Annotated in this window: 79 protein-coding genes (1 of these 79 running past the window's edge); 35 read left to right on the plus strand and 44 right to left on the minus strand. The window is 61.8% G+C overall.

Annotation, left to right across the window (positions count from 1 at the left end):
* The 4 genes in view from A477_RS0120080 to A477_RS0120095 are tightly spaced (at most 16 nt apart) and all read left to right on the plus strand, a layout consistent with a single transcriptional unit that may run on beyond the window.
* Nucleotides 1–929, plus strand: partial view of an NAD-dependent malic enzyme gene (locus A477_RS0120080; RefSeq protein ID WP_017200645.1) — the 3' portion only. Its footprint begins 472 nt before the window's first position; only the last 929 of its 1401 coding nucleotides appear in the window; its start codon lies beyond the left edge, outside the window; its stop codon occupies nt 927–929.
* 16 nt (nt 930–945) lie between these two features.
* Nucleotides 946–2544: a malate synthase A gene (aceB, locus tag A477_RS0120085; RefSeq protein WP_017200646.1), complete on the plus strand. Its 1599-nt coding sequence runs from the start codon at nt 946–948 to the stop codon at nt 2542–2544.
* A gap of 1 nt (nt 2545) precedes the next feature.
* The gene (locus tag A477_RS0120090) at nt 2546–3808 is read left to right on the plus strand and encodes a DUF6986 family protein (RefSeq protein WP_020372858.1); all 1263 of its coding nucleotides are present in this window, start codon (nt 2546–2548) and stop codon (nt 3806–3808) included.
* A gap of 14 nt (nt 3809–3822) precedes the next feature.
* A complete protein-coding gene (locus tag A477_RS0120095; protein WP_017200648.1) occupies nt 3823–4635 on the plus strand; it encodes a bifunctional allantoicase/(S)-ureidoglycine aminohydrolase in 813 nt (270 codons plus the stop codon).
* A gap of 120 nt (nt 4636–4755) precedes the next feature.
* Here A477_RS0120095 and A477_RS0120100 read toward each other — a convergent pair whose 3' ends face one another.
* Nucleotides 4756–5055 (minus strand): hypothetical protein, encoded by a 300-nt coding sequence (locus tag A477_RS0120100; protein ID WP_017200649.1) that lies wholly within the window; start codon nt 5053–5055, stop codon nt 4756–4758.
* A gap of 35 nt (nt 5056–5090) precedes the next feature.
* The gene (locus A477_RS0120105; protein WP_026005797.1) at nt 5091–5405 is read right to left on the minus strand and encodes an MmcQ/YjbR family DNA-binding protein; all 315 of its coding nucleotides are present in this window, start codon (nt 5403–5405) and stop codon (nt 5091–5093) included.
* A 136-nt stretch (nt 5406–5541) separates the two neighbouring features.
* Between A477_RS0120105 and A477_RS0120110 the strand changes: the two genes are divergently transcribed.
* The 5 genes from A477_RS0120110 (at nt 5542) to A477_RS0120130 (ending at nt 11613) form a co-directional block, all read left to right on the plus strand.
* Nucleotides 5542–6129: a DinB family protein gene (locus A477_RS0120110; RefSeq protein ID WP_026005798.1), complete on the plus strand. Its 588-nt coding sequence runs from the start codon at nt 5542–5544 to the stop codon at nt 6127–6129.
* A 360-nt stretch (nt 6130–6489) separates the two neighbouring features.
* Complete coding sequence (locus A477_RS0120115) at nt 6490–7929, plus strand: MFS transporter (protein ID WP_017200651.1); 1440 nt, start codon at nt 6490–6492, stop codon at nt 7927–7929.
* Nucleotides 7919–8617, plus strand: coding sequence for an aspartate/glutamate racemase family protein (locus A477_RS0120120; protein ID WP_017200652.1), 699 nt, complete (start codon nt 7919–7921; stop codon nt 8615–8617). The genes A477_RS0120115 and A477_RS0120120 overlap by 11 nt, the downstream gene beginning before the upstream one ends.
* 198 nt (nt 8618–8815) lie before the next feature.
* Entirely contained in the window at nt 8816–9316 is a 501-nt protein-coding gene (locus tag A477_RS0120125) for a sensor histidine kinase (RefSeq protein WP_017200653.1), read from the plus strand.
* A gap of 107 nt (nt 9317–9423) precedes the next feature.
* The gene (locus A477_RS0120130; RefSeq protein WP_017200654.1) at nt 9424–11613 is read left to right on the plus strand and encodes a transglycosylase domain-containing protein; all 2190 of its coding nucleotides are present in this window, start codon (nt 9424–9426) and stop codon (nt 11611–11613) included.
* A gap of 273 nt (nt 11614–11886) precedes the next feature.
* Here A477_RS0120130 and A477_RS0120135 read toward each other — a convergent pair whose 3' ends face one another.
* Nucleotides 11887–12618, minus strand: coding sequence for a glutamine amidotransferase (locus A477_RS0120135; RefSeq protein ID WP_026005800.1), 732 nt, complete (start codon nt 12616–12618; stop codon nt 11887–11889).
* A gap of 149 nt (nt 12619–12767) precedes the next feature.
* Here A477_RS0120135 and A477_RS0120140 point away from each other — a divergent pair, with 149 nt between their 5' ends.
* A complete protein-coding gene (locus A477_RS0120140) occupies nt 12768–14009 on the plus strand; it encodes an MFS transporter (RefSeq protein WP_017200655.1) in 1242 nt (413 codons plus the stop codon).
* Between the two features lie 173 nt (nt 14010–14182).
* The gene (locus A477_RS0120145; RefSeq protein WP_026005801.1) at nt 14183–15508 is read left to right on the plus strand and encodes an ammonium transporter; all 1326 of its coding nucleotides are present in this window, start codon (nt 14183–14185) and stop codon (nt 15506–15508) included.
* 95 nt (nt 15509–15603) lie between these two features.
* Here the strand turns inward: A477_RS0120145 and A477_RS0120150 are convergent, their stop codons facing one another.
* Together A477_RS0120150 and A477_RS0120155 are read right to left on the minus strand one after the other, a co-directional pair.
* The gene (locus A477_RS0120150) at nt 15604–16200 is read right to left on the minus strand and encodes a DnaJ family domain-containing protein (RefSeq protein WP_017200657.1); all 597 of its coding nucleotides are present in this window, start codon (nt 16198–16200) and stop codon (nt 15604–15606) included.
* A 250-nt stretch (nt 16201–16450) separates the two neighbouring features.
* Nucleotides 16451–18724 carry a SulP family inorganic anion transporter gene (locus A477_RS0120155; protein ID WP_017200658.1) on the minus strand — a complete coding sequence of 758 codons (2274 nt, stop codon included), beginning with the start codon at nt 18722–18724 and terminating at the stop codon, nt 16451–16453.
* Nucleotides 18725–18925: 201 nt separating this feature from the next.
* Between A477_RS0120155 and A477_RS0120160 the strand changes: the two genes are divergently transcribed.
* The 3 genes from A477_RS0120160 to A477_RS0120170 are packed head-to-tail and all read left to right on the plus strand — an operon-like array spanning nt 18926 to nt 22118.
* A complete protein-coding gene (locus tag A477_RS0120160) occupies nt 18926–19999 on the plus strand; it encodes an acyl-CoA dehydrogenase family protein (protein ID WP_017200659.1) in 1074 nt (357 codons plus the stop codon).
* A complete protein-coding gene (locus A477_RS0120165) occupies nt 19993–21357 on the plus strand; it encodes a bifunctional PIG-L family deacetylase/class I SAM-dependent methyltransferase (RefSeq protein WP_017200660.1) in 1365 nt (454 codons plus the stop codon). Before A477_RS0120160 ends, A477_RS0120165 begins: the two co-directional genes overlap by 7 nt.
* A 2-nt stretch (nt 21358–21359) precedes the next feature.
* Nucleotides 21360–22118: a glycosyltransferase family 2 protein gene (locus A477_RS0120170; RefSeq protein WP_017200661.1), complete on the plus strand. Its 759-nt coding sequence runs from the start codon at nt 21360–21362 to the stop codon at nt 22116–22118.
* On the opposite strand, the gene A477_RS0120175 is transcribed toward A477_RS0120170, so the two are convergent.
* The 3 genes from A477_RS0120175 to A477_RS0120185 all read right to left on the minus strand — a co-directional run bounded on the left by A477_RS0120175 (nt 22115) and on the right by A477_RS0120185 (nt 23651).
* Nucleotides 22115–22693, minus strand: a complete 579-nt coding sequence (locus A477_RS0120175; RefSeq protein ID WP_017200662.1) for an adenylate kinase — start codon at nt 22691–22693, stop codon at nt 22115–22117. The genes A477_RS0120170 and A477_RS0120175 overlap by 4 nt on opposite strands.
* Before the next feature lie 101 nt (nt 22694–22794).
* Complete coding sequence (locus A477_RS0120180) at nt 22795–23292, minus strand: SRPBCC family protein (RefSeq protein ID WP_017200663.1); 498 nt, start codon at nt 23290–23292, stop codon at nt 22795–22797.
* Complete coding sequence (locus A477_RS0120185) at nt 23289–23651, minus strand: ArsR/SmtB family transcription factor (RefSeq protein ID WP_017200664.1); 363 nt, start codon at nt 23649–23651, stop codon at nt 23289–23291. The genes A477_RS0120180 and A477_RS0120185 overlap by 4 nt, the downstream gene beginning before the upstream one ends.
* Before the next feature lie 220 nt (nt 23652–23871).
* Between A477_RS0120185 and A477_RS0120190 the strand changes: the two genes are divergently transcribed.
* Entirely contained in the window at nt 23872–24612 is a 741-nt protein-coding gene (locus A477_RS0120190) for an SRPBCC family protein (RefSeq protein WP_017200665.1), read from the plus strand.
* 90 nt (nt 24613–24702) lie between these two features.
* Here the strand turns inward: A477_RS0120190 and A477_RS0120195 are convergent, their stop codons facing one another.
* The gene (locus A477_RS0120195) at nt 24703–26667 is read right to left on the minus strand and encodes a rhamnogalacturonan lyase (RefSeq protein WP_237715849.1); all 1965 of its coding nucleotides are present in this window, start codon (nt 26665–26667) and stop codon (nt 24703–24705) included.
* Between the two features lie 490 nt (nt 26668–27157).
* Between A477_RS0120195 and A477_RS22600 the strand changes: the two genes are divergently transcribed.
* The 3 genes from A477_RS22600 to A477_RS23565 all read left to right on the plus strand — a co-directional run bounded on the left by A477_RS22600 (nt 27158) and on the right by A477_RS23565 (nt 28936).
* Nucleotides 27158–27328 carry a hypothetical protein gene (locus tag A477_RS22600; protein WP_178994140.1) on the plus strand — a complete coding sequence of 57 codons (171 nt, stop codon included), beginning with the start codon at nt 27158–27160 and terminating at the stop codon, nt 27326–27328.
* Between the two features lie 259 nt (nt 27329–27587).
* The gene (locus A477_RS0120210) at nt 27588–28754 is read left to right on the plus strand and encodes a glycosyltransferase family 2 protein (RefSeq protein WP_017200666.1); all 1167 of its coding nucleotides are present in this window, start codon (nt 27588–27590) and stop codon (nt 28752–28754) included.
* A gap of 8 nt (nt 28755–28762) precedes the next feature.
* Entirely contained in the window at nt 28763–28936 is a 174-nt protein-coding gene (locus tag A477_RS23565; RefSeq protein WP_017200667.1) for a hypothetical protein, read from the plus strand.
* A gap of 93 nt (nt 28937–29029) precedes the next feature.
* Here the strand turns inward: A477_RS23565 and A477_RS0120220 are convergent, their stop codons facing one another.
* The gene (locus A477_RS0120220; RefSeq protein ID WP_044569330.1) at nt 29030–30325 is read right to left on the minus strand and encodes a hypothetical protein; all 1296 of its coding nucleotides are present in this window, start codon (nt 30323–30325) and stop codon (nt 29030–29032) included.
* 320 nt (nt 30326–30645) lie between these two features.
* On the opposite strand from A477_RS0120220, the gene A477_RS0120225 reads away from it, so the two are divergent.
* On the plus strand, nt 30646–31125 hold the full coding sequence (locus A477_RS0120225; RefSeq protein ID WP_026005804.1) for an NUDIX hydrolase: 480 nt from the start codon (nt 30646–30648) through the stop codon (nt 31123–31125).
* 10 nt (nt 31126–31135) lie between these two features.
* On the opposite strand, the gene A477_RS0120230 is transcribed toward A477_RS0120225, so the two are convergent.
* Together A477_RS0120230 and A477_RS23130 are read right to left on the minus strand one after the other, a co-directional pair.
* The gene (locus A477_RS0120230) at nt 31136–31735 is read right to left on the minus strand and encodes an alpha/beta fold hydrolase (RefSeq protein ID WP_017200670.1); all 600 of its coding nucleotides are present in this window, start codon (nt 31733–31735) and stop codon (nt 31136–31138) included.
* Nucleotides 31722–32111: a helix-turn-helix transcriptional regulator gene (locus A477_RS23130; RefSeq protein ID WP_502685508.1), complete on the minus strand. Its 390-nt coding sequence runs from the start codon at nt 32109–32111 to the stop codon at nt 31722–31724. Before A477_RS23130 ends, A477_RS0120230 begins: the two co-directional genes overlap by 14 nt.
* On the opposite strand from A477_RS23130, the gene A477_RS0120240 reads away from it, so the two are divergent.
* Both A477_RS0120240 and A477_RS0120245 read left to right on the plus strand, forming a co-directional pair.
* On the plus strand, nt 32052–32624 hold the full coding sequence (locus A477_RS0120240; RefSeq protein ID WP_017200671.1) for an MOSC domain-containing protein: 573 nt from the start codon (nt 32052–32054) through the stop codon (nt 32622–32624). The two genes, A477_RS23130 and A477_RS0120240, sit on opposite strands and share 60 nt — an antisense overlap.
* A 70-nt stretch (nt 32625–32694) precedes the next feature.
* Nucleotides 32695–33393, plus strand: coding sequence for a hypothetical protein (locus A477_RS0120245; RefSeq protein WP_017200672.1), 699 nt, complete (start codon nt 32695–32697; stop codon nt 33391–33393).
* Nucleotides 33394–33500: 107 nt separating this feature from the next.
* Here the strand turns inward: A477_RS0120245 and A477_RS0120250 are convergent, their stop codons facing one another.
* The 5 genes from A477_RS0120250 to A477_RS0120270 form a co-directional block, all read right to left on the minus strand.
* Nucleotides 33501–35471 (minus strand): ABC transporter ATP-binding protein, encoded by a 1971-nt coding sequence (locus A477_RS0120250; RefSeq protein WP_017200673.1) that lies wholly within the window; start codon nt 35469–35471, stop codon nt 33501–33503.
* A complete protein-coding gene (locus A477_RS0120255) occupies nt 35468–37201 on the minus strand; it encodes an ABC transporter ATP-binding protein (protein ID WP_017200674.1) in 1734 nt (577 codons plus the stop codon). Before A477_RS0120255 ends, A477_RS0120250 begins: the two co-directional genes overlap by 4 nt.
* A gap of 82 nt (nt 37202–37283) precedes the next feature.
* Nucleotides 37284–38192, minus strand: coding sequence for a helix-turn-helix transcriptional regulator (locus tag A477_RS22610; RefSeq protein WP_044569307.1), 909 nt, complete (start codon nt 38190–38192; stop codon nt 37284–37286).
* A 95-nt stretch (nt 38193–38287) separates the two neighbouring features.
* Nucleotides 38288–38992: an AAA family ATPase gene (locus tag A477_RS0120265; protein ID WP_017200676.1), complete on the minus strand. Its 705-nt coding sequence runs from the start codon at nt 38990–38992 to the stop codon at nt 38288–38290.
* A 10-nt stretch (nt 38993–39002) separates the two neighbouring features.
* On the minus strand, nt 39003–39680 hold the full coding sequence (locus A477_RS0120270; RefSeq protein ID WP_017200677.1) for an FMN-dependent NADH-azoreductase: 678 nt from the start codon (nt 39678–39680) through the stop codon (nt 39003–39005).
* 167 nt (nt 39681–39847) lie between these two features.
* Between A477_RS0120270 and A477_RS0120275 the strand changes: the two genes are divergently transcribed.
* The 3 genes from A477_RS0120275 to A477_RS22810 all read left to right on the plus strand — a co-directional run bounded on the left by A477_RS0120275 (nt 39848) and on the right by A477_RS22810 (nt 41646).
* Nucleotides 39848–40501 (plus strand): HAD family hydrolase, encoded by a 654-nt coding sequence (locus A477_RS0120275; RefSeq protein ID WP_017200678.1) that lies wholly within the window; start codon nt 39848–39850, stop codon nt 40499–40501.
* A gap of 85 nt (nt 40502–40586) precedes the next feature.
* The gene (locus A477_RS0120280) at nt 40587–40994 is read left to right on the plus strand and encodes a winged helix-turn-helix transcriptional regulator (RefSeq protein WP_017200679.1); all 408 of its coding nucleotides are present in this window, start codon (nt 40587–40589) and stop codon (nt 40992–40994) included.
* Entirely contained in the window at nt 40939–41646 is a 708-nt protein-coding gene (locus A477_RS22810) for a thioesterase II family protein (RefSeq protein WP_017200680.1), read from the plus strand. Before A477_RS0120280 ends, A477_RS22810 begins: the two co-directional genes overlap by 56 nt.
* A 111-nt stretch (nt 41647–41757) precedes the next feature.
* Here A477_RS22810 and A477_RS0120290 read toward each other — a convergent pair whose 3' ends face one another.
* The 4 genes from A477_RS0120290 to A477_RS0120305 all read right to left on the minus strand — a co-directional run bounded on the left by A477_RS0120290 (nt 41758) and on the right by A477_RS0120305 (nt 44809).
* Nucleotides 41758–42414 (minus strand): flavodoxin family protein, encoded by a 657-nt coding sequence (locus A477_RS0120290; protein ID WP_017200681.1) that lies wholly within the window; start codon nt 42412–42414, stop codon nt 41758–41760.
* A 65-nt stretch (nt 42415–42479) separates the two neighbouring features.
* Nucleotides 42480–42725 (minus strand): acyl carrier protein, encoded by a 246-nt coding sequence (locus A477_RS22620; protein WP_017200682.1) that lies wholly within the window; start codon nt 42723–42725, stop codon nt 42480–42482.
* A gap of 87 nt (nt 42726–42812) precedes the next feature.
* Nucleotides 42813–43787, minus strand: a complete 975-nt coding sequence (locus A477_RS0120300; RefSeq protein ID WP_017200683.1) for a beta-ketoacyl-ACP synthase III — start codon at nt 43785–43787, stop codon at nt 42813–42815.
* Nucleotides 43784–44809 carry an AvrD family protein gene (locus tag A477_RS0120305; protein WP_017200684.1) on the minus strand — a complete coding sequence of 342 codons (1026 nt, stop codon included), beginning with the start codon at nt 44807–44809 and terminating at the stop codon, nt 43784–43786. The genes A477_RS0120300 and A477_RS0120305 overlap by 4 nt, the downstream gene beginning before the upstream one ends.
* Nucleotides 44810–44989: 180 nt before the next feature.
* On the opposite strand from A477_RS0120305, the gene A477_RS0120310 reads away from it, so the two are divergent.
* Complete coding sequence (locus A477_RS0120310; protein WP_017200685.1) at nt 44990–45826, plus strand: alpha/beta fold hydrolase; 837 nt, start codon at nt 44990–44992, stop codon at nt 45824–45826.
* An 8-nt stretch (nt 45827–45834) separates the two neighbouring features.
* On the opposite strand, the gene A477_RS0120315 is transcribed toward A477_RS0120310, so the two are convergent.
* The 5 genes from A477_RS0120315 to A477_RS23570 all read right to left on the minus strand — a co-directional run bounded on the left by A477_RS0120315 (nt 45835) and on the right by A477_RS23570 (nt 49476).
* A complete protein-coding gene (locus tag A477_RS0120315) occupies nt 45835–47358 on the minus strand; it encodes a CYTH and CHAD domain-containing protein (RefSeq protein ID WP_017200686.1) in 1524 nt (507 codons plus the stop codon).
* Between the two features lie 151 nt (nt 47359–47509).
* Nucleotides 47510–48103 carry an SRPBCC family protein gene (locus tag A477_RS0120320; protein WP_017200687.1) on the minus strand — a complete coding sequence of 198 codons (594 nt, stop codon included), beginning with the start codon at nt 48101–48103 and terminating at the stop codon, nt 47510–47512.
* A gap of 115 nt (nt 48104–48218) precedes the next feature.
* Entirely contained in the window at nt 48219–48650 is a 432-nt protein-coding gene (locus A477_RS0120325; protein WP_044569311.1) for a hypothetical protein, read from the minus strand.
* A gap of 407 nt (nt 48651–49057) precedes the next feature.
* The gene (locus tag A477_RS23390; protein ID WP_157367136.1) at nt 49058–49321 is read right to left on the minus strand and encodes a hypothetical protein; all 264 of its coding nucleotides are present in this window, start codon (nt 49319–49321) and stop codon (nt 49058–49060) included.
* Nucleotides 49318–49476 (minus strand): hypothetical protein, encoded by a 159-nt coding sequence (locus A477_RS23570; RefSeq protein WP_017200690.1) that lies wholly within the window; start codon nt 49474–49476, stop codon nt 49318–49320. The genes A477_RS23390 and A477_RS23570 overlap by 4 nt, the downstream gene beginning before the upstream one ends.
* Nucleotides 49477–49909: 433 nt before the next feature.
* On the opposite strand from A477_RS23570, the gene A477_RS0120340 reads away from it, so the two are divergent.
* On the plus strand, nt 49910–50491 hold the full coding sequence (locus tag A477_RS0120340; RefSeq protein ID WP_017200691.1) for a dTMP kinase: 582 nt from the start codon (nt 49910–49912) through the stop codon (nt 50489–50491).
* A gap of 18 nt (nt 50492–50509) precedes the next feature.
* Here the strand turns inward: A477_RS0120340 and A477_RS0120345 are convergent, their stop codons facing one another.
* Nucleotides 50510–51283, minus strand: coding sequence for an NUDIX domain-containing protein (locus A477_RS0120345; protein WP_017200692.1), 774 nt, complete (start codon nt 51281–51283; stop codon nt 50510–50512).
* A gap of 78 nt (nt 51284–51361) precedes the next feature.
* Here A477_RS0120345 and A477_RS0120350 point away from each other — a divergent pair, with 78 nt between their 5' ends.
* From A477_RS0120350 to ggt, 3 genes are all read left to right on the plus strand, one after another.
* The gene (locus tag A477_RS0120350) at nt 51362–52381 is read left to right on the plus strand and encodes an SPFH domain-containing protein (RefSeq protein WP_017200693.1); all 1020 of its coding nucleotides are present in this window, start codon (nt 51362–51364) and stop codon (nt 52379–52381) included.
* Nucleotides 52382–52389: 8 nt separating this feature from the next.
* Nucleotides 52390–53292: a diacylglycerol kinase catalytic domain-containing protein gene (locus A477_RS0120355; RefSeq protein ID WP_017200694.1), complete on the plus strand. Its 903-nt coding sequence runs from the start codon at nt 52390–52392 to the stop codon at nt 53290–53292.
* A 220-nt stretch (nt 53293–53512) separates the two neighbouring features.
* Nucleotides 53513–55348 carry a gamma-glutamyltransferase gene (gene ggt / locus A477_RS0120360; RefSeq protein WP_017200695.1) on the plus strand — a complete coding sequence of 612 codons (1836 nt, stop codon included), beginning with the start codon at nt 53513–53515 and terminating at the stop codon, nt 55346–55348.
* 263 nt (nt 55349–55611) lie between these two features.
* On the opposite strand, the gene mpaM is transcribed toward ggt, so the two are convergent.
* The 8 genes from mpaM to A477_RS0120400 all read right to left on the minus strand — a co-directional run bounded on the left by mpaM (nt 55612) and on the right by A477_RS0120400 (nt 62689).
* Complete coding sequence (gene mpaM, locus A477_RS0120365; RefSeq protein WP_017200696.1) at nt 55612–56430, minus strand: daptide-type RiPP biosynthesis methyltransferase; 819 nt, start codon at nt 56428–56430, stop codon at nt 55612–55614.
* An 84-nt stretch (nt 56431–56514) separates the two neighbouring features.
* Entirely contained in the window at nt 56515–56640 is a 126-nt protein-coding gene (locus tag A477_RS23930) for a hypothetical protein (RefSeq protein ID WP_017200697.1), read from the minus strand.
* Nucleotides 56637–57848: a daptide-type RiPP biosynthesis dehydogenase gene (mpaC, locus tag A477_RS0120375; RefSeq protein WP_017200698.1), complete on the minus strand. Its 1212-nt coding sequence runs from the start codon at nt 57846–57848 to the stop codon at nt 56637–56639. The genes A477_RS23930 and mpaC overlap by 4 nt, the downstream gene beginning before the upstream one ends.
* The gene (locus A477_RS22625; RefSeq protein WP_017200699.1) at nt 57845–58345 is read right to left on the minus strand and encodes a hypothetical protein; all 501 of its coding nucleotides are present in this window, start codon (nt 58343–58345) and stop codon (nt 57845–57847) included. Before A477_RS22625 ends, mpaC begins: the two co-directional genes overlap by 4 nt.
* Nucleotides 58342–58677, minus strand: a complete 336-nt coding sequence (locus tag A477_RS0120385) for a hypothetical protein (RefSeq protein WP_237715851.1) — start codon at nt 58675–58677, stop codon at nt 58342–58344. Before A477_RS0120385 ends, A477_RS22625 begins: the two co-directional genes overlap by 4 nt.
* Before the next feature lie 318 nt (nt 58678–58995).
* The gene (locus A477_RS0120390) at nt 58996–60318 is read right to left on the minus strand and encodes an MFS transporter (protein WP_017200701.1); all 1323 of its coding nucleotides are present in this window, start codon (nt 60316–60318) and stop codon (nt 58996–58998) included.
* Nucleotides 60315–61907 carry an acetate--CoA ligase gene (locus tag A477_RS0120395; RefSeq protein WP_017200702.1) on the minus strand — a complete coding sequence of 531 codons (1593 nt, stop codon included), beginning with the start codon at nt 61905–61907 and terminating at the stop codon, nt 60315–60317. The genes A477_RS0120390 and A477_RS0120395 overlap by 4 nt, the downstream gene beginning before the upstream one ends.
* Before the next feature lie 17 nt (nt 61908–61924).
* Nucleotides 61925–62689, minus strand: a complete 765-nt coding sequence (locus A477_RS0120400; RefSeq protein WP_017200703.1) for an enoyl-CoA hydratase/isomerase family protein — start codon at nt 62687–62689, stop codon at nt 61925–61927.
* 116 nt (nt 62690–62805) lie between these two features.
* On the opposite strand from A477_RS0120400, the gene A477_RS0120405 reads away from it, so the two are divergent.
* Both A477_RS0120405 and A477_RS0120410 read left to right on the plus strand, forming a co-directional pair.
* Nucleotides 62806–63699 carry a LysR family transcriptional regulator gene (locus A477_RS0120405; protein WP_017200704.1) on the plus strand — a complete coding sequence of 298 codons (894 nt, stop codon included), beginning with the start codon at nt 62806–62808 and terminating at the stop codon, nt 63697–63699.
* A 103-nt stretch (nt 63700–63802) separates the two neighbouring features.
* Nucleotides 63803–64186 (plus strand): DUF1304 family protein, encoded by a 384-nt coding sequence (locus A477_RS0120410; RefSeq protein WP_017200705.1) that lies wholly within the window; start codon nt 63803–63805, stop codon nt 64184–64186.
* Between the two features lie 107 nt (nt 64187–64293).
* On the opposite strand, the gene A477_RS0120415 is transcribed toward A477_RS0120410, so the two are convergent.
* The 9 genes from A477_RS0120415 to A477_RS0120455 all read right to left on the minus strand — a co-directional run bounded on the left by A477_RS0120415 (nt 64294) and on the right by A477_RS0120455 (nt 72740).
* Nucleotides 64294–64848, minus strand: coding sequence for a GNAT family N-acetyltransferase (locus A477_RS0120415; RefSeq protein ID WP_017200706.1), 555 nt, complete (start codon nt 64846–64848; stop codon nt 64294–64296).
* A 160-nt stretch (nt 64849–65008) separates the two neighbouring features.
* Nucleotides 65009–65845 carry a sulfurtransferase gene (locus tag A477_RS22630; RefSeq protein ID WP_017200707.1) on the minus strand — a complete coding sequence of 279 codons (837 nt, stop codon included), beginning with the start codon at nt 65843–65845 and terminating at the stop codon, nt 65009–65011.
* A 121-nt stretch (nt 65846–65966) separates the two neighbouring features.
* Complete coding sequence (locus tag A477_RS0120425; protein WP_017200708.1) at nt 65967–66389, minus strand: hypothetical protein; 423 nt, start codon at nt 66387–66389, stop codon at nt 65967–65969.
* Between the two features lie 103 nt (nt 66390–66492).
* Nucleotides 66493–67242, minus strand: coding sequence for a ThuA domain-containing protein (locus A477_RS0120430; protein WP_017200709.1), 750 nt, complete (start codon nt 67240–67242; stop codon nt 66493–66495).
* A 1-nt stretch (nt 67243) separates the two neighbouring features.
* Nucleotides 67244–68347, minus strand: coding sequence for a Gfo/Idh/MocA family protein (locus tag A477_RS0120435; protein WP_017200710.1), 1104 nt, complete (start codon nt 68345–68347; stop codon nt 67244–67246).
* A 48-nt stretch (nt 68348–68395) separates the two neighbouring features.
* Nucleotides 68396–69295 carry a carbohydrate ABC transporter permease gene (locus tag A477_RS0120440; protein ID WP_017200711.1) on the minus strand — a complete coding sequence of 300 codons (900 nt, stop codon included), beginning with the start codon at nt 69293–69295 and terminating at the stop codon, nt 68396–68398.
* On the minus strand, nt 69292–70233 hold the full coding sequence (locus A477_RS0120445; protein ID WP_017200712.1) for a carbohydrate ABC transporter permease: 942 nt from the start codon (nt 70231–70233) through the stop codon (nt 69292–69294). Before A477_RS0120445 ends, A477_RS0120440 begins: the two co-directional genes overlap by 4 nt.
* Nucleotides 70234–70235: 2 nt before the next feature.
* Complete coding sequence (locus A477_RS0120450) at nt 70236–71546, minus strand: ABC transporter substrate-binding protein (RefSeq protein ID WP_017200713.1); 1311 nt, start codon at nt 71544–71546, stop codon at nt 70236–70238.
* A gap of 198 nt (nt 71547–71744) precedes the next feature.
* Complete coding sequence (locus A477_RS0120455) at nt 71745–72740, minus strand: LacI family DNA-binding transcriptional regulator (protein ID WP_017200714.1); 996 nt, start codon at nt 72738–72740, stop codon at nt 71745–71747.
* Nucleotides 72741–72974: 234 nt separating this feature from the next.
* Here A477_RS0120455 and A477_RS0120460 point away from each other — a divergent pair, with 234 nt between their 5' ends.
* The 4 genes from A477_RS0120460 (at nt 72975) to A477_RS0120475 (ending at nt 81038) form a co-directional block, all read left to right on the plus strand.
* Complete coding sequence (locus tag A477_RS0120460; RefSeq protein ID WP_017200715.1) at nt 72975–75260, plus strand: AAA family ATPase; 2286 nt, start codon at nt 72975–72977, stop codon at nt 75258–75260.
* A 46-nt stretch (nt 75261–75306) separates the two neighbouring features.
* Nucleotides 75307–76110, plus strand: a complete 804-nt coding sequence (locus tag A477_RS0120465; RefSeq protein WP_017200716.1) for a hypothetical protein — start codon at nt 75307–75309, stop codon at nt 76108–76110.
* Nucleotides 76111–76301: 191 nt separating this feature from the next.
* On the plus strand, nt 76302–77411 hold the full coding sequence (locus A477_RS0120470; RefSeq protein ID WP_017200717.1) for a PDDEXK-like family protein: 1110 nt from the start codon (nt 76302–76304) through the stop codon (nt 77409–77411).
* A 270-nt stretch (nt 77412–77681) separates the two neighbouring features.
* Entirely contained in the window at nt 77682–81038 is a 3357-nt protein-coding gene (locus tag A477_RS0120475) for a type ISP restriction/modification enzyme (protein WP_017200718.1), read from the plus strand.
* The last annotated feature ends 560 nt before the right edge of the window (nt 81039–81598 follow it).

An 81598-nucleotide genomic window follows, 5' to 3' on the forward strand; every position in this document is an offset into this window, starting at 1 on the left:
CCGCCGCTGCCCTGCCCGTCATGGAAGGCAAGGCTGCGCTGTTCAAGCAGTTCGCCAACGTTGACGCCTGGCCGGTCTGCCTGGACACCCAGGACACCGAAGAAATCATCATGATCGCCAAAGCCATGGCTCCGGTCTACGGCGGCATCAACCTCGAAGACATCGCTGCACCGCGTTGCTTTGAGATCGAGAACCGCCTCCGCGAAGAACTGGACATCCCGGTGTTCCACGATGACCAGCACGGCACCGCGATCGTCACGCTCGCAGCCTTGGTCAACGCGCTCCGCGTCGTGGACAAGAAGCTCTCCGAGGTCAAGATCGTAGTTTCGGGCGTCGGCGCTGCCGGCTCGGCCATCATCCAGCTCCTCAAGGCCCAGGGCGCACAGCACATCATCGCCGCCGGCCGCTCCGGCGCCATCCACTCCGGCGAGGAATACAACGACGAGCACCGCAGCTGGATCGCCGCGAACACCAACCAAGAAGGCTTCTCCGGAACCCTGCACGACGCCCTCAAGGGAGCGGACGTCTTCATCGGCGTCAGCGCCCCGCACGTGATCGGCGAAGAGCAGGTGGCATCAATGGCCGAGGACTCGATCGTGTTCGCCATGGCCAACCCCACGCCGGAAATCGATCCCGTGGTCGCGTCCAAGCACGCAGCCGTGGTTGCTACCGGCCGCAGCGACTTCCCGAACCAGATCAACAACGTGCTGGCCTTCCCCGGCTTCTTCCGGGGCCTGCTGGACGCCGGAGCATCGGACATTACGCCGAACATGCTGGTGGCCGCCGCCGAGGCAATTGCCAACCGGGTAGCTGACGATGAGCTCAACGCGAGTTACATTATCCCCAGCGTCTTCGATCCCCATGTTGCCGCCGATGTAGCGACCGCCGTAGCCAATGCTGCGCACGCCAACGCCGCCAGCGCACTCTAGAAAAGGACACCGCCACATGGCTATCACAGTCACTGATCCCCGGCCGATCGATCGCGCCGAGGAAATCCTCACCCCCAAGGCACTGGCTTTCATCGAGGAACTGCACAAGCGTTTCGCCGGCACCCGCAACGAGCTCCTGGAGGCGCGGAAGGTCAAGCGCCGGAAGGTTGCTGACACCAGCCGCCTGGACTTCCTGCCGGAGACCCGGGAAATCCGCGACGGCGACTGGAAAGTTGCCGAGGCACCCGCAGCTTTGCAGGACCGCCGCGTTGAGATGACCGGCCCTGCAACTCCCGCCAAAATGGCCATCAACGCCTTGAACTCCGGCGCCAAGGTGTGGCTCGCGGACCTCGAGGACGCCAGCACGCCCACATGGCCCAACGTCATCGACGCGATCCTCAACCTCCGCGATGCCGCCCAGGGCACCCTGAGCTACACCTCGCCCGAGGGCAAGGAATACCGCCTCCGCAGCGACGCTCCCTTGGCCGTTGTTGTTGCCCGTCCCCGCGGCTGGCACATGGAAGAGAACCACCTGCTGATCGACGGCGAACCCGCCGTGGGTGCGCTGGTGGACTTCGGCCTGCACTTCTTCCACATCGCCAAGCAGCTGCTCCTCAACGGTCAGGGCCCGTACTACTACCTGCCCAAGATGGAGAGCCACCTTGAGGCCCGCCTCTGGAACGATGTTTTCGTGTTCGCCCAGGACTTCCTCGGCATCCCGCAGGGCAGCGTCCGGGCCACGGTCCTCATCGAAACCATCCCGGCAGCGTTCGAGATGGACGAGATCCTCTACGAACTCCGCGACCACGCCTCGGGCCTGAACGCCGGCCGCTGGGACTACCTCTTCAGCATCATCAAGTACTTCCGTGATGCCGGCGAAGAGTTCGTCCTCCCGGACCGCGCCACCGTTGCCATGACCGCTCCCTTCATGCGCGCCTACACCGAACTCCTGGTCAAAACCTGCCACAAGCGCGGCGCCTTCGCCATGGGTGGCATGGCCGCCGTCATCCCCAACCGGAAGCAGCCGGACGTCACCGCCGCAGCCTTCGACAAGGTCCGTGCCGACAAGACCCGCGAGGCAAACGATGGCTTCGACGGCTCCTGGGTTGCGCACCCGGACCTGGTATCCACCTGCCGCGAAGTCTTCGACTCCGTCCTCGGCGACCGCCCCAACCAGCTCGACAAGCAGCGTCCCGAGGTGAGCGTCACGGCTGAGCAGCTCATCGACGTCGCGTCCGCCGGCGGCACCGTCACGGAAGCCGGCCTGCGGTTGAACCTGTACGTCGCCGTCGCCTACACCGGAGTCTGGATTTCCGGCAGCGGCGCTGTGGCCATCCACAACCTCATGGAAGACGCCGCGACTGCGGAGATCTCCCGCTCGCAGGTGTGGCAGCAGATCCGGAACAAGTCCGTCCTCGCAGACACTGGCAACACCGTGACCCGCGAACTCGTCACCCGCATCCTCGGCGAAGAAACCGAGCGCCTGCGCATCGAGTTCGGTGACGAGAACTTCAAGGCGTACTACGAGCCCGCGTCCAAGCTGATCGAGGACATCTGTCTGTCCGACGATTACACGGACTTCCTCACCACGCCGGCGTATGAGCTGGTGGGCTGAAATGGGCTCATTCTCTTCCTCTGACCTGGCCCACATCGAGTCGCAGCTCGCCGCGACGGACCAGTTGCTTGACCGCAACTACCCCGGCGACGACGGCTCACGCCAGCCCATCCACACCGTCTACATCCCGGCCGACCGCTTCACGCCTTCCCTTGCTGCAGAGTGGGGCGCCCAGGCACTGGCGACGGCGGAAGCTCACGGCGGCCTCGAAAAACTGGGGCAGCTTCTGGGCCAGGAGCCCCACCTGGCTGCCGCTGTTGCGGAACGTGTGGCTGCGAAGCTTTCTGCTGAGCCGATCGAAGACCTCCGTTTGGACTTCGAAGACGGCTACGGCGACCGCGGCGACGAGGCGGAAGACGCCGACGCCGTTGCTGCCGCCACGGCTGTTGCCGCTGCAGTTTCGGCCGGAACAGCTCCGCCGTTCATCGGCATCCGCTTCAAGTGCTTCGAAGCCCCCACCCGGGCCCGCGGCCTGAAGACACTGGACCTGTTCGTGTCCACGTTGGCTGCTGCCGGTGAACTCCCTGCCGGGCTGATCCTCACCCTGCCCAAGGTCACCACGGTGGCCCAGGTGCAGGCGATGGACTTCGCCGTGTCCCGCCTCGAGGAAGTCCACGGACTTCCCGCTGGCAGGCTTCGGTTTGAGGTCCAGGTGGAAACACCCCAGCTCATCATCGGTGCTGACGGAACTTCGCCTGTGGCACAGCTCCCCCACGTCGTCCCGGGCCGCATCAGTGCCCTGCACTACGGGACCTACGATTACAGCGCCTCATTGGGAATCTCCGCGGAGTACCAGTCCATGGAGCACTTCGTTGCCGACTTCGCCAAGGAAGTCATGCAGCTCGCTGTAGCCGGCACCGGCATCCGCCTCTCCGACGGTTCCACGAACATCATCCCCGTGGGCGATGCCGTGGAAGACGCTTGGAAACTGCACGGCCGGCTGGTCCGTCGTTCCTTGGAGAACGGCTACTACCAGGGGTGGGACCTCCACGCCGCGCAGCTGCCCAGCCGCTTCTCGGCGTCGTACGCCTTCTATCGCGAGGGTTTGCCCGCCGCTGCACTCCGCCTCCGCAACTATGTGGAACGCACCGAAGGCGGCGTCATGGATGAGCCCGCCACGGCCCGAGCCTTGGCTGGCTTCGTCCTCCGTGGCGTCCAATGCGGCGCAGTGGGGACCGACGAGGTCAAGGCGCTTGCCGGCGTCGAACTTTCACAGCTGACCGCACTGGCGCACCCGCGGCTCGCGCAACCGACTTCCCACTGATAGGAGCATTTCGCATGGGCAAGTACTACTACCCGCAGGGCGGCCTGCCGCCGCAGACCCACCTCACCACGGAACGGGCAATCGTCACCGAGGCTTACACGGTGATCCCCAAGGGCGTCATGACGGACATCGTCACCAGCAACCTGCCGGGGTTCTCCAACACTCGTTCGTGGATCATCGCGCGACCGATCTCCGGCTTCGCCACCACGTTCTCCCAGCTGATCGTGGAGATCGCTCCGGGCGGCGGGGCACCCAAGGCCGAGTTTGAGTCCGGTGTTGAAGGCGTCATCTTCGTCACCAAGGGCCAGGTCAACCTGACCTTGGACGGCGAACTGCACCATCTCGAAGAGGGCGGCTACGCCTACCTTGCTGCCGGCGCGGAATGGGGCCTGGAGAACGTCTCGGACGACATCGTCTCCTTCCACTGGATCCGCAAGGCTTACGAACGCCTTGAAGGATTCGAAGCCAAGTCCTTCGTCACCAACGAGAAGGACGTGGAGCCCACCTCCATGCCGGACACCAACGACGTCTGGAAGACCACGCGCTTCACGGATTCCAGCGACCTGGCCCACGATATGCAGGTCAACATCGTCACCTTCCAGCCTGGCGGCGTGATCCCCTTCCCGGAGACCCACGTTATGGAGCACGGCCTGTACGTCCTGGAAGGCAAGGCCATGTACTTGCTCAACAATGACTGGGTTGAGGTGGAAGCCGGCGACTTCATGTGGCTGCGCGCGTTCTGCCCGCAGGCTTGCTACGCCGGTGGTCCGGGCGAGTTCCGTTACCTGCTGTACAAGGACATGAACCGTCAGGTGAAGCTCACCTAGTTCGTTCCTTGCGCCGAGATCGCCGGAATGCTGCCAGTTCACTGGGAGTCTTCCGGCGATTTCGCGTTTCTCCGGCGGTTTCGGCGTGGGTCCGGCGGTTTCGGCGCGGGTCCGGTGGACTCAGCGGCTTCGGCGGCCTATGGCGAGCCCTGCCCAGAACGCGAGGACAAGCAGGCCAATAACTGTCACAACCAGCCCGAGCTGTGTGCCTTGGCTGACCATGGCTCCACCGTTCCCGACGAAGACAGTGTCACTCAACGGTGCGTAGGCGAACCAGCCGAAGCTGGTGCTTTGGTTGGTCCACGCCACGATCAGCCCCACGATCACAGCGATCAGCCCCAGCAAAGGCACGACGACGGCTGCCGGTTTGCGGGCAGGCTGCGGTGTGCTCTGTTCCCCAAGTTTGTTGTTTTCCCCCATGCGGCCGAGTCTAGCCTGCGCGCCCACCCACCCAACTAGACGGGTTTGCCCGGGCCGCCGGCGATTCGGTACGACTCCCGGAGCAGTTCATCGAGCTCGTCCACGTCGATGTTGTCCAGCCGGATGAGCATCAGCTTCGGGGATTGTTCGTGATGCGGTGTCCAGAAGAAGGTGTCGGGTTTCATGGCTGCGAGTGCTTCGCGTTCTTCGGTTTTCACCGTGCCCACGCCTTCTTCCCACATGCGCGCCATGAGGGACTTGGCGAACCACGCGGGCTGCCCCCAACTGGGGCGCTCAGTGACTCCGGGCATGCTCAGGCAGATGCGTCTTACGTCGTCCTCCGTGGCCATGGTTCACTGTCGCATCCGCCCGGGGCAGCGACAAGCGAAATCGCGGGAATGCTGCGACAACGCTGGAGCTCATCGGACTGGTTGGCACGTTTCCCGCGAACCCGGCGCCCCGGACCTCTTCGGTAGAGTCCTGACCATGGATGAAAAAGCGACGCTGCTCACATATTTGCGCCTCCGTAGGACCGATCTGCTCGGGAAACTGGATGGGCTGAGCGAATACGATGCCCGCCGGCCCATGACACCCACGGGAACGAACCTGCTGGGCTTGGTCAAGCATGTGGCCAGTGTGGAATTGGGGTATTTCGGTGAGACTTTCGGCCGGCCCAGCGGCAGGGAGCTCCAGTGGTTAGCCGACGATGCAGCACCGGATTCGGACATGTGGGTTCCGGCAACGGAGAGCCGCGAAGAAATCCTGGAGCTTCACCACTTTTCCGCCAAACACAGCGACGAGACCATCGAGTCCCTCCCTTTGGACGCTCCCGGCGTTGTGCCGTGGTGGTCGGATGAGAAGAAGAACGTCACTCTCCACCAGATCCTGGTCCACATGTGCGTGGAAACGTCCAGGCATGCGGGGCACGCGGACATTATTCGCGAACTCATTGACGGCAACATTGGGCAGAGACCGGGCGATCCGAACATCCCGGGCCGATCCACGGAAGAGTGGGCAGCCCACCGTGCCCGTATTGAGCAGGCGGCGCTGCAGGCAGACGAAAGCAGCGCCTAAACCTTCATAGGTGGCCTGGTGAGGCGCTGGCATACTAACGGGCTCACAGGCCACTATTGCCCGGATTGTCTTGAGCGAGGTTTGGCGGTTGAGGGCGGCCGCCTTCAGACCTCTTTGGCTTCGACGATGCCCGAAAATCAACCTCTTTCGGGTGTATTCGTTCTAAAGAGGCTTCATAAAGCAGCAGACCCCACCCCTCGATGAACTTCCGGTCACATTCTGTTTACACGCCAACCATGGCCTTTTGGTATCCCAAAGTGTAATCTCCATCACATTCCCTCATGTGATATTCGCATTCCGCATGACGGAACATTCACGTGGCAATGAATGAACCCTTCAGAGCTCAGATAGGAGCGCACTGTGGAAAAAGACCTTGCCCAGGAGGCTGCAACACCGCGGACCGGATCCCTGGCCAAACAAATCGAAGGCGCGTATCAACGGATAGGGGTGACAGGCGCACATCGCCAAATTGTCTTCATGATCCTGCTGGGCGTCTTCTTCGACGCCCTCGAACAAAATGCCGTAGGCATCACCGGACCCATCCTCCGCCAGTCGTGGGGATTGGGCGCCACCGAAATCGGCTTGCTGAACACAATGACGTTTACGGCAACCGCACTTGGACGGCTCGCGACGGGCCTCATCGTCGATAAATACGGCCGGCGGCACATGCTGGTCATCAACCTCATCATCTTCGCCGGTGGTTCATTGCTCTGCGCCGTTGCTCCGAACTATCCCATTTTGGCCGCAGGCCGCTTCATTGTCGGTTTCGGGCTCGGTGGTGAAATAGCCGTTGCCGTGATCATGATGGCGGAGTTCTTCGCCGCCAAACACCGCGGCACCGCAGTGGGACTGATCAACGTCACCGCGGCGGGTCTGGGCAACATGCTGGCACCGGCCTTCGGCATCCTCGTCTTCACGCTCTTCGACGGCCCGGACAAGTGGCGCTGGGTTTTCGGCCTGCTGTTCATCCCCGCCCTGCTGGTGATGTTCTTCAGAAGGTACGTCCCGGAAACGCCGCGCTTCCTGGCTTCCCAAGGCAAAATCGATGAGGCAAACCTAGTCATCACCCGCCTTGCCCGCAACAAGCTCTCCGGCCCCATTAAGGATCCGGAAACATACATCACAGCAGTACCCGATCCTGTGGTGGTGAAATCGTCCGGGCACTGGAAGGATGCCCTCCGCGGCAAGCTCCTCAAGCGTACGGTGCTGCTGTGCGTTGCCGTTTGCATGTCCTACGCCGCCCAGATTTCCATGCTGACGCTGATGCCCACCATCCTGGTGTCCCGCGGTTATGCCGTGAACACGAGCCTCTGGTTCACGCTGATCATGCAGTCCGGTTCATTGCTTGGTGCCTGCACAGCCGCCTACCTCGCCAGCCGATTGCCCCGGAAGAAAGTGCTCACAGCGGCCGCAATTCTTGGCTGCTTGTCCGGGCTGTCAATGGCCTTCCTTGCCACCGACATCGTCCTCGTGGTGATCTTCGGAGTCCTCTTCAACTTCTCGGTGATCATCCTGAACACCACCATCTGGCTGTTTGCTCCGGAGCTCTACCCCACGCGCACCCGTGGTTTCGGTACGTCCATCATTCTGGCAGCGGGTTCTTTGTCCGGAGGCCTGTTCCCGCTCATCTCCGGGGCCGTGTTCGACTCCGCCGGGTTGCCGGGTATGTTCACCACGCTGGCAGTGCTGTTCGTCATCCTGGCGATCGTGGTCCAATTCCCGCCCGAGACCTTCAACAAGCCCCTGGAAGAGGACGCTGAACCGGGCGATGACGAGGAAGCTGCGATCTATGGACACTAGCGTTCCCAGCCCCGACACAGTCCTTCTGGTCAATCCGAACACCAACGGCAACACCACAACCATGATGGTGGACCTGGCTGAGGAAAGCCTGGCGCCGCATGGTCTCCGGATTGTGGGCATTACCGCAGCCGCCGGGCCTTCCATGATCGTGGATCCGGTCTCCTTGTCCGAGTCTGAGGCGCACGTCCGCAATGCTGTGCGCAGCTACCTTTCCGGGCCCGACGGCGGACGGGTGGCCGCTGTGATCGTTGCAGCGATTGGTGATCCGGGGCGGGCACAGTTGGACGACGAACTCGACATCCCGGTGATCGGCATAGGACAAGGCTCCGTTTACGCCGCGGCACAGAACTCCCACGGCGGGCTCCGTCACTTCGGCATGGCAACAAGCACGCCATTGTTGGCGGACGCCCTGGGCAAGCTGGTGGCGGACCATGGGTTCCAGGAGCAGTTCACCGGTGTCCGCCTGACGCTGTCAGAACCCTTGGTCTTGGCGGCAGACCCTGAACGTCAGTTCCAGGAGTTGGCGCAGGCCGTCACGACAGCCACGGAGTCTGACAAGGCTGAGGCAGTCATCATCGCCGGCGGCCCACTCAGCGCCACCGCCCGACGGCTGGCGGAGGCAACCGCCGTCGACATCATCCAACCGATCCCCAGCGCCTGCCAGCTGGTGCTCACGGCCCTGTCTTAAACGGCAAAAGCAGCGCCCGACGACGGCACCCACGTGCCGTCGTCGGGCGCTTTAAAGAACCATGCAGGGGGCCCGCAAGCCTCCCCAACAAACTTGATGCGAACTTGAGCCAATCGAAAAGCTTCCTTGATATAGCAGCGCCACGCTGGAAGCAGACGAAGCACCAATACACAGGGGTTTCGGCAACGAATTTCCGGTATGAAACACAACGATGTGGGGGAAGCAATGGAACAGGCATCAGCACTAACCGAGGTGGTCTCCGTCAAGGGCATCATCCAGGACCAGCACCCCGTGGATTTCTATGCGCTGGGCGTCGCAGGATGCATCGACCGGCTGGCAGCACCGCTCCGGCGTGCAGGCGTCACGGTGCACTGGCACACTCCCCATCACGGCATCGAGATCTCCTCCTCAGCCGCCGCCCTCCTGTATCACGTGGCGCAAGAGACCTTCAGTAACACCCTCAACTACGCGAACGCCAGCCAGCTCACCGTCCGGCTCAACGCCGTTTACCACGGCATCCAAATCACCATCACGGACGATGGCACCGGTTTCGAGATTCACGCGGCTCCCAGTGGCCGGCGGCACGGTTTCGGATTGCTGCTGATGTCCATTGCAGTGCACGACGCCGGCGGGACAGTAGACATCGATTCTGCGGTTGGGCGGGGCACCACGGTGAGGGTTACGCTGCCGCTGGATTGAGTCCGATTTGGGACCATAATAGGGCGCCAAACCCATAGCCCCACAGCGTTGGCGGACGTATTCTGAAGCTACTTTTCAGCCTGACATCCCTAGGGAGTGGCACGAAAATGAAGCGGAACGATGGTCCAAGGATAGGACTGGGCAAGGTCCTCTTGAGGGTCTTCGGGTTCTTCTTCGTGAGCATTCTCTGCGGGGTGCTGATCACAGGATTCCTGGCCCCCGTGGTTGCCTTCACCAGCACCACCGTGGGCGGGTCCGTTGGGTTTTATCAAAGCCTGCCAGCCGAACTCGACGTCGATTCTCCCTCGCTTTCCAGCACAGTGGTCTCTGCAGACGGGCAACTCATAGCCACCTTCTTCGCCGAGAACCGGGTGAAGGTCCCCTTGGAGGAGATGTCGCCGTTCATTCGTGAGGCGATCATCGCGATCGAGGACAGCCGCTTCTACGAGCATGCGGGGGTGGACGCCCAAGGCATCATGCGGGCGCTGAGCTCCAACTTGACCCAAGGCACCCGGCAAGGCGCTTCCACGCTGACCCAGCAGTATGTCACCAACGTCCTCAACGAATCCCGCTTGTCCGAGGGGCGGCCGGAGGACGTGGTGCTCAGCGGCCAGAAGACCGTGGGCGACAAGTTGCGCGAGATCAAGCTTGCCCTTGAACTGGAGAAGCGTTTCAGCAAGGACCAGATCCTTGAGGGCTACCTGAACATCGTGTTCTTCAACCGGAACGCCTACGGCATCGAGGCCGCATCCCGCTACTTCTTTAGCACCTCCGCCATGGATCTGACGCTGCCGCAAGCAGCCCTCCTGGCCGGTTTGGTCAATGGCCCCAGCATTTACGACCCCATTGCCGATCCCCAGGCTGCACTCGACCGCCGCAACCTGGTGTTGGACCGGATGCTGGAACAGCGCAAGATCACGGCTGTGGACCACGGCGTAGCGGTGGCCACACCTATCGAACTGGACATCACTCCTTCCCTTCAAGGGTGTGCGGGCACGTCGTTCGCCACCTACTTCTGCGACTACGTTTCGCACCTGATCCTGAACAACGAAGCTTACGGGGCAAGCGTCGAGGATCGTGAGCGTCTCCTGTACCGGGGTGGCCTGACCATCACCACCACCTTGGACAGCCGGCTCCAAAACGTAGCGCAGCAACAAGTGGATGCTTCCGCCGGCGCCAACCCGGACAAGTGGGGCGCGGCGATGACCACAGTCCAGCCGGGCACGGGAAAAATCCTGGCGATGGCTCAAAACACGGTGTTCGTACCCCAGGATGGGAAGTACGACACCCAGCTGAACTTCAATGTGGATGCCAAAGACAAGAACGGCTACGACCTCAATGGTGCGGGCGGCTTCCAACCCGGTTCAACCATGAAACCGTTCATCTACGCCGAGTGGCTCAATGAGGGCAAGCACCCCACCGCCGTGGTGGATGCTTCCCGAAGGGTATACCCGGTTGGTTTCCCATGGCGTTCGAGCTGCGGCAAGGTCCTTGGTGGTTACAGCACCGCCCAAAAAGCCCAGAACCTGGGGGCCGACGACGATCTGCAGAATAACGACGACGGCTACTACCGGCCGATGCCCATCAATTACGGTCTCTACAACTCCATAAACACCGCTACCTTCGCCACCGCCGCCCAGCTGGACTTCTGCGGGATCCAGAAGATGGTGGACGCCGTTGGCCTGCACAGCGGCTTGGACAATGCGCCCGTCAACATGCACCAGATCGGCAACCTCCTCGGCTCCATCGGCGTGGCCCCACTGGTCCTGGCGAGCGCCTACGCCACGTTTGCCAATGACGGCACATATTGCGAACCCATCGCGATCACCCAGGTCAGCGATTTCCAGGGAAGGGAGTACGAAGCCCAAACACCGGAATGCCGGGAAGCCGTAAAACCGGCCGTGGCGCGAGGTGTGAACGCGGTCCTGCAGGATGTGATGAAAGTGGGTTCCGGCGTCTGGATTGAACCCAAGGTCCACACCAAGGTCCCAGTTGCCGCCAAGACAGGCACGTCCAACAACAACGGCGCCACATGGGTGGCCGGCTACACCACGGCCCTGGCTACGGCGTCGTTCTTTGGAGATACGACGGCGGGACAACAGCGGGCGGGGCAGAACATCACCATCAACGGCAAGTTCTACAAATCCTTGGACGGGTACATGATCGCCGGGCCGCAATGGGCCAACTACATGGTGGAAGCCGTGGCTCTTTACCCGAGCGGGCCGTTCGTGGCACCGGCTCCGCCCCCGTCTCCTGCGCCTACGGTGCCGGCGACTCCGACGTTAACGGGTCGCTGACGTTCCCTTGCGAGGCCCGGTCTACACGCTATTCCCCCACCAAAGCCCGCAAAGCAGGCCCCACAACAAACCACCCCACCTTGCGAGGCCCGGTCTACACGCCATTCCCCCACCAAAGCCTGCAAAGCAGGCCCCACAACAAACCACCCCACCTTGCGAGGCCCGGTCTACACGCCATTCCCCCACAGGGCCCACGCCGCCCGGGTTCCCTGACTGAGCTTGCGAAGTGAGGGAGGCGGTGGGGATGCAAAGCAGGCCCCACAACTCAAGGGGCTAGCGGGCGTAGCGCTCCGTGAAGTTCCTGAGCACCCGCATCGGTTCGGTCACGAATGACTGACTGGCCGTCTCGATGAGTTCATCGGCTGCGTGGGGCGGGAAGTAGCCGGCGTTCTTGTAGATGTTGATGCGGGTGATGAGGCCGTCGGCGTCCAGTTCAGGGTGGAACTGCGTGGCGTATAGGTTGTTCTTGATCCGGAACATGTGCACCGGGCACGCTTCTGAACTGGCCAACAGCACAGCGTGTTCGGGAAGTTTGCTGCATGCTTCCTTGTGTCCAACGAACGCATCGAAGGTGCGCGGGACACCGCGGAGCATGGGATCGCGTTCTCCGTCTGCGGTCAGCGTGATCCGGGTTGCCCCCACCGCTTCCCCAAAACGGCGATCGATGACGGCGCCCTGGTGCACGCCCAGTGTGCCGACGCCGTAGCAGGCGCCCAGGAATGGGAAGTCCTCGGCCACGATCCTATCCAGCAGCGATGAGAGTTCCGTCTCAACCCGGATCTGGGCTGCGCTCTTTTCCTCCACAGGATCGCTGGAGGTGTAAGGGCTGCCACCGACGATCACGCCGGAATAATCGGACAGCTCAAGGGACGGCAAAGGCGCGGATTCCAGCCGGATGCGGACCAGTTCCTCCGGTTTCAGGCCGCAGTATCGGAGGTACGCCTGGTACTCATCATCGGCGGCGGCATCTTCGGCGCGCGTGGCCAGCAATAGGAAGGGCTTCACAGGCCCAGTCTGCGCGAGGAATGGCTGACGGACAAAGTGTGTTGCTAGCGGGAGGGGGTTTCTGACAGAGACTCCCTCGCATTGCCGTGGCTGCATAACGTTGTAGGGGTCCCTACGAAACCCCGGACTCATCCCAGAGGAGCAAATCTTTGAAGCAGGACCCCGTGGTCGTCGGAACGCCATCACCCGAGGCGTCGCGTGCTGAAACGCAGCAACCGAAGAAGATCCCGTGGGGCGGACTCTTGGTGCTCGCAGCCGCCGGTTTCACCGCAGTAACCACCGAACTCCTGCCTTCGGGCCTGCTCCCCCAGATCAGCAGGGACCTCGGGGTGGACGAATCGGCTGTGGGTTCTTTGACTGCGGTCTACGCGGCAATCATCGTCTTCACGGCCTTACCGCTCTCCCGGTTCCTTGCCGGACGGGTTCCACGCAAAACCCTGCTGATCGCCACTGTTCTGGCGTTTGCCCTCAGCAACGTGCTCCTGGCGCTCAGCCCCACGCTGGGTTGGGCGATCGGGGCCCGACTCCTTGGCGGCATCGCGCACGGAATGTTGTGGTCCAGCATGGCACCGTACGTTGCACGCATCGTTCCCGCACATTCCGTGGGCAGGGCCATGGCTGTTGTGTTCAGCGGTAACAGCATCGCGTTGGCCGTCGGCGCTCCCCTTGGAACGTTGATGGGTTCACTCATGACGTGGCGGGCGTCGTTCATGGTCCTTGCCGGGGTGGGTGCGCTGCTGGCAGCTCTGGCGTTTTGGCTTCTGCCGGGCGCGCATGACCAGGCCAGCCAAAAGACTCCGTCCCTTCGGGCAGCCATGAAACTGCCGGGCGTTGTTGCCATCGCCATCGCTTGGCCGCTGTTGTTGCTGGCCCATTTCACTCTGTTCACCTACGTGGCCCCGTTCTTACTCGCCTCCGGTCTGCCGGAATCTGCCACGAGCATCTCCCTGTCCGTGGTGGGAATCGCCAGCCTGGTGGGTATCTGGATAGCCGGCATGACGGCTGACTCCCGCCCACGCACCTCGGTGATTGCCGCCGTCGGACTCTTGACCCTTGCGTTCGCCCTGCTGCCTGCGCTGGGTGGCACCTGGGTGGGGGCGTTCGGGCTGATGACGCTGTGGGGTATCGCGTTCGGCGCGGTAGGCATCTACAACCAGGCTGCGATTCTCCGTGCAGGCGGCGAGCACAAGGACGCTGCCAACGGGCTCACCGTGGTGACCATCCAACTGGGTATCGCCGTCGGGGCTGTCTACGGAGCCTTCGCCCTCACCACAGTAGGTGCCCAACTGGTGCCTCTGGCAGCGGCCCTGCCCACAGCGATCGCCTTGGGGATCATCATCGCGAGCCGTCGCGGGGGCTATCCCGCCGGGCCGCGTGAGAACCGCCGTTAACATCCCCGAAACATGGCAGTGACCTGATCTTCACGAACCAAGGATTTCTGTAACTTACCTGCAACTTAGCTCTTCTGAGTCGGAAACATAGCTCACCGAATATTGATCGGGGGGTTGGCGTGGGCCGGAACAACGGCCCCGTTTCGGACAGGCTCAATGAGAAGGGAACGCAGGTGGAGATCTCTGCGCAACACGTCTGGATGATGTTGTCGGCGGCAATGGTGCTGTTCATGACCCCCGGCCTCGGCCTCTTCTACGGCGGCATGACCCGAGCCAAAGCTGCGCTCAACATGATCATGATGAGCTTCATCTCGGCGGGCATCGTTGGCATGGTGTGGGTCCTGTGGGGCTACTCGATGACCACCGGCGACGGATTCCTCGGCCTGTTCGGCAACCCCTTCGCGCACTTTGGCCTGCAGGACCTGATCGGGTCGCCCGATCTCATCAAGGCCGGCTTCGCCGCCACTTTCGCCATCATCACCGTTGCCCTGATCAGCGGAGCAATTGCCGACCGCGCCAAGTTCGGTGCCTGGGCACTGTTCGTACCGATCTGGATCACCGTGGTCTACTGCCCGCTGGCCTACATGATCTGGGGCGGTGGCCTCATGAGCGCCGGTGGTGCCGTCACCCAAATCTTCGGTCAGGTCATCGACTTCGCCGGTGGTGCTGTAGTTGAGGTCAGTTCCGGAACCGCCGCTTTCGTCCTCGCATTGATCGTGGGAAAGCGTCACGGCTTCGCCAAAGACCCCAATCACCGGCCGCATAACGTCCCGTTCATCATGATCGGCGCGGCCATTCTCTGGTTCGGCTGGTTCGGATTCAACGGCGGCGCAGCAACCACGGCCGAACAGGCTGGCCTCATCTGGATCAACACCCTGGTCACACCGGCGGCGGCAATGCTCAGCTGGCTCGTGGTGGAGAAGATCCGTCACGGCCACCCCACATCGCTGGGTGCGGCGTCCGGCGTCGTGGCTGGACTGGTTGCCATCACGCCTTCCTGCGCCAACATCAGCCCTCTTGCCGCCCTCGGATTGGGCCTCGTTGCCGGAGCCGCCTGCGCGGTGTTCGTTGACCTGAAGTACCGGTTCGGTTTCGACGACTCCCTGGACGTTGTGGGCGTACACTTCGGCGCCGGCGTCATCGGCACACTGTCGTTGGGCTTCATCGCCTTCCCCACTGAGGGCACGGCCGGCGGCCTCCTTTACGGCGGCGGCCCGCAGCAACTCATTGCCCAGACGGTGGCCGTGCTGATCACCATCGCCCTGTCCGGTTTGGGCACGCTGGTGATCGGCCGGGCCATTCACAAGACCATCGGATTCCGCGTACCCCTGGAGCACGAAGTCACCGGCGTCGACCTCACCCAGCACGCCGAGTCCGCGTACGAGTTCGGCCTCACCGCCCACGGCCATTTCCGCCAGCAGCAGGCACACCTGTCAACTCTGATTGGTCGGAAGCCAGCTGCAGCAGCGCCCGAGGCGAAAGAGGACAGCTTCGCCTAAGGGACCATGCACAGAACAGCAGCCGACGGCGGAACTTCAGTCCCGCCGTCGGCTGCTGTTTGTGCCGTCCCCACTCAAGGTAGGTAGCAGTCGGGTTAACCGGAGCCGTTCCAGAGGCGCTGCCACCACGTCCGCTTGCCCGGCGGTTCGGGTTGCGGCTCCGGAGGTCCCGCGGCTGCCCTGCGCTCCCGCCACTTTTCCACCTCGGCTTCCACCTCACGGAGCTTGGTGATCACGGGAGGGCCGCCCTGAAGTTGCCTACGCGCCTCGATCACACGTTTGTTGAAGTCCTCGAGGATGTCCCTGACCTGCTTGTCCGTGTACTGCTGGTCCAACTTGGCGTCGAGCTCCGAGTCCTCGATCCGTAGCAGAATGGCGGGCGGACCGATCCCGCTCAGCCGTTCGCGCTGGATGAGGCCCTTGACCCACCAATCGGGATCGTAGTGCTCCCCCAAACCGGGGATTGGCTTGCCCGCATACTTCAGGTTGTCGAACTTGCCTTGGTTCATGGCGTCCCGGATGAGGTACTCAACCCGGGCCGCGTCGTCTACTTTGCGGCGTTTCTCGCGTTCTTCGGCATCCGCGGCCTCAAGCTCTGCGTCTTCCTCGGCATTTCCGCCCCAGGAACGCACCGCCCGCAGTTCCGCGCCCCGCTCGAGCTTGCGCCTGAAGGCGTTGTTCTCGGCGTTCACGTTCCCGCCACCTCCTCACACGGCAGCCCTCGCCTGCCGGAAATCGTGCTTCTGGATCAAGTATTCCGCACGTTGCTGTGGTTAATCCCCGTACCCCGGGCCCGTTGTTTGAAACCGGGCGACCCCCGGGTGCCGCTGCCACCCACTTTGACATTGCGACAGCCCCGACACGCCGCGCTCCCGGGTGTGTCGGGGCTGAATGCAGCTCAAAGTGGGTGGTGGCCGAACCTGCAGCCCTGCGCTCTGGGAGCTAGGCCCGGACAGCCATGCTCGGATCCAGCTGCTCGATGCCCTCCGGCGTCACCAGGACAACCCGGGCCGTGCAGATGTCGTAGAACAATCCAGTGGCCTGCAGTTGACCGGAAGCCAGGGCGGGACCTGTCACAGGGTGCTCTTCCAATTTCCGGAGTTGAAGGGCCACGTTCACCATGCTCAATTGGTCGAGCCGGCTATACCCTTCGGCCGAAGCAGCAACCGCCACAGGGTGCCCGGCAAGCAAAGCGGAGTAACTCGGCCGCGCATGCTCCAGCCAGGTGTCGAAGCCGTCGCCCATATCGGCCGAAGCACCCTCAGCATCGGCAATGACCGCCTTCATCGCACCACAGTTCGAGTGGCCACAGACCACTATGGAGTCCACGGACAACCCCTTGACGGCGAAGGACAGTGCCGAATCGATCGAAGCATCGCTGCCGTCGTGGCACACCACGTTGCCGATGTTCCGGAGCGTGAGGAGGTCGCCTGGTCCACTGCTGGTGATCAGGTTCGGGTTCACCCGCGAGTCGACGCAGGCAACAAAGAGTGTGTCCGGATTCTGCCCCTCCGTGAGGTCCTGCACCAGCGGACGGACCTTGTCCGCGTGCCGCCGGTGATATTTGTCGATACCCAGGAGGATTGAGCGCAGCGGCAGCCGCCCACCGTCGTCATCCGATTTTGAACCGTCGCCGGACGGCATCCAGGAAGTACGGGGCGGCAACGGGAATTCGCGTGGGTCCTGGCGCTGCGGGGTGTTGTCCTCGGCGTCGCTGAACGCGGTGGTGCCGTGTTCTTCGAGGATCACCGAGGCGCCGGTGTTGCGCTGCTGCTTCTGCCAGGCGACCAGGGCTTCGCGAAAGGCGTGATCGAGGTAGTCGGCATTGAGTTCCACCACCACGTCCTGGCCTTCGGGCACGGAATGGAGGACGCGGTTGAGCCGGGGCAGTGCGAAGAAGCTGCACGAGCCGGCGATGGTGACGCGCCATGGCAGCGCTTCAGCAGACGGAGCATGTGCGTGGATCTGTGCACGGAGTACCCGCCAGAGCACGCAGAGGGCGGCAAGCGCGAGGCCGATGATGACGCCTTCGAGCAGGTTGAGGGCCACGACGCAGACCAAGGTGACGCTGTAGACGAGGAGGTCGCCGGTGCGGAGACTGGTCCGGATGTCGGCGACTTTGATGAGTTTCGCACCAATGACCAGCAGCAGGCCCGCGAGGACGGACAACGGAATCAATTGGATGAGGCCGGCGAAGAGCGCAGAGAACACCAAGACCCACACACCGTGCAGGACGGCCGAGGTGCGGCTCTTGGCCCCCGCTTCAACGTTGGTGGCACTGCGGACGATCACGCCCGTCACGGGAAGGCCGCCAAGCATGCCGGAAACGACGTTCGCGGAGCCTTGGCCGACGAGTTCGCGGTTGAGGTTGGTGCGCGAGCCGCCCATTTTGTCCACGGCGACAGCTGACAAAAGCGACTCGATGCTCGCGATCAGGGCAACGGTGATGACAGCCATGGCCGCGGCGCGCCAGTTTCCGTCGGGCAGGCTGGGAAGTGCGATGGCGTCGAAGATGGACCCGCTGAAGCTGATGCGCTCGACGCTTGGTGCAACGGCAACGGAGACGGCTGTCACGGCGACGACGGCGGCCAACGGTCCGGGGATTTTGCGGACCGTTGCGGGGAGGAACTTCCACGTCAGCAGGATTGCGACGACGGCCAGACCCAGCAGCGCAGAGTGGAGCTCCACATTGGTGATGGCCCCTGGAAGCGCGGCGAGGTTTTCGATAGCCGAGCCCGCGGCCTGACCGCCGAGAAGCACATGAAGTTGCTGGAGGATGATGGTAATCCCAATGCCTGCGAGCATCGCCTTGACCACCACCGGCGACACTGCCAGCGCCGCCCGGCCTATGCGGCTGACACCCATGAGCAGCTGCACGACGCCGGCAGCAGCGGTGATGGCGCACGTCACCTGCCAGCCGAACTCGTCAACCAGACCGGCAACGACGACGGTCAGTCCGGCGGCCGGGCCGCTCACCTGCAGTGGGGAGCCTCCGAGGCTCCCTGCGACGATGCCTCCGACAGCTGCGGCAATGAGGCCGGCCATCACGGGAGCACCCGAGGCCGCGGCGATGCCGAGGGAAAGCGGAAGGGCTACGAGAAAAACGACAAGCGATGCCGGGAGGTCTGCCCCGAGGTTGCTCAGGAAACCTGGCTTGGTGCCTGGCGGGCTGTGGGAGTCGGCGGGAACGGTGGCGGATTCATCTGATTGCGGCATTGGTTCTCCTGGCTCGGGACTGCTGACCCTTCCAAGCTACGGAACTTGTCACCATTAATGACAATGAGATGTGACAAGCGTGACAAAAGCTGTGAAGATGCGACTTCATGTTGGGACCAATGGGAACTTTCGCGGGGGTGGAGTGCGTTGGAGGTTCCGCAATGGCAAGACCATAAGGCTCCTTAGAATAGGCTGGGTCTCATGAGCGATCCCGTAGCCCAGCCCATCCGCATCAGTTCCGAGCCCGCGCAGCTCCAAGCCTTGGAACCCGTGCTCGAAAAAGTGCGGAGGGCAGTGGGCGACGTACCCGCGTTGCTAGCCATCGCGGAGGACATCGGACGGACGGCACCAAAGCCGGGCGAGGGGAACACCGCTAAGCTTTGGGAGCTCCTGGCCTCCGTCACATCAGTGGACATTGCTGCGGGTCGAGTGCTCGAACCGCACCTCGATGCTCTGGCGATCCTCGCCCAAGCCGACGCCGAGGGCGAACCCCAAGGGGCCTGGGGAGTCTTCGCAGCGGAAGGCCCAGGAATGAAACTCGAGGCCAAGAGCAACGCTGACGGCAACTACGTGCTCAACGGATCAAAGCCGTGGTGTTCGCTGGCCGGGCAGCTGGATTATGCCGTGATCACCGCGCACTCCGGAGATAGCACCAGGCGTGCCTTCGCCGTGGACCTGAAGGCCCCGGGAGTTACCTGCGAAACGCCTCAGTGGACCAGCCGCGGCCTGCAGGAAATCCCCAGCGGGACGGTCCACTTTGACCAGGTCGCAGCCCCGCCGGTGGGCCAAGAGGACTGGTATTTCAAGCGTCCCGGCTTCGCATGGGGTGGCATGGGCGTGGCTGCATGCTGGCTGGGTGGCGCCGTCGCCGTTGCTCGTGATTTTGCGGCTGCCCTGGCCAAAGCTGCAGGCAACGGCCGCGAACCCGACCAGATTGCGCTGGCTTCCTTAGGCGAAATCGATCGGATCATCACGTCCGCTACGGGATACCTTGCTGTTGCCGCAGAACGCATCGACTCCGGCGGGTTGGAGGGCTCAGATCCTGACGGCCCGAGCGCCTGGAGCGAAGCCCTCCGTGTGCGCGGGACTGTTGCCGCCGCCGTCGAGCGTGTTCAAATGCTGGTGTCGCAAAACCTCGGTCCCGGGCCGCTGGCTTTCAACGAGGCGTATGGAAAACGCATGGCTGACCTGTCGCTGTACATCAGGCAGCATCACGCCATGCGGGACGATGCCCAACTGGGTGCACTGGCTCTGAAAGGGGACCGCGGATGGTAGCTTTCTCGCACACGGACACCGGCACGTCGGAGTCGGAATGGGCGGCCAGCGGAGTTGCAGCCCTGCCGGAACTGCCGCTTGACCAGACCGAACTTGCGGCCACAGCCTTTGTGGTGCTGGCCGCGCACCCTGACGACGAAACCCTGGGTGCCGGCGGCTTCCTGGCCAAACTTCATGCCGCCGGAGCGGCAGTGGAGGTTCTGCTGTGCACTGCCGGGGAAGCGTCGCACCCGTACTCGCAAACCACGACGCCGGAACAGCTTGCCGCTGTCAGGCTCAGAGAGTTCGGAACGGCAGTGTCCGGGCTGGCTCCCAACGCCACGTGGCGCTTCTTGGAGCTCCCGGACGGGAAACTGGCGGCCAGCAGGGAGAGCATTGCTGAGGCCATACAGGCAACGATTGCCGAGATCGGGCGGCCCGACGAGGAAGTGACAATCGTGGCCCCCTACCGCCACGACGGGCACACGGACCATGACACTCTTGGCGCCGTCGCCGCGGAGGTCGCGATGCAGGGCGGCCACGGTCTCTTGGAATACCCCATCTGGTACTGGTTATGGGCCGGTCCGGAAGACGCGACGTGGGAGTCGTGGGTACGGGTGCCGCTTAGCCCGGAGCAGCAACGGGCCAAGACGAAGGCCATGGGCGCCCACGCCTCGCAAACGGAGCCGCTTTCCGATCAGCCCGGTGATGAGACACTCCTTTCGGACACTTTCCTGGAACACTTCGCCAGGCCATGGGAAACCTTCGCTTGGCATCCTTCCAAGGCCGGCACCAACAGCGCCGCGGACGCGGAGCGCATCTTTGATGAGGTTCATGCCGGAGCAGATGACCCTTGGAGCTACACCACCAGCTGGTACGAGCGACGCAAGCGAGCGCTGACGCTTGCAGCCCTCCCGGAGGAATCGTATGCATCCGGCCTGGAACTGGGTTGCTCCATCGGCACCCTCAGTGAGGAGCTCGCGCAGCGCTGCCAGCGGTTCCTGGGAGTTGACGCCAGCAGCGCAGCACTCGCCCAGGCAGCTGAGCGGCTTTCACGAATTCCGGGTGCGCATACCCGGCACCTGACCATGCCCGGCGAGTGGCCTGAGGGAACATTTGATCTGGTGGTGTTGTCCGAGACGGGCTACTACCTCTCACCGGATGAGCTCGGCGAATTACTGGCTCGGATTGAAGCGTCCACCCGGCCCGGCGGCACGTTGCTCCTGTGCCATTGGCGGCACCCCATCTCCGGCTGGCAGCTGGATGCCGACGGCGTCCATGCGATGGCCCGCAGCCAACTCGGCTGGCCAACGCACGGACTCTACCGCGAGAAGGACTTCATGCTGGAGGTTTTTCTTGCCCCGGACGGGACGCCATAGCCATGCCTGGACAGCGGGAGATCAAGAGCGTGGCGGTAGTGATGCCCGCCCACAACGAGGACCAGCACATCGGCAAAGCCCTGCTCGCGCTGAAGGCTGCAGCGGACGTGCTGCAGCGGGACTACCGGGACATGGCAGTCAAGATCGTGGTGGTTCTGGACCATTGCACCGACAACTCGGCTGAGATCACCGCCGCGCATGTTGCCGGCGACGCGCGCTTCAGCGTGGTGGACGTGGAGCTGCGGAGCACGGGTGCCTGCCGTGACCTGGGTTTCCGCACCGCACTGGAATGCCTTGATGTTGACGGGACCGCGAGTATCTGGCTTGCCACCACCGATGCCGATTCGGCCGTCCCGCCACATTGGCTGACACGGCAAGTGGAACTGGCCATTATGGGAGCGGACGCCATCCTTGGATCCGTGGAGCCCGACCCGGCGGACATGGACCCGGCCATTCATCGACGATGGCTGGAACTCCACCCCTTCCGGGAGGACCACCAGCACATCTACGGTGCCAACCTGGGCATCCGCGCTTCGGCCTATCTCAGTGCGGGCGGCTTCCCTGGGCTCCGCGCCCACGAGGACCGCGTCCTGGTGGAACGGCTCCGCCGCCACGGTTTCGCAGTCACCGCCACGGACACTATCCGTGTTGTGACCTCGGGCCGGACATATGCCCGCGCGCCGGAAGGATTCGCCGCGTATCTTCGCTCCCTCGCAGCGGAGCTTCCGACTGCCGGGCTTCCGACCGCGGCCAGCGGCTAGCCTTTCAGCGCCCCCTCCAACGCGGCAATCGCTGCCTTCGTAATGGTTTCCCGTTGCCCTGATCCATCAAGGGTGAGCAGAATCCCGCGGTGCGAGTACGCCGTCAGCACTGGTTGCGTCTCGTCCCGGTACAGTGCCAGACGGCGTTTAATCACGGGCTCCGTGTCGTCGGCGCGCCCCTCTTCCTGCGCTCGGAGCAGCATCCGTGCAATGAGTTCATCGTCGGAACCCGTTAGCTCGAGGACCACTTCAAGGGCCTGCTGCCGATCAGCGAGTATCTCGTCCAGCGCACCAATCTGGATGACGGTCCTGGGATAGCCGTCCAGGAGGAAACCGGCCGCGGCATCGGCTTCTTCAAGCCGCGCCCTGAGCATTGCCGTGGTGACGTGGTCCGGCACAAACTCGCCGCGATCCATATATCCGCTGGCTTCAGCACCCAACTCTGTCTTGTCGCGGACGTGGGCGCGGAACAGCTCACCCGTAGAAATGGCAGGGATCCCAAAATGCCGCGCGATGTGCTCCGCCTGCGTGCCTTTGCCGGATCCCGGAGGGCCCATGATGATCAATCGCGCCATGACACTGGTCCGTTTCGAGAGGCAGCCGGGACTTAACCATACGCCGACGACGGCGGGAGGCACCCGCCGTCGTCGTCATCTTTTTGCTGGTGGTCCAGCCGTCAGGCGTTGGCGGTTTCCGTCAGGAGGCCATCAATCTGTTCAATGGCTTCCCGCAGTCCCTCCTCCATGCCCATCTCGGCCATCTTCTGCATCTGCTCCTCGGACTCGAAGGTGGACGTGATGGTCATTCGAGTGCGATTGTCCAAGGGTTCGAGCTTTACGGTGGCGTGAGTGATACCGAGTTCATCCACGGGCGCTCCCTGCTCGTCCGCGAAGCCGTCGTCGAACTCAAGGTGGTCCGGGGCGTTGATGGCGGTGAACTTCCACCAGCCCCGCGCTTTGGTTCCATCCGGCCCCGTCATGTAATAGGCGGCCTTGCCACCAACAGTGAACTCATGCGTCTCAAAAGTGGCCGGCCATGTGGGCGGCCCCCACCAACGCTCAAGCTGCCGGGGGTCTTCCCAGATCCTCCAAACGCGCTTCACGTCGGCAGTGAATTCGGTAACAATGCTGAAGCTCAGGGCCTCAACATCCTTGTTTACGCTGACGACTGTCATGGCAGATCCCTTTCATCATCTTCGGCGAGTATGTCCGCGATCCGGCCGGCGCGTTGCCGCCAGATCATTTCAAGTTGATCCAGCAGATGGCGGGCTTTCTGTAATCCTTCATGGTTCCCCCGCACGATCTGCTCCCTCCCACGCTTTTCCTTGGTGACCAGGGAGGCCCGTTCCAAGACCGCGACATGTTTCTGCACGGCCGCGAAACTCATGGCGTAGAGCGCGGTGAGCCCGGAGACCGAGTACTCCCCCGCAGTCACCCGGGCCACGATGTCCCTGCGCGTAGCATCCGCCAACGCGTGGAACAGGCGGTCGGTTTCGGCGTCCGAGGGTTTTGTCTTGAGCTGATCTACAACCATTTGGTTGTACGATATCGCTGCTCGTCGAGCCAGTCAAGAGGCTAGGTGGGCGAGATCGCCGGATCGCTGCGAGTTCGCCGGAAGGCTCCCCGCGATCTGACACGATTCCCGCGACGTCGCCTCCAAGCACACGCCGCCCCCATTCCCGCAAGGCCTGTATTAAACCCTCAAGAAGCTCGATAATGTAAGCATGCTGATCAATATCGAATAGGAGGACATGATGACCACGAAAGTGAACAAGACCATCATGGTCAACGTTCCGGTCAGTGCGGCCTACAGGCAATGGACCAAGTTCGAGGAGTTTCCGCACTTCATGGGCGGGGTCGAGCGCGTGACACGGCTCAGCGACGACCGGCTGGAATGGGTGGCCGAAATAGCGGGAGTCCATCGCCGCTGGGAGGCCAAGATCGTTCAGCAGGACGTGGACCGCGCTGTGGCCTGGGCCGCCGTCGAGGGTGCCAAGAATGCCGGCTGGGTTGATTTCAAGGAAGCGGGACCAAGCCAGACGTCCCTGCATCTGTCCTTGGAATACGAACCTCACGGCGTCCTCGAATTCCTGGGAGACAAGTTGCACATTGTTGAAAGGCAGGCTGAGTCAGACTTGAAGAAGTTCAAGGAGTACATCGAGAAGCAGGCACCGGAGACCGGCGTCGAGACCACGGGGTCAACCACCCCGGCCAGCGCCACCGGCACGACAACCGGGGCGGCTGCCGCCACCGGCACTGCCGCCACCGGCACTGCCGCCACCGGTACTTCCGGCACCGCCACCTCGGATTCGTCACCGATCGTCGATCCCGTCACCCATCCCTTCGACCAGACCAATGGGCTGGCTGACATGGACGGCGACTCCGACGAAACCGCCGACAGCGATACCCGCAGCGCCGCCGAACGGCAGAAAGACGAGGACCGCGGCCCAGGCTTCATACCGCCCCAGAGCGGCTGGCTGCCGGGACAGCGGTAAGCCCCTCATATCGAATGCCGCCCGGGTTCAACGCGACCCGGGCGGCACTCACTTGTTATGCGCTTTAGAGGGCCTGCGCCAGGAAACCGGCTACTTCCCCGCGTAGACGACGGCGGGAGTCGCCTGAGCCTGCATGCCCTCACCAATAAAGAAGCTCGGGTGCGGAGGCTGGTTGTAGGCGACGTTTTCGCGGGCCACGGCTGTACGGTAGACAGTGTCATGCATCAGGGTCCGCAGGCGAACCTCGGTGGGAGCTGTGGTGGTGTAGATCCGCAACTCACTGCTGTCCGTGGACGGCCAGGCGATCTCTTCGCGCCAGTCACCCAGGATGTCCGCTTGGATTGACGGGTTGCCTTTGGTGGTGTTGTTACTGCGTGCACCTTCGGCAGTCAGGAGCCTGTCGCTGGACTCGGTTTCCCAGTTCCATTTGGAGATCGTGGGAACGCCGCGAGACAACGTGGGGTCATAGTCGTGGTCCACAATTTCGCGAAGCAGGTCACCGTCCCACCACGCCAGGAAGTTCGCTGCAGGGATCTTCCCGGCGATCAGCTCACCCTTGGCCGATACCAGCTGGCCAACCGGTGAATCCCACGCGGCCGTACCTCCGACGGCCCATCCTTCCGCCCCGGCATGGCGGGGATCGATGTCACCCGCCGCACCGCGACCGGTGTCCCTGCCCGCGGGAATACTCCAGAGGACTTCACCGGTAGCGGCGTCGCGGAATGTTGCTCCACGGTTGCCGCTCTGGCTCATGCTCTCGTGGACGGCGAACGTCTCCAGCCCGGGCCTGGATGGGTCGAGGTCGCTGGTGTGTATGGCATCGCCGTGGCCAAGCTTGGTGTTGTAAAGAGGCTGCCCATTCTCGTCGATCGTCATGGAACCGAAGACGAACTCGTCCTTGCCATCCTGGTCCACGTCGGCAACGGATAAGTTGTGGTTACCCTGCCCCTTGTATTCATCCCCGGCAAGGTTCGAATCGAAGGTCCAGCGCTTCACGAGCTTGCCGTCCACCAGATCGTAGGTGACCAGGACGGTGCGCGTGTAGTAGCCGCGGCTGACCATCATGGATGGATGCTCACCGTCGAGGTAGGCCACTCCAGCGAGGAAGCGGTCTACGCGATTGCCGTAGCTGTCGCCCCAGCTGGCGACAGCGCCACGCGGGGGCTCGTAGGCCACGGTGTCCAGGATGGTGCCCGTCCCGCCGTTGAAGACGGTCAGGAATTCAGGACCGGAAAGGATGTAACCGGCACTATTGCGGAAGTCGGCGTCGGCATTCCCGATGACCGTTCCGGCGGCATCGCGGGTGCCGTCCGCTGTCTTGAGGGAAACCTCAGCCTTGCCATCGCCGTCGAAGTCGTAGGCCAAAACCTGGGTGTAATGCGCGCCGGCGCGGATGTTGCGGCCCAGGTCAATGCGCCACAGCTTGGTGCCATCGAGCTTGTAGGCGTCCACGTAGACGTTGCCCGTGTATCCGGACTGGGAGTTGTCCTTGGCGTTGGACGGCGCCCAAGTTTGAATAACCTCATACTTTCCGTCACCGTCGAGGTCCGCGACGGTCGCATCGTTGGCGGAGTAGGTATAGGGCTTCCCGTCAGGGGTCACTCCATCGGCCGGTTTGTCCAACTTGATGGCCACATAGTTCTGTGCCAGCGGCGTAACGGCTTCGCTCAGCTTGTCCTCGCCTTGCCCGTTACCGACGGTTTTGATGACGTAGTTGGACTCCGCTGTTCCCCCCGGGTCCACGAACATTGTGGCATTTCGGAGGGGTTCCGGGGTGATGTTTACCCCGTCACGCAGGACTTGGAAGCCAACGCTGTCCTTGTCCAAGCCGAGCAAGCGCCAGCTCACCGTGACGCCCTGATCCGTCAGGACAGCAACCGGCGCCCGGTCCAGGTTCTCCACTTGCCGCTTCAGGGTGGATGGATCCTTAGCGGCAGGCACGACGCCGGGGAGGCTGGTTTGTGCTGCTTGCGGGAGTTGGACGGGGGCTGCTTGAGCGAGCGGGACGCCCGTCAGCGCGATGGCGGCAGCGGCGAGTGAAGCAGAGGCCGCCATGGGGACGGCCTTCCATGCACGGCCCCGGTTACTACGGTAGGAACATTTCGAAGGGTAAGCCAAAGAACATCTCCTTTGATGCCGGGCGGCAGTAGGTCTGCCACGTCGTGTTGGAACGTTTCACACACGCCGAACAGAATCGCCTCCAATCATGGGGCGATCATGATGCGGCGCGAGAAAACGCTTTCCGCCCACAAGGTTTACCAGCGCCTCAATCGTCCGGTCAAGGGTTTGACAAGAAATGAGCGTGTTCTACCCCGCTGGACTTGCCGCCCGCCGGTTGCAGCAGTCCCCACGGTTAAACGGAGTCATGAGGAACGTGTAATCGGTCACACTTGGCCGGATTTACTTGTCAACCGTGGTGGGCAGCATGAACCATGAATGAGGGAATTCGTTCCCATACAAGCTGAATCAGCAATCCTCACCGACGAGGATGCGGCCCCTGCGAAGAAGCTTGGGGCTGTTAACGGCCTGAGTGAAAGTACTGACAATGACGACACATACTGACTCCATTACGCTGAAAATCTGGGACAAGTCGGCAATCGACCACACCATCGATGCCGCCATTGAATCCCTCTCCCACCGCGCTGCCGCTGAAAACTGCGGAATCGCCGTTACCCTGAGCGGACCTAAGACCTTCACGGTCAGCCTGAACCGCTAAGCAGTTCAAGCACAACGCAAGAGGACGACGCCGGGACCTCCCGACGTCGTCCTCTTGCGTTTAAGCGCGCCTCCCGCAGTTCTGCGGCTCATGACGCGGAAAGTCCGGGTTCCCTTGGGAAATTGGCGCCAGTGGTCCTTACAACCGGTTCGTGACGCCGTCCAGGAAGTCCTGATGGAACCTTGAGACTTCCTTGATGGTTTCCCTCCCCTGATCTTGCGTTCGCGTTGGAACTCTAAGTGAGTCAACGCTTCAACGCATGAACGGAGGGATCACAATGCTCACGGGAATCAAGGCCAATGCAGTTGCACCGGCCCCGGCGAACGCACCGGAGACGGCTGCCAGGCCGCGACGATCCCACCGCGCGGCAGGCGGGGTGGTCACCGTCCTGGTTCCGGCACACAATGAGTCTGCCGGAATCACCGAGACGCTGCTCTCCTTGAAAAACCAGACTCATCGCCCGGACCGTGTGATCGTGGTGGCAGATAACTGCACCGATGACACCGAAGAGCTTGCCCTCGCCCAAGGCGCCGAAGTTATGCGCACCGTGGGAAATAAGGACAAGAAAGCCGGTGCCCTGAACTTTGCCCTCAGCGAGCTCCTTCCGGATGCCGACCCGGAGGACCTGTTCCTTGTCCAGGATGCCGACTCGCAACTGGCCCTCGACTTCATCGAGAACGCCACCAGGAACTTGCTCGCGGACGAACTGCTCGGCGCTGTGGGCGGAGTGTTCAGCGGCGGTCCGGGTGGCGGTTTTGTGGGCCACCTGCAGCGCAACGAATACGCCCGCTACGCACGGGATGTGAAGCGACTTCACGGCAAGTGCCTGGTAGTCACCGGCACGGCAGCCCTTTTCCGCGTCAAGACTTTGCGGGACGTCGTGGCCGCCCGGTTGAAGGGCGAGCTCCCTCCCGGAAACGGCAACGGCGGCGTCTATGACACCTCGGTGCTGACCGAGGACAACGAACTCTCTTTTGCCCTGTTGACCCTGGGCTACCGCATCGCGTCTCCATCCAACTGCACACTGGTCACGGAAGTCATGCCCACCTGGCGTGAACTGTGGTCACAGCGGCTGCGTTGGAAGCGCGGCGCGGTGGAGAACTGCGTGCAATACGGATGGACCAAGGTAACCAGGCCTTACTGGGGACGCCAGTTTCTTTCCATGATCGGCGTCCTCGTGACACTGGCCTACTTCGGTTCCCTCCTGTTCGCGTTGATTTCCGGTATGGGCCTGAACCTTCAACCCTTCTGGATTACCGTCACCGGCATTTTCATCCTGGAACGCATAGTTACTGTGCGTTTCCGGGGCTGGAGGTACATGCTCCTTGCCGCAACCATGTACGAAACCGTCATCGATATCTTCCTCCAGGCTGTCCACGCCAAGGCGTACCTGGATGCAGCATTCAACAGAAAGAAAGTTTGGTAAACCGACTCATGTACAACAACCCCGTAGCCCCGGTGTCAGGGGCAGTAGCAGCCGGGATGGGCTCAGGAACGCTTGCATTGACTGGAGCCGGAGACCTCTTCTGGTTCGCGCTGGCTGCCTTTGCCATGCTGGCTCTCGGACTTGCCGTTAAGCGGATCGTTCCGGTCCGGGCACAAAAGTAGGCACGTAAAAACCAGATGAGGCAACGAACCCGCAGTTGTGTCGCTACCTCCAGCGCGACACAATTGCGGGTTTGTTGTATTCGCCGTACTGGCCTACTGCACCAAGGCCGTGCTGGCCGAGAACTTGACCACCGTGGTGTAGCCGGCTTTGGTGCCGGTAACCCGCACGCTCATTGCGTCAGCCTGGTCAGCACTCACCAGCTTGTAGGAACGGGCCGTGGCCCCGGGGATTGCCACACCCGAGCGAAGCCACTGATACGTCAAGGTGGACCCGGATGTCCATGTACCAGGATTGGCCGTAAGCGTTGATCCCACTGTCGGCGTTCCCGTGATAATCGGGGTGGGCGCTACCAAAGTCCCGGCTACTACTGTCGCTGTGGGAGCAGACTCCCTGACGGCAGTTGCGTAGCCGGCCTTGGTTCCCGTGACGCGGACCGTCAGGCTGGTGCCCTGATCCGCGGCGGCAAGGACCCTGGTGGCGCTGGTTGCACCGACAATTGCCGTGCCGTTCCGGAACCACTGATAGCCCAGGGCGGTGCCGGTGGTCCAGGTTCCCGGCGCGGCGGTCAACGTTGAGCCGACCGCTGCCGTGCCTGAGATGGTGGGTGTTGGTGCTGTGAGCTGACCCTGGTTGGCGGGAACGAAGGAGAAGTCCCGGATGGTGACTGTTTCAGGAGCCACGTGTGCTGCATCTCCGCCTCCACCGCCGGTTACCCAGAGGTTGAAGTGAATTTGTTCCTTAGCGGGAAGCGGGACCGTGGAACCCTCCAAAACGGTTCTCTTGAGCAATGTGCCGTCGTAGCCTTCCCCCGCAAACGTCTCATAGGTCAGCTTGCCCGGTTCCCAGACCATCCTGTGGGTGAGGATCGGGGCATTGGTGACGTCAAAAGTGACGGTGTTGTTTCCCTGCCCCGGCGGCAGTGTGGCGTCAAACCAATACCCATGCCCTTGGGTCACAGGCCAGTCTTCGCCGTAGGCTGCGCCCCCACCCCAGGCAGAGGCTTCACAAAGGTCGATTTCCGTATAACCAGGCACCGCATTGGGGTCGTAGGTGAACAGGCATCCCCACACCACTTCCTTCTGGAGGGCACTGACATCTTTTTCCACCGTGGTGCTGTACGTTCCATACCCGAATCCTTCACGCGTGGATTGGAATTCCGCACCCTTTGGATCCGAGCCCGTGGGATTGGTGATGGAGAGCTTGACGTACCCGTTGGCGTCCGGGTTGCTGACGTTATTGGCATCCCAACTCGCGTTATACATGGGCGCCCCGCCCCAGAAACGCTTCTGCCAGTTGAACCCCTTCCATGCAAAGCTACCCACCGGACCAGGATCATCGGCCATCGGCGTGGTATCCGCAGCGTGCGAGGGGCCTATTCCTGTGAACATAGATAACCCAACCGCAACGACGACGGCCAACCCCATTGCTTTCCTTCCCCCACGTGGAAGGAGCCTCACTGACAATGCCATAGCTGTTTCCTCCTGCTGATGCGCCCAGAACCGTCAACGGCTGATGCCGCTAACCGCAGTGACGTTTCACCCCCCCCGAGAAACGCCTGTCCTCGATTATCAAGTAGCCAAGGTGCTGCCGGAAGCGAAATGAACAAGCAAATTCGTCCACACAACATCAATTGGGTAACGGCACCAACTCCACGAGTAGCCTTGACATGTCCAAGAATTTCGCGCAGGACCTCACCCCGGGAGGGCACATCACAGTTCGCAGCGCAGGCATCCTCCTTCACCGACGAAACACCGCCGGGCAATTGGAACTGTGGATAGCCCACATGGGCGGGCCCTTCTGGGCCCGGAAAGATGAACACGCCTGGTCAATTCCCAAGGGAGAGTTCCCTGGGGACGAAGACGCCTTGGTTGCGGCCCAACGGGAATTCACCGAAGAAATCGGCACACCACCGCCAGCGGCCCACTACGACCTCCTGGGCGTTTTTCGGCAGCCCTCCGGCAAACTCATCACCGCGTTCGCTGCCGAAGCCCGCGACTTTCAACCTCAGCAGATTGTCAGCAACACCTTCCCCATGGAGTGGCCCAAGGGCTCGGGAGCCATTAAGGAATTCCCGGAGATCGATGACGCCCGGTGGTTCGAAGAATCCGTGGCCCGGACCAAGCTCGTCAAAGGGCAACTTCCCATCGTCGATGCTTTGGTCCGGCACCTGGGTGAGAATTCCCTATAGAGCCGACCACTCAAGCATGGATGGAGCTGAGTTGACGCCAGGCATCATGCTCGCGGCTGGCCCTGAAGTGGCGCGCCTTGGCCCACGCCGATGCTCCGGAGTTGAAGAAGGTGTGCGTCGCCGCGGGATTGCTCCGGACCCAATCTGCGTCGAAGAAGAGCGGTTCAAGCCGGGACACGTCACCACTAACCAGCGCATCCCAGGCCGCCCTGTCCGGCTGCATTCCGGCGTCCGGCGATCTTCCACCGCTCGTGGCGGCAAGGATCAGAGTGCGGACTTTCTGCGGGTAGTCGATGGCAAACCATTGCCCAACTCGACCACCCATCGAATGACCGTACACGTGTGCTAAATCCACACCTGCGGCATCCAGCACAGCTACGGCGTCCTCCGCGAGGAGTCGCGTAGTGTAGCGCCCGGTGTCGCCCTTCCCACTCCGACCTATCCCCCGGTGATCAAAACGGATGACGCGGTAATAGCGGGAAAGAAGCTCCGCCGTCGGACCCCAACCATCCATGGCTGTCGCCTGGCCGGCGATGAGCAGCAGCGGCTCACCTTCGCCTTCCGATGTCCAGGCGATTTCAGCGCCGTCGGCGGCCTCAGCAAAGTTCACCGTGCAACAGTATCGGGGCGGGGCCCAAACTGCTGCGGCGTGGCACACAAGCCGTTAGTCCGCAATAAAAAAAATCCTCAATGGCACAGTTAAACGTCCGCGCAATGAGGAAGGCCAACGGAAGCGAGGGATCAAATTTCTCCCGTTCGATGGAGATGACAGTCTGCCGGGAAACTCCAAGTGCCGCCAGGTCCGCCTGTGTCCAGCGCCGTTCGGTGCAACGCTCCGCGAGGTTGTTCTTCACTTGAGCGCGCGGCGCTCCCACGGATAGGCACTGGCTGATGCGCACCGCTCCCGGTAGAGCTAGCGTTGAGGGATGACCGCTGAGTACAAGTACGACGTCGAGGTGCTGCACCTTTTGGTGTCGCCGGCCCACGCCTACTTTGGGCGTGCACGCGAAGGGGCGGCAGATGTCCCCACTACCGATGCCGGGCAGGCCGAGTTGGTGGCGGGCAAAGGCATAGTTGGCGACAGGTTCTTCGGCAAGGCCGCACACATGGATGCCGCCGTGACGTTGTTCGCAGTGGAGGCTCTTGAAGCCATCGCGTCGGAACTCGAGGCCGGGCCCTTGGATCCCCTGTTGACCCGGCGGAATGTGGTTCTGCGAGGAGTCGAGTTGGCTCCTCTTCTTGGCCAGGAGTTCACGCTTGAGTCAGGAGGAGATCTGGTTCGCCTCAAGGCCGGCAGACCCGCCCACCCCTGCGCTTGGATGGACGAAATGCTCGCTCCTGGCGCCCACAAGGCGATGCGCGGGCGTGGTGGCGTCAGGTGCCAGGTGATCTCGGGAGGCTTGCTGCACCGAGGCTCCGCTGTATTGGTCAGTCCCGTGCCGCTCAACCCGGCCAGGGCCGGGGAGGCGAACGTTTTGCGGCCTTCGCGGTTGCCATAAGCAATTCCACCCCGCCGCCGCGAAAGACAGGAGCCTGTCCTTCCAAGGTGTGGCCGCATAGGGTGGTCAGGTGGATACCGTAAGCAGCAAAGTACAAACCCTCGCCGGATCCGCGTTTGCTGCTGTGTTCCGGGCCGTCAAGATTGTGCGTCCGCATAGGCCGATCCACCCAAAGGGCATCCGGTTAGTCGGAATTTTGGAAAGGGACTCCGGTGTGCGCGAGCCCTCGGGTATCCCTTGGCTGGACACCGCCGGGAGCAACGTGGTGGATGCCAGGCTTTCCCGCTCCATCGGGCTGCCTGACGCCTTCCCGGACATTATTGGACTGGCGGTGCGCTTCAGCGAACAGGACAAATTGTCGGACATGCTCCTGGCAACCACCGGGCCTACAGGACTTGGGCGTTTCATCCTCCGGCTCCGTCGGGACGCCGCGACGGCGGTTTTCTCCAGCATGATGCCATACGAGGCGGATACAGGCCCGGTGCTGATAGCAGCACGGACCATCAGCGGGCCGGAGAAGCTGCCGGTGGAACCAGGTGCCTTCAGCTCACTCCTCGGCAACGAGTCGTGGATCCTTGAACTCCATCACGCCAGCCCGCTGGGCCCATGGACCAGGTTCGGAACGTTGACCCTCAGCCTCGCCGACCATGCAGAAGATACCGCCGAGCGATTTGATCCAGTCCTCAATCCGCTTCCAACGGCAGGAACGTACGGCTGGACGAGGCGACTCCGCGAACCGTCCTACGCGTTGGCCCGCCGACGCGGGTAGGAGCGTTGCTTCGTGACCTTCTTTGAGGCGGCAACTGCCCGAATTCAACCCACCTAGGTTGGACAAACGCCATCAGCAATCCACAGAAGGTCTGGAAGGCACGCTCCTCAGGCCTCAGAGACCGGCGCCGCAAACTGCGCCTCATACAGCCGGGAGTACGCCCCGCCAACGGCCAGCAGTTCCGCGTGTGTCCCCTGCTCGACGATCTGCCCGGCCTCCATCACCAGAATGAGGTCGGCATCGCGGATGGTGGAGAGCCGATGGGCGATCACGAAGCTGGTCCGGTCAGAGCGCAGGGCATTCATGGCTTTCTGCACCAATACCTCGGTTCGGGTATCCACGGAACTGGTCGCTTCATCGAGGATCAGCACCGAGGGACGGGACAAGAAGGCCCTGGCAATGGTGAGCAGCTGTTTCTCACCTGCAGATACGTTGCCGCCTTCGTCGTCGAGCAAGGTGTCGTAGCCTTCCGGCAAGGACCGCACAAAGCGGTCCACGTACGTTGCCTGCGCGGCCTCCATAATCTCGGCTTCGGAAGCCGAGGGGCGCCCGTACGCAATGTTGTCGCGAATCGTCCCTCCGAACAGCCAGGTGTCTTGGAGGACCATGCCCATCCGAGAGCGAAGTTCCTGCCGTGACAGTGAGGTGATGTCCACGCCGTCAAGGGTTATGCGCCCGGAATCCAGTTCGTAGAAGCGCATCATGAGGTTCACCAGCGTGGTTTTGCCCGCGCCCGTCGGCCCAACTATCGCTATGCTCTGCCCTGGCTCGGCCACCAGGCTAAGGTCCGTGATCAGTGGCTTGTCCGGCGAGTACCGGAAGGACACATTCTCGAAGACGAGACGTCCTCGAGACGGACCCGACGGCGGAACAGGGTCAGGTTCGGCCGACTCCTCCTCCTCATCCAGCAAGTCGAAAACCCGCTCGGCCGAGGCAACACCGGACTGCAGCATATTCGCCATGGATCCGAGCTGGGCCAACGGCATGGTGAACTGCCGCGAGTACTGGATAAAGGCCTGGACATCGCCCAACTGCATTGAGCCCGAGGCCACCTGCAGGCCGCCTACCACGGCGATCCCCACGTAGACCAGGTTCCCGATGAACGTCATGGCCGGCATGATCAGGCCGCTCACGAACTGCGCCCCGAAGCTCGCCTGATACAGCTCGCCGTTCTTCGCGCGGAATTTCTCCTGGACTTCGTTCTGCCGTCCGAACACCTTCACCAGCGCGTGCCCGGTGTAGGTTTCTTCGATCTGGCCGTTGAGCTCGCCCGTGTTTTTCCACTGTGCCACGAACAGCTTCTGGGACCGTTTGGCGATGAGCAGCGTGGTTCCCAGCGTCAAGGGGATAGTCACCAACGCGATGAGTGCCAGCAACGGCGAGAGCAGGAACATCATCACCAGCACGCCCAGCACGGTCAGCAGGGACGACACCACCTGGCTGATGGATTGCTGCAAGCTTTGGGAGATGTTGTCCACATCATTGGTCACCCGGCTCAGCAGCTCACCGCGCTGGATGGAGTCGAAATAGCGGAGGGGTAGCCGGTGGATTTTCGCTTCAATCCGCTCGCGGAGGCGGTACACGGTCCGTTGCACCACGCCGTTGAGTACGTACGCCTGCATCCAACCGAACGCTGAGGCCAGGACATAGAGCACCAGTGCCCACAGCAGCACCGAGGCCAGCGCACCAAAGTCAATTCCGACGCCGGGGGTCAGGGTCATGGCACCCAGCATGTCGGCCTTGCTGTTCTCACCCGCGGCGCGCAAACCTGCGATCACCTCGGCTTTGGACGCGCCTTCGGGCAGCTGTTTGGAGACGACGCCGGCGAAGATGAGATTGGTGCCTTCGCCCAGCAACCGGGGGCCGATCACGGATAAAGTAACGCTGACCACGGCGAAGACCAGCACCAGAATCAACCAAAAGCGTTCAGGCCGCAGGGTCCCCAGCAAACGCCGGGCCGAGACACCAAAATTCGAGGCCTTCTCTGCAGGAATGTTCATCCCCGCAAACGGACCTCCCCGGCCCGGGCCCATCGCCGGCCGCTGCGGACCACGGGGACCGGCTGACACAGCACTCATGCTGCCTCCTCCGCCGCGAGCTGGGAGGACACGATTTCCCGGTACGTTTCGGACGTTTCCAACAGCTCATGGTGCGTTCCGCGCCCAACGATCCTGCCGTCGTCGAGCACTAGAATCTGGTCCGCGTCCGCGATGCTGGAGACGCGCTGCGCAACGATCACCAGCGTGGCACCGTTCGTGTGCCGCTTCAGGGCCTGCCGGAGTCGGGCGTCGGTGGCGGTGTCCAGGGACGAAAAGGAGTCGTCGAAGATATAAAGCTCAGGTTGTTTCACCAGTGCCCGGGCGATCGCGAGCCTTTGCCTCTGCCCGCCGGAGACGTTGGTACCGCCTTGCGAAATGACCGCGTCCAGGCCGCCCTCCATCTCTTCCACAAAATCCCGGGCCTGGGCCACGGACAGCGCTTGCCACAGCTCGTCCTCAGTGGCATCGGGTTTGCCGTATTGAAGGTTGCTGCGGACCGTTCCGGAGAACAGGTAGGGCCGCTGCGGCACCAGCCCGATGTGGCCCCAGAGCAGGTCCGGGTGCAGTTCGCGGACGTCCACGCCGTCCATCAGCACGGAACCGGACGTGGCGTCGAACAGCCGCGGCATGAGGTTCACGAGCGTGGTTTTGCCGGCGCCGGTGCTGCCGATGATTGCGGTGGTCTGACCGGCCAACGCCGTGAACGTGACTCCGCTCAGCACCGGCTGCTCGGCACCCGGGTAGGCGAATCCGACGTCGCGCATCTCCAGTTCGCCGCGGCGGATACCGCCGGTGACAGGGTTCGACGGCGGCTGGACACTTGATTCGGTGTCCAGCACCTCGCCGATCCGGTCGGCCGAGACGGACGCGCGCGGGATCATCACGGCCATGAACGTGGCCATCATGACGGACATCAGGATCTGCATGAGGTAACTCAGGAACGCGATCAGGGTGCCAACCTGCATGGAGCCGTCCTCGATCCTGAAGGATCCGAACCAGATCACCGCCACGCTGGAAACGTTCATCACCAGCATGACCACAGGGAACATGAGCGCCATTAAACGGCCGGCCCGGAGCGCAACATCAGTAACGTCGTCGTTCGCTTTGCCGAACCGGACTGCCTCCATGTCCTCACGGACGAAAGCCCGCACCACACGAATGCCGGTGAGCTGCTCGCGGAGAACCCTGTTTACGGCGTCGATCCGGACCTGCATCTTGCGGAACAGCGGCACCATCCGCGTCACGATCAGCCCTACCGCCACCAGCAACACCGGCACGCATACCGCAATAAGCCAGGACAATTGCGCGTCCTGCCGCACGGCCATGACCACGCCGCCAATGCTCAGCATGGGAGCCGCGACCATCAGCGTGCAGGACATGAGGACCAGTTGCTGCACCTGCTGCACGTCGTTGGTGGATCGGGTGATCAAGGACGGCGCCCCGAATTTGGTGACCTCTTGCTCCGAGAACTCCCCTACCCGGCTGAAAATCGCGTCGCGGAGGTCACGACCCATCCCCATGGCAGCCTTCGCACCGAAGTACACGGCCACCACGGCACACGCGATCTGCAGCAAGGTAATGAGCAGCATGAGTCCGCCCATGCGCAGGATGTAGTCGGTGTCCCCGGTGGCCACGCCGTTGTCGATGATGTCGGCGTTAAGCGTAGGAAGGTAAAGGGACGCGATGGACTGCGCCAGCTGGAAAACGACGACGGCGACCAGCAGCCGCTGATGCGGCCGCAGGAAGCGAACAAGTACCTTCCACAGCATGGGATCTCCGAGCCAGCCGATGTGAACCGAAGGCCAGTTTACGTCTGGTTGCTGCGGGCAACTAGAGGAAAGTCATGCCGAGCTAGACAACAGCCTTCCGGCCGAGCCCCAAAAGGGATGCCTGCGTCCCTGTCCCGCTTTTGGGTAGGTAGGTAAACAAGCGGAGAGCGGGAAACTGCGGCACGCCCAGAACCATGGGGGCGAAGCTGAGCCGTCCAAGTGTTGGGTGGTCGTAAACAACGTCCACATGGTACGAGTCGCTCACCACCTGACGCTGCCACAGTTCGTTGAAGGCCTTCGAGACCTCACAGAGGCTCCTGGCCATGGTGTCGAAACGTGGATCGTCCGGGAACTTGGCTGATTGCGCACGAAACTGGGCAACCATGGATCGGGCCATCATCTCTTTGTGAACGTGGGGCCGGGCAAGCTCCGGATCGGTGAAGAAGCGGTGGAGGCAGCTCTCGCCCACCCGGGTATCAAAGGTGTCAGCCGCGGCCGCGTTCATGGCCACGACGGTCCAGAACGGGTCTGCGATGTAGCTGGGATTTGCCATGGCATCCACCAGTTGCTGCAGAAGCGCCAGCTGGGTGATGTCGACGTCGAAACGCTGTCCACCGTCCCCGGACGCAGGAAAGCGACCAGTACCGGCGGCCTGCGTGTTCCCCGCGGCAGGGTTGGGCCGGCGCCCTGACGCCAGCCTGCGGACATAGGTTCTGTCTTCAGGACTGAGCTGCAGGGCATTGGCTATCGCGTCCAGGATTTCTGCGGAAGCACCGATGGCCCGCCCCTGTTCCAGCCACGTGTACCAGGAGACCCCAACGTTGGCCAGGACGGCCACCTCTTCCCGCCTGAGTCCGGGAGTCCGGCGTCGCGGGCTGACCGGTAACCCGACGTCCTCCGGCCGGGTCTGCTCGCGGCGGGTGCGAAAGAACTCGCCTAGTCGCGCATGGTTGGACCGCGCTTGGTGGGAAGCAGAAGGATGGGTGGGCATGGGTTCTCCACTAATGACGAGCGTCCGGCCGACCGCTCTGTGGCAGTCGGCCGGACGGACGGGTGAGTAGAATCCGGAATCCTGGGTCAGGCGGATTACTGCAGGACACGTTCCTTTTCAGAACGGACGTCCAACTGTGCGTACTCTTCGGAAGCCAAACGCGCAGCATCCTCCGGACTCATGCGTGGCTCCAGCTTGAACAGGGAAGCGATCTGATCGAGTCGTTCCTCCACGGAACCGGACACCACATGGAACGGTATCCCCAGCTCGTCCATGGTTTGCTGCAAGATGTCGTCGGACATGTTCCGGAACTGATCGTTGACCGGACGGTGCCCGTCGGCGGAGAGCGGGAGCTCGTTCTTCAGGTGCACGAACACATCGAAGGAGTTCTGCACGTGCCTCTTGAAGCTGTTGCCAAGGCTGGTCATCACCTCTTCGAAGAAGGCGAGTTCCGGCGTCTTCTCCACGGTCTCACCCGCCGAAAGATGCGCCGAGGCACTGGGATTCAGGCCAAGGGAAACCCGCACAGACCCATAGATCCATTCCTGCAAGGACGACCCGTCAGAAATGAATCCTGCCGAGAGCTTGTCCTCGTAAACGGCCCGCTCAACGTGGCGTGTCACGATCATCTGGATAAGCTCCGCGGCCGTGCACTCCTCAAGGGTCTTGCCCGGCGCGGCCTCGGGGAGGATTTCACGCATGGTCCTTGCCTTGGTCCGGGGCAGCCCCGTGTAGTGGGACAAGGCCATGGACGTGAACGTCTTGCCCGAGGAATAGGTACCTGAAATGCCGATGCGCACTGCGTCCGCCTTAGTCGTTGACGAGCTGGAGGGTTCCCGCGGCGCTGAGCTTGCCGGCGAACTCGATGGCGGCGTCGCTGAGGTCGGCCTCGGCAACCTTACGGGTGCCATCCACGTCTCCGTTGAGCACCGTGGGTGCGAACCGGACGTGCGTGGCGTCCTCGATGCCCACGAAGTTCAGCCAGTCGGCAAAGAAAGTGCTGCTGAAGTCGGAGCCGAACGCGGCCGGCACGCCCGGTGCGTAAACGCCGCTGGTGTGGATTGCGAGGGCCTGCTTGCCCTCCAGCAGGCCGCGGTAGCCCTGCTCGGGGTCGAAACCAAAGCTCCAGCCGGGCTGGGTGATGATGTCGATCCACTGCTTCAGGACGTACGGAACACCCGAGTTCCACATGGGGATGTTGAAGACGTACGCGTCGGCGGCAGCGAACTGGTCGAATACCGCACGGGCAGATTCCCAGGCGGCAACCTGATCGGGCGTCTGGTCCTGGCCGGTGAAAACAGCCATCTTGGCAGCCGCGGCGACGCGACCGAAAACCGGTAGCGCACCGTCGTCGAACAGGTTCAGCGTCTCCACTTCGAAACTCTCCGCACCGGCAGTCTGGACGGAATCGATGAAGTGCCGGGCCAACCGCAGGGAGTCGCTGTTGGCGTAGCGCGGAGAGGCGTTGATGTGGAGGATGGTAGGCATTGGCTTCCTTTCGAGGCTGTGCTTTCGGGGACGCTTTGTGCCCCGTCATCGATCCTCACTGACAGCGCGGCGCCGCGTAAGAACGCACTTTTTTGTGCCTAGGGCACCTCAAAGTGCCCTGCCCCCAGGGGCTTCCGAACGGCGTATCGGTCCCTAGGATTCTTCCTGTGGAAGAATCCTCCCCAAGCCGCAGCCAAGCTGCCTACACAGACATTGACGGCACCGTCACCGCTTACAACACCATTTTCGAGTTCCTTCGCTTCGACGCCGCCGAAAACGCCCGGGCTGAAGAGGCCGAGGAGTTCCTTGCAGGTCTGCGCACTGCAGCGGAGAGCGGGGTCCCGCGTTCGGTGACGAACGCCCGCTACTTCCGCTGGTGGCGCGGCCGAAGCGTCACAGAGGTGGCCGAACTCGGCGAGCGCTGGGCGGATCTGCAGGATGGGCAGGCGGCCGACTGGGCTTTCCTGGAGCCTGTGGCGTCTATCCTGGACACCCATGCGGACTGCGGGCGGCAACTGGTGGCAGTGACGGCATCGTTCGAGCCGGCTTTGGTACGGGTTCGACGGCGATGGCCTCACCTTGAGCTGTTGTGCACCCGCCCGTTGGTGGCCGATGGCAAGTACACCGGTGGGATCGAGGAAGCGCTGGTGGGTAATGCCAAAGCCCGGGCTGTCCTGGCCCACGCGTTAGCGAACAACGTTGATCTCCCGGGCAGCTTCGCTTACGGGGACCATCATTCGGATCTCCAATTCATGGCCCTGGCGGGGGAATCCCTGGTTGTTGACGCAAGGCTGGGGGTCTCGGCCACGCCGGTGAGTTAAGGTTTACGACACCGTTCCCCCCGCTGTCATAGGCCCCGAGTAAACTGTGCCCAGCAGTCCACTTGATGAGGAAAGTATTGGGGATATGACTCTCACGGCTGAACAGAAACGCCAGAAAGCCCGGAAGCACTACAACGCGTCCTTGGACCTTTGCCCGGCCAGGCAATTGCTGGAGGCCATCAGCAGCAAGTGGGTCACCTTGGTGATGCTTGCCCTTGAGGACGGCCAGCAGCGCCATAGTGACCTTAGGAAGCTCATCCCGGGTGCCAGCCAGAAGATGCTGACGTCCACCCTCCGCTCCCTGGAACGCGATGGGTTGGTCCTCCGTCATGTCACGGTGTCAGTTCCTATTCGCACCGACTACGAACTCACTCCCCGCGGCCGCTCGCTGCTTCGCATCATCTTTGAAATGAAGGAATGGGCGGAAGAACACATGGATGACGTTGCAGCGTCCCGTTTGGAGCACGACCGCCACCGGCTCGCCTTCAACTGACGGTCGGGACCCCGGCGTGCACCTGTTTTGCCTGCACCATGCCGGTGGGACTACGGCCAGTTTCGCGGGCTGGCGCTTCGACGGCGTGACGGTGACCAAACTCAGCTATCGTGGCTGGGACTTCATCTCCTTGGGGGCGGCTGCTGACGCCCTCGCAGAGCGCGTGACAGCCTCGCCGTCCGCCAGGGTCGCCCTGTACGGCCACAGCATGGGGGCTGTCCTCGCCTTCGAGATCGCCCTGCGGCTACAGCACACAGGGCGGGTGGCCCATGTCTTCCTTGCCGCCACGCGCCCGCCGTCGGGAATGCACGACGCCGGTGCTGCCGCAGTTGCCGCTGCCGGCGCACTATCCCCGCGTGCCCGGGAAGTCCTCCTTGAGGACCTCGATCTCCTGGCGGGGTATCCCGGAAGACCACCCAGGAAACAGTTGGAAGTCCCAGCCACCGTCCTCTACAGCGCCGACGATCCCGTGGTGCCGGTTGCCGATTCCCTCCGCTGGGCGGCATGGTGCGCGGCCGAACCGCGGTTGATCAAACTGGACACTGGAGGCCATCTGTTCCACCTGGGCAACCCTGCCGTGCGCCTGCTCGTGGAAAAGACCCTGTCCCCTGAGCCGAGCAGGGACGTCCACACGGATCAGCGCCACGGATAAAGCCTGGCGACACCCGGATATGGGTGTCACCAGGCTCTTTCCGTGTCGCGCGGCTCTTTCCGTGTCGCCAGGCTCTTTCCGTGTCGCCCGGCTCTCCTCGCGCGGGGTCGTTTATGCCCCCGTGCTGACGAGTTCCCGGTCTGAAGTGTGGTTCTCAGAGGTGCGGTTCTCCTGGCCGAGGTTCTCCAAGGCGGCCTTTCCGGCGGCGAAGACCGCCGTGATTTCCGCAACGCGCCGGCCCAGATGGGCGGCCGTAGCGATATCTGCGGGGTGGACGCCCTCGATGCCAACATCCGAGAACGTTTGGGCGGCAGCGCCGTTGAAGTAGCCGAAGCGGTTGAGGTCGTTTTCGGTACCCTTGGTGCTCTTCCAGCCTGGGAGCAGGCCGAGGTTGATCCAGTTCATGCCGTGCTGTGCGCCAAAAGTCGCGAAGTAGTCCAGGGTTGAGTTTTTGTCCCCTGCTTTGCACGCGGCGTTGGTGAAGCCCGCACCCAGTTTGTTATGCCACTTCTGCACAGCCCAACGGCCTGCCGTCTTTTCTGCGAAGGCGTGGAACGCTGAAGGCGCGGTACCCATGTACGTGGGTGCGCCGAAGATGATGGCATCGGCCTCATCGATGAAGTTCCAGGACTCCTCGGTTAGGTCATCCACACGCAGGAGGGCTGCGGTGGCTCCCGTGGAGGCGGCAGCGGAGACCACTGCGTCCGCGAGGACCTTGGTGTGACCGGAACCTGAATAGTAAACAACTGCAATTGCCGGAGTGGCCATGGGTGTCCTCACTGTTTGTATCTGTGTCTATGTAATGGCGAAAGTAACTCGGTAGTGGGTTCCCGCTAGACGGCGGGTTGCAGGGCAAGCTTCCCGGTCACCAGTCCAGCCGCAACCCGGGCAGTTCCTGCGTCTGCGAGTTCGAATTCGTCCACGCGCACGCCGAACTTGTTGCTCAGGATGACGGCCGCTTCAACAAGGGACAGTGAATCGATGTCCAGGTCCGCGAAGGAGTCGTCCGGGCCCATGTGGCTGAGCTCGTCCATGGTGGATCGGATAGCCTCAACGACGTCCAGAGCTGTAATTTCCATGTGGTTTCCCCCTTTGTAGTGTGGCCCGGGATGGCCGGGCCACGGTGATCCTGCAAGGCACCCTGCCCGCAGGAATCGGTAGCGGCCCTAATGCGGGTCCACAACCGAGATCGAAGGCCAGGTCATGGCGATGGCACCCCAGGTGGTTCCCCCGCCGAAGGCCGTCAGGACCACTTTGTCCCCGGGAGACCTGTGGCCCTTGGTGCCGGCGTCGGTCATGGCAAGTGGAATCGAGGCGGCTGAGGTATTTCCCACCCTGTTCAAGTGGACCTCGGCTTTGGAACCGGGTATTCCGGTCACCGAGGCCACCGTGTTGAGGATCCGCAGGTTGGCCTGGTGCGCGATCAGCGAATCGACGTCCCCAGCCGTCCAGCCAACACTCGCCAGCACGGTCTCCACGGAGTCCGACATCGCAGTCACCGCCTGCGTGAACACTTCCTTGCCTTGCATTTCAAAGAAGGCACCGGCGCTGCGTGGAACATGAATCAGCGTTTCCCCGTCGCCGTCGGAGTGGAGCGTGGAAGCAAGGATGGCACCCGGTTCGTCTGCGGTTCCGGCCGAGAGATAGGCCGCTCCTGCTCCGTCGCCGAAGATCACGGACGTGGTGCGATCCGTGGGGTCCAGCAGGCGGGTAAATGTGTCCGCGCCTATCACCAGTGCAGAACCAACGGAGCCTGAGGTGATGGCCCAGCTGGCCGTAGCGAGAGCGTACACAAATCCTGAACAAACCGCCGAAATATCGAAGGCGGCAATCCCCTGAAGCCCAAGGTTCGCCGCTACTTTCGGTGCAGTGGCGGGGCAGACCTTGTCCGGCGTCGAGGTCGCCACGATCAGCAGCCCCACGGAATCGACGCCGGCACTTGCCAAGGCGCGTCGTGCAGCTGTTGTGGCGAGCACGCTGGTGCTCTCAGTTTCGTCCGAGTGGCGCCGCTCGGCGATGCCGGTCCGGCGCCTGATCCATTCATCGGAGGTATCCATGACGGTGGAGAGGTGCTCATTCGTGACCACGCGTTCAGGAAGCGCGCCGCCCAGGCCCCGGACCACCGCGGATTTGTCGCTCATTGAATAGCCCCTGCCGGAAGTTGGTGAGCGACGCTGCAGACTACCTCGCCGCCGTCGAACGTTCCCACGACGTCGGCGCAGCGCCAGAACCCGCCGTCCTTCCCGATCAGCCGGCTCTTTTGCAACCCCACACTCAAACCGGTTCCCTGGCCGCCCCCAATTTTCGGGCCGGGACCGGTAAAAGTAACCCGGGTCTTGCGCATCCAGAGCGTGTTGCTGTCGGAACGGTTCATGGCGTCCAGCCTGTAGAGCAGGACCTGCCCTAGTTGCAGGGTGGCCACGAAGTACTCGACGGCGGACAACGCCTGGGGGTATGCAGCTTCCAGGCCTCGCCGGTCAGCCAGCTGGTGGCCCAACGTCGGTTGCTGGCGAAACGAGAGCTGCGCGTGGGCCGTACCCTGTACCGGTTCACGCAGTTCCGGTTCGAGAACCACGTCCGACAACGTAACTTGCCGTTCAGCCCACAGGTCACCATAGAGTCGAGTGGCGGCGGCGCCCACCAACGCTTCTTCTGAGGGTGACTCGACGGAAGCAAGTCCAAGTTCAGCCGGAGCGTGGGCTACTTCAAGGACCGCGCTCATGGAGGCAACCGAGCACCTCAGGACGGACCCGTCACCGTGGTCCTGGAGCGTAGCCTTGCAGCCGAGATCACGCAATTCGCCTTCCACCGGTTCACTGCCGCCGGAGATGGTGACGGACGTCAGGTAAGCGGCCGGCAATATGTCCGGCGAGAATCTGCTGGCCAGCAGGGCCTCCGCCATTCTGCAGGCAAGGACAAGAACGTCCGTGGTGCCAAGGTGCGGAGTTTGCTCCTGATTGCCTTTGACGGACCAAACTCCCTCAACACCCAAGCTGGCTCGGGCAGTCAGGTTGGACTCAGCGACGGTGTGGGCGACTCGAAGGTTCCGCAGCCGCGGGTTGGTGGTCTTGTAACCGTGGCTGAAGAAGCGGCGGCGTCCGTCGCCCAAGAGGTCGTCGATTGAGGCATAACTCTCTGTGGCGGAGCGTAGGGCAAGGGGCATGAGTGTTCCTTGGTTTCGTCATCGGCGGTGATCCAAGAATCCACTGCAACAGCGTCGGGAACCAGTGTCCGCGGATGGTGGTGGTGGGAACACCACCCTGAGCCGGAGCCCCGTGTCAGTGTCTGCCCGGACAGTAGGCTGGAAACGTTCGTGTTGAACCGCATCGAAGGGACTTGAGTTTTGGCTTACATCACCGTCGGAAACGAAAACAGCACTGAGATTGAGCTCTACTACGAGGACCATGGGGCCGGCCAGGCAGTGGTCCTGATTCACGGCTACCCGTTGGACGGATCCTCTTGGGAGAAACAGACCGCCGCACTGCTCGACGCCGGGTACCGCGTCATCACGTACGATCGCCGCGGGTTCGGCAAGTCCAGCCAACCGACCGAAGGCTACGACTACGACACCTTCGCCGCAGACCTGAAGACCGTGCTGGACACCTTGGACCTGAACGACGCCGTGCTGGTGGGCTTCTCCATGGGCACAGGTGAAGTTGCGCGCTACATCAGCACTTACGGCTCGGCCCGCGTCGCAAAGGCCGTGTTCCTCGGTTCCCTGGAGCCCTTCCTTCTGAAGACCGACGACAACCCTGACGGTGTCCCGCAGGAGGTCTTCGATGGCCTCGCCGAGTCCGTCAAGGCCGACCGGTACGCCTTCTTCACCGACTTCTTCAAGAATTTCTACAACACGGACACCTTCCTTGGCACCGCACGGCTCAGCCAGGAATCAGTGGATGCAAGCTGGAACCTTGCCAGCAAATCCGGTGCGTTCGCCTCAGTAGCTGCCCAGCCCACCTGGTTGACGGACTTCCGAGCGGACATCCCCAAGATCGATGTCCCGGCCTTGATCGTCCACGGCACGGCGGACAACATCCTCCCTATCGACGTGACGGGCCGGCGATTCAAGGAAGCCCTGCCCAGCGCCGAGTACCTGGAAATCGAGGGTGCACCTCACGGTCTCCTCTGGACGCACGGGCAAGAAATCAACGAGGCCCTGCTGGCGTTCCTCAAGAAGTAAGCCCGGACCTACTTCTTGAGGCGTAGTTTTCGCGCCTTCTTGCCCTTCCGCAGGTATTCCTGCTCAGTGGCGTCAGCGGCGGTGCTTTCCATCGCGTGGATCACTCCATACGTGAAAGCACCGTTGCTGACGCCCGGCGCAGCGCCCAGCTTCAAAAGTTCCGCCCGCGCCATCACGCTGTCCTGGTGGTCGCCAAGAATAGACTGGACCGTGTGCGCCGCGTCCTCCAACTTCACGGCACGTTTGCCGTGGATACCTTCCACAGCCGCTGCGGCAAAGCGCAGCTTCTTAGCGGCCTTCCGCACTTCGTGGAATGCTTTGTCGCGTTGAGGCCCGACGGCGGCACCCACCGCTTCGTCATGCCGTTTGCGGAGCCTTTTGCCTGCCTTGTTGACGAGCTTCGCCGTGGTCTCCTTCCCCGCCGCGTCACCCTTTGACGTGGTGGGCGGAGCGTCGATGAAAGCTTCCAGATCATCCAGCAACTTGAAGTAGCGGGGACTGTTCAAACGGTTCCTTACGGCAGCCATCGCAGTATCTGCCCGCAGTGCCATACGCTCTTCCAGCTCATGATGGAGTTGACCCAGGACGAGCTTTCCGGGCAGTTCATCGAGGCTGCTCTTCAAGCGTTCGTGCAAGACCTCCACATCCCGGTACCGGCCAAGGGTCTTCGCGAGTGACTTCAGTTCCTTTTCGAGGTTCACCACCGGGTCCGTTTCGAACAGCGGCCTAAAACCATGCAGGACAGCACGGATCCGACGGATCTGTGACCGCATTTGGTGAACTGAATCGTCACGGGCAAGGCGAACGTGGGAGTCCTGGAGGAGTAGGTCGGCCACTTGCTCGTCCAGGTATTTGAGCACGGGAAGTACGGCTGGACCGTTGCCGCTGGGCTCTTCATGCTCTGTTCGCTTCGAAGCGGGCCATGAGTCTCCCAATGCGGTGGCCAGTTTGGAGGTACGCTCGCTCGGTTTAGCTCCGGCATCGGAAAGTTGCTGCGTGAGGGTGCCCAGCAAGGTGTCGTCGTCGGCTTCATCCGGTGCCAGCTCCACCTCCCACTCCCTCCATTCCAGCTCGCGAGGTTCACCAAGCACCGCTTTGGCGCGAACGTAGTCATCCACGAAGTCAGCCAGGCGGTGGCCATCGTTGCCATACAAGGGATAGCTGGTTCGTTCCGTGTTCAGGGTTGCGATGGCCGCCACGGCATGACCCCGGGTGTACGCGAGCACGCGGTCCATGAGTTCCACCGGAACAGTGTCGGCGTTGCCCAACGGTTCCTGGATCTCTGTTCGCTTTCCCGCACTGTGCGGGAGTTTCAGGTGCCAGCCGGCGTCTGGCCCGCCCGTCCGGCGGCGCAGTGTGATTCCGCGTGAGGCCAAGGCCAAGTGGCGGGTGTCAAAGTAAATGGCTTCCAAGCTGTGGCTTGCGGGTTCACCCACTCGCCCTATCCCGTCAATCGCGTCCAGGGCAGGGAGCGGCGAGGACGCTTCGGCGTCGAATTTCTGTTCAGCTTCCAGATTGCCGGAGGTTGCCATGACCGCGGAATTCCTGCCTTTCGGGGATATGCCGCGAGGGCCGGCCCGTTGTGATGGCCGGCCCTCGTTGGAGCTACTTATTTGGTTCCATGTTCAGTGTGAGTCAGCCCAAAGGCTGGCGCTAGGGGTCTGGCCCCGGAGAAACACCGGGCTAAAGACCCGGAGCGCGCGGCTGGGGCGGCTCGGCAGGTCCTTCATTGGCGGCCGGCGCTGCGAGATCCGGATCGACGGGCGGGAACTCAGCCGTTGCCAGTCCGCCACTACCGAAGGTTTCACCGGTGTCATCAACATCGCCACCGGAAACCGTGCCACGCCAAGCACCCGTTTCATGGCCCTGGGCTTCGATGAACTTCTTGAACTTGTCCAGGTCCGCACCTACGCGCATGCTGTCCACGCCAAGGGCGGAGCCAGCCTTTTCCGCGAGGCCATCCGGCTCCCAGACGATCTCCACGTTGACCCGGGTCCTGCCGGCGTCGAGTGGCTCGAAGCTCACCGTTCCGCCGTTGCGGGGACCGTCCACGCTTGCCCAACTGACCAAGGAATCAGGGACCTGCTCAATGATCTGGGCGTTGTATTCCCGCTTCACACCACCCACGTTGGTTGAAAAATGAAGCCCCGTTTCATCGATCTGTTCGACGGCCTCCACTCCATTCATGAACTGAGGAAAGGTCTCAAACTGCGTCCACTGGTTGTAGGCAACAGATACAGGTACATCTACTTCGATTGACTTATTTACCGTAGCCATAGGTTTTGCTCCTTCGATCGTGTCTCGGGTGCTCATGCGGTAATGCTGGTGGCGCGCCAGCCAGCTGGCTGCTTAACCAGTGGCGCGCCTGTCTAAAGCGCGCCAGCCAAAGCTCTTAGCCGGCGTCGAAACTTTCTTCGTCATCGTCGTTGGGGGACTCTTCCTGGGGAAGGTCGTTGCCGCTGCCGTCCGGCAGGTCGCCGTCGTTTCCGTCCGGCTGGGTGGACTGCTCGGCCAAGTACTGCTCGTCAGTTCCGCCGAAGCGGCCCGCGCCTGGTTCTCCGGAACTGTCGGAGTCCTCCGGATCCAAGTGGCTAAGGTTCGGGGCGCCGGTGCCTTCTCCGAGGGCGGCTTCCTCAATGTCTTCTTCCACGCGGGGCTGTGCTTGGCCGCCGCCGGCCTCTTGCTCTGCCGTAGGAGTGCCGTAGCCTCCCACTTCCTCTTCCGGTGTGGCGTTTTGCTTGTCCATGAGACCTGTCCTTTCCAAAGCGGTGAACGTGTTTATGGAACACTTCGAACCTATAAGTGCAGCTGGTGGCATGTCCATGCCCTGACGAAATTAGTCAGCAATCTTAGCAATTTGAGGATGAATGCGTTACCGTACGGCCCTGAAAACACTTGCGCGTCAAGACGGTTGTGGAATTTCACAGCCACCTTGGGGATCCAAACCTGTGTAATTCAATGGACCCGCAACAATATTCAGTGCGATGGTGGCAAACTGCGAACACTGCGCGGGCGGAGCCGTGAAGTACCCGCGCTGACCTGCCGCCACGGCCCCAATAATGAGCCACACCACCACGAACAGCCCCACAATCGACCCAATCCGCATCACTACCCCAATCGCTGAACTGATAACCCCCAGCTATTAGTAAGCATACTGACAAAGGCGCCGAAGACCAAAGAAACGCGGCCGCGGACCAGGATGCCTCCCGTCCGCGGCCGCGCCTGCCCTGATCAATCCGCAGGGTTGGTTTCGGTTGTCAGACCACGCTTGTCCGTAGTCTTTTCGTCCTTCTCTTCTGCCGGTCCGGGCGGGTTGGCAGATTCGCTGGGACCAGCGTCGACGGCGTCTTCCGGACTTTCCGACGACGCATCACCCACAGGTACCTGGTTGCTTAATTCCGGCGTCCCGGGATCCCTTGGAATGGGATGTCCGGGCGTGGTTGTCCCATCGCGAACCTGCGCGAAACCGGCAACCTCGCTTGGATCAGTCGTCATACGCGCGACCGGCCACGGCCTAGTACCCAGCCAATAAGGGCCAACACCAACAGGATAATTCCCACCCACAGGAGGAAGCTGAGGGCTTGGTTGAATCCGCCGACGAGGAGCAAGATGATCGCTATAACACCGGCGATTATCAAAAGTGTATTCATTGAGCTACGCATCCCTTCAATAACGGTTGTCTATTCAGGAAGGCGTCCGCTGGTACTCCATTTCTGAAGCGCCACCCATGCCAACGGGCACCGATCGGAGAATTGCTCTCCATATCGCTTACGTACCCCCGCAGAATTAGGTTCAAACCGGAACCACATCCCGTAAGGGGCACGTACATAGCATCATGATAGGCGCGCACTCCGCTGGGGCGAAGTATTTGGACAGGAAACTTATTACCCTTTTCGAGGCCGCGCGGGACTCGCTCAACCACGGGGATCAGCATCCGGTCGCTCCACACCCCCGGAGCGACCCCGGTTCACGGCGCAGCGTAGCGAGCAGCGCCCGCATGTGATCTACCCCTCATAAGGCACAACTGAAGCACTCCCCGCGTTGTACATAAAACGAGTCCCACAGAAGACGAAGGGAGGGCTCATGCTCATAGTCCTGACAGGAATTGACGGTTCAGGAAAAACGACGGCGGCCCACGCCTTGGTCGATGCGGCTCGCGCTGAAGGACGAAGTGCCCTGCTGCTCAGTAATCACGCTGCACGCCGGAGGATGTCGCTTCTCTCGGCGCAGTACGGCTGGAAGGTGGCGCCCCGGGTGGCTGACTTCATCGAAACCGGCATTCGCCTGTTCAACGTGTTGGTGAACCATGCGCGCGCCCGGCAGTTCGACGGGCTGGTGGTCATGGACCGCCACCTGTACTGCCAACTAGCGCTTCGCCAGGCCAGCGGATTGCAGCGCGGGCGTTTGCTCCCATGGCTGCTCAAAAGACTCCCCGCTTCCGATCTTCACCTGCACTTCGACACGGACCCCACCATCGCCCACGAGCGGGTCACCGCACGGGGCACCGACCAGGAGACCGTGGCCGACCTGCGGGCGTTCCGGGATGCATACCGCTCGCTCCCCGAGTTCGATGAGTTTGTTGTGGTGGACGCCAACGGCGAGCCTGACCAGGTCATGGCTCGGGTAAATCGCGTGGTCACCGCCAAGGAACCGGTCGGCGCCTAGCCCAACAGCTACCGCCAGCTACCGGGGATCAACAGCTCGTGGGCGCATCAGCGGCGGGTTGAGTACCGCCCGGGTGGGCTGGCCCGGCGTCGGGCGCGCCTCGAGGGCGAGCCTGAACAGCGCAGCCGGCCGTCCGGCGTCGCCCGTTGTCATTCGGCCGGTGTCCTCCAGAAAACCTGGCGTCCCCGTGGCTTTTCTGTGGAAGTTCCGCGCGTCCAGGCGGGTTCCCCACACAGCCTCATACACGCTTCGGAGTTGAGCAATAGTGAACTCCTCGTCGCAGAAAGCCGCGCCCAAGGGCGAATATTCGAGCTTCGACTTCGCTCGCTCCAGGGCGTCGTCCAGTATCCGCGCGTGGTCGAAGGCCAGCTCAAGTTTCCCGTCCAGGACATCACGAACCGGATACCATGCGGCCTGCTCTGCGTCACTTCCCGCCGATAACACGGGAAAGTCCGGCGCCAGCAGCAGGTGCGCCACAGTGAGGACGTCACCGCGGGGGTCGCGCCCCTTCGGACCGTAACTCCCCAACTGCTCCAAATGCCCCGGAAGATGCTCAACGCCGGTCTCCTCAGCCAACTCCCGAACCGCCGCTTCGAGCAGGTCCTCGCCAGCAAGGACGAAGCCACCGGGGAGGGCCAGCCTTCCGCGGAAGGGCTCGATGAGGCGGGTGATGAGGAGGACATGAAGCTCGCCGTCGCGCACCGTGAGGGCGACGACGTCCACAGTCACCGGGAAGCGCTCGGGCGCCGGATGGGATGCAGGCATGAAGCAATAGTAGGTAATTATCGTCATGTTGACAATAAAGCGATATGCCCCCTAGTCTCTAGTTATCGTCAAGTTGACGATAACTAAACGAAAGAGGCGAACAACATGGCCACTATCAAGCGCTACCCCTGGATCAGCCACTTCCTCGGCAGCCCCACCGGTTACGTCGTGCACCTGCAAAAGGGTGCGGTCAGGCACCAAGGAGTGGGCCAGGCATTCTGGTTCCGTCCTGCGAACTCCGTACTGAGCGAGGTTCCGGTAGACGATCAGGAACTGCCGACACTGTTCCACGCCATTACCCGCGACCACCAGGACGTGAGCGTTCAAGCCAATGTCACCTACCGCTTCATCGATCCTGTGGCCGTATCAACCCGGCTCGACTTCGGGCTCCAGACCTCTGGCTCCGCGCCGGCAACCGGGCGCGAGCAGGTCTCCACCATCATCGGACAGCTGTGCCAGAGCCACGCGATCGACCAGATCGCCACCACCACACTCGCCGAGGCACTGGAACGCGGAGTGAGCCAGCTCCGGCTCGTGCTCACCGAAGCACTTCGGGCAGATGCCAGGCTGCAGTCCACCGGCATCGAGATCCTCGGAGTGCAGGTCCTGGCCGTGCGGCCCGAATCCGATGTTGAACGTGCGCTCCAGACTCCGGTTCGTGAGCAGCTCCAAGCCGAAGCGGACCGGGCGGTATACGAAAGGCGGGCGGTCGCCGTCGAACGTGAACGCACAATTTCCGAAAACGAGATGGCGAGCCAGATCGAACTCGCGGTCCGCCGGGAGAACCTGGTGGCGCAGGAAGGCGCGAACGCCCGCCGCGCTGCCGAAGAGAAGGCCGCTGCTGGTTTGATTGAGGCCCAAGGCTCTGCTGAACGAAAGGGCATCGGCGCCGCGGCGGAAGCAAACCAGATCCGGCTGGTTGGCGAAGCAGCCGCAGCCCGCGAGGCCGCAACCATGGAGGTTTACCGCAATATGGAACAGGCCACGCTCCTCGCTTTGGCGCTCAAGGATGCAGCGGGCAGCCTGCCGAACATCGGGAACCTCACCATCACTCCGGACCTGCTCAGCGGTGCACTTGCCGGGCTGTTCAAGGAACCCGCCGTCACTGCCGAAGCCACCAAGTAAGGACCGTCATGGCAACCCCGCGCATCGTCATCGTCCACCGCCGCACCGAACTCCAGGAACTCCTGGACCGGCACGCCACACGGGGGCAGGCCGAGTTCTTCCTCCGCACCCGTGGTCGTAGCATCCAGGACGTGCAGGAGCGGCATGATCGCCTTACTTCCGCCCTCGCCACTATTAGGGCGGCAGTGCCGTCCGATTGGAGGCAGGCTGAAGTGGAACGCGCGGACCTGAGCCGCTTCCTGCTCACGGCCGAAGACATCATCGCCGTGGTGGGGCAGGACGGCCTGGTGGCGAACGTTGCCAAGTATCTGAACGGCCAGCCGGTGATCGGCATCGACCCCGAGCCGGGCGCGAACCCCGGCGTCCTTGTCCGGCACTCGCCCGCGGCGGCCGCTGCGCTTTTGGCTGCCGCCGACGTTGGGCGCCTGCGCTGCCAGAACCTCACCACAGTGACAGCAACGCTCGATGACGGTCAGCAGCTTTCCGCGCTCAATGAAGTGTTCGTCGGGCACGCCTCGCACCAGTCGGCGAAGTACTCCATCACAGCGCCAAGCTTCACCCAGCCCGGCGGGCAAGTGGAACGGCAGTCGTCGTCGGGCCTTATCGTTTCCACCGGCACCGGCGCTACCGGCTGGTGCGCCTCGATCGCCTTGGAGCGCGGCGGACGCTCCCTGCCGGCGCCCACCGATCCGCGGCTCGCATGGTTCGTCCGGGAAGCCTGGCCTTCACCCGTCACGGGTGCTTCGTTGACCGAAGGCGTTTTGGAAGCCGGCGAACTGCTTCGGATAACCGTGGCGTCAGACCAATTGGTGGTGTTCGGCGACGGCATGGAGGACGACCGGCTGACGGCTTCTTGGGGACAGGAGATCACAGTGCAGTTGGGGCAGCGGCCGCTGCGGTTGGTTGTTTGAGATACGCCGGTGCAGCCACCACCTACATTGATTTCGATTCCGGTCCGCCACGCCGGCTACGAGGCGTGTCGTGGTGCCACAGCCCCTCAAAGTTGGTGGTGACGGCCCGCCTTGCGCCGATTCTGCTTCAAGAATCAACCGTTGTTCCACGCCAAACCCCGCGATAGGGTGACCGGACCGTCCACCCACATCATCGTCTGGAACAACTCTGGGAGACACCATGACACATGTGAGACGTCAACTGGCTGCTGTCACGGCAGCCTTGGCACTAACCGCGACGAGCGGCGCAGTGGCCAGTCCGGCCTTCGCCGATCCGCGCGAAACCGAGAAGAACGCCACGGCCACCGGCTACGGCGGTGCCGTGAGCACCGTCGATCCCGAAGCTTCCGCAGCCGCCATCGAAGTACTGAGGAAGGGTGGAAATGCCGCCGACGCCGCCGTCGCCGCAGCAGCAACCCTTGGAGTTACCGAGCCCTACAGCGCAGGAATCGGTGGCGGCGGTTATTTCGTTTTCTATGACGCGAAGACCAAACAAGTGGGCACCATTGACGGCCGCGAAACCGCTCCGGCGGGCATGCCGACGGACGCTTTCATCGACCCCGCCACCGGGAAACCCTACAGTTTCACCCCGGAACTCGTCACCAGCGGCGTCTCCGTCGGAGTCCCAGGCACACCTGCAACATGGGAGCGGGCCCTGGAGCGTTGGGGGACGTTGGACTTGGGTGAGGCATTGAAGCCAGCCATCAAGGTAGCCAACCGCGGCTTCGTGGTGGACGAAACCTTCCGACAGCAAACCTTGGACAACAAGCTCCGCTTCGATACGTTCACGTCCACGCAGGATCTGTTTCTTCCCGGTGGTGACGCTCCCGCCGTCGGAAGTGTCTTCAAGAACCACGACCTTGCGGCGACGTATCGCCTGATCGCCAAGGAGGGCACCGACGCTTTTTACGGCGGTCCGCTCGCGGAGGAAATCGTCAACACGGTAAAGACTCCGCCGAAGTCGGGCGACACTAACCTGCCCGTTCCCGTCGGGTTCATGACCACACAGGACCTGGCTAACTACAAGGTGCTGAACCAAGACCCCACCAAGGTGGAGTACCGCGGCTACGAGGTCTACGGCATGGCTCCTTCCAGCAGCGGCGGCACCACCGTCGGTGAGTCGCTGAACATTCTGGAGAACTACGACCTCAAGGGAATGGAACCCGTCAACGCCCTGCACCATTACCTTGAAGCGAGCTCCCTGGCATTCGCGGATCGTGGCGCCTACGTTGGCGATCCCGCCTTCGTGAATGTCCCCACCGAGAAGCTGCTGGACGATGTCTTCGCCAAGGAACGCTCCTGCAATATCAATCCGACGGCGGCCGCTACCAAGCCTGTCGCCCCGGGGGACGTGGAAGATTACGACGGCGCCTGCCCGCCTGCGGTTGCACCGCTCGCCGATGAAACGGATACAGAGAATATCTCCACAACGAACCTGACTGTCGCCGACAAGTGGGGAAACGTGGTGGAGTACACGCTGACGATCGAGCAGACCGGTGGTTCGGGAATCGTTGTGCCGGGCCGTGGCTTCCTGCTGAACAACGAGCTGACCGATTTCAGCACCGTCTACAGCGAGACTGATCCCAACCGGATTCAGCCGGGTAAGCGTCCCCGGTCCTCGATGTCGCCGACCATCGTTCTGAAGGATGGCGATCCGTTCCTGGCTCTGGGCTCCCCCGGCGGTTCAACCATCATTACTACCGTGCTGCAAACCATCCTGAACCGCATTGACTTGGGAATGGACGTTTCGGAAGCCCTCGCAGCTCCGCGGACGTCACCTCGGAATGGCCTCACGGTCACCTCCGAACCCGCCTTCATCGATGCTTACGGTCCCGCTTTGAAGTCATTGGGGCATGATCTGGTTCCGGCTGGCGATGCGTTCACCTCGGCGGCCGAAATCGGCGCGGCCACGGCCATCGAGTTCAATCCGGATGGATCGCTGACAGCTGCTGCCGAACCTGACCGCCGGGGTGGCGGGTCAGCGATGGTGGTCAAACCAGTAAAACCAGGGAAGTAACTACGGGCTCGCTTGCCGCGGACCAGCTATTCCGCGGCAAGCGAGTCCCTGTTCGCTTTGGCCTGCTCTGCGTCCCTGAAGATATCGCCAGAACATGACAACTGCGGCGACCACCATGATGACACCCGAACCGTTGACCACACTGATTCACCGCGGTTCGAGATGAAGTCACTATTTGTTCCTTAAATTGATGATTGGACTGTTGGCCAGACCCGCTGCTTCGGTGACCCCAGCCTCCATCCATCAGTTACATCGCAAAGTGGTCATTGGCTGCACACCCACAGCTCGATGTTGTCCAGTCCTGGAGTACGGGTGGCAATCCTGATGGGACGGCGTTCCAGGATAGTGAGGCCTTCGGCAAGGATCTCTTCCTCGATAAGACTGTTGCTGACAAAGGCGATACGGCTGGAATAGGCGGAGGATCTGTACGTGCCGCCCTCGTTGAAGCCCACGTGGATCATGGTCACGTGCCGTGCGCCGTTGGCGATGTCCCGGCTTTCCACCGTGATCAGGAAGGAATCGTCCCCCAACGGCGAAACTGTTGAACCGCCGTCGTGATGGTCCTGGCCCGCCGAACCATCGGCATTGAGTACTGTCAGCAAGAACCGGCCGTCCGGTGCCAATGAATCACCCACCCTGCGGAACAACTCCCGCCGTCTGCTCGGCTCAAGGAGGGTGATGGAACTGGCGCCGAGCACCACGCAACCAAATTCGCCTTCTACCTCGAAGCTGGACATGTCCGCCTCCACCAACTCGACCGGCACACTGCGGGGGTTGAAGGAGCGGTCTTTTGTCTTCTTCCTAAGCATCGCCAACATTTCCACCGAGGAATCGACAGCGGTCAGCGGACGCCCGAGGGCAAGGAGCGGGCGGGTAATCCGGCCGGAGCCGGCGGCCAGTTCCAGAATTGGCCCAGCGGTCGTGCGCGCCGCGGCGAGGATCTCGGGGAGTTCAGTGAGGTCGTTGGCAGTGATTCGGTCGTACAGACGGGATCCTGATGCACTGTACATATCCTCCGGCGGATCCAGGTGCCCCAAGATGCGAAGGATGGCATCAGCGGTCTTGTCAGGTTCGTTATTCATCTGCTTGTGCTCTCCGGGAGTTTGGTGGAGGTCCGGGGTACACGCGAACGGCTACAAGTCATGTGCACCACCGGCGTCCAACGGCTAGGTGGCGGCGATTCCGGCGATGATGGTACGTCGCCGGCGCGGATGTACCACGCCGCATTGTCCGGGGGGGTCGAGGGTCTCCAGCTCTTCGATGGACAGCTGAAGGTTCGAGTTTGCGATCATTGATTCCTCCTTTCCTGGCTTGTGCGTACGGTCCTGGCGTTGCTGTCCTCTCCGGCCGCTGCCGCGTTGAGGACATGCTGAATCTGGAAAGCATCGATTCCCCGGAGCATGGGAAGCGCCCCACCCCAGTTACGGATGGTTGCGTCAGTGGTTTGCGTCAGGGTTTCATCGCTGATGTGCGTGAGCCCGGTAATGCCCCAGCGCCTCATCAGCTCCTTGATCCCCTGCACGGGGTTCGGGTCCAAAGAAGGTTCAGCAGCGGCCACCATGGACCAGAGCCTCTGAAGACGTCCGGTGTCGCCCCATCCGCTGGCTCCCTTGACGATTTCTTCCCAGACGGGACCTATCACCGAGGCCGTTGCAGTCATCTTCCGTGCGCCACTGACGTATGCGAGCTCGCTGGCCAGGTACCAGTGCTTCGCTCCGTAGGGGTCGCGGGCTATCAGCGCCCATCCAGTGTGTGTCTCCATGCTGAGGTGCCCCGCAGCCAGTCGCAGCATGGGCGAATCCTCGCGTGCCAGTCTCTGACCTAACCGGACTATCCGCTGGATGAGGACGTAGCCGTCGTCGTCGAAGATGTTCTCTTTGCTGCCAATCATGGTCCCCGCCACCCTCAGGAATGCTTCAAGCAGGCCTTCAAACACCAAGTGCTTGGGCAGGGTGGCGAGGTGCCCGGCGTCGAGCACTGCCGCGTCACCTGCCAGATGTCGCGAGACAATCAGGCGGCGTCCGACGGCGGTGTCCAGGCAAGCTACAGCGCTGACTTCCGCGCCGGTACCCACGGTGGACGGCATCAGGATGGTTTTGGGACGCTCCTTGGGGTTTGTGATGGGAGGCAGAACGAGCAGGCCGGAACGCTTGGCATGGCGTTCGGCAAAGATGGTCAGGCTGGGGTCTGCGGTGAAGAGTGCGGCGAGCTTCACGGCATCCAGAACTGAGCCCCCGCCGAGTCCCGCAACCGTCTGAAGTCCGTTCTCGCGAATAAAGCTGCCCACCTCCCGCAGAGTTCCAACCGTGACCGGAGCAGCGTTCAACTGAAGGACCGGCACTCCTTTGAGGTCGCCTGCCACCAGGGCATCCCGGTGCTCCGTAAGCTCTTTGTCCACCACCAAACCCGTTCTGCCGCGGGTGAGTCCGCCGACGAACTTGGGCGCCACACCGGCGTCGAGAATGACGCAGCGGGTCCTCCACAAGTGATCAGCGATCATCGGAAGACTCCGTCAGCATGGGCCCCAGCCAGGCCTGCGTTTATTGCTGCTTGGAGTTCTGCGAAGTTCTCCTCGGTGTAAGTGAGTGCCGGCAGGAGTTGGATCCGGCCCGGCCCGGGCTGGACGAAGGCAGCCGCTTCGTGGATGCTCCTCACCACTGCCAAGACCCCTGCGGAGGAGAGTGGCATACCGTTGCTGCTGTTGAGTTTGACTCCCCTCATGCAGCCGCGACCTGTTGAGTCACCTACGCCGCGGGTGCCTTGGGGTTCTTCTATGAGCTTGTTGATGCCAGCGGCCACCTGTTTGCTCAGCGCGTTGTGATCAAGCCTTGTCATTTCGGCGATGCAGAGGATGGCAGCGCATGTTCCCGGGGTTCCGGCCTGGGTTTCTCCGTGGACAAAGACGGACCCGGAGATGTCGAAGAGTTGGGTCACGCGCTGGGCTATGAGAAGGGCTGCGCAAGCGCTGGTTCCGTTGGTCAGTCCTTTGGAGGTCACGATGACATCCGGCTGTTGCACCCATTGGTCGGACGCGAACCAGCCGCCGACAACGGAATGGCTAGGTAATCCTGGATCTCCAGGCTCAGAGATCCGTCAACAAGGACTTCCTCCCGGGCGGCGTCAAACGATCCTGAAACCCTTACGGTGCCTTCATCATCCTTGTCGCCGTTGAGGACCAGAATGGTGGAGCCTTCGCTCGCCGGCGCCTTCGCGTAATCGGCATATTCGGGATTCTCCACGAAGATCACGTGGCCCGGGATGCGGCCCTGGATTCCGGTGATCCACTGATCCGCAGCGGCGGCGGTGCTCTGTTCCTGGCTCAGCTTCAATTCCAAACCCCACAAGTTGTCCGTGTTTCCCGGGAGCGGCCGGCAGTTGACCGGGGCTCGTTCTGAGAAGGACACTAGGGGCGCGATGGAAGGCCACAGGATGGAAAGGGAAAACTAGGTGGTGGATGGCCCGAAAATAGGTGTGATTTGGGTGCCCCTAGGTGGTAGCTAGGGGTTGTCTAGGTGGTGACTTCGCTCAATCAGAAACGCAGCGGGCGGCCGGTTGGCGAGGACGCCGAAAGAACAGAAAGCTCTCCTCCCTTCGTCGTCTCCGGCCGCCCAGCCATCAGGCTGGGCGGCCGGACCGGGCCAATAGACCTACAGAACCGTGGTCCGCGACAACGACAGGTCCTTCGTCTCACGGAAGAACAGAATCACAACCACCGCGGATACCAAGGCCATGCCCATCAGATAGAAGGCCGGGGCCAACGGTGTGCCGGTGCCGGCCACCAACCCGGTAGCAACGAACGGAGCCGTTCCACCGAACAGCACGTAGGCCAGCGTGTACCCAATGGCGGAACCAGAAGAACGTACCGACGGTGGGAACATCTCCACCAGGGCTGGCACGTTGGAGGTTCCGATCACGGCAACCAAAGCACCCAGAACGCTCGTCCCGAGGATCGCGAATCCGAGACCCAGCGGCATGATCGAGAACGCCGGAATGGTCATCACAACGAAGCCAACACAGGCCACCAGCAGCATCTTCTTTCGACCAAACCGGTCACTGCCGCGTGCAGCCAGCGGGCAAACCGCCGTGTACACCAGCATGGTGATCACACTCGTGATCATCGATTCGGCCGAGGAGTACCCGAGGCTCGAGGTCATGTAAGCGATCATGTAGCTGCTCATCAGGTAGTACGCGATGGCATTGGTGATGCTGTATCCGAAGAGGGTAAAGATCTGCCGCGAGCACATCCGGATGGCGTCTCCCAGGGGTCGCTTTGCCACTTCCCCCGTCTTCTCCAGGCCACGGAACACCGGAGTGTCGTCCACCTTGGACCGGATATATAGTCCGATCAGACCTAACGGTGCAGCCAGCAGGAAGGGAATCCGCCAGCCCCAAGCCTGGAGGTCTTCGGTGCTCAACGTCGCAGTGATCGCGGCTCCCAGCAACGCACCGGCAACTGAAGCCAGGCCAACGGTGGCCGGGATAATGCTGGCGTAGGTTGCCCGTTTTCCTTCCGGGGCATACTCAACAATGAACGCCGATGAACCTGTGTACTCGCCACCAGTGGTGAAGCCCTGAACAGCACGGAACACGAACAGCAGGATCGGCGCCCAAATACCGATCACCGCGAACGTCGGCAGGATACCGATGCAGAACGTGGCCGCACTCATGATCAGCACGCACAGGCCGAGCATCTTGTTGCGGCCAATCCGATCACCGTAACGTCCAAAGAAAGCCGCGCCAAGCGGCCTGGCGATGAAGCCGCCGGCGAAGATCGCCCACACGGCCAGGAGTGACGCCGTCGTGGAGTAATCCGGGAAGAAGAGCTTCGCGATGGTGACGGACATGACCGCATAAGCCGCGGAGTCGAACCACTCGACGAAATTTCCGACGGCGGCTGCCGCGGCGACGCGCTTCAGGCTGCGGCGCGGGGAAGACTCGGTTTCAGCAACTTTCTCGGTCATCGTATTCATGATTGTTGTCCTTCAACGGAGGGAGAGGCTACAACGTGTGGGAGTTCGCGGAGCTGGGCCCGCTGGACTTTTCCGGTGGCCGATTTCGGCAGCGCGGTGACGTATTCGATGAATCGCGGGTAAGCGAAGCGGGAGAAGTTCTCCTTCACATGCGCCACGATGGTTTCGCTCAGGTCCGCTCCCCCAGCGTGACCGGGCATGAGTTCAATCCATGCCTTGATGGACTGGCCACGGAGCTCGTCGGGCACGCCGGTGACGGACACATCCCGCACGGGATCGAGTTCGCGAATGACGGCCTCCAGCTCATAAGGTCCAACGCGGTAGCCGGACGTTTTGATGACGTCGTCGGTCCTCCCCAGGAACCAGAAGTAGCCGTCGTCGTCCGCGTAGGCCTGGTCCTTCGTGTGGTACCAGTTGCCCCCGAACGCGGTGGTGGACGCCTCCGGCATGTTCCAGTATCCCAGGGGAAATTGCGGGTTGGATCGGGCGCGGAGGCAGACCTCGCCGGTCTCGCCCGCGGCCACTTCTTTCTCGTTCTCGTCCAACAGCCGGACTTCCCATCCAGGAAGTGGACGGCCCATGGACCCCGGCTTCACCGGCACATCCGGGTAATTTCCCAGCAGTGGATACGACTCGGTGGAACCGTAGTAGTCCAGTAGTGTCACGCCGTATTGCGCTTCGAACCAGGTGATGAGGTCCGGCGTCAGCGGCTCGTTGGAGGAGCAGACTGTCCGCAGGTGCAGGGGGAAGCGGGTACCAGCGTCGGGAACGTCTTCGCGCATCTTGCGTAGGAACGTCGGATTCACCAGCGCGCTGGTGACGCGGTGACGGCTCATGCTATCCAGCAGGGCTGCGGGGTCGAAGCCGCCGCTGGGCCGGAAGACCAGGTGCGTGGCGCCAAGCCGAAGCGGGCCCATGAGTTTGGCCAGTGACCACGCCCAGTCCCCCGCGCCGTAAAAGACGTCGCCGTCGCCGATCTGGTGGCAGTGCTCGAACTCGTTGTGGCCGAGGAGCGTCCGGTGCGCGTGGACGATTCCCTTGGCCCGGCCGGTGGTGCCCGAGGTATAGAAGATGAGGGCGGGGTCGTCGGCTTTGGTCTCGACGTCCTGGAACTCTTTGGGCGCATCTTTGATGGCCGGGCTGTCGATATCGATGAACGTGCCCTCGTAACCCTCGAAAAGGTGCTTTGCCGACTCCTCGGCGATGATCACCGACGCGCCGCTGTCCTCCAACCGGAACCGGATCGGCTCGGCGGCCCAGAGCAAGGACATGGTGACCAGGATGGCGCCGGTTCGCAGCACGCCGAGGTACGCGGCCGGGGTGTCGGCACGCTGCGGCAGCAGGACAGCTACACGGTCGCCCTTCTGGATACCGGCCCGTTGGAGGGTGGCGGCGATCTGCCGGGAGCGGTCCTGGATTTCGCCCCAGCTCACCTCCCGTTGACCTTCGACGGCGGACTCCAGGATGAGTGCGCGCTTTTCCCTTGGGTGCCGGTCGGCGACGTCGACGGCCATGTTGTAGAGCTCTGGCACCTCCCAGCGGTGGCTGTTCCGCAGTTCGGTGTAGCGGTCTTGGGTTGCTGTTTTCACGTTGGTGTCCCGTCTTCTTAGCGGCGGCCGGCGAGGAAACGGGCCATTTCGCGCTGGGGCTCGCCGGTGCCGTAGGCCTCGCGGTGCACGCGCTTGGCTTCAGCCATGGCATCGGTGAGGTCGTCGTCTTCGAGGCTGCGCAGGCGGTTCTTGGTCAGACGGACCGCACCCGGAGGAAGGAGGCTCAGGCGTGCGGCGAGGTCCTTGGCGTAAGCCAGCACGCCGCCGTCGTCCGCCACGTAGTTAAGGAGGCCGAGCCGCTGAGCCTCGGCCGCATCCACCAGCTCGCCGGTAAGGACGAACTGGGAGGTCTTGGACTTACCGAGGATGCTCCACATGGCCCATATGCCCGTGATGCTGGGGATGCCGGAGAGGACTTCGGGCTGGCCCATGCGGACTTTGGAGTCGCCGACGCGGAGGTCCGCGAGGAGCGAGTACTGGAAGCCGGAGCCGGCGGCGACGCCATTGACGGCTGCGATGGTGATCTGGTCGAGGTTGCGGACGGCGCGGTAGAGGCGATCGAAGCCGTCGATCCAGGCCTCGGCGGATTCGTGATCCTCGGGGTTCATGGACGCGGTCTCGGCCAGGTCCTGCCCGGCGCAGAACGCGCGGCCGCTGCCGGTGAGGATGACCGTGCGCACTTCGTTGTTGCCCTTGAGGCCCTCCAAGTAGTGGATGAGTTCGCTGCGCATGGCCTCGGTCCAGGCGTTGAGTTTGTCCGGGCGGTTGAGGGTGATGATGGCGGTGGGGCCGGTCTGTTCGAAGAGGACGTCTTGGGACATTGGGGAGTTTTCCTTTGGTTTGTGGGGCTACTTGTGTCCAATCTGACCATCAGTGAATGTGACCCGTCTAACATCAATATCTACTCGCCTTGATACCAAACTGATATGGTGCGGCGATGGACCTCCACCATCTCAAGTACTTTGTGGTGCTCTCCGAGGAGCTGCATTTCGGCCGCGCGGCTCAGCGTCTGCACATGGCCCAGCCGCCGCTTTCGCAGCGGATCAAGGACCTGGAGAAAGAGCTCGGGGTGCTGCTCTTTCATCGGCGGCGCACGGGTGTGGAGCTATCCGAGGCCGGGGCTCTGCTGCTGGAGCATGCGCGCGGGGTTCTGGATCACGTGGCCATGGCACAGGAATCGATGCGGCGGATCCGGCCCGGCGCTTCCGGTATTTTGCAGGTAGCGGTGCCGCCGGATACGAACCCCGTTGCCCTGTCCACGATGGTGTCTTCGTTTAGCTCGCTTGCGCCTGACGTTCTGCTGAACCTGCACGAGCTCACCACCGTTGAGCAAGTTGAGCGACTGCGCGACGGCGAACTGGACGTCGCGGTTGTCCGTCACCCGTTGAGCAGCGTGGGTTTTGAATCGGGGCCTTTGTATTCACGGGCGCTCGGAGTGGTGCTGAATGCTTCTCATCCGCTGGCTTCTTTGTCTTCTGTGCCGCTGGGTGACCTGGCCGGGAATCCGTTGATCATCTTCCCGCGGCACATGGCGCCGACCTTGTACGACTCGTTCCTGCATACGTGCCGGGACGCTGGCTATTTGCCAGCCGCGATTGTTCATGCCAGGAACCAGCACTTCACACACGGGCTGATCATGGCTGGTCGTGGAGTGCACTTCAACGAGGAGCCCTGGACGCCGCTGCCTTCGGGAATTGTGTGGCGGCCGCTGGTTGGTGACCCGTTGGCTTGGCGGACGTCGGCGCTGTGGCTGAAGAGCCGACGGTCAGCGGAGACGGACGCGTTTGTTGAAGCTGTAGGGGCGGGGTTGGAGGCGGGTGGGCATGGGTAGATGACCACGTTTGCCGTCCGCCCCTTGAAGGACTTCGCGCCTGAAGCGTAACCTGCACGCAAAGAAGCGAAGATTGCAGGATGGGATGGGCTAGGAGCACGGCATGAATTTGCTGAGCCAGATACTCGCGGGATCCACCGGCCTTGCGCTGATAAGCGTTGGCATCCTGGAGATCTTCTTCCATGGCGATCAACGTTTCCACCGGATTTTCCTGATCCGACCTGACGACGTGCGGGCAGTGCGGATGTGGGCGATGAACGTTGGCGCCTACAACATCACCTTTGGGCTTGGAATAGCCGTAGGTCTGTGGCTGGTGAACTTCTCGGGCGCTCCCGCCAGTGGGTCGGCGATAGTCATCTTCTGCTGCGCATGCCACGTCTTCCTTGGTTTCTGGCTGTGGGTCACAGAGAAGCGCCTGCTGGCCAGCGCCATCGGCCAGGCGCTCTTTCCCGGACTAGTGATCGTTTTCTACGTTCTCTTCCGGTAGAAGGGGGTGCCGGCCGGATCCTCGTGGCGGCGTCCTTGGTGGTTTCACGGCACAGCAGCGCCGGTGGTGGGATCCTCCCGTGGGCACCTGCACTTTGAAGTGCGACGTCACCAAGGTGTACCTCGAAGATCAATGTCACCGTTCGGCCACTCACTCGCATCGCGAGTCGACGAGCAGATGAGCGTTGGCGCTCCCTGTGACACGATGACCGATGTCTGGTCCGAGGGGGACAAGCACCGTTCCGTGGCGTGCACCTGAACCCATCCCGCCGACTCATAGAAAGGGACCACCTCCATCCGGCATCCGAGGAAACCGAAGTCGGTTTCGGCTTCCTCACGCATCGCCTTTTGTGCGTGCCGCATAACTCGTCCGCCGAGACCAGTACCGCGAAAGCGTTGATGGACCAGCACGCCTCCCGTGCCAGCCACCAAGATCTCGTCGGTTCCTACCAAGATCACACGACGCTGAAAGCCCACATGCGCCGCCAGCACTGACCCTTGGAACGCCAGTACATGGAAATCCGCCGGCGAGTAGCCATACGGCGCCTCGGGATTCCAACAGCCGTAATCGCTCAGGTACTCGCTGTCGAAAAGCTCTTCCAGCGCGGCCAGTTCCTTCATGCTGAGGTCCTCATGCCGCTGCAGCTTCAGGGCTTCATTCATTGTTCGAGCCTATGCCTTCGCATCGAGAACTCGGGTACTTTGGCCAGCCTGAAAGCCTGTTGCCGACCTCAAGCGCGTATACGCTCTGCTCGAGGATCCTTCACCCGGCCAGACTGAAAAGGTCTCCACTCTTCAAAATGGGGGCATCATTGCTCGGTCGTCAGCCCAGCTCGGCTCGGCGATGAGGCTCGGCTCCGTACTCCGACCACCCGCCGGCGTAGAGACGGCCCTGGCCGAGTCCTGCATGCTCCAGAGCGAGAAGGTTGTGGCAGGCCGTGACGCCTGAGCCACAGTAGGAGATGACGGCAGTCGCGTCTTCGACCCCAACCCTGGCAAACTCTCGTCGGAGCTCGGCGATCGGGCGAAGGCGTCCGTCGGGGGTGAGGTTCCCACGGCACGGGACGTTCACTGCGCCGGGGATATGTCCGGCTTGGGGATCGGTTGGCAGCTGGAGGCTTCCGTCGAAGCGGTCGGCATTGCGGGCGTCGATGATGATCCCGGCAGCCCCTGCCGTGATGTCCTCAAGTTGGGCGAGACCGGCGTCGGGCCACGGAGACGCCGTGAGGTTCGCGGGCGTCGGCTTCACAGGCGTCGTCTCCAGCGGTCCCGTCCATGCGGAAATCCCACCGTCGAGCAGCGCCGCCCGATGCCCGAGCGCACGCAGCATCCACACGAGCCGCGCGGCGATGACGCCGCCCGCGTCGTCATAGGCAACGACGGTCGTGTTGTCGCCGATTCCCAGGGAGGACATTCCATGCGCGAACACTTCAGGGTCGGGAAGCGGGTTCAGCCCGCGTGGTCCCGAATTGCCCGATAGCCATACGTCCAGGTCCACGAACACCGCACCTGGAAGATGCCCGCCGTCGTACGCTGCACGGCCCGAGGCGCCGTCGAGGTACCAGCGAACATCAGCGGTGACAACGCTATTTTGATGCGCCTTGAGCCACGCGACATCAACAAAGGGTGGAAGATCCTCTTGAGTAATTCGGCTGTCCATACAGTGCAGGGTAAATGATGCGTCCATATTTTGAGCAAAAAAATCCCATAATGTGGACATCCGGCAGAGGTGCAACGCGCGACCGCATCGGACCACCGGGATTGACAAAGCGGCGTCCGCATTAGCCCTTGGTGTCGTCAGCCAGCCGCCCCTTCGGACGTTGACGCAGGGACATCAAGGCGAAGGCATACAGCAAGCCACGCGCCACACCGAACAACCAAGGAAACGGTAGGTCGAAGCCCACCCAGAACACTGCTTCCGCTGGGAGAAGGGCCAGCCCAAGAACCAGCCCGGACCTCCGCCCCCTCCATGCCAGCCAAGCCGCCCACGACGCTGCCAGGACTACGGCGAGGAACACCATGAGCAGCGCCACAAAGGCCCAGCTTCGCAAGCCATCCCATGGACCCGCGTACATAGGGAAGAGGTCCATGAACATCGGCAGGTACCCGTTTTGGAGGAGGAAGATGCTGACGGGGATTGCTGGAATCCCGAACGCCGCAGCGTAGATCCAGGTCAGCACGGCCGCCACACGCGCTTTCCGCATAGCCTTCCTCGATTCGGCAGTCCCCAAGGACCGATTTACCGCTCAGCGGAACCGGCTAAGACCAGTGTGGAACAGAGGACTAGGAGGCGGAAGCCCTCACGGCCTACGCTCCCTCGAACCACCCACGTGCTGGGTTGGAGACTTCGGGCGCCTCCCGGAAAACACCGGGCTGGGCCACCCAACCCACCCCGTTGGCGATGACCTTCTGGATCTGCGGCTGGTGGTACACCGGGTATTCCTGGTCGCCCGGGCTGAAGTAGAAGATCCGGCCCTTGCCGCGCGAGAACGTCACGCCGGAGCGGAACACCTCTCCCCCGGCAAACGAGCTGATGAAGATCAGGTCATCGGGTTCGGGGATGTCGAACAGTTCCCCGTACATTTCCTGCTGCGGAATGACAATCGGGCTCTCAATGCCAGCCGCGATCGGGTGCGAAGGCTTGACCGTCCACACGAGCTCGCGCTCACCTTCGTTGCGCCACTTCAGGGAGCAGGTGGTCCCCAACAATCGGGTGAAGATCTTGGCGAAGTGCCCCGAGTGCAGCACCACCAATCCCATGCCGCCGAGCACGTGGCGCTGCACGCGCTCCACCACCTCATCAGCAACGTCCCCATGCGCAATATGGCCCCACCAGAGCAGCACGTCCGTCTGCTCCAGGACTTCCTCGGACAGCCCATGCTCCGGATCCGCCAGAGTGGCTGTCGAGATTTCCGAGTCCGGGTAGAAGCCGCGGAGCCCGGCCGCGATGGCACCGTGGATTCCTTCGGGGTACATGTCGCCGATGGTCGCAGGCTCGTTGCGGGCCTCGTGGACGGCCTCGTTCCAGACGACAATCTTCAATTTTGAATCAGACATTTCAGAGCACCACTTCACGTTGTTCGAGGGCGGATTTGTAGCAGGCATCAAGCACCAGGGCGCGGCTGAGGGCAAGGGACCCGTCGTGGCTTCCCCATACAGTCTCGCCACCGCGCACGGCGGCAATGAAATCGTCGACGACGGCCTGGTGGGCTCGCCCGGGTTCGGCCACCACCTCGAAGTCGGCGTTCTCGCCGTCCTTCTCGGTGAAGACGTGGACGTCCGCCACTGGGTTCTCGGAGGCGCCCACCGAGCGCAAGTCCGCTCCGCCGTCGGTCCCGTAAACGGTGAAGTCCATCAGGTCCCGTTCGTCGCGGTACGTGGCCCATCCCGCTTCCAGGATCAGGGTCCCGCCGCCTTCCAGCCGGATGAACGCGGAGGCGAAGTCTTCCACTTCAAACTTATGGCTGGAGTTGGAGGCTGTGTAGCGGGCGTTGCCGCCGAGACCGCGCGGGCCAAGTTCGGAGTGGGTGGACGCAGAGACGGCCCGCACCTTGGGTTCGCCCAAGAGGTGCAGCGAGTAGTCCAGGACGTGCACGCCGATGTCAGCAAGCGGACCGCCACCGGCGAGTTCCGGGTTGGTGAACCAGCTGCCCAGCATCGGAATGCCTTGGCGCCGGAGCCAGGATGCCTTGGCGTAGTACGGACGTCCCAGCGTTCCGGCGTCGATCACTTCCTTCAGCGCCTGGATGTCGCCGCGGCGGCGGTGGTTGAACGCGACGTCCAGAACCCTGCCGGCCTCACGGGCGGCGTCCACCATCTGTTGACCCTCGACGGCGTTGCGCGCCAACGGCTTTTCGCTCAGCACATGCAGGCCTCGCTCCAAGGACGCAATGGCGATCGGCGCGTGCAGGAACGTCGGCACGGCGACGCTGACGGCGTCGAGGCCTTCGAGCTCGATCATGTCTTCCCAGCGGGCGAAGGCGTGGGGAATGCTGTATTCCTCCTTCAGCTGGGCGAGAAGGTCGGCTTCCATGCCCGCGACGGCGACAATTTCGACGCCGTCGATATTGCTGTACGCCTTGAGGTGCTGCTGGCCGGCCCAACCGATGCCCACAACTCCCACTTTGAGGGTTGTGGACGGGGCCTGCTGCTGAATGCTCACGTTGTTCCTGTTCTTTCTGGGGTTACTAGGTTTGGGGTTGAAAAAGGACTAGCCCTTGACGGCGCCGGCCGTCATGCCTGACACGATGCGCTTCTGGCACAGGAGCACCAGGATGACCAATGGAATGGTGATGATCACCGATGCGGCGCTGATGGTGCCCAGGGGTTGGTCGAACTCGCTGGTGCCGCTGAAGAACGCAATGGCCACCGGGACGGGACGGGATTCCGGTGACGTGGTCAGAGTGACGGCCAGGAGGAATTCGTTCCAGACCGAGATGAACACCAGGATCGCCGTCGTCGCCAAGCCGGGGACCGCCAGCGGCAAAATCACCTTGCGGAAAGCGACGAACGGTGTGGCGCCGTCCATGTACGCGGATTCCTCCAGCTCTCGCGGGATCTCCTTGAAGAACGACGTCAGCGTGTAGATCGCCAGCGGCAACGCGAATGTCAGCTTCGGGATGATGAGGCCGAGCAAAGTGTCGTACAGGCCGATTTCGCGCCAGATGGAGAACATCGGCGCCGCGATGGCGATGGCCGGGAACGTGGTGACCGAGAGGATCAGCGTCAGGATCATCGCCTTGCGGCGCATCTTCAGCCGGGCCAACGCATAGGCGGCGAAGGACGCGAAAACCAGCGCCACGGTTGTAGTCACGACGGCGATAATCACCGAGTTGCGCAAGGCCAGGAGGAACTCGGGGTTCTGAAAGACCACCAGATAGTTTTCGAGCGTCGGCTGGCTCGGGAAGAGCTCGCCCTGGGAAAGGCTCGCGCCCTTCTTCAGGGACGTGTTGACCAGCCAGTAGAACGGAATGAGCGAGAAACCCATCACGGCAATGACGAACACCCACACCAAGGGATGCAGTTTCGATTCCCCACGCAAGCGACGCTTCGGCGCCTTCGGGCGCGTGGTGGGTGCCGCCGTCGGGCGTTCTGCAGTCAGCGTGCTCATTGTTCCTCCTTCGCGACGTCGCGGATGTTGCCGCCGGCGAAGCGGACATAGATGACCGAGACCACCATGACGGTGAGGAAGGTCAGGATGGACAACGCCGAGCCTTCGCCCACCAGCCGGTTTTCGCGTAGCTGTGTGTAAGCCAGCATGGACATGGACTCGGTGCCGTTGGCGCCGCGGGTGAGGACGAACGGCAGGTCGAAGACGCGGAGGGCATCCATGGTGCGGAAGATCGCGGCGAGGACGATCGCCGGGCGCAGCAACGGCAGGGTGATATTGACGAAGGTCTGCCATTTGCTGGCACCGTCGAGTTCTGCGGCCTCGTACGTTTCGGCGGAGATGACCTGCAGGCCGGCCAGGATGATCAGCGCCGCAAAGGGCGTGGTCTTCCAGACGTCGGCCATGACGATCACGGCCATCGCGTAGCCGTGCTCACCGAGCCAGACGACGTCGCCGCCCGGCAGTCCCAGCGCGGAGAGGACGTTGGTGACCAGCCCCATGTTGGGCTGGAACATTGTTTGCCAGGTAATGGCGCTGACCACGGTGATGATCGCGTACGGCAGCAGAACCACCGTGCGCAGGACGGCGCGGCCCTTGAACGCGAGGTTGAGCAGGAGCGCCATGGCCGTGCCGAGGATGAGTTCCAGGCTGACCGAGAGGCCTGCAAAGAGGAAAGTCTGGCCAAACGCAGCCCACCACTCTTGGCTTGCGAGGGCGTTGATGTAGTTTTCCAGGCCGACGAACCGGGACAGGCCGGCGGTGCGGACGCTGTACTGGTTCAGCGAGAGCCAGATCGCGTAGCCGATGGGGACCGCCGCAACCAGCGCCATGATGACCAGCGACGGCGCGGTCATGCGGAACGCGAGTTTCCGCTCGGCCCGGTCGCGGCCGCTTGTCTTCGCTGGGCCGCGGCTTGCCGGGATTGTTTTGAGTGCCATGGCTAGAAGCTCGCCTTGGCGGCGGTGATTTCCTCGGCCATCTTCTGCACGGCTTCCTCGGTGGAGGCGGTGCCGGAGAGGACGGCGTAGACGTTCTTGTAGATCGCCTGACTGATCTGCGGGTAGACCGGGGAGATCGGCCGCGGTTTGGCGCCCTTCACCGAGGCGAGGAGTTCGGTGGCGAACGGCATCTTCTGGAGCACCGAGGGGTCAGAGTAGGCAGCCTCGTTGACCGGGGCCTGCGAGTAATCCATGGCCACGTGCTTCTGCCAGTCCGGGGTGGTGGCGAAGTCGATGAACGCGACAGCCCCGGCTTGGTTGGTGGAGTGGGCCGAGATCGCGAGGTTCCAGCCGCCCAGCACGCCGGAGGCCTTGCCGCCTTCCCATGCCGGCAACGGCGCGACGTCAAAGCTCGACGCCAGCGGTGTCGCGTTCAACAGCCGATACACGTGCGGCCAGTTGCGCTGGTATCCGAAGTCGCCGGACTCGTAGGCGAGGCGGGCCGGGTCTTCGTTGTAGGTGAGGACGGCGCGGTCAGCTGAGCCGTTCTTGAGCCCGTCGCTCATGAAGTTCAGGACGTCGCGGGTTTCCTTGGAGTCGATTGTGACGTCGCCTTGGTCGTTGAGGACTTCGCCGCCTGCGCTGTAGAGCATTTCGAGGAAGTTCACCGTGAGGCCTTCGTACTGCTTGCCTTGGTAGACGTAGCCGTTGCCGGGAGCCTTGGCCGCTTCCGCGTATAGCTGCTGCCAGGTCTCGGGCTTGGCTACCTTGTCCTTTTGGTAGTAGATCAGTCCGGCGTTGGTGAAGAACGGCGAACCCCAGTACTTGTCCTGGTACTTAGTGGTTTCCACAGTGGAGGGAATGAGCCGGTCCTTGTTGGCTTCCACCAGCTTGGTCTGGTCCAGCAGCCAGCCCTGGGAGGCGAACTCGGAGGTCCAGATGACGTCCGTGACGAAGAGGTCGCACTCCGTCGACTTGCCCTCGAGCCGCTGCACGATCTGCGTGCGGGCCTCGTCCGTGGTGGCGCCGATCTCGGTGTACTTGGCCGTGACCTTGCCGTTCGCCTTGGTGAACGCCTCTGCCGTGCCCTTGTAGATGCCGCTCGCGTCCTTCACGCCGCAGATGTTCACGGCACCGCTGGCATTAGCGCCCGACGCCGGATCGGCAGCTGCCGCTTGTTCCGCACCTTGGGGCGCGGCTCCCCCGCCGCACGCGCTGAGGAGGAGGGCTGCTGCTATTGCGGTTGCGGCTAGGGCCTTGCGGTTTGTTGCGGCTTTGTTTTGGAGCGGGAGAGCAGGTCGGTTCAAGTCCACAAGTGGCTCCTTTGGTGTCTGTGGGCGGTGGCGTTCAGTGCGCGTTTGGCTGTCCCGCGTGCTGAGGGTGGCTTCGTTGCCGGTTGTTCTTTTGTTCGGTGGAATCGATTCCAAATGTGTTCAAAAGAATCGGCCTTGTGGCCGTGGAATCGATTCCAAAATAGTGTGACAGGGGCCATTGCGGGCTGTCAACCCTCTTTATTTCGTGGAGTCTCGGATGACGAGTTCGTGGGGGAGGAAGGTTCTGCCCTTGCGGTGTGCGCCTGGGATTGTCATGCGTTCCAGAAGTTCAGCAAAGGCTACGCGGCCCATCTCGTAAGCCGGCTGTCTGACCGTCGTTAGCTCTGGGACGCACATTTCTGCTTGGGCAGAGTCATCGAAACCTGCCACGGCGATGTCGTCCGGGACCTTTAGGCCTGCGTCGGTGAGCTCGCGGACGCAGCCCGCGGCAACGACATCGGTCCCGCAGAAAACGGCTTCGGGGAGGTCTTTCTGTTCCAGGAGTTTCTTCGTGAGTGCTCTGCCCGAGTGGAAACCGAAGTTGCCTTCGCCGAACAGGATCTGGTCCGGCTCCAAGCCCGCTTCCGTGAGGGACTGGCGGAATCCTTCCTCGCGCAGCCGGCCGGAGCGGGCACCCCTGTGCGCAAGCATGGCCAGCTTCTTGGCGCCCGTGTCGATCAGGTGTTTGGTGATGTCGTAGGCGGCTTGGCGGTCGTCGATGGACACCCCAAAAGCTGCTTCGGCGTCGACGATTTCACACACCTGGATGACGCTCAATTGATCGGCGACAGTGTTGACCTCGTCGTCCGGCATGGTCGGTGAGAAGATCACTAACCCATCCACAGAGCCGTTGCGCAGCATGTCCACAAGCTGTTGTTCGCGATCCAAGTCCCCGTCGGTCGCTGCGACGAGGCTGACGTAGCCGGAGTCTGCTGCAGCGTCGCCGACACCGCGGAAGACTTCACTGATCACGAGCGAGTCAAGGTTCTTAGCGAGGGCGAGGACGCGCATGGTTCGGTCTCTTCGGAGATCCCTTGCCGAGGCTAGCGGTCGGTAGCTAAGCTCCCGGATTGCGGCGTTGACCTTCTCCTTGGCCGCCTCGCTGGCAGCCGGGCTCCCGTTCAAGACGCGCGACACAGTCCCCACGGACACACCCGCCGTCTTGGCGACGTCCTGCACTGTCGGCCGAGCCATTCAATTATCCTTCCGCGAGCAGTGACGATGATCATTGCCACCATGTCACCTCCGTGCCTCAGCATAGCTGGAGCAGCCAAATCAAGGATGAATGCGCACCACAGGTCAGAGTGAGACGAACGCAGTTGACGTGGCAGTAACCCTCGTCGATCCATCGGAGAATGCGGCGAGCCTAAGCCAGGACGCGCCGAGGCAAGGCGCGGATGTGCGACTACCTCTCGTTACAGTGATTCCATGCTTCGCCGTCTCGAACCGACCCACTCCTATCGCTCCCTAAGCAAGGGGTTCTGGTCGAACACCTTGCCTTTGGCCAGGCGCTCAGTCATCTATGGCCACAATGGCAGTGGCAAGTCGTCATTCGCATCCCTTCTTCTTGAGATCGCTTCAGACGATGCTTCCACCGAGGTGTTGTGGGAAGACGAACACGGCCAGAGCCACACTGTGAGAGTCGGGCAAGGCGCACCATCCTCCGCCATTGCTGTCTTCACCAAGGAGTGGGTTCGTAGGAACTTGTCTCAGTTCCTCGACGGTGCCACAGCCTCCCCCATCGTGACGCTGGGCGAGGAGGCCATTGAGGCCAAGGAACAAGAAGAGGAACTGTCTAAACAAGTCGAGAACCTGCGTGCCAAAGCCAAGGAGTCCGATAGGAAGCGTCAGGAGCAGCAGGCCAAGGCCAAAAAGCTGGCAACCGCAGCGCAAAACGCCATTGCCGATCAATTGCGCGAGTTCGACTACCAACGCTTCACCAAGAATCGTTTCTCCCTGCCCGTAATTGAGGGAAAGCTCCGTGACTACAAAGGAGAGTTTCCCGATGAAAATAGGCACGCCGAGGCCCTCAAACGCCTAGGTGAGGGTGCCGCAGTCCGAGTCGGGACCATCACAGAACCGCCTAAAGTCATCTCGGCCACTCTGGACCGCCTCGGTCCTTTACTCTCAGAGACTCCGACACGCGTCGCCCTTGAAATGCTCGCGACGGACAATGGCAGGCAGACCTGGGTTGAACACGGCTTAAAGCTCCATGAGCAATTGGATGTGTGTCTTTTCTGCTCGAACCCACTCACAGACGAGCGCCGGGAGGAACTCGCTAAGCACTTCGACCAAAGCTGGCTAATCATCCGCGAGCGTGCGCACTCGCTCCTGCAATCGATCCAGCAGGCAAGGGGCAGTCTTTCGGATTGGTTCAGCAACCTCCCAGACCCGTTGGAAGTATCCAGTGAGCTACGAGACGCGTTTGTTACACATCTCCACATGGTCAAGGATGCCGTAGCAGTACGACTCAAAGTTCTCGAGGACATCGAGAGTGCGTTGCACGCCAAGGCGGACGACCCGAGTATCACACTGCCAGAACCCGACTGGGCCGCTCTTAACGAGAACTACACAGTGGCCCCGCTTCAACAGGCCGTGGAAGAACACAACAAACAGGCCGACGAACATCTTCTCGTAGCGGAAGCTCGTTATGAGACGGTTCTTGACCATATAGTCGGTTCCCGCAGTGACGCCTTCCGCAGTCTTGAGGAGCAAACTCGAACCGCGCAGGCGGAGGCGAAAGCGGCAAATGATGGCGCTGACCTGGCACAGCGTACCCTCCTGGCCCTCCGCCAACAGAAGTTCTCCAATAGTCAGATGGCCAAGACCCTCACCACTGATCTAGCTCGTGTCTACGGGAAAGACCATTTGAGCGTTGCAGTGACAGATGACGGAAAATCCTATGCATGTCGTCGCGGGGATGACCCTGCTACCCATCTAAGCGATGGGGAACGCACAACACTTTCGTTGCTCTACTTCCTCCGCAAACTGGAGGATGAAACCGTTAGCGGTGATAAATCCGCGCGCATCGTCGTAATAGATGACCCATCCAGTTCACTTGACCGGGAGGCCCTTTTTGCGACTCATCAGTGGCTGGTGGACACGCTCAATGGCTTTGGCCAGTTCATCGTGCTCACCCATGATTTTGGCCTTCTCCGCCTCTTTCTCAAGTCGCAGAAGAACGCTTGGGACAACTCACGCAAGAAAATTCGGGAGGGTAATGCCGACGAAGAGCGTTTCCCAAAGGCCTCCTTCCTTGAAATGTATGCGTCAAACGACAACGGGGGACGCCGCACCAAAATAGCACCGCTTCCTCCCATGCTTTCAAAGCACACGACGGAGTACGCTTACCTGTTCAGCAAAGTGATGAGCGGAGTTGCTGACGGTACCGACCACGATCAACTATTCCTGTTGCCCAACGCAGCGCGCCGCGTTTTGGAGGTATTCACAAGTTATAAGGCTCCTCATCTTGGAAACTTCGACCAGCGGCTTGGCGACTTAATGGGAAACCCGGTTTCTAACCCCTACCGTGACGTATACGACTTCTGCAACAGATACTCTCACGGCGAAGGGAATGAAAGCGTAGATGTGCTGGACGGTCGCGTAGTCCATGGGCAAATCCGCCGGTGCATGGAATTTATGAAATCTGCAGACCACGAACACTTCGAACGGCTGTGTAAGGCGACAGATATAGATCCAGCCATAATTTCCTGATGTTGCGACCCGCACCTTGGCATCCAAAGACGGATACAATTTTAGTATGCGCATAGATCACTTCGAGTCAGAGTTCAATATTGATCAGCTGCCCGCCCCTAAGGGCGACCCGATCGGTAACACAAGCTTAGGAAAGCTTGTTCAAGCTTTACCCGTGTGCGAACGCCTAAATCATTCCAGGCAAGTGCTTATTCTTGACGCAGTTCGAACGTATTACTTTGCCAAAGCCTTCCGTTCCGCGATCCGAGAACTTGAGAAAAAGTTACCCGAATCTATTTCACTGACTACGACGATGATTAGCAAAGACCTAATGCGGGTGGCCGTCCTCAACATCGCCTCTATCAACGACCAGTCACCCCGCACTAAATCACTTCCGAACACCATACTGGTGCTCAGGTTGGCGCTGGCGAACTCTCAGGAGGAAGAAGCGAAAACTGCAATATCACTGCTGGATGAAATATCGAGGAGTATAAATCCGGATACCCAGATACCGTTGAAGTACGTCCGATACATGCGAAACAAGTGGGCTGGGCACGCTTCTCTAGACAGACAAGTTGATGAGTGGGCGTCGGCCGACTCGACCCTTTCGTTACCTTTGATAGAGGAGGGGCTGACCCGGCTCGTCAATGCCCATCAGGACTTGAGTGAGGTCCTGAACATGAGCGAGGAAGCCCAGAAAGTGCTGACCGCGGCAGACGTGCAACCTACCGTCATCGATGGCGTCGAAACTCTTCCGCTGACTTTCGAATGGTCGTCGGCCGTGCACCTCGCGGAGACGGTCCGAGTTGCTGCAAAAAATTCTGCTTCACGCATCGTTACATGCCTGGCTACCGGCGCCCTACGAGCGTAAGCGTCCATCAACTACTAACACTTTCAACCTGCGCGGCCACCACACTCTGAACTACCGTCTCGTCTCCGCTGAGGTCACGGTGAGAACAAATCGACGCCGCATGTCCCCTCAGCCACTCCTCCGACCCGCTTAGCGAAGCGGTCTGGTGCATCACTCATGACAATGTCGGTGCTGACAGATATGAATGGGTAATGGACTTCGCCGACATCGCTGCACGCATCGAAAGAAATGTTCTTGGACGCCTCATGCATGGGCAGCGCGAACTCTTCCACACCAACCTCCTAGCTTGGTTCTTCGAGGAGATGCCTGACGCCGCTGATGCCGTATTTAAGCCGTTCAGCGCGCCGGGAGTGGGGCGTAAGCGTCTCGTCGAACGTGAGCGACAGAACATGGATTTGATACTGCAGTGGCCGGACCGGGCACCACTGGTAATCGAGAACAAGGTCTTCGCAATCCCCGACCAATTGCAACTAAATAAGTATGCGAAGCTCGCCTCGGCTTGGCCTGGTTCGCCGCCGGCATACTGTCTGCTCGCGGTGTCGGCGCCCCCACGGCGACAACTCCATGAAGGCCCTGAAACGCAGTCCGACTGGCAATACCTTAGCTATGGAGAGCTGGCTCGCAGGATCGAGTCCTCGCTTCCGCTTGAATCGTCGTATGAGGTAGAGACGATGCGGCAGTATGCAGCGTTGATCGCTGACCTGCAGCAATTGGTGTCCGCGGTCGACGTGGCCTCGGAACAGGAAGAGGTCTGGCTCCCGGAGTCGACAATGCACGCTGTGGGCAGCTCGCAGATGTACGCAGCGCTGCAGAAAGCACGTGCTCAGCGCATAGCACACGAAATCGAGCGCAAGGAAACGAGTCTGGCATGGACACACATCGAGCATGGGATGACGCGGTCGGCAGCCCTAGTTAGCTGCTTCGAACATATACGCCTTCGCGGAGTTGACCTGTGGGCGGGATGGCAGCTGCAGGGTGACCAGTTCCGCAGGGCAGTCATCTTTGTCAAACCCGAGCTGCAGGGTCCGGGACCCCTGCTCCGTGAACAGCGTAGTGTGCTCGCTCGTTCCATGCCTGAGTTGTTTGTCTTTCCCTCGCTGCCAGCAGCCATCTCAGCAGGTCGTAACGAATTCAACCACTTTGCACCGAATTTTGTATACCAGTACTACAAAGTGCCTAGGCTCCGCATCCGCGATCTTCTCAGAGCGGCAGCGGAAATTCACAATGATCTTTCCCGATTCGAGCGCATCGACGGGCGGGCCCTCGCGCGTAGCAACGTCTCCGTGGCACTGCGAGGATAGACGTGATCACGCGTAATCGTTGCCGTTGGCGAATCCCGTTCGGGGTTGAAACGGCATTCAAGGTTGGGTCTCAGTCTCGGGGAGACCCGAAAGTCCACGCCGTTAGCACCGAGTCATACGAGAAGGAATCGACGCATTATCACAGCTAGGTAGCACGAGGGCGACTCTGAATCCCCTCGGATCAATTCGACGAGATCAAATGGGCCTTTAAACTTTCAGCAAATGAATTCCGACTAGGCTCTATCTATACGAAGTTTACGGGAGCCAAAAATGAGTTCAATCGCAGCACTGACAGATCCAGCTATCTCGGCTTTCGGCGAAGCTTGCAAGGCCAAGCTCGCCGGGCCTGGTGACCGAGAGGCCGCGATCCGAACACCTCTAGAAACCCTCCTCGGCGCCTACGGGGCCGCGTTCGGACTCAAGACGGTCTTTCATGACGAAGTTCGCGATGTGGAGAGGCATGTCCGCCCTGACTACGGAGTTTCGGTCAACGGCGCCATCACGGGTTATGTCGAGGTCAAGGCACCAGGGAAGAGTATCAATCCTACTGAGTTCACTGGCCACGACAAGAAACAGTGGGAACGTCAGCGTGACCTACCGAACCTGCTTTACACCAACGGTACCGACTGGCGACTCTATCGCGATAGCGAACTCCTTGCGGGTCCCATTTCTCTCAGTGGAGGGCCACTAGAGGAAGCTGGCAGTGCCCTGTCGGCACCGGCTACTCTCGAAGCGCTGCTAGTCGACTTCCTCAAATGGAAGCCTGCCCCCATCACTAGTGTTGCTGCGCTGGTCCGAGCAGTAGCCCCTTTGACCCGCGTCCTCCGCGGAGAAGTTTTGGACCAGCTCGATTCTGAGGGCCGCAAAATTCGCGAAGGTGGCGATAAGGATGCGCAGCCGTTCCTGGGTCTAGCCCAGGATTGGCGGGCGCTCCTCTTTCCGAACGCCGATAGCGAAACATTCGCCGATGGATATGCTCAATCGGTTACTTTTGGGCTCCTCCTCGCACGGACGGAGGGCATCGACCTCGAAGGCAGTTCCCTACACACCGTGGGTAAGCTGCTCGGAGCGGAGCATTCACTCATGGGCAAGGCGCTGCAACTGCTCACGGACGACGTCGCCGCCGATTTCAAAGTAACGCTCGATCTCCTAGTCCGCGTCATCGGCGCCGTCGACTGGCCCCGCGTCCGCAAAGGGAGGCGCGACACCTATCTGCATCTTTACGAGAATTTCCTGGAGCTCTACGACAAGGACCTGCGAAAGGCTTCAGGCTCCTACTACACACCCCGCGAGGTCGTTGACGAAATGACGCGGCTGACTGAGGAAGTGCTTGTAAGTCATCTGGGGAAGGCCACCGGTTTTCGTGATCCTCAAGTTCTGACCGTCGATCCGGCAATGGGAACTGGCACATTCCTCCACACCATTTTGGAGCGTGTTGCGAAGGCGGCAGAAGAAGCCGAGGGGCCCGGGTCGGTTCCAGGCGCTGTTAGCCAAGCAGCGGAGAGGATAGTCGGCTTCGAAATTCAAATGGGCCCGTACGCGGTCGCCGAACTCCGCGCGCACGACCTTCTTGCGTTGTACGGAGCCAAGACCCCAAAAGACGGACTAAAGCTCTTCGTTACTGACACACTCGACGATCCCCTTGCCGAAGAGACGCAGTTGGGTTCGGGCCTTAACCTTCTCGCGAAGGCTAGGCGCGATGCCAACAGGGTGAAGTCCGGAACCAATGTCACAGTGGTCATCGGGAATCCGCCTTACAAAGAACTCGCCGCGGGTCAGGGCGGATGGGTTGAGTCGGGAAGCCCGGCTCATGACGGCGAAAAGAAGAAGAAGCGCAGTCGTGCGATCCTTGAAGACTTTTTCTCCGTCGATATGTCCCGTTACAAAGCTAAGCTAAAAAATCTTTATATCTACTTCTGGCGCTGGGCGACTTGGAAAACGTGGGAGTCCACCGTCGACCATCTCAGCGGGGACGCCGGTATTGTTTGTTTCATTTCAACATCTGGATACGTTGCCGGCCGCCCCTTTACGGCCATGCGTAAGTATCTCCGGGAGCAGGCCTCTGACGGATGGATCATCGACCTTACGCCGGAGGGACAGACTCCCGACATACCAACGCGAGTCTTTCCAGGTGTGCGCCAGCCCCTCTGCATCGGTATCTTCGTCCGCAAGCCTCAGTCCGAGAGGTCCAAGCCTGCGGTTATCCGACACATAGCTCTAAAAGGCAAGCAGACCGACAAGTTCAAAGCGCTCTCCGAACTCACTTTAGACAGTCCCGAATGGCGGACGGCTCGGTCGACATGGACCGCACCATTCACACCTGCGGCCTTAAACGGGTGGGATGACCATCCGGCCTTGGACGACATTCTTCCTTGGTATTCCCCCGGCATCTTTGCTACACGGACATGGATCTACGCTCCCGCCGCTGAGATTCTGAAGAAGCGATGGGCGAAACTCATCGCTGCCCCAGCTCCGGAGAAACCGAAGCTGTTCAAAGAAGGCAGTGAACCGCGCCTAAATAAGTCGTTTCCCGTCCTCCCGGGGAGTGACACTTCAAAGTCGACCTTGCCACTTGCTCAGGAGACCGATCCCGTGCCGACAGAACCGGTTCAGATCGGGTACCGAGCATTCGATAGGCAGTGGATCATTCCCGACAATCGGGCTATTCACAGATCTGCAGCTGCCCTATGGGCAGCGAGGTTGGACGGGCAAGCATTCGCCGTCGAACTGCACACAAAGGTTCTCAAACCCGGCCCTGGCATCGTTTTTTCAGCATTGGTTCCCGACTACGACCATTTCAAGGGGTCGGAAGGCGGGCGGGTTCTCCCCGCACTCCACCCGGACGGCACGGCAAATATTGCGCCTGGGCTGGCCAAATCTCTTACAACAATTCTCGACACTCAGGTCAACGAAGCGGACGTCGTCCCCTACGTGGCGGCACTGACGTCCCATGCAGCCTACACAGCTACATTCTCGGATGAACTACAGACACCAGGTGTCAGAGTCCCATTCACAGCTGATCAGTCGCTGTGGAGAACCGCCGTGCAATTGGGACAAGAAGTGATTTGGGCCCAGACATACGGAAGTAGCTTCACTTCGAACACTCGGTCGAAGGGAGCCATCCGGTTTGACGCAGGCGACCCCCGTCGCATCACTGCAACGTCCGCCATCACTTCTATGCCAGAAAGCATCTCCTTCGATCTGGCTACAGGCGAAGTCAAAGTTGGGGACGGAAGTTTCGGTCCGGTATCTCCGGAAGTCTGGGATTTTACAGTGGGCGGAAAACGCATCGTCTCTGCATGGTTCAGTTCACGTAAGAAAAATCCCGGCGGCCTGAAGCTTTCCCCGCTTGACTCTGAGTTCGTGGAGACTTGGGATCCGACTTGGACAAGCGAGCTCATTGATCTGCTGTCGGTCCTCACGCGACTAATAGCACTCAACAAGATGCAGGCCGAACTTCTGGCAAAGGTTATGGCTTCGCCACTGATCTCCAAAGATGCGATGGCCAGCCACGGAACGCAGTGGCCAGAGATTCCGCGTGCAGCAAAACCGCGCTTTCCTGTGCAGTCTCAGGAAAGCAGCGAGAATGCTGCGCAAGGAGTGTTCAACCTCGGCGAATCCAAATAATGACAACGTGGGTTGCCCGCCAACGACAACCACACCTATCTTTCGACGATAAGTTGAGCCGAGCAGCCATTTTCGATTGCACGCATCGGCACCCCCTTTGGGGACCGGCGCTTTAGAGTCGACTATTTAGGTTCAGGTTGCTCTAGTCGTAGACCGACATCAAGGCTGTGCTGGTTCTGCAGACTTCGAGCTTCAGGCGGGCGGCCCTGTCACGTGCAGCCCAATTCTTCGGCCCTCCTCGTTGCGTGTCTTATCGCTGTGTCGCTTCAGTTGACCACCAGTCTTATGACCGCGCGCAGCCCGTCATGTCACGTCGATTCGCGCTATCTGAACGTCACCTGCTCGGTGAGGATCTGCCACTTCTGAAGGACCTCAACTATCTAACAGTGGCGGCAGCTCCGAGGCAGAAGACCTCCATCGAAGGCCAGCCCAGCGTCGACCCACCCCATACTCCTGGTATCCCAAACCCCCACCTCGCCACCCACCCCCTTGACTCCCACCCCCACCTTCCCTAAACTTTTCATAAAGCAGAATCTAAATTCCACAAAGCGGAAACTGAG

Source organism: Arthrobacter sp. M2012083 (assembly GCF_000281065.1).
In the GTDB taxonomy this organism is placed as follows: domain Bacteria; phylum Actinomycetota; class Actinomycetes; order Actinomycetales; family Micrococcaceae; genus Arthrobacter.

What these genes read in the sequence shown, in the direction of transcription:
- aceB (WP_017200646.1), top strand. Translation starts at nt 946, where the DNA reads ATGGCTATCACAGTCACTGATCCCCGGCCGATCGATCGCGCCGAGGAA.
- A477_RS0120090 (WP_020372858.1), top strand. Translation starts at nt 2,546, where the DNA reads ATGGGCTCATTCTCTTCCTCTGACCTGGCCCACATCGAGTCGCAGCTC.
- A477_RS0120095 (WP_017200648.1), top strand. Translation starts at nt 3,823, where the DNA reads ATGGGCAAGTACTACTACCCGCAGGGCGGCCTGCCGCCGCAGACCCAC.
- A477_RS0120100 (WP_017200649.1), bottom strand. Translation starts at nt 5,055, where the DNA reads ATGGGGGAAAACAACAAACTTGGGGAACAGAGCACACCGCAGCCTGCC.
- A477_RS0120105 (WP_026005797.1), bottom strand. Translation starts at nt 5,405, where the DNA reads ATGGCCACGGAGGACGACGTAAGACGCATCTGCCTGAGCATGCCCGGA.
- A477_RS0120110 (WP_026005798.1), top strand. Translation starts at nt 5,542, where the DNA reads ATGGATGAAAAAGCGACGCTGCTCACATATTTGCGCCTCCGTAGGACC.
- A477_RS0120120 (WP_017200652.1), top strand. Translation starts at nt 7,919, where the DNA reads ATGGACACTAGCGTTCCCAGCCCCGACACAGTCCTTCTGGTCAATCCG.
- A477_RS0120125 (WP_017200653.1), top strand. Translation starts at nt 8,816, where the DNA reads ATGAAACACAACGATGTGGGGGAAGCAATGGAACAGGCATCAGCACTA.
- A477_RS0120130 (WP_017200654.1), top strand. Translation starts at nt 9,424, where the DNA reads ATGAAGCGGAACGATGGTCCAAGGATAGGACTGGGCAAGGTCCTCTTG.
- A477_RS0120155 (WP_017200658.1), bottom strand. Translation starts at nt 18,724, where the DNA reads ATGCCGCAATCAGATGAATCCGCCACCGTTCCCGCCGACTCCCACAGC.
- A477_RS0120160 (WP_017200659.1), top strand. Translation starts at nt 18,926, where the DNA reads ATGAGCGATCCCGTAGCCCAGCCCATCCGCATCAGTTCCGAGCCCGCG.
- A477_RS0120165 (WP_017200660.1), top strand. Translation starts at nt 19,993, where the DNA reads ATGGTAGCTTTCTCGCACACGGACACCGGCACGTCGGAGTCGGAATGG.
- A477_RS0120170 (WP_017200661.1), top strand. Translation starts at nt 21,360, where the DNA reads ATGCCTGGACAGCGGGAGATCAAGAGCGTGGCGGTAGTGATGCCCGCC.
- A477_RS0120175 (WP_017200662.1), bottom strand. Translation starts at nt 22,693, where the DNA reads ATGGCGCGATTGATCATCATGGGCCCTCCGGGATCCGGCAAAGGCACG.
- A477_RS0120180 (WP_017200663.1), bottom strand. Translation starts at nt 23,292, where the DNA reads ATGACAGTCGTCAGCGTAAACAAGGATGTTGAGGCCCTGAGCTTCAGC.
- A477_RS0120185 (WP_017200664.1), bottom strand. Translation starts at nt 23,651, where the DNA reads ATGGTTGTAGATCAGCTCAAGACAAAACCCTCGGACGCCGAAACCGAC.
- A477_RS0120190 (WP_017200665.1), top strand. Translation starts at nt 23,872, where the DNA reads ATGACCACGAAAGTGAACAAGACCATCATGGTCAACGTTCCGGTCAGT.
- A477_RS0120195 (WP_237715849.1), bottom strand. Translation starts at nt 26,667, where the DNA reads ATGGCGGCCTCTGCTTCACTCGCCGCTGCCGCCATCGCGCTGACGGGC.
- A477_RS22600 (WP_178994140.1), top strand. Translation starts at nt 27,158, where the DNA reads ATGACGACACATACTGACTCCATTACGCTGAAAATCTGGGACAAGTCG.
- A477_RS0120210 (WP_017200666.1), top strand. Translation starts at nt 27,588, where the DNA reads ATGAACGGAGGGATCACAATGCTCACGGGAATCAAGGCCAATGCAGTT.
- A477_RS23565 (WP_017200667.1), top strand. Translation starts at nt 28,763, where the DNA reads ATGTACAACAACCCCGTAGCCCCGGTGTCAGGGGCAGTAGCAGCCGGG.
- A477_RS0120220 (WP_044569330.1), bottom strand. Translation starts at nt 30,325, where the DNA reads ATGTTCACAGGAATAGGCCCCTCGCACGCTGCGGATACCACGCCGATG.
- A477_RS0120240 (WP_017200671.1), top strand. Translation starts at nt 32,052, where the DNA reads ATGACCGCTGAGTACAAGTACGACGTCGAGGTGCTGCACCTTTTGGTG.
- A477_RS0120250 (WP_017200673.1), bottom strand. Translation starts at nt 35,471, where the DNA reads ATGAGTGCTGTGTCAGCCGGTCCCCGTGGTCCGCAGCGGCCGGCGATG.
- A477_RS0120255 (WP_017200674.1), bottom strand. Translation starts at nt 37,201, where the DNA reads ATGCTGTGGAAGGTACTTGTTCGCTTCCTGCGGCCGCATCAGCGGCTG.
- A477_RS22610 (WP_044569307.1), bottom strand. Translation starts at nt 38,192, where the DNA reads ATGCCCACCCATCCTTCTGCTTCCCACCAAGCGCGGTCCAACCATGCG.
- A477_RS0120270 (WP_017200677.1), bottom strand. Translation starts at nt 39,680, where the DNA reads ATGCCTACCATCCTCCACATCAACGCCTCTCCGCGCTACGCCAACAGC.
- A477_RS0120280 (WP_017200679.1), top strand. Translation starts at nt 40,587, where the DNA reads ATGACTCTCACGGCTGAACAGAAACGCCAGAAAGCCCGGAAGCACTAC.
- A477_RS22810 (WP_017200680.1), top strand. Translation starts at nt 40,939, where the DNA reads ATGACGTTGCAGCGTCCCGTTTGGAGCACGACCGCCACCGGCTCGCCT.
- A477_RS0120290 (WP_017200681.1), bottom strand. Translation starts at nt 42,414, where the DNA reads ATGGCCACTCCGGCAATTGCAGTTGTTTACTATTCAGGTTCCGGTCAC.
- A477_RS22620 (WP_017200682.1), bottom strand. Translation starts at nt 42,725, where the DNA reads ATGGAAATTACAGCTCTGGACGTCGTTGAGGCTATCCGATCCACCATG.
- A477_RS0120300 (WP_017200683.1), bottom strand. Translation starts at nt 43,787, where the DNA reads ATGAGCGACAAATCCGCGGTGGTCCGGGGCCTGGGCGGCGCGCTTCCT.
- A477_RS0120305 (WP_017200684.1), bottom strand. Translation starts at nt 44,809, where the DNA reads ATGCCCCTTGCCCTACGCTCCGCCACAGAGAGTTATGCCTCAATCGAC.
- A477_RS0120315 (WP_017200686.1), bottom strand. Translation starts at nt 47,358, where the DNA reads ATGGCAACCTCCGGCAATCTGGAAGCTGAACAGAAATTCGACGCCGAA.
- A477_RS0120320 (WP_017200687.1), bottom strand. Translation starts at nt 48,103, where the DNA reads ATGGCTACGGTAAATAAGTCAATCGAAGTAGATGTACCTGTATCTGTT.
- A477_RS0120325 (WP_044569311.1), bottom strand. Translation starts at nt 48,650, where the DNA reads ATGGACATGCCACCAGCTGCACTTATAGGTTCGAAGTGTTCCATAAAC.
- A477_RS23390 (WP_157367136.1), bottom strand. Translation starts at nt 49,321, where the DNA reads ATGACGACTGATCCAAGCGAGGTTGCCGGTTTCGCGCAGGTTCGCGAT.
- A477_RS23570 (WP_017200690.1), bottom strand. Translation starts at nt 49,476, where the DNA reads ATGAATACACTTTTGATAATCGCCGGTGTTATAGCGATCATCTTGCTC.
- A477_RS0120340 (WP_017200691.1), top strand. Translation starts at nt 49,910, where the DNA reads ATGCTCATAGTCCTGACAGGAATTGACGGTTCAGGAAAAACGACGGCG.
- A477_RS0120345 (WP_017200692.1), bottom strand. Translation starts at nt 51,283, where the DNA reads ATGACGATAATTACCTACTATTGCTTCATGCCTGCATCCCATCCGGCG.
- A477_RS0120350 (WP_017200693.1), top strand. Translation starts at nt 51,362, where the DNA reads ATGGCCACTATCAAGCGCTACCCCTGGATCAGCCACTTCCTCGGCAGC.
- A477_RS0120355 (WP_017200694.1), top strand. Translation starts at nt 52,390, where the DNA reads ATGGCAACCCCGCGCATCGTCATCGTCCACCGCCGCACCGAACTCCAG.
- ggt (WP_017200695.1), top strand. Translation starts at nt 53,513, where the DNA reads ATGACACATGTGAGACGTCAACTGGCTGCTGTCACGGCAGCCTTGGCA.
- mpaM (WP_017200696.1), bottom strand. Translation starts at nt 56,430, where the DNA reads ATGAATAACGAACCTGACAAGACCGCTGATGCCATCCTTCGCATCTTG.
- A477_RS23930 (WP_017200697.1), bottom strand. Translation starts at nt 56,640, where the DNA reads ATGATCGCAAACTCGAACCTTCAGCTGTCCATCGAAGAGCTGGAGACC.
- mpaC (WP_017200698.1), bottom strand. Translation starts at nt 57,848, where the DNA reads ATGATCGCTGATCACTTGTGGAGGACCCGCTGCGTCATTCTCGACGCC.
- A477_RS0120390 (WP_017200701.1), bottom strand. Translation starts at nt 60,318, where the DNA reads ATGAATACGATGACCGAGAAAGTTGCTGAAACCGAGTCTTCCCCGCGC.
- A477_RS0120400 (WP_017200703.1), bottom strand. Translation starts at nt 62,689, where the DNA reads ATGTCCCAAGACGTCCTCTTCGAACAGACCGGCCCCACCGCCATCATC.
- A477_RS0120405 (WP_017200704.1), top strand. Translation starts at nt 62,806, where the DNA reads ATGGACCTCCACCATCTCAAGTACTTTGTGGTGCTCTCCGAGGAGCTG.
- A477_RS0120410 (WP_017200705.1), top strand. Translation starts at nt 63,803, where the DNA reads ATGAATTTGCTGAGCCAGATACTCGCGGGATCCACCGGCCTTGCGCTG.
- A477_RS0120415 (WP_017200706.1), bottom strand. Translation starts at nt 64,848, where the DNA reads ATGAATGAAGCCCTGAAGCTGCAGCGGCATGAGGACCTCAGCATGAAG.
- A477_RS22630 (WP_017200707.1), bottom strand. Translation starts at nt 65,845, where the DNA reads ATGGACAGCCGAATTACTCAAGAGGATCTTCCACCCTTTGTTGATGTC.
- A477_RS0120425 (WP_017200708.1), bottom strand. Translation starts at nt 66,389, where the DNA reads ATGCGGAAAGCGCGTGTGGCGGCCGTGCTGACCTGGATCTACGCTGCG.
- A477_RS0120430 (WP_017200709.1), bottom strand. Translation starts at nt 67,242, where the DNA reads ATGTCTGATTCAAAATTGAAGATTGTCGTCTGGAACGAGGCCGTCCAC.
- A477_RS0120440 (WP_017200711.1), bottom strand. Translation starts at nt 69,295, where the DNA reads ATGAGCACGCTGACTGCAGAACGCCCGACGGCGGCACCCACCACGCGC.
- A477_RS0120445 (WP_017200712.1), bottom strand. Translation starts at nt 70,233, where the DNA reads ATGGCACTCAAAACAATCCCGGCAAGCCGCGGCCCAGCGAAGACAAGC.
- A477_RS0120455 (WP_017200714.1), bottom strand. Translation starts at nt 72,740, where the DNA reads ATGGCTCGGCCGACAGTGCAGGACGTCGCCAAGACGGCGGGTGTGTCC.
- A477_RS0120460 (WP_017200715.1), top strand. Translation starts at nt 72,975, where the DNA reads ATGCTTCGCCGTCTCGAACCGACCCACTCCTATCGCTCCCTAAGCAAG.
- A477_RS0120465 (WP_017200716.1), top strand. Translation starts at nt 75,307, where the DNA reads ATGCGCATAGATCACTTCGAGTCAGAGTTCAATATTGATCAGCTGCCC.
- A477_RS0120470 (WP_017200717.1), top strand. Translation starts at nt 76,302, where the DNA reads ATGGACTTCGCCGACATCGCTGCACGCATCGAAAGAAATGTTCTTGGA.
- A477_RS0120475 (WP_017200718.1), top strand. Translation starts at nt 77,682, where the DNA reads ATGAGTTCAATCGCAGCACTGACAGATCCAGCTATCTCGGCTTTCGGC.